Below are 101,927 nucleotides of genomic sequence, written 5' to 3'. Positions count from 1 at the left end.
TTCAAGGCGACGACCGCCTTCTTGGGATCGGTGACGACCGGGGTGAGCAGATGCGGGATGCCGTCATAGACGGAGAGCTCGAGCATCTTGGGATCGACCATGATCAGGCGGCACTCCTCCGGCTTCAGCCGGTAGAGGATCGACAGGATCATGGTGTTGATGGCGACCGACTTGCCCGAGCCGGTGGTGCCGGCGACGAGCAGATGCGGCATGCGGGCGAGATCGGCGATGACCGGCTCGCCGCCGATGGTCTTGCCGAGGCAGAGCGCGAGCTTGTGCTTGGTCGCCTCGAAATCCTGGCTGGCAAGCAATTCGCGCAGGAAGACGGTCTCGCGGCGGGCGTTCGGCAGTTCGATGCCGATCGCGTTCTTGCCCTGCACCACCGCAACACGCGCCGACACCGCGCTCATCGAACGCGCGATGTCGTCCGCCAGGGAGATCACGCGGGAACTCTTGATGCCGGGGGCGGGCTCGAGTTCATACAAGGTGACGACCGGCCCCGGGCAGGCCTGGACGATCTCGCCGCGGATGTTGAAATCCTCCAGAACCCCTTCGAGCAAGCCGGCATTCTGCTGGAGCATCTCGACCGGCATGGTCTCGGCCTGCTCCTGTGGCGGCTCGGCCAAGAACTCGATCGGCGGGAGCTGGAAGCCGGCATCCTGCACGACCGGCAACTCGACAAGGCGGAGCTTGGCCCGGAACGGAGTGACCTTGGCGGATTCGAGCGCGACCGGCTCGGGACGGACGGCTTCAGGCTTGGCGGCCTCGGGCTGAACGGGCTTGGGCAGAACAGGCCTGGGCTCGACCGAAGGCTGGGTGCTGCGCGCCAACGGCACGCCGGGCTTTGCCGCAATCACGGGTTCGTTCGTAATCGGAGCCTCATCCTCGACCACAGGCGCCTCAGTGGCCGGCATCTGCCAGGACGGCGTCGCGATCTGGAAGCTCACCTGATAGCTCTGCCCCCAGCCGAAACCGGACCAGGCCGGCGCGACGACCGGAGCCGTCATCGCGAGCGGCGCGGCCGAGCGCATACCGACTTGCGGCTCTTCGAAAGCCATGACCGGGGCATAGGCCATCGCTTCCGCCGTCATCGACGGAGCAGCGGCTTCAAATGCGAAATCGGCATCGTCGCGCTCGGCCTCGGGCACGCATTCCCAGAAGGCGTGATCCGAGATGAAATCGAGCGGTGTCGCGACATCCTGTGCCGGGTAGGCAGCACTCTCCGCAGGGGCCTCGAAACCCATTTCAGCGGGCTTCATCTCGTCGACGAAGGCGTTCTCATCCGCGTCGAAGGTCAATTCGACATCGGCCAGCTCGTCGATGACGGGCTCGGGCATCGGCTCGGTGCCGGGCGCGCCCCAGACCTGCCGGATCAGGTGATCCGGCGTGCGCCAGAAGCGGACGCGGCTTTCCCCCGGAACAGGAGCGTCCGGAGACAGGCTGATGTCGAATCGCTGCCCGAGGACCGGCGAGGCGGAGAGCTCCCGCTCGGCCTGAGCGAGCTTGCGCTGGGCATCGACGGAGCGCGAGGGACGGACATAGGTCGGCCAGAGACTGGACGATGCCGGCTCGTTGCGAAGCGGCTCTGCGACAGCGGTTTCCGGGGTTGCGGACAGTGCGGTCTGCTGTGGTTGAGCGAGGCGATGATCCTCGGAAACGACGGCGTTCGCGCGGCGGAGACGATCCAGTTTTTGCATGGGCTTAGGCGAACACTACGCTTCGTTAACCTGAGCCCCAGTCCTAGCCCGGCAGGGTTAAGAGACCGTTCCGGCAGCCTCCTTTTCGGTGTTCGAAGCTGGCGCGCTCAAGCTCCCTGCGACGATCAGAGCACTTCTTTTTCCGGCGTGCTCCTTGCCGCATCGTCGTCCTGCAGCACACGCCAGGCGGCGCCTTCGAGATCGGCGAACTGGCCGGAGCGCATGCACCAGAAGAAGGCGCCAAGCCCGAGCAGGCCGAGCCCCAGCGCGAGGGGAAACAGGATGACGATGATGTTCATGCCTCTGCCTCCGGTGATGCCTTGCGGCCACGTGCGCGCAGGGCGTTGAGGGTCACCACCAGCGACGAGCCCGACATGGCGACGGCGGCGACCAGCGGCGTCGCCAGCCCGGCAATCGCGATCGGCACCGCCACCGCATTGTAGAGCACGGCGAACCACAGGTTCTGCAGCATCAGCCCGCGCGCCTTGCGGGCGATACCGAGCGCGGCCGCGACGGGCGCGAGGCTGTCGCCGAGGAAGACGATATCGGCCGCCGCCTGCGCGAGATGGGTGGCGCTGACCGGCGAGAGCGAGACATGCGCGCCTGCCAAGGCCGGCGCATCGTTGAGCCCGTCTCCGACCATCAGCACCTTGCGACCGTTGGCCGCCATGCTGTCGAGAAGGTTGAGCTTGTCGGCCGGCAGCAGCCCGGCCTGGACATGCGCGATGCCGAGCGCGGCTGCGATCGGCGCGACCGCTTCCAGCCGATCGCCGGAGAGGATCGCGATCTCCAGACCTGCCGCGCGCAAAGCGTCGATCGTCGCGCGCGCATCAGGGCGCAGGCTCTGCCCGAGCGCCAGGACCGTACGATAAGAGCCATGGCGATAGGCGATCAGCGAAGCGCCCGGATGCTGCGCCTTGACCGAAATCGCCTCTGCTTCGGTATCACAAAAGGAGATGCTGCCGAGGCGCTGCTCGTCATCGCCCTCTCCCGCCGACAGGCCGTGCCCGCGCTCCTCGCGAACATCCGTTCGCGGAGAGGCGGCGCCGAGCGCGCGGGCCAAGGCTTGCGCCAGCGGGTGGGTACTGGCTGCTGCGAGTGCTCCGATCTCGGCCCGTCGTTCCGCCGCCAGCGCCTCGGGATTGAGGATATCGGGCTCAGGCAGGGTCAGCGTTCCCGTCTTATCGAAGACGGCGATATCGGCCTCAGCGAGGCGCTCCAGCGCATCGCCTTCCTTGAGCATGATCTTGCGCTTGAACAGGGCGGAGGCTGCGACGACCTGCACCGCGGGAATCGCGAGGCCGAGCGCGCAGGGGCATGTGATGATCAGCACGGTGGCGGCGATCAGCAAGGCCTCCGGCCAGGCGAGCCCCCAAACGAGCCAGCCGAGGAAGGTCGCGGCTGCCAGCGTATGGACCACCGGCGCATAGAGCCGCGCCGCCCGGTCCGACAAATGGACATAGCGCGAGCGGCTGCCGACGGCCTGATTCATCAGCCGGTCGATCTCGTCGAGCAGCGTGCCCTGGCCTGCCGCCTCGACGCGGATGGTCAGAGTGCCTGTGAGATTCAGCGTGCCTGCATGGACACGTTCGCCCTGCCCGATCGCGGCCGGCGCGGTCTCGCCGGTGACGAGGCTTTGATCGAGTTCGGAGCTGCCGGTCTCGATGATACCATCGACCGAGACGCGCTCGCCCGGGCGGACCAGGACGCGGTCCCCGGGTTGGATTGCGGCAATCGGCGTGATCGTCCAGCTGCCATCCTCCGCAAGCCTTGTCGCGGTCTCGGCCTTGAGAGCGGCGAGATTGCCGGCGAGGTCGCGGGTGCGGCGGCGCATCAGCTGGTCGAGATAGCGCCCGATCAGCAGGAAGAAGAGCAGCATCACCACGCCGTCGAAATAGGCGTGGCGGCCATGGGTCCAGGTTTCCGCGACGGACATGACCAGCGCCAGCACAACGCCGATGGTGATCGGCACGTCCATGTTGACGGCGCCGGCCTTCAGGGCGCGCAGCGCGCTCTCGAAGAAGGGCCGGCCGGCATAGGCCGCCGTCGGCAGGGCGATCAGCGCCGACAGCCAATGGAAGAAATCGCGCGTCGTCGGGTCGATATCGCCGCTATTGCCGGCCCAGACCGCGACCGAGAGCAGCATGATGTTCATCGAGGCGAAGCCGGCGACGCCGAGCCGGCGCATCAGACTGCGCTCTTCCGCGACAGCCCCGTCCTCCTGACGCTCGGCGATGAAGGGATAGGCCTTGAAGCCGAGCGCGCCGAGCTTGTCGACGACCGCCTCCGGTCGCAGCAGCGCCTCGCGCCATTCGACCGAGACGCGTTTCAGGGCGAGATTGACGCGGGCGCCGAGGATGGCCGGCTCGCGACCTAGCCCGCTCTCGATCGCCTGCATGCAGCCGGCGCAGCGGATGCCGTCGACCGCCAGTTCCATGCTGGCGATGCCGCCATCGCGATGACGCACGAACACCGAGAGATCCTGCGCCGCCATCTTACGTCTCCGGCAGGATGATGCGGCTGCGGGAGACGAAAACGACCTCCTCGCCGCGCTTTGCCTGCAGCTCCAGTATCCAGGAACCGGCCTCGACACGGTCGAGATCGGCCTCATAGCGGCCAGACTGGCGCTCATTCAGCGTGACGGCGTGGTCGCGTGCAGAGGTGGCGGGGTGACGCAGGCGCGCCGTTGCCGTGAAGCCGGAGAGAGGTCGGCCGGCGCGGTCCTCCAGGGTGACGCCAAGCGCGGCGCCCTCGCCTTGCCGGGCGAGCGCGACCGCCGCCTTCCAGCCGCGCGCGTCACGCTCGTGCTGGCGGGCGATCTCCGCGTTGAAATGCTGGCTGGTCTCGTAGGCGCTCTTGGTCTCGACGCCCGGCATCGTGCGCAGCGCCACGGTGAGGATCGTCGCATTGACCGAAACGATGACGCCGAAGAACAGCACCAGCATCGCCGCGACCATTCCGCCGGTCAGCTTGAAGTGGCGGCGCGGGCGCGGGGCGGCAGGGGTGTCGCAGGACATCAGGAAAACTCCGCAGCAGCTCATGGTTTGGCTCCGGGCGCCATGAAGTGGTCGGCCGCGCGCACGGTCTCCCCGGCGAAGAGATCGGAAGCAGTGATGGTGATGGCCTGCGACGCTTCCAGCGGCACGCCGGCCGGGACGGTGACGAGCACGCGCACCTCGCGCGAGGCATCCGGATCGACGGTCACGACCGGCCTGACATCGGCGGTTGGCGCCACGCCGACGGCCTCGATGCGGATGCCGGGCAAGCCGTCGACGGTCAGCGCGAAGGGACGGGTTTCCGGGCGCTTGTTGAGCAGCCGGACCGCGTAGGCATTGCGGATCGAGCCGTCGCTTAGCGTCACGAAAAGCGGCGCGCGCTCGTGCAGCACCGAGATATCGGCCGTGCGGCGCGTCGCGAGCTGCCAGAGCATGGCGCCGCCGACGACCACGATCAGCGCCGCATAGATCGCCGTGCGGACCCGGAACGGGCGGTAGATCGCCTTCAGGCCGGCCATCCGCCGCTTGACGTTGGTCTCGGTGTCATAGGCGATCAAGCGCTTGGGGCGATCGACCTTGGCCATGACGGTGTCGCAGGCATCGATGCAGAGCCCGCACTGGATGCAGTCGAGCTGGGCGCCGTCGCGGATGTCGATGCCGACAGGGCAGACCGCGACGCATTGATGGCAGTCGATGCAATCGCCGGCCGGCGCGCCCTGCGCCTTGAGCTTCAGGCCCTGCTTGACCGAGACGCGCGGCTCGCCGCGATCGTAGCGATAGGTGACGTTGAGCGCCTCGTCGTCGGTCAATGCCGCCTGGATGCGTGGCCAGGGGCACATGAACTTGCAGACCTGCTCGCGCATGATGCCGGCGAGCGTGTAGGTCGTGAAGGTCAGGATCGCGATCCAGACATAGGCCGAGAGTGGCGCGGTGAAGGTCGCGAGTTCGCGCACCAGCGTCGGCGCATCGGCGAAATAGAGCACCCAGGCGCCGCCGGTCCACCAGGCGATGATGATCCAGACCGCGTGCTTGGCGCTCTTGCGCCAGAGCTTGTCCGCGCTCCACGGAGCCTCGTCGAGACGCATGCGCTCGCGCCGGTCGCCCTCGAAGAAGCGCTCGACGGCGAGGAAAAGGTCGGTCCAGACCGTCTGCGGGCAGAGATAGCCGCACCAGACCCGGCCGGCGAGGGCGTTCATCAGGAAGAGGACGAAGGAAGCCAGGATCAGCAGGCCAGTGAAGTAGTAGACTTCCTGCGGCCAGATCTCGATGAAGAAGAAGTAGAAGCGGCCATTGGCGATATCGGCCAGCACAGCCTGGTTGGGCAGGTGCGGGCCGCGATCCCAGCGCAGGAACGGCAGCAGGTAGTAGATGCCGAGGCACAGGAAGAGGATGAACCACTTTGCGCGCCGGAACGGGCCGGACACGCTCTGCGGATAGACCTTCGCCGACGCCGCGAAGAGCGGCAGGTCGTCGGGATCGGCCCCGGCCGTGCTCACGCTACTGCCCTCCCCCCAGCGAGTGGACGTAGACGGTCAGCGCCTTGATCGTCGTCGCATCGAGGCGCCCGCCCCAGGCCGGCATCACGCCATTGCGGCTGTTGGCGATGGTCTCGGTGAGCGAGGCCATGTCCATGCCGTAGAGACTGATCGCGTCGCTGAGGTTCGGCGCGCCCATCTCCACGTTGCCCTTGCCGGCCTCGCCATGGCAGGCAGCGCAATTGTCGGCGAAGAGCTTGCGGCCGAGTGCGAGATTGGCCTTGGGCTCGGTTGGGAGGCCGGCAAGCTCGCGGACATGATTGGCGACGGCATTGATCTCGTCGCGCTTGAGCATACCGTCGCGGCCGAAGGCCGGCATCTGGCTGACCCGCGTCTCGTCATTGCCGGTGGCACGGATGCCGTGGAGGATGGTCTGCTGGATCGCGTCGAGCGAGCCGCCCCAGAGCCAGTCGTCGTCGTTCAGGTTCGGATAGCCCTTGGCACCGGCGCCGCCGACGCCGTGGCAGGCGGCGCAATTATCGCCGAAGGCGGCCTTGCCCTGTGCCATCGCGATCTGGAACAGGGTCGGATCGGCCTTGATCTGCGCCGGCGTGGCCTCCGTCATCCCGGCAGCCTGGACCGCGCGCTGCGCCTTGAGCTGCGCCATGTCGGCGCTGATATCGGCGCGGCTCGCATAGCCGATCACGCCCTTGGTTGTGTCGGTCAGGAGCGGCCAGGCAGGGTAGACGACCCAGTAGCCGATCGACCAGACGATGGTCGCGTAGAAGATACCGAGCCACCAGCGCGGCAGCGGCGTGTTGAGCTCGCGGATGCCGTCCCATTCATGGCCGGTCGTGGCGATGCCGGTATGGGGATCGATATGCGGGGCGTCGTGGTTCTTCTGGTCCATGATCAGTCCTCGCGCAGCGGATTGAGCGCGGCTTGCTCGAAGCGGGCGCGGTTCTTCGGCCAGAAGGCGTAGACGCAGACGCCGAGGAAGACGGCGACGAAGTAGAGAAGGCCGACGGACTGGGCGAAGCCGGCGAGCCAGTGATAGGTCGTTTGCATGGCAGCCTCGCTCAGCGGATGTTGGCCTTGTCGTCGTAGAGCTTGAAGTCGACGAGCGTGCCGAGCGCCTGGAGATAGGCGACCAGGGCGTCGGCCTCGGTGATGCGCTGCGGATCGCCGTCGAAATCGCGCGACTGCGCCTTGGGATAGCGCCTCTCCAGATCGGATTGGCCGGGATGGTCCGGCGTCGCCTGCGCTTTCAGGTCGCTGCCGGCCTGCGCGATCATCTCGTCGCTATAGGGCACGCCGCCGGCGCGGTTGGCCCGCAACTCGTCGGCGATGTCGCTGTATTTCAGCTCGGTCTTCGCCAGGAAGGGGTAGCCCGGCATGATCGATTGCGGGACGACCGCGCGCGGCTCGGTGAGATGCGCCCGCTGCCACTCGTCGGAATACTTGCCGCCGACGCGGGCGAGGTCCGGCCCGGTGCGCTTGGAGCCCCATTGGAAGGGCTTGTCGTACATGCTCTCGGCCGCGAGCGAGTAATGCCCGTAGCGTTCGACCTCGTCACGCAGCGGCCGGATCATCTGGCTGTGGCAGTTGTAGCAGCCCTCGCGGACATAGATCGCCCGGCCGGCGAGCTCGAGCGGGGTGTAGGGGCGCATGCCCTGCACGGTCTCGATCGTGTTCTTCAGGTAGAACAGCGGCGCGATCTCGACGAGGCCGCCGATCGAGATCACCAGCAGCGTGCCGAGGACCAGGACGATCGAGTTGGTCTCGAAGATCTTGTGCTTGGCCCAGAGCGACTTGCGCGCGGACTTGTGTTCGATGCTCGTCATTCTGGAAGCTCCTCAGACGGCCATGGCCAGCGGCGCTGGCGCCTCGTCGGTGCGCGGCATCTCGGCCGCACTCTCGGAGCGCACGGTCATCCAGAGATTGAAGGCCATGATCAGCGCGCCGAGCAGGAAGAGCGCGCCGCCCAATGCGCGGATCACGTAGAAGGGATGCATCGCCGCGACGGTCTCGATGAAGGAATATTCGAGGAAGCCGAGCGCGGTGTAGGCGCGCCACATCAGGCCCTGGAGGATGCCGGAGACCCACATCGCGCAGATGTAGAAGACGATGCCGAGCGTCGAGATCCAGAAATGCCAGCTCACCAGCTTGAGCGAGTAGAGCCCCCGACGGTTCCAGAGCCAGGGCACAAGGCAGTAGATCGCGCCGAAGGAGATATAGGCGACCCAGCCGAGCGCGCCGGCATGGACGTGGCCGATGGTCCAGTCGGTATAATGCGACAGGCCGTTGACCGCCTTGATCGACATCAGCGGCCCCTCGAAGGTGGCCATGCCGTAGAAGGCGAGTGAGACCACCATCATCCGCAGCACGGGGTCGGTGCGCAGCCGGTCCCAGGCGCCGGACAGTGTCATGATGCCGTTGATCATGCCGCCCCAGGAGGGCATCCACAGCATGATCGAGAAGGTCATGCCCAGCGTCTGCGCCCAGTCTGGCAACGCGGTGTAGTGGAGATGGTGGGGACCGGCCCAGATATAGATGAAGATCAGCGCCCAGAAGTGGATGATCGAGAGCCGGTAGCTGTAGATCGGCCGCTCCGCGCGCTTGGGCACGAAGTAGTACATGATCGCGAGGAAGCCGGCGGTGAGAAAGAAACCGACCGCGTTATGGCCGTACCACCACTGGAACATCGCATCCTGCACGCCCGACCAGAGGCCGTAGGAGCGCGGCGACAGAAGCGAGACCGGCACGGCGACGTTATTGCCGATATGCAGGACCGCGATGGTCAGGATGAAGCCGAGATAGAACCAGTTCGCCACATAGATATGCGGCTCCCGGCGCTTCATCACCGTGCCCAGGAAGACCAGGAGATAGACGACCCAGACGATGGTCAGCCAGAGATCGGCATACCATTCCGGCTCGGCGTATTCCTTGCCCTGGGTGATCCCCAGCAGGTAGCCGGTGCCGGCGATGACGATGAAGAAGTTGTAGCCGAGCACGACGAACCAGGGCGACAGCGTTCCGGCCAGCCGCGCGCGGCAGGTGCGCTGCACGACATAGAAGGACGTGCCGATCAGCACGTTGCCGCCGAAGGCGAAGATCACCGCCGAGGTGTGCAGCGGCCGCAGACGGCCGAAGTTGATCCAGGGCAGGTCGAAATTGAGAACCGGGAAGGCGAGCTGGAGCGCGATGATGAGGCCGACCGCGAAGCCGGCGATGCCCCAGACCATGGCGGCCACGGTCGCGAACTTGACCGGCTCCATGTTGTAGTTGGGCTTGCCGTCGACTTCCTGCGGCTCGACCGCAACGCCGCCGTCGAAGCAGCGGTTGGCGATCAGGATGATGCCGACGACGGAAGCCAGGACGCCGAGCATGGCGTGGAAGGCGTAGCCGGAATTCTCGGTCAGCGCCGCGATGATGATCAGGGGCAGCACGCAGGCCGCCGCGATCAGCATCCCCAACAATTCGCCGACCGTCGCCTGCCTGACAGGGCTTGCCGTTGCCGTCACCTTCTGACCCCGCTTCGTCGCCGGCGCATGAGCGCGCCATTCGCATGAGACTTAGCGAGCGGGGGACGGAGGGGCGTTGATTCAGGTCAAGGGCAGCGGCGCACCGGGTGCGGCGCCGCGGCGCAGGCTCAGGCCGCGACGGCGCTCATGCGCTCGGGGTTCATCACGCGCACGCCGCCCGGGACGATCAGGATCGTCTTGTCCTTGGCGAGGCGGGTGAAGGTGCGGCTGACGGTCTCGATGGTCAGGCCGAGGAAGTCCGCGATGTCCTGCCGTGTCATCGGCAGGGGCACGGTGACCGAGGGCTTTCCGAGGCGCGCCCAGCGCTGCTGCATGCCGAGCAGGAAGCAGATCAGCTTCTCCTCGGCGGTACGCCGGCCCAGCAGCATCATCTGCTCATGGGCGAGCGTCAGCTCATGCGTCGCGAATTCGTGCAGGCGCTTCAGCAGATGCGGCTTGGCGTCGACCAGCGCGGTATAGGCGCCGCGCGAGAAGGCGCAAGCCGAGACCTCGCCGATCGCATCGGCCGAGAAGCCATAGGCGTCGCGCATCGCGAGCCCGAGGAAGTCGCCCGGCAGCGCGAAACCCACCACCTGACGGCGACCGTCGGAGAGAAGCTTGTAGAGGCGCACGACGCCGGCCGTGACGTTGTAGACCGAGTGCGCCTCGCGCCCCTGCGTGAACAGCGTCTCGCCCGAGGCGAAATGCGTGGGGTGCGCCAGCGATTCCAGCAGCGCCAGCTCGTCGTCGGAGAGCGACGCGCAGACGCTGACAAGACGCACCATGCAGCTGCGGCAATTGCCTTCACCGCGGTGCGCAGCGCTACAGGCCGAAGGATGACAGTTCACGATCGCATCTTCCCACTTATCGGAAAGACCATAACCGAGGCGGGCAAGGTCACAAAGCACGCTCGCCGCCAGAGCCCGCGAAATTGATCCAGATCAATGCGACGACAGGCCTCACGCAACCACCGTGCGCCCCTGAATTCGGGAGAAACCGCACGTGACGGGCGATGATATCTTCGAGGTCGCGCGCATCGCGCCGGCCGGCGCCGACACGGTCTTCAACCTCGTCGCCATGCTGCATCCGGAGGTGACGCCGGAGGGCTGGGCCGAGTTCGTGCGCGACCATTCGCAGGATGGCGTAAGGCCACGCGGCGTCTTCGCGCTGCGTGACGCGCGCGCCATGCCGCATGCGGTCTTCACCTTCCGCGTCGCGCAGACGATCGCGGGCGGGGCCGCGCTGGAAATCTCGGAACTCGCGATGCTCCGGCTGCCGGGCACGCATCTGGTCAACGCGCTGCTGCGCTTCGCCAACCAGCTCGCGGTCGAGCTCGACCTGCCGCGGATCGCGATCTCGCTGGAGCGCTCGGCCGCCTGGCCGCAAGACCATGACGCGCTCCAGCGCTCGGGCTTCCAGATCGACCGGATGATGGTGCTGGGCCGGGCGCAACTGGCGCCGACAGCCCCTAATTGACCTGCCTCAAACCGGCAGGCCGCTCCGATCAGCGGCCGTTGGCCTTCCGCCAGGCCACGAAATCGACCTTGGTCTGCTCCTCCGTCGCCGGATAAAGGCCGAGGATCGAGCGGCCCTTGAGGACCTCCTCGGTGACGAAATCCTCGAAGGCTGTCATCTCGACGGCCTCAGTCGCGACCTCGTCGGCGAGATGGGCGGGGATGACGATGACGCCCTCGGCATCGCCGACCACGACATCGCCTGGGAAGACCGCGACATCGCCGCAGCCGATCGGCACGTTGATGTCGATCGCCTGATGCAGGGTCAGGTTGGTCGGGGAGGACGGGCGGTTGTGATAGGTCGGGAAGGGCAATCCCGCGATCTCGTAGGAGTCCCGGAAGCCGCCATCGGTGACGACGCCGGCAACGCCGCGCTTCATCAGGCGCGAGACGAGGATGCCACCGGCCGAGGCCGCGCGCGGGTCCTTGCGGCTGTCGATCACCATCACGGCGCCGGGCGGGCAATCCTCGACCGCCTTGCGCTGCGGGTGGGCGCGGTCCTGGAAGACCGAGAGCTGATTCAGATCCTCGCGCGCCGGAATGTAGCGGAGCGTGAAGGCCTCGCCGACCATGGTTCCGGCGCCGGGGTTGAGCGAGCGGACATCCTGGATGAACTGGTTGCGCAGGCCGCGCTTGAACAGCGCCGTGCAGAGCGTGGCGACGGAGACCGTGCGCAGCTTCTCGCGGGTTTCCGGCTTGAGACTGGGCATGCGTTCACCTTCCGACGTCCGTGGCTCCCCGCCGGGTGGCAGGCAAGGGAGAGGTTCCCGCGATCCGACCCGCTTTGTAAAGGCAGCGCGGGACGCGAAAAACGCAACCCCGCCCCTGCCCGCCGGGATATCGCTTACTTGCCCCAGCGTAGCGCCAGCGGATCGAGCTCACGCGCGAGTTCGATCAGGCCCTCGCGCGTCTTCGGATGCAGCGGCGTCAGCGGATGGCGCACGGCCTCCGACCTGATCACGCCGCCCTCCTTCATCACCGCCTTGGCCGAGCGCAGGCCGCATTGGCGGTTCTCGTAATTGATGATCGGCAGGACGCGGGCATAGAGCGCCGCCGCCTGCTTGCGGTCACCCGCGGCATGGGCGGCGAGGATCGGCTTGATCAGGTCGGGGATCATCGCCGAGGTCATGGTGCCGGTGGCGCCCGCGTCGAGATCGGCCATCAGCGTGATCGCCTCCTCGCCATCGAAGGGGCCGACCACGGCATCGCCGCCGGCCTCGATCAGCGCGCGCAGCTTGCCCGCCGTACCGGGCACCTCGATCTTGAAATAACGGACGAGCGGAACCTCCTTCGCCAGCCGGATCATGAAGGGCACCGTCATGGTCACGCCGGAGAGCGGCGCGTCCTGCAGGATGATCGGAATGCCGCAGGCATCCGCCACCGCCTTGAAATGCTCGATCATGCCCTGCTCGTCGGCCTTGAGCAGCGCGCCGTGATAGGGCGGCATCATCATCAGCATCTTCGCACCTGCATCGGCCGCGGCCTTGGCGCGCTGGGCGGCGATGCGGGTCGAGAAATGCGAGGTCGTGACGATGACCGGCACCCGGCCTGCGACCTGCTCCAGCGAGAGCCGCATGACCTGATCGCGCTCTTCGTCGGTGAGCAGGAACTGCTCCGAGAAATTGGCGAGGATGCAGATGCCGTCGACGCCCTGGTCGACCATCAGGTCCATGACGCGCCGGTTGCCCTCGACATCGAGGTCGCCGTTGTCGTGGAAGATGGTCGGCGCGATCGGCAGGATGCCCTTGTAGGGTTCGGTCATGGCGTCATCTCGTCGGTGGCGGACAGGAGGAGTTCAGACAGTGCTGGTGGCCTTGGTGCCGCGCAAGCGCCGCGCGACCGAGCCGATCACCGGCATGACCAGCAGCGCGAGGCCGATCGCCATCAGTGTCGAGACCAGCGGGTTCGACCAGAAGATCGAGAGCGAGCCCTGGCTGAAGATCATCGACTGGCGGAAGGCATCCTCCGCCTTGTCGCCGATGACCATGGCGAGCACGAGCGGCGCGATCGGGTAGTCGAGCTTCTTGAAGAGATAGCCGACGAGGCCGAAGGCCAGCGCGAGCCAGATGTCGAACTCCTTGCTCGCGGCGGTGAAGGCGCCGATGAAGCAGATCACCACGATGATCGGCCCGATGATCGAGAAGGGAATGCGCAGAATCGAGGCGAAGAGCGGCACCGTCGCCAGCACGACCACGACCGCGACGAGATTGCCGAGATACATCGAGGCGATCAGGCCCCAGACGAAATCCGGCCGATCGGTGAAGAGCGTCGGGCCGGGATTGAGGCCCCAGATCATCAGGCCGCCCATCATCACGGCAGCCGTTGCCGAACCGGGGATGCCAAGCGCCAGCATCGGCAGCATCGCGGCGGAGCCGGCGGCATGGTCCGCCGTCTCGGGCGCGATTACGCCCTCGGGCTCGCCCTTGCCGAACTTGGCGGGGTTGCGCGAGGAGCGCTTGGCCATGGCGTAGCTCATGAAGGAGGCGGCCGTCGGCCCGCCCGGGGTGATGCCCATCCAGATGCCGATCAGCGACGAGCGCAGCAGGGCGAGCCAGTAGCGCGGCAGTTTCGCGGCCGTACGCAGCACGTCGCCGACGCGGACCTTCGCGGCGACGCCCTCGAATTTCAGCCCCTCCTCCATGGTCAATAGCAACTCGCCGATGCCGAACAGGCCGATGACCGCGATCAGGAAGCTGACGCCGGCCAAGAGCACGTCGAACTCGAAGGTCAGGCGGACATTGCCGGAGACCGAGTCCATGCCGATGGTCGCAAGCGCAAAGCCGATCGCCATCGAAACGACGGTCTTGAAGGGCGAGGCGCCGCCAAGCCCGATGAAGCTCGCGAAGGTCATGAAATAGACGGCGAAATATTCGGGCGAGGAGAAGCGCAAAGCGAATTTCGCGACCCAGCCCGAGAGCAGCGTGATCAGGATCACGCCGGCCAGTGCGCCGAAGCCGGCCGAGAGGAAGGCGAAGGAGAGCGCCTCGGTCGCCTTGCCCTGCTTGGCCATCGGGTGGCCGTCGAAGGTCGTCGCGACGGAGGATGGCTCGCCGGGGATGTTGAACAGGATCGAGGTGGTCGAACCGCCGAAAAGCGCGCCCCAATAGAGCGAGGTCAGCAGGATGATCGCCGAGACCGGATCCATCGAGAAGGTCAACGGCAGCAGGAGCGAGACGCCGTTCGGTGCGCCGAGCCCCGGCAGGACACCGACGAGCACGCCGAGCAGGACGCCCGCCATCATCAGCAGGACATGGTGCGTGGTGAGCGCGACCGAAAAGCCGTGCATCAGGTTGGCGATGTTGTCCATGCTGGTTTCCCCGCCGTCTCAGAGGCCGATGAGCGGCTCGATCGGGCCCTTGAGCAGGCCGATCTGGAAGAATTTCTCGAGCGCGAAATAGAAGAAGGCTGCCGTGGCGAAGGCGGTGGCGAGGCTCTGCAGCCAGCCATAGCCGCCCTGGAAGCGCATCGCGAAGACGAGATAGAGGATCGTCGCGACATACATGCCGAGCGTCGCGCTCAGCACGACGAAGGCGACGAGCGGCAGCAGGAAGGCGAGCACGCGCTTGCCGCGCTCGGCGTCGAGGAAGGCCTCGGCCAGCATCGCCTTGCCGGCGACGCGCTGACTGAGCGTGACCCCGATCGTGCCGAGGCTCGCCAATGCGATCAGCGCACCGGCATAGAAGGGAAAAGCGCCGGGCTGAGGGCCGGACGTATCCCATCCGATGCCGAATTCGAGCGAGCCCTTCACAATGACGAGCCCGAAGACCAGCGTCAGGACGGCCGTCCCGATCTCTGCCCAGAAGCGGGTGATCATGTGGTGGGTTCTCCCTTTCAGGGCTTGCGCGTCATGGCCGGGCTTGACCCGGCCATCTCGCAAACCAGCCTTCTGGTCATGAAATTCCCGGGTTGGCGCGCTGCGCCGCCCGGGAATGACGATCCCACCTTACTTCGCGACCCAGCCTTCGTTCTCGAAGACCTTCTTGTTCGCTGCTTCGTCCTTGGCGACGAAATCGGCGAGCTCCTTGCCCTTCATAAACTTGGCGGTCTGGGCCGTGCGCGTCACGAATTCCTGCCATTCCGGAGTCTTGGAGACCTTCTCCAGAAGGCCGGCATAATAGGTCACGGCATCGGCCGGGACCTCGGCCGGCAGCCAGACGGTGCGCGGCATCTGGAAGGTCTCCAGCGGCAGGCCGGCTTCCTTGCAGGTCGGGATATCGCCCCAGCCCTTGCCCTCGAAGACCGGTTCGCCCTTGGCGAGGCGCACCGGCGAGAAGACGCAGAGCGGCTTCACCTGCCCGGCCTTCCACTGGCCGATATTCTCGTTGGGGTTGTTGGTGTTGGAATCGATATGGCCGCCGGCGAGCTGCACGGCCGCGGCGCTGCCGCCCTGGAACGGCACATAGATCCACTTCACCCCGGCGGCGTCCTGAATCATCGAGGTCAGGGTCTGGTCGGTGTCCTTGGACTGGCTGCCGCCCATCTTGAAGCCCATCGGCTTGGCCTTGACCGCCTCGATATAGGCCTTGGCGTCGCCATAGGGGGCATCGCCCTTGACCCAGAGCAGAAACTCGTCGAGCGCCAGCGCCGCGACCGGCGTCAGGTCCGAGACCTTGTAGCCGAGCTTGGCGACGTAAGGCAGCAGATAGGCATTGTTGGTGCCGAAGATGACGCGGTTCGGATCGCCCTTGGCACCCTTGCCGTAGACATAGCCCTCGGCGCCGGAGCCGCCGCCCTTGTTCACCACTACGATCGGCTGCTCGGTGAACTTATGCTTGGTGATAATCGACTGGATGATGCGGGCGAAATTGTCGGTGCCGCCGCCGGCGCCCGAGGTCACGACGAACTCGATCGGCTTGGTCGGCTCCCAGGCCTGGGCGGCACCGATGCCGCCAAGCGCGAGCGCGCCAGTGAGCGCGGCCGAAATGGCAATGGTCTTCATGGTTTCTCTCCCTGGTTTTTTGATCGTGCGAGGCCGCTCTTGCCGGCGGCTTTGTCGAGAAGGCTGGATGTCAGGCGGCGGCGCGGGTCTTGCCCTTTCCGTCCTGGGCCATCTTGATGGCGAGCGCGAGCGCGGCGCGGGTCGCGCCGAGATTGGCGATGCCCTTGCCGGCGATCTCATAGGCCGTGCCATGGGCCGGCGTGCAGATCGGGAAGGGGAAGCCACCGATCAGAGTGACGCCGCGGTCGAAGCCGATCAGCTTCATCGCGATCTGACCCTGGTCGTGATACATCGTCAGAACGGCGTCGAAATCGCCGTTCTTTGCCCGCAGAAAGACGGTATCCGACGGAAACGGCCCCTCGACCGTGAAGCCCTTGGCCTTGGCCGCCTTTACCGCCGGCTCGATCGTCTCGATCTCGTCGCGGCCGAAATTGCCGCCATCACCGGCATGGGGATTGATGCCGGCGACCGCGATGCGCGGCGGGTTGAAGCCGGCAGCGCGCAGATTGGCGTCGGCCAGCGTCAACGCCCGCAGGATGCGCTCCTGCGTGATGTTCTGCGCGACCTCGGACAGCGGGATATGCGAGGTGACGCGGGCGTTCCAGAGCTTGTCGAGGATGTTGAACTCGCTCGCCGCGCCCTCGAAGCCGATGGCATCGCGCACGAAGCGGATCTCGTCGTCATAGCCGGGATAGGCGAAGCGCATCGCCGCCTTGTTGAAGGGTGTGAAGAACACCGCGTCAGCCTGGCCGGAAGCGGCGAATTGCAGGGCGCGGCGGAAATTCTCGGTCGCGGCCTTGCCGCCGGCCAGAGTCGCGGTGCCGCGCTGGAGATCGGCGGGATCGTGGTTGGCGAGGTCAACGAAGACCGGACGCTCGCCGAGCGGCAGCGCATCGCCCTCCTTGACGACCTGGACCTGCGGATCGACGCCGCCATCCTTGATGCCGAGATCGAGCAGGCGCTTGTCGCCGAACACGACATAGCGGGCCGCGCCGCGCAGATCGGCCTCCGACAAGATGCGCGCCGTCAGTTCGGGACTGATGCCGGAAGGGTCGCCCATCGCCACGGCGATCACCGGCAAGGCGTCATTCGTCCGCTCATTCATGGCCGCCACTCCGCTGCCTGTCCGCTCTTCTGGCCCCGTTGGCTAACACAGACGGCTCGTTCACTCAAGTATGCTGTATGCAGCATATCAAATTCGATGTACGCATTTAGCAGGCGCCGGCTGCGGATCGGGCTGCGCCGGAGGAGGGCCGAATGAATTTTCACGCGCATTACGCCGGGATCACGGAGCCGGTCGAAACCTGCCTCGTCGGCAGCGGCAGCTTCGGGCGCAGCTATCTCGCGCAGTCGCGCCGGACGCGATTGGTCAATGCGCGCATCGCGGTGGACGTCACGGCAGAGGCTGCCGGCAAGGCTTTCGCCGCTGCCGGATTCGAGCCAGGTGAAATCGCGCTGTGCGCGACCGGAGCCGAAGCGAAGGCCGCATGGAATGCCGGCAAGTGTATCGCCGCTGCCAGCCTCGATATCGTCTCGGAACTGCCCTTCGCACTTCTCGTCGAGGCCACGGGAAGCCCGGAGGCCGCGACACGGCACAGCCTCGCGGCGATCGATGCCGGCCGCCATGTCGCGCTGGTCTCGAAGGAGGCCGACAGCGTCGTCGGGCCGGGTCTGGCGCGGCTCGCCCGCGACAAGGGGGTGGTGGTGACACCGGTCGATGGCGACCAGCCGAGCCTCCTGATCGCGCTGGCGAGCTGGGCCGAAATCATCGGTCTTGAGATCATCGCGGCCGGCAAGTCGAGCGAGTACGATTTCGTCCTCGACGCCGCGACCGGCGACGTCACCTGCAACGGCGTGACGCGCTCGGTGCCGGCGCTGCGTGAGCATTGGCTATCCGGTTCGCGCTCCATCATTATCAACGCCGCCGAGCGCGCGCGCATCCTCGGCGAGGCCTTCCCCTTGAGGGCCGTGCCCGATCTCTGCGAGATGACGCTGGTCGCCAATGCGCTCGGGTTCTCGGCCGATGCCGCCGGCTTCCACGCGCCACCGGCTCGCGTGCCGGAACTCGCCGATCTCTTCGCGGAGCGGGCCGAAGGCGGGTTGATGGGCAGCACGCGCCGCATCGACGTGTTCCACCATCTGCGCCTCGCGGAGGAAGCGAGCTTCGCCGGCGGCGTCTTCATCGTCGTGCGCTGCGACAATGCCGAGACCTGGGAGATGCTCGCCGGCAAGGGCCATGTCGTCAGCCGTAGCGGCAAGACGGCGGCGCTCTACCTGCCGCGCCACCTGCTCGGCGTCGAGGTTGCAACGTCCATTCTCGATGCAGCCGGCCTCGGCCGCTCCGGTTACGGCGACGACTACCGGCCAAGGCAGGACCTCGTCGCGGTCGCACAGCGCGACCTCGCGGCCGGGACGGTGCTCACGATGGGCGGGCACCATCACAGCATCGAGAATGTCGGCGCCGAGGTGAGGCCCGCTGCGGCGCTCGGGAACGACCGCCCTGCCCCGTTCTACCTCATCGCCGACCGGCCGCTCGTCCGCGCGGTCAGGGCCGGCGAGGCGATCCGCCTCGGCGATGTCGCGATCCCCGAAGATTCCGGATTGCTGGCAATGCGCCGGCGGCAGGATGCGCTCTTTGCCACCGATGAGAGCACGCCCGTTTGACAGCGCGGGAGCTGCGTGCCGTAACGGAGTAGCCGGAAACAATGGAGCAACGATGAGCGAGACGGCGGCCGACTATACTCCGATCATGCGGCGGACCCTCCATGACGAGGTGCTGGAGCGCCTGCGCGACATGATCATCGAGGGGCGGCTCGCTCCCGGCCAGCGTATCAACGAGGGTCAGGTCGGCGCCCAGCTCGGCGTGTCGCGGACGCCCTTACGCGAGGCGATCAAGACGCTCGCCAGCGAGGGGCTGGTCGAGATCCTGCCGGCCAAGGGGGCGATCGTCCGGAAGTTCACGGCGCGCGACCTCGCCGACATCCTCGAAGTCATCAAGAGCCTGGAGCAGCTCGGCGGGCGGATCGCCTGCGCTGAGGCCAGCGACACGACGATCGAGGCGATCCACAAGCTGCACAAGGACATGCTCGCACTCTATGCGACGCGCGACCGGCTCGACTATTTCAAGCTGAACCAGGCAATCCACAGCGCCATCGTCGCCGCCTCCGGCAATGCCGTGCTGGCCGAGATGCACACCACCTTGCAGGCCCGGATCAAGCGGCTGCGCTTCGTCGGCAATGAAGGCCCCGAAAAATGGGCCGGGGCCGTGGCCGAGCACGAGGACATGATGGCCGCCCTGCTGAAGCGGGACGCGGACGCGCTGTCGGAAGCGATCGGCCGCCATATGGACACGACGCTGGTGCGGGTGCGCGAGGTGCTCTGAGCGTCTGCCCGAAACGCCGGCCTCGCCTGCAGCCCATAGACTTTCGAATAAGCTCCGGATGACAGGCGAAAACCGCCTCGCTGCAGCGGAATCCGTTCCTGCACAATCGTTTACCTTCGCCCGGAGCCGGCCTTCGCGCCTTCCGAGACGGCTATCCGCGCTCCTTTAATTTCAATAAGCTGTAGACAAGGCGGCCCGGGGACTTCCGCCCACGGAGCTTCCGATACAACGGGGCCACTCACCGCCCTGCTCGGGCGGAAAGGCGTTCAAGGAGACATCCATGAAGACAATTCTGTTGGCGACGCTGTCGGCCGCCGCGCTGATGGCGGCGCAGCCGCTGATGGCCAAGACGCTGGTCTATTGCTCGGAGGGCAGCCCCGAGAATTTCGCGCCGAGCGTCAACACCACCGGCACGTCCTTCGATGCGAACACCCAGATCTACGACACGATCGTGCAGTTCGAGCGTGGCGGCACCAAGGTCCAGCCGGCGCTCGCCGAGAAATGGGACATCTCGCCGGATGGCCTGACCTACACCTTCCACCTGCGCAAGGGCGTGAAGTGGCACTCCAACCGCACCTTCAAGCCGACGCGCGACTTCAACGCCGACGACATCATGTTCATGATCGAGCGGCAGTGGAAGGAGAACCACCCGTTCTTCAAGGTGACCAGCTCGAACCATTCCTATTTCAACGACATGGGCATGCCCAAGCTCTTGAAATCGGTCGAGAAGGTCGATGACTACACGGTCAAGATCACGCTGAACCAGCCGGAGGCGCCGTTCCTCTCCGACCTCGCGATGCAATATGCCAGCGTGCAGTCGAAGGAATATGCCGACGCCATGCTCAAGGCCGGCACGCCGGAGAAGATCGATCAGGACCCGATCGGCACCGGCCCGTTCTCCCTGGTGCAGTACCAGAAGGACGCGATCATCCGCTACAAGGCCCATCCTGAGTACTGGGCCGGCAAGGCCAAGATCGACGACCTGATCTTCGCGATCACGCCGGACGCCTCGGTGCGCTGGGCCAAGCTCCAGAAGGGCGAATGCCATGTCATGCCCTATCCGAACCCGGCCGATCTCGACGCCATCAAGAAGGACGCCAATGTCGAGATCCTGGAGCAGCCAGGCCTGAACATCGGCTATCTCGCCTACAACACCACCAAGAAGCCGTTCGACGACGTGAAGGTGCGCCGCGCCATCAACAAGGCGATCAACAAGAAGGCGATCATCGACGCGGTCTATCTCTCCAGCGGCGTCGCGGCGACCAACCCGATCCCGCCGTCGATGTGGTCCTACAACGAGACGATCAAGGATGATCCCTTCGATCCGGAAGCGGCCAAGAAGGAGCTGGCCGAGGCCGGCTATCCGAACGGCCTCGAGATCGACCTCTGGGCGATGCCGGTGCAGCGTCCGTACAACCCGAACGCCAAGCGCATCGCCGAATTGATGCAGGCGGACCTCGCCAAGGTCGGCGTCAAGGCCGAGATCAAGAGCTTCGAATGGGGCGAGTACCGCAAGCGCATGCAGGCGGGCGAGCACCAGACCGGCATGCTCGGCTGGACCGGCGACAATGGCGACCCGGACAACTTCCTGCACACGCTGCTCGGCTGCGACTCGGCCAAGACCAATGGCTCGAACGTCGCCAAATTCTGCTACCAGCCCTTCGAGGAGCTGGTGACGAAGGCGAAGACGGTCACCGACCAGGCCGAGCGCGAGAGGCTCTACCGGCAGGCGCAGGTGATCTTCAAGGAGCAGTCGCCCTGGTTCACCATCGCCCATGCGGTGCAGCTGAAGCCGATCCGCAAGGAGGTGAAGGACTTCAAGCTCTCGCCGTTCAGCCGCCACGTCTTCTACGGCGTCGATATCGGCAAGTGATGCCACAGGCCTGAAACTTGGTGCGGGCCGTGCATTTATTGCTCGGCCCGCACCCGTCTGATTTCGATCATTGCGCCATGGCAGCGCTGAGATTTTCAGGTCTTGCGCGCATCGGCGCCCGCCACTGCGAATTCAACGTCGAAATCCACGGTTTTCCACGCTTCGTCCTTGATCTTTTTCCCGATCTGGTGTTTTGCGCTCCGCCAAAATTCGAACTTGAATAAAACGACAAGACAAGCCGCTGCGCAGGACGTGCTCCGGCCAAAAAGACTGGCAGAACCATGCTGCGCTTCATCTTCACCCGGCTGAGCCTGGTCGTCCCGACCTTCATCGGCATCACGCTGCTGGCCTTCTTCCTCGTCCGCCTCGTTCCTGGCGACCCGATCGAGACCATGGCCGGCGAACGCGGCATCGACGCCGCCCGCCACGCCCAGCTCCTGACCGAATACGGCCTCGACCGGCCTCTGCTCGTCCAGTACGGCAAATATATCGAGCGGGTCGTACAGGGCGATCTCGGCAAGTCGATCGTGACCCGCGACAGCGTGCTCTCCGAGTTCGGCCAGCTCTTCCCGGCGACGATCGAGCTTGCGCTCTGCGCCATCATCATCGCGCTGCTCGTCGGCCTCCCCGCCGGCATCATCGCCGCGGTGAAGCGAAACTCGATCTTCGACCATGGCGTGATGGGCATATCGCTCACCGGCTACTCCATGCCGATCTTCTGGTGGGGCCTGCTGCTGATCCTGCTGTTCTCGGTGCAGCTCGGCATCACGCCGGTCTCGGGCCGCATCGCGGTGCAGTACTTCATCGAGCCGGTGACAGGCTTCCTGACCATCGACAGTCTGCTGGCCGGGGATATCGACGCCTTCTGGTCGGCCCTGTCGCATCTCGTGCTGCCGGCGATCGTGCTCGGCACCGTGCCGCTCGCGGTCATCGCGCGCATGACGCGCTCGGCCATGCTGGAAGTGCTCGGCGAAGACTATATCCGCACGGCGCGGGCCAAGGGCATGGCGCCGATCCGCGTCGTCGCGCTGCATGCCCTGCGCAACGCCTTGATTCCGGTCGTCACCGTCATCGGCCTGCAGGTCGGCACGCTCTTCACCGGCGCGATCCTGACCGAGACGATCTTCTCATGGCCCGGCGTCGGCAAGTGGCTGATCGAGGCGATCAGCCGGCGCGACTACCCCGTTCTGCAAGGCGGCACGCTGCTGCTCGGCGTCGTGGTGATGAGCGTCAATCTCTTCGTCGACCTGCTCTACGGCCTGATCAACCCGCGCATCAGGCACGCGAAATGACCCACCGCTTTTCCTTTTGCTCCCATCGGGGCCTCGCCGCATGAGCACCGAAACCCTGCAAGCCCCGGCCACCGTGCCGAGCGTAGCCCCGCCCCATCCGCTGCGCGAGTTCTGGACCTATTTCAGCGCCAATCGCGGCGCCGTCGCCGGGCTCATCGTCATCGTGCTGGTGCTGGTCTGCGCGCTGTTCGCGCCCTGGATCGCGCCGCATGACCCGAACCTGACCAATAACGCGGTCTTCCTGAAGCCGCCATTCTGGCAGGCGGGCGGATCGCTCGCCTACCCGCTCGGCACCGACGCGATCGGCCGCGACATCCTCTCGCGCCTGCTCTACGGCGCGAGGCTCTCGCTGGTGATCGGCATCGCGGTCGTCGCGCTCGCGATCGTCGTCGGCATCGTGCTCGGGCTGATCGCCGGCTATTTCAAGGGCATCGCCGATATCGCGATCATGCGCCTGATGGACATCCTGATGACGATGCCGAGCCTGCTGCTGGCCATCGTCATCGTGGCGATCCTCGGGCCCGGCCTGATGAACGCGATGCTCGCCGTCGCCATCGTCGTGCTGCCGCATTACGTCCGCATCACCCGCGCCGCCGTCATCACCGAGGCGAGCAAGGACTATGTCGTCGCCGCCCAGGTCTCGGGCGCGCAGACGATCCGGCTGATGTTCTCGGAGATCCTGCCGAACTGCGCCGCGCCGCTGATCGTGCAGGCGACGCTCGGCGTCTCCACCGCGATCCTCGATGCCGCGGCACTCGGCTTCCTCGGATTGGGCGCCCAGCCGCCGACCCCGGAATGGGGCACGATGCTCGCCGACGCCCGCGAATTCGTGCTGCGCGCCTGGTGGGTCGTCACCTTCCCGGGCCTCGCCATCCTCATCACCGTGCTCGCCTTCAACCTTCTCGGTGACGGCCTGCGCGATGCGCTCGACCCCAAGCTGAAGCGCTGATCCCATGCCCCTGCTCGAAATCGAAAACCTCAGCGTCGAATTCCCGACTTCCCAGGGAACGCTGCGCGCCGTCGACCGCATCGACCTCACCCTCGACGAGGGCGAGGTGCTCGGCGTCGTCGGCGAATCCGGCTCCGGCAAGAGTGTCACCATGCTCGCGCTGATGGGCCTCGTCGGCTATCCCGGCCGCGTCCGCGCCGACAAGCTGCGCTTCGACGGCCGCGACCTGCTCACCATGTCCGCCCGCGAGCGCCGCCAGCTCACCGGCAAGGACGTGGCGATGATCTTCCAGGAGCCGAGCACCAGCCTGAACCCGTGCTTCACCATCGGCTTCCAGCTGGCGGAGACCCTCAGGAAGCACGAGGGCATGGACAGCAAGGCCGCGAAGCGCCGCTCGATCGAGTTGCTCGAACAGGTCGGCATTCCCGCGCCGGAAAGCCGTCTCAAGGCTTATCCCCACCAGATGTCCGGCGGCATGAACCAGCGCGTGATGATCGCGATGGCGATCGCCTGCAATCCGCGCCTGCTGATCGCCGACGAGCCGACCACCGCGCTCGACGTCACCATCCAGGCACAGATCCTCGAACTGCTGATGACGCTGCAGCGCGAGCGCAACATGGCGCTGGTGCTGATCACCCACAACATGGGCGTCGTCGCCGAAACCGCGCAGCGCATCATGGTGATGTATGCCGGGCAGATCATGGAAGAGCGCAAGGTCGACGCGCTCTTCGCCAATCCGCAGCATCCCTATTCCGCCGCGCTGCTCTCGGCCCTGCCCGAGCGCAGCGAGCATGCGACCCGGCTTGCCACCATTCCCGGCATGGTGCCCGGCTTGAACGACCGGCCGAAGGGCTGCCTGTTCTCGCCGCGCTGCGCCTATGCGACCGAGCATTCGCGCACTATCCAGCCAGAACTCCGGAACTGGGCCGATGGGCGCGTGCGCTGCCACTATCCGCTCGGCGATGTGAACCGGGACACTGAGCGCGCCCGCGACGAAGCCGGCCAGGCGAAGGAGGCCGTGCGATGAGCAATCCCGTCATCGAAGCGCGCGAGCTGACGCAGATCTACCCGGTCAAGCAGGGCCTTTTCAAACCGCCGGCGCAATTGCAGGCGGTGAACAAGGTCTCCTTCGCTGTCGAGGCCGGGCGCACGCTCGCTGTCGTCGGCGAATCCGGCTGCGGAAAGTCGACGCTGGCGCGCATGGCGACGCTGATCGAGAAGCCGACCGCCGGAGCGCTGACGCTGGACGGGCTCGATGCCGTCTCGCCGCCGGCGAGCGAGCGCAGGCGCCTGCGCCGCACCGTCCAGTTCGTCTTCCAGAACCCTTACGGCTCGCTCAACCCGCGCAAGAAGATCGGGACGATCCTGGAGGAGCCGCTCAAGATCAACACCGACCTCTCCGCCACTGAGCGCACCGAGAAGGCGCGCGCGATGATGGCAAAGGTGGGCTTACGCCCCGAGCATTATGCCCGCTATCCGCATATGTTCTCGGGCGGCCAGCGCCAGCGCATCGCGATCGCGCGTGCGCTGATCCTCTCGCCCAAGGTCGTGGTCGCGGACGAGCCGGTCTCGGCGCTCGACATCTCGATCCAGGCGCAGGTGCTGAACCTGCTGGCCGATCTGCAGGACGAGCTGAAGCTCGCCTATCTCTTCATCTCGCACGACCTCAGCGTCGTCCGGCACATCGCCCATGACGTGATGGTGATGTATCTCGGCAATGCCATCGAGCACGGGCCGAAGGAGCGCATCTACGCGCGGCCTCTCCATCCCTATACGCAGGCGCTGCTCGCCTCGACGCCACGCGTCGATGCCGGCAAGCGCGAGCGCATCATCCTGCGCGGCGAACTGCCCTCCCCGTTGAACCCGCCGAAGGGGTGCGTGTTCTCGACGCGCTGCCCGCATGTCACCGATCGCTGTCGGGCCGAGCGGCCGGAAAAGCGCGAGATCGACGGCCGCAAGGTCGCCTGTCACTACGCCGAGGACTTTCTCGCCAAGGCTGCGTAAGCGGCGCTGAGCATCTTCAGTGGCTCCGGCGGCGCGATATCGCGCCGGCCGGAGCAGCTTGGCCCGAGACTGCAGGCTGCCGTTGGGTTCGCGACTATCGGCATCTGGACCGGCCATGAATCCGGCACTACCATTTGTCCTATCGCAACGCATCCCAGATAATTCTCGTGTAACTTTTGAGATGAACTGGACGAATTCGTGGTTGCGGAGTCACAATGACTTTCCGGCTCGATACCGCGGGAGGGCGGGATGCGTACGGAAGCTGAGGCGATCAACCGCCATATCGGAGATCGGCTGCGCGTTCTCCGCAAGAAGCGCGGTCTGAGCCAGGCCGATCTTGGGGCCGTCCTCGACGTCTCGTTCCAGCAGATGGGCAACTACGAGAAGGGCAAGGACCGGCTGAGCGCAGGCGCGCTCTTCATGCTCGCGCGCTTTCTCGGGACCAGTCCGGCGGCCTTCTTCGAGGGCCTGGCCCCGGCCGAGGCCGGATTTGCCGAGGACGCGGCCGATTATGCAACGGCCGACGAAAGGCCGCCGCAATCCAGCAAGCTCGATGCCGCGTTCGGGCGCATCCGCTCGCAGCGCGACCGCGCACTTGCCGTCGCGATCGTGGAAACGATCGCGCGCCGCGACGACGGAGCAGCCTGACCACGAGCACGAGCCGGCTTTTCGGGCAGGCTCTCCGCGAGCCCACCTCATCATTGCAGGCTCGCAGGGCTTCCCCTCCTCCCCGCGTGTTCTGCGAAGCAACCCAGGCGACCGAGTGAAACTGGCCAGCCCGGGCCCCTGGATTGCTTCATCGCCCACTCCCCGCAGCGGCGGCTTGCGTAGAGGGCCGATCCCACGCCGAAACCGAGGCCCCAGGCCGGGCCAGCTCGCATTTCGGCCAGACGCTGAAAGTTCTAACCGCGCCCCTCGCTCAACTCGCTCCGGATTGAGATGGCGATATCCGGCCGATCGGTCGTGAAGGCGCTCACACCATCGGCGTAAGCCTTCCTTATCGCCGGCTCGTCATGTGCGCCGTAATAGCCCAGCTTCACAGCCTCGCTGCGGCAGGCCTCGCCATCGCCATCCCGGGCCTGCGCGATGCGGATCGCGATCTCGGGTACGCCGGCGGCCCCCGCCTTGCGGCAGATACCGCGAAGGTCGCGCGCGGGGGGCGCCAGCAGCTTGTCGGCGATCAGCCAGATCGTCGGCACCATGGGCGCAAGGCGCAGGAGTTCCGCCAGCGTCGGCAGGTCGAAGGAGGTGAAGGTCGTGCGATCCAGCAGGCGCTTTTCCTGCAACCGCGCCACGACCTGCGCCTCGATCCCCGGATAGCGCACCCCTCCCTGCCGCGTCTTCAGCTCGATGCGCAGCCTGATGCCGCTCGGCTCGAGGATATCGAGGACCTCATCGAAGCTCGGGATGGTTTCGCCATCGGTCCCGATCAGCTCCACCGCCTGCAGCGCGGCCCAGCCCATGTCACCGACCGCGCCTTCGCCTGAGGCCGTCCGGCCGAGCAGCGGATCATGGTGGACGACCAACACGCCGTCGCGGCTGCGATGAATGTCGAACTCGATGAAATCGACCGGAAGGACCGCGGAATTGCGGAAGGCGATGCGGCTGTTCTCGGGCCAGATCCTGGCGCCGCCGCGATGCGAGGCGATGTCCGTCATATCTCTGTAACCATGCGGAGCGATGCCTGTGTATGCAACATAAATTGCCGATAGGCGAGTCTGCAATTTAACTTGCAGAGCACCGCAAGGCTCCGTTACGCTGGCGGGCATGGAAGAGACGATGAACCTGACGGAGATCATCGCGGCGCGGCAGGACGAACTGACCGAGTCGGATCGCCGGCTGGTCGAGGTTCTCCTGGCCAACCGCACGGCGGGCAGCTTCCTGCCGTCGCACAAGGTCGCCGAGCAGGCCGGCGTGCATGCCTCGACCGCCGGGCGCCTCGCCCGCAAGCTCGGCTTCGCCTCCTATCGCGAGATGCGCGGCGCGCTACAGGACACCGTCGTCGCCGATCTCGACGCGTCGGTCCGGGTGCGGCGCCGGCTCGACCGGGTGCGCGGCGATTCCCTGCTCGGCTCTGTCGTCGAGGGCGAGATTCGCGCGCTCGGCGCGCTGGTGAGCCAGATATCCGATACGGAGATCGTCGCCGCGGCCGACATGCTGCGGCAGGCCGGGCGCATTCTCGTTGCCGGCGAAGGTCATGCCAGCAGCCTCGCCGATCTGTTCGTGCGGCGCCTCGTCCGCTCCGGCTATCGCGCAACGGTCGTCGCCCATGCCGACTGGCAGGCGGCCGACCAGCTGCTCGGTCTTGCCGCCGGCGATGTCGTGATCGCGCTGATCTTCCGGCATGAAAGCACGGCGATGACCCGCCTCGTCGCCTGCGCCCGCGAGATCGGAGCGAAGACGCTCCTGATCACCGACAGGCGCACCGGCGTTCCCGCCTGCGACATGCAGCTCGTCGCCGCGCGCGGCGAGCAGGGCGAGTTCCATTCGCTGACCGTGCCGATGGCGATCTGCAACACGCTGATCCTGGAACTGTCGCGCACCGATGACGGCCGCTCGCTGGAAACGCTGGCGAAGGTCGAGACCCTGCAACGCCTGTTTCGCGGCAAGCCCGGTTAGGGCCGCCGCAGCCATTTCCGCCCGATCACCGACGAAAACCTGTTCCCCAGGAGAGTGCGATGAAGACCTCGACCATCAGCAAGGCGATCCCGGGGGTCATGCTCGGCGCAGGCCTCGCCGCCATGGCTTGCTCAAGCACCACCGCACAGGAACGGCCCGCCCTCACCGTCGCCGTCAACGAGCTCGCGCGCTCGCTCGACCCCGGCGAGCACACCGGCAATGTCGATACCCGCATCTACTACTCGATCTTCGACACGCTGATCCGGCGCGACTTCGCCAAGCCGAAGGCCGATGGCGGCGCCAGTCTCGTGCCCGGCCTCGCCGAAAGCTGGTCCTGGACGACACCGACCACCTTCGACCTGAAGCTGCGCCGCGGCGTCGTCTGCCATGACGGCAGCCCGTTCGACGCCAACGACGTGCTGGCGACCTTCTCGCCCGACCGGCTCTGGGGGCCGAAGGCCTATTATCCCGAAGGCCGCGTCTATTTCGGCAATTTCACCAATATCGAGAAGCTCGACGATTTCACCGTGCGGATCACGGTGGCGCAGCATGACCCGATCATGGAGCATCGCCTGTCGAGCTACATGTCCTTCGCGATCTGCGACGAGCCGTGGAACGCCTTCCGCAAGGAGGGCGTCGATTCCAAGGTCTGGATGGACCAGGCCGCCAAGGCCCTGCGCTGGAAGCCAGTCGGCACCGGCCCCTATAGCTTCGTCGACTACCAGAAGAACGACAAGATCACGCTCGCGGCCTTCGATCGCTATTTCGGCGGCCAGCCAGCAGCCAAATCCATCACCTTCCGCTCGGTGCCCGAGGTCGCGGCCCGCGTCGCCGGCCTCGTCGCTGGTGATTTCGACATCGCCGTCGAATTGCCGCCGGACCAGTGGGACGGCTTGAAGCGCTACAAGGACGTCTCGGTGAAGACCGAGCCGCTGGAGAACAGCCATGTGCTCCAGTTCAACACCAGCGATCCCGTGCTTTCCGACAAGAAGCTGCGCCACGCGATGAGCCTGTCGATCGACCGCAAGGCGCTGATCGACGCGCTCTGGAAGGGCCAGACCTATACGCCCAATGGCCACCAGCTCCCGAGCTTCGGGCCGATCTATGTCAAGGAGAACAAGGGCTACGCCTATGATCCGGCGCTGGCCAAGAAGCTGCTCGCGGAAAGCTCCTACAAGGGCCAGGAGATCTCCTACCGGCTGATCCCGAACTACTACCTCTACAATGTCGAGGCGGCGCAGGTGATCCAGGAGATGTGGCGTGCGGTCGGCATCAACGCCCGCATCGACTTCGTCGACAGCTTCAAGGAGGTGCGCAAGCCGGGCGCCCAGGTCTTCGCCTGGTCGAACACCTATCGCGTGCCCGATCCGTCCGGCGCGATCCTGACGCTGTGGGGGCCCGAGAGCGAGAACCAGAAGACCTGGAAGCTCTATGGCGCGAGCCCGGCCTTCAACGATGCCGCCAAGGAGCTGACCGCCGAGACCGACGAGACCAAGCGCCGCGCGGCCTTCGCCAAGCTGCTCGCGGCCTTCGAGGACGATATGCCGATGACGATGCTCTACAACCCCGTCACCGGCTATGGCGTGAAGAAGGGCATCAACTGGACGCCCTATAGCCAGTACTACATGGATTTCCGCCCCTCGAACTTCTCGCTGACCGCGAAGTGACGGGGAGCGGGCGCAAGACCGGGACGGGCGGGGGCAGCGATGCGCTGCTCTCCGTCGAAGGCCTGACCGTCGGCTTCCGCACCGCCAGGGGCTATGCCGACATCCTGCACGCGGTCTCCTTCGCGGTACGACCGGGCACGACGACCTGCATCGTCGGCGAGAGCGGCAGCGGCAAGAGCGTCTCCTGCCAGGCGGTGCTCGGGCTGCTACCCGCGAACGGGCGCCGGACGGCGGGACGAATCCTATTCGAAGGGCGTGACCTCGCTGCCGCCAGCGAGGCCGAACTCGAAACCATCCGCGGCCGTGGCATCGGCATGGTGTTCCAGGACCCGCTCGGATCGCTCAACCCGCTGCACACGGTCGGGACACAGTTGCGCGAGACCCTGCGCCTGCACACCGCGCTCTCCGAGCCGCAGCGTCAGGCCCGCGCGCTGGAGCTGTTGCGCCTCGTCGGCATCCCCGAACCGGAGCAGCGCCTCGCTTCTTACGTCCACCAGTTTTCCGGCGGCATGGCGCAGCGGGTGATGATCGCGATGGCGCTGGCTTGCGAGCCGCGCCTGCTGATCGCCGACGAACCCACCACCGCCCTCGACGTGACCATCCAGGCGCAGATCCTCGACCTCCTGAACAAGCTCAAGGCCGAGCTCGGCATGGCGATCCTGTTCGTCACCCATGACCTCGGCGTCGTCGCGGAAATGGCCGATGATGTGGTGGTAATGCGCCATGGCCGCGTCGTCGAAGCCGGCCCGGCCGAGCGCCTCCTGAACGCTCCGCAAGCGCCCTATACGCAGGAACTGCTCGCCGCGATGCCGCGTCTCGACGTCGCCGCGCCGGTCTATCGCGAACGGGCCGAGTCATGAGCGCCGCGACCGAGCCCCTGCTGCGCGTCTCTGCCTTACGCCGCCATTTCGGCGGCGGCCGCTCCTTCCTGCGGACGCAGCGGACCATCCGCGCCGTCGAGGACGTGTCGCTGACCTTGCGGATCGGCGAAACGCTCGGGCTCGTCGGCGAATCCGGCTGCGGGAAATCGACTACCGGGCGGATGATCGTCGGTCTGGAACGGCCGAGCGGCGGCGAGATCCTGTTCAAGGGCCGCGATCTCACAAGCCTGGCGCCGAAGGACTGGCAGCGGCAGCGCCGCGACATCCAGATGATCTTCCAGAATCCGCAATCGGCGCTCGATCCGCGCTTGAGCATCGGCCGGCAGATCCGCGAGCCGCTCGACCTGCACGAAATCGGCGAGCGCAGCGGGCGCGATGCGGAAGTCCTGCGCCTGATGCAGGCGGTGGCGTTGGCGCCGGAGATGGCCGACCGCTTCCCGCATCAGATCAGCGGCGGGCAGGCGCAGCGGGTCGTGATCGCACGGGCACTGGCGATGAAGCCGAGCCTGATCGTCTGCGACGAGCCGGTCTCGGCGCTCGACGTCTCCGTGCAGGCGACGGTGACGGAGCTGCTGCAGGAGCTGCAAGAGCGCTTCGACATCGCCTATCTCTTCATCTCGCACGACCTGCGCGTGGTGAAGAAGCTCTCGCACCGTATAGCGGTGATGTATCTCGGCCAGATCGTCGAGGAAGGCCCGACCGACCCGGTCTATCGCCAGCCGATGCACCCCTACACGATGGCCCTGCTCGCCGCGATTCCGGACCTTTCGGCATCGCGCGGGGCTCGACCCGTGCGGCTCGCGGGCGACCCGCCTTCGCCGGCCAACCCGCCGGCCGGGTGCCATTTTCACACGCGTTGCCCTTACGCCCGTCCGCGCTGCTCGGCCGAAATGCCAAGCCTGCGCCCGCTCGGCGAGGGCCGCAGCGTCCGCTGCCATTTTGCTGGTGAACTGGGAGTTGCGTCATGACCCGGCCGCTCATCATCGCCCATCGCGGCCACTCCGCCCGCTATCCCGAGAACACGCTGGAGGCCTATCGCGCCGCGATCGCGTCTGGCACCGATCTCGTCGAGACCGATGCGCGGATCAGCGCCGACGGCGTCGTCATCGCCTCGCATGATCCCGATCTCGTCCGGATTGCCGGCCGCGACGCTGCGGTCGCGGAGACGTCGCATGACGACCTCAGGGCCATCGCCCGCTCCGGCGGCGTGCAGCTCGCGACGCTCGCCGAAGCGCTCAGCGCGATCTGCCCGCATCGCCAGGCGCTGATCGACATCAAGACCGGGGATCTTGCGATCATCGATGCGGTGCTCGCTGTGATCCGGGAACTCGGCGTGCTCGACCGGGTCTGGGTTGGTGCGCGCGAGGTGCTTCAGGTCGCGCATGCCACGCTGACGGTGCCGGGGATCCGGGTCCTCGCCTTCCTGCCCGACAAGGCCAATCCGGATCACTATGCCGCCGCAGGCGCGAGTGCGTTCCGCATCTGGGAAGGGGCTCTTGACGGCCCTGTCGCCGCGCGGCTGCTCGGACGCGTGCCGGTCTGGGTCACCGCCGGCGGCAAAGGCACGAGCCGCATCGTCGGCGACGTCGATAGCGACAGCCTTGGCGCTATCCTCGCACATGCGCCGCAAGCCGTTCTGCTCAACGATCCCGACCTGCTGACGGGCTTCCAGAGCCGCAAGGCGTCGTGATGCCCGGCCGGCTGTTCCTGACGAAGCTCGCGCGCGGCCTCTTGACCGTGTGGCTGATCGTGACACTGACCTTCGTCGCGCTCAATCTCTCGGGCGACCCGATCGAGGCGCTGGTCGGCGATCAGGCTCCCGCCGAAGTCATCGCGCATTATCGCGAGAAATTCGGGCTCGACCGGCCACTTTGGCAGCAATACGTCTCCTATGTCGCAGGGATCGCGCAGGGCGATTTCGGCCTGTCGCTTTCCGATCAGCGGCCCGCCATCGAGCTCATCGCCGCAGCATTGCCGCGCACGCTCCGGCTCGGGCTCACCGCCTTCGTGCTCGGCCTTCTGCTTGGCGTCGGGCTCGGCATCGTCGCGGCGCTCAACCGCAACCGGCCGATCGACCGCTTCGTGATGAGCTTCGCCGTGCTCGGATTCAGCCTGCCGAATTTCTTCTTAGGGATTCTGCTGATCCTGTTGTTCTCGCTGCACTGGCGCCTGCTGCCGAGTTCGGGTGATCAGACGATCTGGCACCTGATCCTGCCGGCGATCACGCTGGGCACGCATTTCGCCGGCACCTTCGCCCGCTTCACGCGCTCGGCCATGCTCGAAGTGCTGAACAAGCAATATGTCGTCGCCGCCCGGGCCAAGGGCGTGCCGCGGCCACGTCGCGTGCTCTGGCACGCCCTGCCCAATGCCGCGATCCCGATCATCACGATCATCGGCCTCAAGCTCGGCGATCTCGTCGCCGGCTCGATCATCGTCGAGACCGTGTTCGCGGTACCGGGCGTCGGGCGGCTTCTGGTCAATGCGGTGACCTCGCGCGATTTCGCGCTGGTGCAGGCGATCCTGATCATGACCTCGATCACGATGGTGCTCGCCAATCTCGCCGTCGACGCGATCTACACGCTGATCGACCCGCGCATGCGCGCCGCCCGCTCGGAGAGCTGAGATGGCGCTGTCGAGCCTGTTCCGCCGGAAGGACGATGCGCCGGTCCGCGCCGAGGCACGCTATCCCACCCTCGTGGTCATGGCCCTCATCCTGCTCGGCCTGATCCTCGTGATCTTCCTCTTCGCCGACTGGCTGGCGCCTTACGATTACCGCACCCAATCGCTATTGAAGCGCCTGAAGCCGCCGGCCTTCCTCGGGGGGATGCCGGAGCATCTGCTGGGGACCGACGAGCTCGGGCGCGATGTCCTCAGCCGCCTGATCTACGCGATCCGCTTCAGCGTGCTCGTCGCGCTCGGCGGCACGCTGATCGGCGCCTTCATCGGCACCACGCTCGGCTTCATTGCCGCCCACTTCCGTGGGCTGGCGGAAGAAGCGATCATGATGCTGGCCGACGTGCAGGCGTCCTTGCCCTTCATGATGATCGCGCTGGCGCTGATAGCCCTGTTCGGCGGCGGCTTTTTCCTCTTCGTCGCGATTATGGGCTTCTATGGCTGGGAGGTCTTCGCGCGATTGACGCGCGGCGTCGTCATCGCCGCCAATACGCAGGGCTATGCGACGGCGGTGACCGCGCTCGGCGCGCCGGCCCGCCATGTCTATCTCCGGCATGTCCTGCCGAACATCCTCAGCGTGCTGATCGTCCAGTTCACGCTGAATTTCCCGCAAGTGATCCTGCTGGAGACGTCGCTCAGCTTCCTCGGCCTCGGCATCCGCCCGCCGCTGACCAGCCTGGGCCAGATGCTGGGCGCCGGCCGCGCCTACCTGACCAGCACCTGGTGGATCGCGGTGCTGCCGGGCATGGCGATCTTCCTGACGACGATGTCGATCTCGATCGTCGGCGACTGGATTCGCGACCGGCTCGACCCGACGCTGCAATCGCGCTGACCGGCCCCTGTCAGGACAGGTCAGCCCGGCCGAGGACGCGTCGCGCCGCCGTTCGCAGCGCGCGTTGATCGTGATAACCGACCGCCCTGACGATCAGGTGCGGCGCCACGCCGTCGCTCGCCATCGTCATGGCCCTGAGCACGCGCAGGCGCGAGCGCCAGTCGCCGAAGCTCATGCCCGTCTCCGCCCGGAAGCCGCGCGTCAGCGTGCGCCGGCTCGCTCCGGCATGCTCGGCCCAGCCGTCGAGATCGATGTCCAATGAAGGGTCCTTCAGCAGGGCATCACAGATCCGCCGCAGGCGCGGGTCGCGCGGCAAGGGCAGTGTCAAGGCGGTCTCGGGCGCCCGCGCGATCTCGTCGAGGATCAGCGCGGCAAGATGCCCGCCGCGCCCGGCCTCGTCATAGAGCAGCGGCTCGGCCGAAAGCGCCTCCAGCGTTGCTGCGAGCAGGGCCGAAACCTCCAGCACGCGACATCCCGTCGGCAGCACGCCGACCGCCTCGGGCGCGATATACGCCGAGCACATCGAGACGGCGCCATGCATCCGGACCTCATGCGAGAGGCGCGGCGGTATCCAGAGCGCGTGCCGGGCCGGCAGCACCCAGGTGCCATCCTCCGCGCGCACCAGCGTCAGGCCGGCTGTGGCATAGAGCAGTTGCGCGCGCGGGTGGCTGTGCCAGCCCGTGCTCGCGCCGGCCTCGTAGCTCTTCGGCATCACGGCGACCGCACGCGGCACCGACTGATAGGCCTCGCTCTCGCTGCGCATCGCCTGTCCTCTTTGGCCCGATCACGTCGAATAACGACCCGACAGGCCTAGCGGGTCAAGCTAGGATCACGCATCATCGCTGCGAGACTGCCCATGAGCCCCGAGACGCTGTCCAGGCGCACCCTGCTTTTCGTCAACGCCGCCCATGCGCTCGATCATTTCGTGCTGCTGATTTATCCGACGGCGGTCATTGCCATCGCCGCGCAGACGAACCTGAGCTACGCGGAGCTCATCGGCCTCGCGACCGGCGCCTTCGTCGCCTTCGGCCTGTGCTCGCTGCCGATGGGCTGGCTCTCGGACAAGTTCGGCCGGCGCAATATGCTCGCCGTGTTCTTCATCGGCTATGGCCTGTCCTGCCTCGGCGTCGCCAGCGCGGACCGGCCCGCCGCCTTCGCCGGCTGGCTGCTCGTGCTCGGCGTGGCCTCGGCAATCTATCATCCGGTCGGCTCGACCATGCTGGTCAGCCATGCCCGCCAGCTCGGCCGCGACCTCGGCGTCAACGCCGTCTGGGGCAATCTCGGCGCGGCCTCGGCGGCCGGCGTCACCGCGCTCATCGCCGCGAATTTCGGCTGGCGCTTCGCCTTCATCCTGCCGGGCGTCGTCTGCCTCGTTCTCGGCGCTGCGTTCGTCGCGCTCGTGCCCGGCGATGGAAATCCATCCGCCAACCGCTCCGGCAAGGCCGAGCTGATCCCCGTCAATCGGCCGAAGGCTCTGCTCGCCATCTTCGCCGTCGCGATCATCGCCGGCGGCATGACCTTCTACATCACCACGATCGCGCTGCCGAAGGTCATCGACGAGCGCCTAGGCCTCGACCTGCCGCTGGCGCTGATCGGCTCGCTGGCGACGCTCGTCTTCGTCTTCGGCGCCGCCACGCAATGGCTGATGGGGCGGCTGGTCGACCGCTATACGCTGCCGGCCCTGTTCGTCGGGCTCGCGCTGTTCCAGCCGCTGGGCCTCGCACTCGCGGCAACGACCTCGGGTGCGCCGCTGCTGATCGGCCTCGTCATGACCATGGCCGCGATCTACGGGCAGGTCGTCGTCAACGACGCGATGGTCGCCCGCTACGTGCCGGCGCAGCACCGCGCCAAGGCCTTCAGCGTGCGCTATTTCCTCGGCTTCACCGTCAGCGGCTTCGTCGTGCCGATGCTGGCCGTGCTTCATGCGCAGGGTGGCTTCGGGCTGGTGCTGGCCGGCGCCACCGTCTTCGGCCTGATCGTCTGGTGCGCGTCGCTGGCGTTCTTCTTCCTGGCGCAGCCCGCGCCCGCGGCGAGCACCATTACGGCCGAGCAATAGGCCTCCGACAGCGCAAGCTGTCGGCCCATCGTTCAAACTGGATCGCGCCCATAGCGCCACCATGCACGGCGAGGTGGAACTGCGCCTGATCATGCGCTTCTGACATCTCACAAAAGGATTGTCAGATCTTAGAAACTGAGCCAGCATGGCTCATGCTCGATCAATCGCCCTTCTCTCTTCCGAAGCCTCCGGCAGCGGAGAGCGACATCGCCTTCGCAAGCCGGCGCCTGCGGCAGGCGCTCGTCCGCTGCGAGTTCGCGCCCGGCACCTATGTCCATGAAGGCGATCTCGCGCAGCGTTTCGGGCTGGGGCGCGCCGCCGTCCGCGTCGCGCTGACGGAGCTTTCCATCGCCGGCTTCGTCGCCCGGCATGCGCGGCAGGGCTGGCGCGTCGCGACGGTCGATGGCGCGCTGGCGAGCGCGATCGTCGAGGCGCGTTTGCGGATCGAGCCAGCCCTGGTCGAGAAGCCGCTCGATGAGCGCAGCACTGCCCTGCTCGGCAGCCTGCGCGGAGCGATCGACGCCGTCATCGGGCGGGACGACCCTTCCGCACGCACGATGGCGCAGCAGCTCTGCCGGCAGGCGCTCGATCTGCTCGCGCAAAGGACCGGCGGTTTCATCGCAATCTGGCTGCGCGATCTCTGGGATCACACCGAACGCCTGACGCGCTCGCTCGAAATGGCCGGCGCTGCGGCACCCGCGACCGATCCGCGCCCGTTGCTCGATGCGCTCCTGCGCAGCGACCGCGAAGCCGCGCTTCTGGCGCTCCAGGAGGAGCAGAAGCGCTTCACCGACGCGGTGGCGCACGGCTTTCTCGCGACCGCCCGCCTGCTTCCGCAGAACGAACCCGTTTCCGTGCGCAGCCGCCGGGCGCGCCGGAGAACGAACGACCGCAAGCCTTCCCCCACCGTATCCGAGGAGAAATCGCGATGAGCCGTGTTTCGAAAGCCGCAGCCGCCTTCCTCGTCGCCACCGCGCTCGGCCTCGCGGCCGGGCCGGCGCTCGCCGCCAAGGAGCGTTTCGTAGTCGACCTCGTCAACGAGCCGTCCTCGCTCGACCCGCAGGTGCAGTGGAACCCGGACAGCTACTATGTCTACCGCAACATCTTCGACAATCTCGTCACCCGCGACGACAAGGGCGCGATCATCCCGCAGGTCGCGACCGCCTGGAAGCAGGTCTCGGATACCGAGATCGAGTTCGACCTGCGCAGCGACATCGCCTTCCATGACGGCTCGAAGCTGACTGCCGACGATGTCGTCTACAGCGTCAAGCGCATCACCGATCCGAAATTCGCCAGCCCCCAGCTCGGCCAGTTCGACAAGATCACCGAGGCGATCGCGCTCTCGCCGACCAAGGTGAAGCTCGTCACCGCCGGCCCCTATCCGGCGCTGCTGGCGCAGCTCGTCAAGCTCTCGATCGTCCCGAAGGCCGTGGTCGAGGCCGTCGGCAAGGATGCCTTCAACCTCAAGCCCGTCGGCAGCGGCCCGTACAGGTTCGAATCCTGGCAGCGCGGCGTGCACGTCCAGCTCACGCGCAACGACGCCTATTGGGGTACCAAGGCGCCCTTCCCGGCGGTGACCTTCCGCGCCGTGCCGGACGCGGCGACCCGCCTCGCCAATCTGCAAGCCGGCGCGAGCGACCTCGTCGTCACGCTCGATGCCGACCAGGCCGCCCAGCTCAAGTCCTCTCCCAAGGCCCAGGCCCTGATCGGCCTGACCGAGCGCGTCGCCTATGTCCGGCTCAACACGACCAAGCCGCCTTTCGACAATCCCAAGCTCCGGCTGGCCGCGGCTTACGCGCTCGACAAGCAGGCGATGATCGACGGCCTGCTCGGCGGCCATGACAAGCCCGTGCCGGAACTGCTGACGCCGGCGATCTTCGGCTGGGTCGATGGCATCAAGGCGCCGGAGCACGACCTCGCCAAGGCGAAGGCGCTGATCGCCGAAGCCGGGCCGGCTGCGAAGGCCGAGATCGACCTCGCCACCGCGCCGGTCTTCGACCAGCGTATCGTCCAGGCGATCCAGCAGATGCTGACCGAAGCCGGCTTCAACGTGAAGATCGCGATGTCGGACATGGCGACCTATCTCAAGCGCGCCCAGGCCGGGCCGGAGGCGACCTCGCTGCTCAGCTTCGGCCGCTGGTCCTGCGCCTGCCAGGATGCGGACGGCGTGCTCTTCCCGCTGCTGCACAAGAGCAGCGGCTGGTCGGCCTATCGCAACCCGAAGATGGACGCCCTGCTGGAAGAGGCGCGCGCGACGCTCGACACCGGCAAGCGCCTCGCCGCCTACAAGCAGGTGCATGAGATCGTCGCCGCCGACGTGCCGGTCGTGCCGCTCTATCAGGCCGTGGTGATCTACGGGGCGGCCAAGAGCCTGACCTTCCAGCCGACGCCGAACGAAAGCCTGTTCATCAACCGGATGAGCTGGAAGGACTGAGCCGCGGTGCCGGGTTTCCTGCTCCGCCGGCTGGGCCAGGCGCTCGTCACCATCCTCGGGGTGGTGACGCTGATCTTCTTCGTCCAGCGCCTGACGGGAGACCCGACCTACCTGCTCGTGCCGGAGACGGCGACGCAGGCCGATATCGCGGCCTTGCGCCATCAGCTCGGCTTCGACCGGCCGCTCGTCGTGCAGTATCTCGACTTCCTCGGCGAGCTCGTGCGCTTCGATCTCGGGCAATCGGTGGTGCAGCGGGTACCGGTGACGACGATCATCGCCTCGCGTCTCCCCTATACGCTGATGCTGGCGACCGGCGCGCTCCTCGTCGCCTGCGGCATCGGGGTGCCGATCGGCATCCTGCTCGCGATCTTCCGCAACTCGGCCGCAGCGAAGGCGGCTTCGGGCTTTGTCCTCGCCGCCCAGAGCATGCCGACTTTCTGGAGCGGCATCCTGATGATCCTGGTGTTCTCGGTGCTGCTCGGCTGGCTGCCACCCTCCTCCACCGGCGACCTCTCGAATCTCGTCATGCCATCCTTCGCGCTCGGCCTGCTGAGCATGGCGACCTTCGCGCGGATCACGCGCTCGGCCCTGCTCGACGAACTCTCGAAAGACTATGTCCGCACGGCCCGCTCGCGCGGCGTCCGTAGCGGGCGGCTGCTCATCCGCCATCTCGCGCGCAACGCCTCGATCCCGGTGATCACCGTCGCGGCGCTCGAGATATCGAACCTGTTGGCCGGCGCCGTCATCGTCGAGACGGTCTTCGCCTGGCCCGGCCTCGGACAGGTGACGGTCCAGGCGATCCTGGCGCGCGACTTCATGATCGTGCAGGGCGTGGTGCTGCTCGGCGCCTTCGTCACCGTGCTGCTCAACCTGCTCTCGGACCTGCTCTACAGCCTGGTCGATCCGCGCATCGTGCTGGAGGGCGCGCGGTGAGCGTCGCAGCCGCAAGCCCGATGCCGCGCGCCAAGCGCCGTGGCCTGTGGCGCTGGTGGCCGGTCGGCATCATCGCGCTCGTCGTGCTGGTCGCTGTCTTCGCGCCCTGGCTCGCGCCCTATGATCCCAACCAGCAGAACCTGCTCGGGCGCCTCAAGCCGCCCGGCACCGTCTCGCGCAGCTTCCATTACTGGCTCGGCAGCGACGAGCTCGGCCGCGACCTGCTCAGCCGCGTCATCCATGGCGCGCGCATTTCGTTGATCGTCGCCTTCGCCTCGGTCGTCCTCTCCGGCGTGGTCGGGACGACGCTCGGCATGATCGCGGGCTATCGGCGCGGCTGGGTCGAGATCGCGGTGATGCGCGTCGTCGACGTTTTCCTGTCGATCCCGGCGATCCTGCTCGCGATCATCACCGTCGCGGTGCTCGGCCCCGGCATCGTCAATGTCATCATGGTGCTCGCGCTGACGCGCTGGCCGCGCTACGCCCGCATCGCCTACAGCCAGACGCTTTCCGTGGCGAACATGCCCTATGTCCGGCTCTCGGCACTGATGGGAGCCGGCGCGCCGCGCGTGCTCTTCCGCCATGTCCTGCCCAATATCGTCGGCGCGGTCAGCGTCGTGGCGACGCTCGAATTCGGGCTGATGATCCTGTTCGAGGCCGGCCTGTCCTTCCTCGGGCTCGGCGTCCAGCCGCCGACCGCGAGCTGGGGCGCGATGCTCTCGACCGGCCGGAACTATGTCGCGACCGCCTGGTGGGTCGCCACGCTCCCCGGCATCTGCCTGTTCGTGCTGGTGCTCGCCGTCAATCTCACCGGCGACGCCGTGCGCGACCGCCTCGATCCCCGCCATCGCTGAAGGACTAAGCCCATGTTCGAGGACATCAAGGGGAAGCGCGCCGTCGTCACCGGTGCCTGCGGGGTCATCGGCCGCTGGATCGCCGAGGTTCTGCACGAGGCCGGCGCCACGCTCTGCCTGACCGATGCGCGTAGCCAGGATCTGGAGACGCTGGCCAAGACGCTCGGCCTCTCCGGCGAGAGCTTCGTCATGCCGGCCGACCTGACCGACGAGGCCTCGATCACGGCGCTCGCCGCCGAGATCGGGAAGCGCTGGGGCGCCGCCGACATCCTCATCAACAATGCCGGCATCTATCCGAGCGCCTTCCTGCTGGACACGCCGACCGCCGAGTTCGACCGCATCCTCGCGATCAACCTGCGGGCGCCGTTCATCCTGACCCGCGAACTCGCGACCCAGATGGTACGCAAGGGCGTGAAGGGCTCGATCATCAACATCTCGTCGGGCGCCTCGCGCAAGATGCGCCGCACCGCCTGCGTCTATTCGATGTCGAAGACCGCGCTCGACCGATTGACCAAGGGGTTCGGCGTCGAGCTCGCCGAATACGGCATCCGCTCCAACGCGCTGGAGCCGGGCTTCGCCGCCGGCAGCACGGTCAGCGCCCTCACCGATGCGCATATCCAGAACACGGTCGCGCAAATCCCGCTCGGCCGGGCGTCGTCCCGCGCGGATGTCGGCAACGCCCTGCTCTACCTCGCCAGCGATGCCTCGGCCTATGTCACCGGCGCGACGCTCACAGTCGATGGCGGCAACTCGATCGGCTCGCTCGCCGTCCATCAAGACAAGAAGCAGGCGCTCTAAGGGAGGCCAGGACATGACCGGCCCAAACGCCGCCCGCCCCGCCTATGAATGGCCGGAAGGCAAGTCGAGCGCCTTCTGCTTCACCATCGATGTCGATGCGGAAAGCCCCTATCAGTGGAGCCTGCCCGAAGGGGCGCCGGTCGCGCTCGGACAGATCGAGCAGAGGCTGTTCGGCCCGCGCGTCGGCATCTGGCGCCTGCTCGATCTGCTGGATCGCTACGGCATCAAGGCGACTTTGTTCGTGCCGGGGCTGATCGCGAAGAACCACCCGGAGCTGCTGCCGGCCTTCGTCGCGCGCGGTCACGAGATCGGCCTGCACGGCTATTTCCACGAACTCGCGACCGAGGCCGGCCCTGAGGAATTCGCCCGCGCGATGGACGAATCGCTCGCGCTGTTCAAGAGCCAGGCGGGTGTCGTGCCCAAGGGCTTCCGCTCGCCGGCCTGGGAGATGACGCCCTTCATGCTGGAAGAGGTAAAGCGGCGCGGACTCTACGATTCCTCGCTGATGGGCTTCGACCACCCCTACACCATCGACGGCGTGACACAGGTTCCTGTGCTCTGGGCGGTCGACGACGCCGTCTATTTCCGCTTCACCGGCAGCGCGCAGGACCGCGCCCCACCCTCGGCCCAGAACGGCATTCTCGATGCCTGGCTCGACGAATGGGAGGTGCTGCATCGCGAGGGGCGGATGATGATGCTCACCGTCCATGACTGGATCTCCGGCCGGGCCGGGCGCGTCCGCATGCTGGAGAAGCTGCTCGACGTGGTGACAGCCTCGCCCGATGTCTGGATCGCGACCGTGGGCGAGCTTGCGGCGCATCATGCGAAGAGCGCCAATGCGCAGCGCTTCAGCGTGCCCATGCGCCTGCCGCAACCGAGCGCGCCCTTGCGCTTCCGGACCAAAGCCTGATGCAGACCTTCAGCATCCGCCGCCCTGCCGTCCGCTCCCCGCACGGGCTCGTCGCCGCGCAGAACCGCCACGCGGCCGAGGCCGGCGCCAACGTGCTCGCACGCGGGGGCAACGCGATGGATGCGGCGATCGTCACCGCGCTGGTGCTGAGCATCGTCGAGCCCTGGCTTTCGGGCGTGGGCGGCGGCGGCTTCCTGATCCATGCCGACGGCAAGACGGGAGCGCTCGACACACTCGATTTCAACGTGCGCTCGCCGCGCGGTCTCGATCCGGCGGATTATCCGCTGACCGACGCCGGTTCGGGCAACTGGTTCGCCTGGCCCGCCGTCGTCGGCGAGCGCAATGTCGCCGGCTACAGCGCGATCTGTGTGCCCGGCGCCATCGCCGGCTTTTCCGCCGCGCTGGAGCGCCATGGCACGATCTCCTGGAGCGAGGCGCTGCAGCCGGCGATCGAGCATGCCGAACGCGGGCTGGAAATCGACTGGTATGCGGCGCTGTGCATCGCGGTCGAGGTCGCCGGCCTGTCGCGTGACCCGGTGATTTCCGCACTCCTCCTGGATAACGGCCAGCCGCCCAAGGCGGGTGCCGACACCCGCCGCTTCAAGCCGATGACGGCCAAGGCCCAGCTCCTGAAGCGATTGGCAAAAGCGGGCGCCCGCGACTTCTACGAGGGCGAGACCGCACGCCTGATCGCAGATGATCTCGAAGTGGGCGGTTCGGCCATCCGCACTGAGGATCTCGCCGGCTATCAGGCGGTCTGGTCGCCGGCCCTGACCGGGCGCTATCGCGATCTCGACATCGCCGCTATTCCCGGCCTCAGCGGCGGTCCGACCTTCTTCGACGCGGCGCGACGGGTGGAAGCGTGCGGGCTCGGCCCCGACGCCTCACAGGCCGATGCTGCACTGACCTACGCCACCGCGATCCGCGAGGCTTACGCGGTGAGGTTGAACAGCATGGGCCATGCCGCGACGCCGCAAGCGGGTTGCACCTCGCATGTCAGCGTCGTCGACCGCAACGGCAACATGGTCTCGCTGACCAACACGCTGCTCTCGCGCTTCGGCGCGCGGGTGGCGCTGCCGCGGGCCGGCATCATCATGAACAACGGCATGATGTGGTTCGATCCGCGCCCCGGCCAGCCCAACAGCATCGCGGCCGGCGCCAAGCCGCTGGCGAACATGTGCCCGCTGGTGCTGAGCCGCGACGGCAAGCCCTGGCTCGCGATCGGCGCCGCCGGCGGCCGCACGATCTTCCCGACGCTCTTGCAGATGATCTCCGGCATGGCCGATTTCGGCCTTTCGCTCGAAGATGTCTTCCACCGGCCGCGCATCGACGCCTCCACGCCGCGCATCAAGGTCGATGCCCGGGCCGAGCCGGATGTGGCGGCGCGGATCGCCGGGGCCTTCCCGGTCGAAATCGTCGAGGACACGCTGTACCCCGTGAACTTCTCCGTGCCTTCGGCGGTGATGCGAGCGGAAGATGGCGGCTTCCTCGGCATGGCGCATCCGACCAGCCCCTGGGCCGCGGTCGCGGCAGCCTCGGTATGAGCGAGCACGCCAACCCGATGCTGGCGATCGAAGGCCTCGCTATCGAGATCGACGGCCACCGCATCGTCGATGGCGTCTCGCTTAGCGTCGAGACCGGCCGCATCCTCGCGATCGTCGGCGAATCCGGCTGCGGCAAGAGCCTGACGGCGCTGTCCGTGCTCGGCCTGCTGCCCGGCGCGGCGCGGGTTTCCGCCGGCTCGATCCGGCTCGGCGGGCGCAAGCTGACGGGGCTGTCCGAGGCGGAGCTGTCGCAGGTGCGCGGCAACGACGCCGCGATCATCTTCCAGGAGCCGGTCGCCTCGCTGAACCCGCTGATGCGGGTCGGCGAGCAGGTCGAGGAAGCGCTCTTGTTGCATCGCGGGCTGTCGCGCGCCGCTGCACGCGAGGAGGCCATCGCGATCATGGCGCGCGTCGGCATTCCCGATCCGGCACGGCGCGCCCGGCAATATCCGTTCGAACTCTCTGGCGGCATGTGCCAGCGCATCATGATCGCCTCGGCCCTGATCTGCCGGCCCTCGCTGCTGATCGCCGACGAGCCGACGACGGCGCTCGACGTCACCATCCAGGCGCAGATCCTCGACCTGATGCGCCGGCTCCGCGACGAGGTCGGCAGCGCGGTCGTGCTGATCACCCATGACATGGGCGTGGTCGCCGATCTCGCCGATGATGTCTGCGTGATGTATGGCGGGCGGATCGTCGAGAGCGGCCCGGTCGACACCATCTTCGCAGCACCGAGCCACCCTTATACCCGCCTGCTGCTCGGCACGATCCCGAAGCTCGACGGTGAGCGCAAGACGGTGCTGCGGACGATCGAGGGCATGGTGCCCCCGGCCGGCGCCTGGCCGGAGGGCTGCCGCTTCCGCACGCGCTGCCCGCTCGCCGACGAGGCTTGCATCGAGGTTCCGCCCGCCGTCGCGGTCGGCGCCTCCCATCGTGCCGCCTGCTGGCATGTCGACCGGCTGGAGGCGATAGCATGAGCGCGCCGTTGCTGGAGGTCCGCGACCTCAAGGTGCATTTCCCGCTGCGCGGCGGCATCGGCACGCCCGGCGGCGTGGTCAAGGCGGTCGACGGCATCTCGCTCGACCTCCAGGCTGGACAGACGCTGGCGCTGGTCGGCGAATCCGGCTGCGGCAAGTCGACGACCGCCTATGCGGTCGTCGGGCTGGAGCGAGCGACGGCGGGCACGATCCGCTTCGACGGGCGCGACATCACCGCGCTCAAGCGGCGCGAGCGGGCCGCGCTGGCGCAGGACATCCAGATCGTCTTCCAGGACCCGTCCTCGGCGCTCGATCCCAAGATGACGATCGCCGACAGCATCAGTGAGCCGCTCGCCATCGCCGGCCGCAGCCGCGCCGACCGCAAGGCCCGCGTCGCCGAACTATTGGATCGCGTCGGTCTGCCCGCCGCGCTGGGGGAACGCCTGCCGAGCGCGCTGTCGGGCGGGCAGCGCCAGCGCGTCGTGATCGCGCGGGCGCTGGCTTTGTCACCGCGCCTGCTCGTGCTCGACGAGCCGGTCTCAGCGCTCGACGTCTCGATCCGCTCGCAGGTGCTCAACCTGCTGCTCGAATTGCAGCGCGATCTCGGCCTGTCCTATCTCTTCATCTCGCATGATCTCTCGGTCGTCCGGCATATCGCAGACGAGGCGATGGTGCTCTATCTCGGCACGGTCGCCGAGCAAGGCCCGGTCGATGCGATCTTCGAGCGACCGCAGCATCCCTATACGAAGGCGCTGCTCTCCGCGATTCCGCTGCCGGACCCGCGGGCGCAGCGCAACCGCGAGAAGATCATCCTGAGCGGCGACCTGCCGAGCCCGCTCTCGCCGCCGGTCGGCTGTCCGTTCGTGACGCGCTGCCCGGAGCGGATCGCGGTCTGCGGCGAGGAGCGCTTCCCGCTCGCGGCAGGCGAGACGGGAACCGAGGCGGCCTGCGTCCATGTCGGCAGATGATCGGTTAGCCGCGGACGCGCTCCCATTCCGCGAGGGCGAGCAGGAGGTGGTAGAGCACCCGCACCGGGATAACGGTCTGTCTAGGTGTTCCGTCCTTCGCGAGCTGGTTGAACCAGAGGCCCGTCTCGGGCGCGACGAACCAGCGGAACAGGCTGGCGAGATGCCTGTCGAGGCGCGCGGCCGCATCGGCATCATCGAGAAACTCGATCCGGGCGAGGAAGGCCTTGATCGCCTCGGTCTGCGGCCAGAGCAGCTTGGTCGAGGCCGTGACGGTGCCGGTGCGGTCGAAAACGTCGAAGGCAGCGAGCGGGCCGGTTGAACCGTCATCGAGACCGTGCCGGAGGGCGAAGCCGTAGAGCCTCTCCGCCAGATCGCGCGCCTGCGTCTCACCCGTCAGGCGCCAATGGTGCAGCAGCAGCCAGGTCCATTCGAAATGATGGCCGGGCTCGCAGACTAGGCCGGCCGCGCCGGCAACCGGCTTCCAGTCATCGGTGAAATACTCGCCGAGCGTGCCGGTCTCCTTATGGACCAGATGCTCGCGCGCCAGCCGGACGATCGCGCTGGCATGGTCGAGCCAGCGCTTCTCGCCGGTCGACTCAGCCAGCGCATGAAATGCCTCGAGCAGGTGCATATGCGGATTCTGACGCCGGGGCAGCGTGCCCAGCGTATCCTCGGCGAAACCGCCCAGCGGATGCGCCATCTCGCTTTCGATGAAGCCGATCACCTCGTCGGCGATCGCGAGCGCCTGATCGTCCCGCGTCGCGCGATAATACCAGGCCATTGCGAAGAGCACGAAGGCGAGATCGTAGAGATCGGTGCGGGCATCGACAGGGGTCCCATCCTCACGGACGGAGTGCAGGAAGCGCCCCTGCCCGCCTTCCCGGCAGGCATCGCGCAGGAAGGCGAAGCCGTGATGGGCGGCGGCGAGCGCCTTTCCCTGCGGGTCGAGGAGATGGGCATGGCTGAAGACATAGATCAGCCGGGCCGTGACCAGCGTCGTTTTCACGGGGCCGGGCTCGCGATCCGGATCCGCCGGATCGAACATCTCGACGAAGCCGGCATGGCCGGGCCGGACAGCGCGATCGATCCAGGCCGGGATGAGGGGTTCCCGAAGCCACGCCTTCGACGGCAAGCCGGCAACGATTTCCACAGCTTCTTCGCGCTTCATCGGACGATACCCTCGGGCAAGAACCACGGCGACCAGAGTTCAGAGGAACCGCCCCATCGCGCACACATCGGATCGATAACGGCTGGCCGGCCGGGCGCCAAGACAGGCGGCTCCGCTTATGTCGCGCCCCGGCCGACGACTTCGCGCATGGCGATATAGCTGTGGTATTCCGCGACATTCGGATCGTCGTGGAAGACCTCGCGGGTGAAAGCGGCATAGGCCGCCATGCTCTCGACTTGCAGGTGCAGCACGAAATCGGCGCTGCCGGTGACATAGGAGGCGTGCTTCACCTCCGGCCTAGCCTGGAGCTTGCGGGCGAAATCGCCATAGGTGCGCGAGCCCTGAATGATCGAGACGGTGACATGCACGGTCACCGGCACGCCCATGACTTCCGGGCTGACGACCGAAACATCGGCGGTGATGACCTTTTCCGCCCGCAGGCGCCGGAGCCGCCGCAGCACGGCACTCTGGGACAGGCCGACACGCTCGGCCAGCACGCGCGCCGGCGTCTGGTTATCGGCCTGCACCTCTCGCAGCAGGGCGTAATCGAACTTGTCGAGATCGACCGTTTTGGTCATCGAATGTCCATCAATCGGCGAAATTCGTCACCTGATAGCAAAAATGCGCGACAATCGCCAAGCGCTTGCCGGCATGATCTGATCCAGATGCCGACCCTGTCGGCGGTGACGAAACGGGAACGGGTCATGACTGCGACGAAGTGGACCAAGAGAAGCCTTGCCGCGCAGGCCATGGGCAAGATCGACCCGACCACCAAGGGCGTGGTCCCGCCGATCCATGTCTCGACCACCTATATCCGCGACGAGGATAACGGCTATTCGACCGGCTTCATATATGGCCGCCCGGACAACGAGACGGTGCATGAGGCACAGGCCGTGCTCGCCATGCTCGAGGAGGCCAAGGCCGGCGCGCTGCTGTTCGGCTCGGGCATGGCGGCGGCGACCGCCGTGTTCCAGGCGCTCTCGCCCGGCGACCATGTCGTCGCCTCCAAGGTGATGTACTGGGCGCTCAGGGCCTGGCTGCTCACCGAGGCGACGCGCTGGGGCCTCACCGTCGATTTCGTCGAAACCGACGACCTCGCCGCACTGAAGGCGGCGGTGAAGCCGGGCGCGACCAAGCTGGTCTGGATCGAGACGCCGTCGAACCCGCTCTGGACGATCACCGATATCGCGGCGGCCGCCGAGATCGCGCACAAGGCCGGCGCGAAGCTCGCGGTCGATTCGACCTGCGCCTCGCCGGTCCATACCCGCCCGCTGACGCTCGGCGCCGATATCGTCATGCATGCCGCGACGAAGGTGCTGAACGGCCATTCCGACGTCGTTGCGGGGGCGCTCTGCGCCCGCGAGGACGACGCGTTCTGGAACCGCGTCAAGACGGTCCGCAAGGGCCAGGGTGGCATTCTCGGCCCGTTCGAGGCCTACCTCCTGATGCGCGGCATGCGCACGCTGCACGTCCGGCAGGAGCGGCAGGCGGCTTCCGCGATGGCGCTGGCGCAGCGGCTCTCGGCGCATCCGCTGGTGGCGCGCGTGCTCTATCCCGGCCTGCCGCAACATCCCGGCCACGACATCGCGGCGCGGCAGATGGAGAACGGCTTCGGGTTCATGCTGTCGGTGCAGGTCACCGGCGGCGAGGGCGCTGCCATCAAGACGGCGGCCCATGTCGAACTGTACAAGCGCGCGACCTCGCTCGGCGGCGTCGAGAGCCTGATCGAGCACCGCGCCTCGATCGAGGGCGCCGGTTCGCCCTGCCCGACCGATCTGCTGCGCCTCTCGACCGGCATCGAGGATATCGATGACCTCTATGCCGATCTCGACCAGGCCCTGAAGGCCGGGCATCGCGCGTAAGGCGCCATGCCATGACCCCGACAGGCTCCGCTTCCGTGCCGGCCAGCCAGACGGTCGGCAAGGTCCTGCTGCTGGCCACGGCCTTCGGCTGGGGCCTCAACTGGACGGTGCTGAAATTCGTCCTGCAGGACTGGCCCCCGCTCTTCGCGCGGGGGACGGCCGGCCTCATCGGCGCGCTCTGCCTCGCCCTGCTGGCAGTGGCTCGCGGCGATAGCCTTGCCGTGCCACGCGAAGCGCGCGCGCCTCTCGTGATTGCGGCCTCGATCAACGTCTTTGCCTGGATGGGCTTCACCGCGCTCGCGTTGAACTGGCTCAAGGTCTCGGAAGGGGCTCTGATCGCCTATTCGATGCCGATCTGGGTGATGTTGATGGCTTGGCCCTTGCTCGGCGCGCGGCCGACCCGGCGCAGCCTGGTGGCGCTGGGACTCAGCATCACCGGCATGGCCGTTCTGATGGGCGGCCCTGACTTCACGGCGGCCAAGCTTCCCGGCGTGCTGTTCGCCTTCGCGGCGGCCGTGCTGTTCGCGCTTGGCACGGTCAAGGCGCGGAAGCCCCTCGCCATGCCGGGACCGGCCGTCGCGGCCTGGCAGGTCGCCCTCGGCTGCCTGCCGATGGTCGCACTTGGCCTCATGCTGGAGCGGCCGAACATCGCCGCGCTCTCGGCCCCGGGAGCGCTCGGACTGGCCTACATGGCCATCGGTCCGATGGCCCTTTGCTACCTAACCTGGTTCGGCGCGCTCAAGCGGTTGCCGACGGCGGTTGCCGCCACCAGCATGCTGATCGTCCCGGTCGTGGGAACGATCACCGCCGTGCCCTTGCTCGGCGAAACGCTTGGGCTGCGGGAGATGATCGCGATCGCGCTGACGATCGGCGGCGTCGCGCTGGCGTTGCGACCGGATCCTCCGCGCCGCCCAGCCTGAATCGCGTTCGTCCCTGCTGAAGGCCTCATCGCCGAATATGACGGCCGCTACGGGTTCAACAGCCGGCCGGGCGGAGCACGCTCGGAAATCCTGCGCTATCCGGCCCAAGCCTTCGCTCCGCCGCTCGGGGATTTCCTGCTGCTGCGGCGTGGCGACGAGACGATCGCCGGTGGCGCCTTCATGAGCCATGACGACGAGACCGCCGAGCTGCCGATCCGTCGCTCTATCGCTCGCTGCCCTTCGAGAAGCATATCGGCGCGAAGGCCGGTATCGCCGCCAGCACGCCCGCCTATCCGCCGGCCGCCTCGCTGGAGGAAGCGACCGCCCGCGTCGGTCTGGTCAAGGCCGCACAGGAGGCCAGGATCGCAGCAAGGCTGACGGCCCACCGCGCGGCGGCAGCCTGAGGCCCGGCGCTCCGTTTCGGCTCGTTCCGCAACGTCATTTTCTTGAACGAAGGTCGTACAACTTCTTCGTTCTCCGGATCGCCCCAACAAAAAAATCCTGTTCGGCTTCCGCTGGCCGGCGCGTGGCGAAATCATGGCAAAGCTTTCAAACTCAAGGAGATCGCGCCATGTCCGCCCTGTCCCTGCTGCGCAGGAGCGCCCTCTCGCTCGCAGCGGCCCTGCTGCTGGGCGGTGCCGCGCTCGCCAATTCCGGTCCGCTCGTTACCACCGACTGGCTGGAGAAAAACCTCAGCGATCCGAAGGTGCGGGTCGTCGAGGTCAGCGTCGAGCCCGGCCTCTATGAGCGTGGCCATATCCCCGGCGCGCAGAACGTCGTCTGGCACACCGATCTCGTCGACACGGTCGAGCGCGACATCGCCAAGCCGGAGAAGTTCCAGGCGCTCGCCCGCAAGCTCGGCCTCGACAAGGACGTCACCATCGTCCTCTACGGCGACAGCAATAACTGGTTCGCCGCCTGGGGCGCCTGGGTCTTCGACATCTACGGCCTGCGCGACAACGTGAAGCTGCTCGATGGCGGCCGCAAGAAATGGGAGCTGGAGAAGCGCCCGGTCTCGACCAACCCGCTGGCGGTCAAGGCCTCCGCCTTCACCGTGGCCGAGCCCAACCGCAAGCTGCGCGCCCGGCTTGCCGATGTCGTCGCCACCGTCGAGAAGAAATCCGAGGCGCGCGTGCTCGACATCCGCTCGGCCGACGAGTTCTCCGGCAAGATCATCGCGCCGGCCGGCTTCCAGGAGCTGGCGCTGCGCGCCGGCCATATCCCCGGTTCCGTCAACGTGCCCTGGGCCCAGGCGGTCAACCAGGCCGACGGCACGCTGAAATCGCCGGAGGAATTGAAGAAGCTCTATGCCAATGTCGGCATCGACGGTTCGAAGCCGGTGATCACGACCTGCCGCATCGGCGAACGCTCCAGCCACACCTGGTTCATTCTCTCGCGCGTGCTCGGCTATCAGGTCGCGAATTATGACGGCTCCTGGACCGAATACGGCAACACCGTCGGCCTGCCGATCAGCAACCCCGCTGGCACGGTCTGGGGCGGCAAGTAAGCTGCCCACGCGCCGATGAGCATCTCCGACGAAAGCGGCGCGCTGGATTACCAGCGCGCCCGTGAAGCGGCCATGGCGGCTCCGGCTGCCGTGGCTGATCCCGTTTCGGGGCCAGCCTTGGGCACCCTGATCGCGCTGGGCCTTGCAGCCCTGCTCGCACTGGCGATCGTCGGTATCGGCCGCCATGGCGACCCGGCGCCGCAGCTGCAATTGTCGCTGATCCTCGGAGCGGCCTTCGGCTTCGTGATCCAGCGCTCACGCTTCTGCTTCCTCTGCATCTGGCGCGACTGGCTCGACCGGCGCGACCCGCGCGGCTTGCTCGGCATCGTCACGGCGCTCGCTGTCGGCATCACCGGCTACACCCTGATCTTCGGCGCCTGGCTGCCGGACCCGTCAGGCACGCGCCTGCCACCGACTGCCCATATCGGGCCGGTGAGCCTCGCGCTCGTGCTCGCGGGCCTTGCCTTCGGAGCGGGTATGGCGCTTTCCGGCTCCTGCCTCAGCGCCCATCTCTATCGACTTGGCGAAGGCTCGCCGACGGCTCCCTTCGCCCTGATTGGGGCCGTCGGTGGTTTCATCCTCGGCTTCCAAAGCTGGAACGGGCTCTATCTCTGGACGATCGCGGGGGCGCCGGTCCCGTGGCTGCCGCGCCATCTCGGCTATGGCGGCGCGCTGATCGTGTCCCTCGTCGTTCTGGGCGCGCTGGCCTGGCTCCTCCTGCGCAAGGGCAACCTTCCCCCACAGCCTGAGCCGTCGCGCGATCCTCTCGTCGCCATGTTCCGGCAACGCTGGCCGGCCTGGCTGGGCGGCCTCCTCGTCGGGCTGATCGGGGTTGCCGCCTATCTGCGCGTATCGCCTCTCGGAGTGACGGCCGAGATCGGCTCGCGCGCGCGTCAGCTTGCCGGTGCCTTCGCGCTGTTGCCGTCTCGGCTCGAAGGCCTCGACAGCTTCCGCGGCTGCGCTACCGTCATCCGCGACGCGCTGCTGACGCCGAACGGCCTGTTCATCACCGGCATCGTCGCAGCCGCGCTGATCGCGGCACTGGCCGCGGGCGAGTTCAAGCCGCGCCGGCCGACCGGCGGCCAGGTGCTGCGTGGCCTCGCCGGCGGCGTACTCCTCGGCTGGGGCACCGTCATCGGCCTGGGTTGCACCGTCGGCACTTTGCTCTCGGGCATCTCGGCCGGCGCGCTCTCGGGCTGGGTCTTCGCGCTGGCGCTCGGCGTCGGCGCCACGGCTATGCTGAAGCTCGGACGATGGGCCGGCCTGCCCCTGTAGTTCGCGGCGGCAGGACAGGCATCTCCCGCGAGGGCCCGAACGCCTTCACGCATCGAACACCGCTGCAATCCCCCGCCTTACGACAGCTGGGCTTCGAGAAGCGTCAGAACGGGTTGATGTAGTTGGTGATCGCGATCTGCCGCAGCAGCACCTTGCGGATGACATGCGCGGCCTTGACCCGATCGGTGAAGATCGCGGCATCGCCAGCGCTACCGGCCGGCAACCTGCGCGCGAAGGCTTCGTCGTCGAGCTTCACACGGACCACGAAAGGCGCGGCCTGAACGGATTTCGGCGCCACTGCGACGCCGGAGGTCTGAACCTGGCCTGTCGCGACGGCTTGGAGCACGCTCTCGACCTTGCCTGTCTGCACCGTCCCCGGCGCCCATTTGAAGGTGAGCTCGACCGGCTGGCCGGCCGCGACATAGCGCGCGTCGATCTGGTTGATCTCGACGCCAAGGAGCGTGTCGGCGGTATCGATGAAGGCCATCACCGGCGCCAGCGGCAGGTTGGTCACCCGCGCTCCCTTGCGCAGGGCGAGATTGGTGACATAGCCATCCGCCGGTGCCCGCACCGTGGTCTTTTCCAGGTTCCATTTCGCGCCGGCGAGCTGCGCCTTGAGCTGCTCCACCTCGGCCTCGCGCTGCTCGACATCGAAAGCCCTGCCCGTGCCGCGGGACTGAAGCTGGGTCATCTCCGTGAGGCGCGTCTCCTGGAACCTGAGCTGCGCCGCCAGGGCGTCGACCTGAGCCTGGAACGGCACCGGATCGATCTTGAACAGCACGTCGCCGGCCTTGAGCGGCGTATTGGCTGTGACCGGCACGTCGGCGACCTCGCCCGCGACGTCCGGCACGATCGCGACCGAGTTGCGCACGACCAGCACCGGCCCCTGCGGCGCGCCCCAGTTCATCGGGATGAACAGCCCGATCAGCAGGACGAGGAGAACGATGACCGGCGAAACCTTCCAGAAAAGGTTGAAGGGCACGACCTTGAGCTTCACGAGAATGAAGAGCAGCGCCAGATAGGTGTTGAGCAGGACGACGATCATCGCGCCGTCTCCGCATCGCCAGTGCCACGGCCCGGGTTTGCCGGCACGTCGACATAGGCCCAGATCAGCACGACCGGCCAGAGCACGAAGCCGAGGAAGAGCGTCACCCAGCCGCCGATGGCAACCGCTTCGGCCCAGGGATGGTTACGGCGCCTGGCGACCATGCCGGGCCACATCGCCATGAAGACGACGACGAAGACCGTACTGGCGACGAGCACCACGAGGACGATCCAGGCGAAGATGTCGAGGCCGGACATGCCGGAGCCTCACGGCACGGGTTGCGGCTCGGGGAATTTCCAGCGCCCGTTCAGAACCTCCGCCCGCGGACGATAAAGCCGGACGGTGTAGTTCCAGCCCTTCATCACCGGCAGGCAATTCGGGACCTTGCCGTCGCAGCCGCCGAACTGGATGTCGACGGCGCCGTCCGCGCTCTTCTTCGCGGTGATGTTGTTCAGCGAATAGGCGTTGTAGGCGTTCTTCTCGTAATAGCCCTCGGCATTGTAGACGCTGACCGACCAGAAGGCATCGACCGGCACGGCCCCGACCTTGAGCCTGTAGACCGTCGTGCCGTCATTCTTCGCCGGCGTGAAGCTCAGATAGGTCGCGTCCTTGTCGGGATTGCCGCCCCAGCCCGCGGCGGTCACGATCAGGTGGCGGATCGGATCGACCTGCCCCTTCTGGCCGAAGCCATTCTTGAAGCCGCCTATGGTGGAGGCGAGCACCAGAAGGGCATCGCGAACCTTTTTCTGGCTGGCCTCGTCCCATTTCGGAATCTCGAACTTGCCCGAGCCCTTTTGCTCGAGCTTGAGCGCGTCCTGCAGCGCATGGACCTGCTGGACGTCCTTCGGATCGTTGGGATCGACCAGCGTGCGCACGCCGACGATGGCGTAGCGGGTGCCGACCTTGGCCCGCGTCAGCGTCACCGGGCCAGGCTTGTAGGTGACGAGCGTCACGTAATGATCTTGGTTGATGACCTGCAGCGACATGAAGCGCTTGCCGGAATCGGGCAGGATGACGGTCACCGGACCAGCATCGAGATCGACGACAGCCGAAGAATAAAGCGTGTCGCGATTGAGGCGGATGATGGTTTGGTTCTCGATGTCCGCCGGCAGCCGCCTATGGATGAATTTACCGAAGCCGCCGTCCTGAACGGTCCTGCTCATGTAGAGATCGGATTCGGCGCGCGGGAAGTTGTCGACCGTGACCGGAACGGGGCCGCCTGGCGCATTGCTTTGCTGGGCGAAAGCCACGCCCGTCATGATGAGCGACAGCGCGACCTGGGATGCTAGACTGATCTTCATGGTGCTCTCCTGCCGATCTCGGCGCCGCCTGCGGAAATGTCGTCAGTTCACCTTGGTCACCGGCGGAGGTTGCCACCCGCCGTTCCGGACGATCTCCTTCGGCACATAGGTCCGGAAGGTCAGCGAGAAGGTCTTTCCCTCCGGCGCGGGCAGCCAGTTCGACTCCGGGACGCCCGCAACCGGCTTTGGCCCGACCGCGATCTTGAGCGATCCGTCGGCCTCGCTCGCGAGCTTCGAATAGGTATTGAAATTGAACCGGTTGAGGGGGTTCGGCATCACCCGATAATCCGGTACGCCGACGAGAATGACCGACCAGTACGCATCGACGGCCGACTGCGGCAGGCGATCGGCGGGAAAATGCATGACATAGCTGTTGCTGCCATTGAGCAGCGTCTCGTCAGCGTCCCGCGTCGCGGAAAAATAGGTCACTTCGTCGATGGCGTTGGCCCAGATACCGGCGAAATTGACCGTCGTGCGCAGCCAGAAATTCTTGCCGTAATTGCCGACTGCGGCGCCGCCGACCCAATGATTGCGATAGGGAGCGCTCCTGGTGAAGGCGTATTCCTGGAATTCGGGCACGACCTTCTTCAGCTGCGCGTCGATAGCCGCGCGAGCTTCCTTGCCCGACGCGACATAGGCTGAGATCGCCCGCACCTTCTGCTGCATCTCCGCGGCATTGGGGGCAACGTCGAGCGCGCTGGCCAGCGTCGCATCGACCTTGTCGAAGATCACGGCGCCGATCAGATCCTTGTTCTCGAACATCGGCAGCGCGACCGGCCTGGCAATCGCCGGCTTGCCTGCCGTACTGACCTTGAAAGCCTGCTGCAGCCGGATGGCACCTTCGGGATCGCCCTTGAGCTCGATCCGGCCGAGAACCTTGGCCTTGCTGGAATGCAGCTCTATCCGTGCCGCGTCGGCTGGAATCTTCGCCTGCGAGCCGGGCTTCACCAGCGCGAACTTGCCGAAGGGCTTCGACGGGAAGGTGCGCTCGTTGATATTGGCGATCACCTCGCCCCATTCGTCGAGGATCTGCGCAGTGTAGTAGCGCCCCTTGATCTCCGGCACCTCCAGGATCACCGGCGTCCTGTCGTCGACGGCAACCCAGGTTTCGAGATAGGCAACGTCGAAATTCGGATTGACGAAATCAGCCGAGCCGAGCGGATTGTACCTGATCTTGTTGTAGGCGAAGTCCTTCGCCCTGCTGTCCATCTGCTCCTGACGAATGACCAGTACACGGCCAAGCAGGTAGACATAGGCGTCGGCGACGGTTTTCGCGTCGGGAGCCGGTGGTGACGACGGTTGTGCCGCTGCGATCGTCGGCACGACAATCGTCAGGGCCAGCAGGAGCTGCTTCAAAGGGCTCGTGGACATCGCCTGCTCCATGACGGCCGTAAGCTGTCGACCCGGATTGTCGGGAAGCGCTGTCGAGGGACCTGCAAGGGCGGAGGCGCGCCCCTTGCTGCCCGGCTTCGCGACAGGACCGTCGCACGCCGCCTGCGCTGCCTTAAGACCGTAACAGTTACCGAGCTTGTTTCGCGTGGCTCGGGCGCGGAGATCGTCGACTTCTACGAGGCGGGATTGAGTGGGGGAAGCGCGGCCTGCATCGCCTTGCCGCCGCCTTTCGGAGGCCGCCAGTCGGCTATGGCACGCACCAGCTCCCGCCCGCTTCGCCTGCTCCAGCCACCGCCGCCGAACGTCGCGCGCTCGAGCTCCGCCAGGCACGGCGCCACGCGCGGGTCGCGGCGCAAGGCCTCCCGGTCAGCCGAGGACAGGCGGCCATGCCAGATCGCGAAGGCCCGATAACTTTCGCCGGGTTCCCCGCTCCTCGCGGCTCGCCGCAACTGCCAGCGTGCGGACCATTCCGAACCGCCCAACCCGATGACGGCCTGCCGCCATGCCGCGCGGAGGCGCTCGCGCAGCAGGGCCAGCAGCGCGATCAGGATCAGAGCCAATCCTCCAAGCGTCCACGACCACATGGCAGATCGGCCGGGCCGGGCTGGTTGCGTCGCGGCCGCGATCGTGACCGTCAGCCCCGGCAGCGTCTCGGTCCTCGCCGTCTTGTCGGCGAGGCTCCACCAGGGCTGCGACAGGGCCGGCAGCGCGAAGCTGCCCGGCCGCTCGAACACATAGGTGACCTTGTCGATGCGATGCCCGTCCACGCTGCCACGGTTGCTGCGATCCTCAATCACCGGCGGATCGACATAGATCCGCACTCCGTCCGGCGCCTCGAAGCGGAACTCGGCCATGCCGAGCGCCGGCACGCCTGCGGCCTGACGCCGGATCGTCCGGACCACCGCATCTCCGGCACGGAACGAACGCTCCCGAGGCTCCGGCGACCAGCTCTCGCTCGCGCTCACGCTGTCGGCGGCGAGTACCGGGCCGGATGGGTCGATGCCGGGGGGCACGCTGACGCTGAAATGCGTCGCCGTTCCGGTCATCGTGCCCGCGGGCTCGCCGTCCCGCGTCAGCAGCGCGACGGTCGGGGCCGGTATCGCAATCTCGCCCCCGCGCCGCGGGAAGACGACGAATTCGAAGCTCTGGCCGACATAGTCCAGGCCGTCGATTCGGTCGCGGGTGGTGATCGCCTGAGTTTCGAATCTGAGAATCTGGGCCCCGGCCGCTTCCGGCACGCTGACGAGCGGCGGATGCTGCATCTCGCCGGGGAACAGCACCGCCACGTTGAGCCGAACCGGCTGGCCGATGACGATCCCGTTCGTGGGATCGAGCGTCGTGCGGATGATTGGCGGCTCGGCAGGCGCCTGCGCGAACGCGATCATCGGGACAGTGAGCGACAGAAGCAGGAGAAAGGCTCTCATGGCGCCGCTCCCGGCTGCGCGCCGAGCTGATAGGCGAATTTTGCCCGCAGGAAATCCGCCGGGCGGGTCTGCACACGCTTCAGCCAGAGTGCGCGCACCGCCTCGTCCGACATTGGCATCGCGGCCTGCACCGTCGTGTCCTCGCCACCGGGCTTCGTCTTGTCGAAGACGACCTGGTCCGGCCGGGAATCGGTTTGCCCGGTCTCGCCACCCTCCGTCTTGCGACGCTCCGCGCGGATGCGGGCGATCTCGCGGTTGCGCAGTGCTTCCGGCCAGCCCGGCCGCAACGCAAGCGAGCGGTCGAAGCGCTTCAACGCCTCGTCATATTGTCCGAGCATCACCAGCGCATTGCCCTGATCGAAAGCCGCTTCCGCGGTGTCGCGCGCCGCGAAGGCCTGCGCCGCGCCCTTGAAATCCCCTGCCTTGAACAGGGCGACCCCACGCCAGAGCGGGTCGCGAAACGCCTGCGCGGCCTCGGCCGCCTGGCCCCGTTGCAAAAGGAGGCGGCCGCGCTGGTCCGGCGTCAGCCAGAGATCGCGAAAGCCCAGCCAATACCCGGCCACCAGCAAGGCCAGAGCTGCCAGAAACACGAGGGCCGCATAGGACGTAAGGCGGTGCGAGCGGATCATGCCACCCCCCAGCCGCGCCGGAACCAGGGCAGCGCCAGAAGCGCGAGGATCGGGACCAGCCAGTAACCGGCCTCGCGCCAGTGATCTCCCTCGCCAGCGATGCCGGCAGCATTGTCGCCACGGTCGAGACGACGGACGATGGCCGCGACGTCGGCCTGGTCAGGCGTGGTCGGGACCACCGTGCCGCCCAAGGTTTTTGCGGCTTCGGTGAGCCCAGCCGCTTCGGCATCGGGCAGGGCCAGGATCGTCACCGGCGGCGAACCAGCCGGCTTTGCTTCCACGCCGCCCGGTAGGGCATCGGCGAGGAGAAGGATCGTCCCGCCTTGACCGGCGCCGGCAAGCGCGCGCCGCGCCAGCGCGAGCGCGCCTGCGAGATCGTCCCCCTGCTTCGGCATGATCCCGGGCGAGAGCGCCTTGGCGAGCTCGAGGATGACGGCGCTGTCCGGCGTCGGCGGCAGGACAAGATGCGCCGAGCCGGCATAGGCGACCAACGCCGTCGAGGCCCCCTCCCGCGCGGCAAGGATATCGGCCAGCTTCTGCCGGGCGCGATCGAGCCGCGTCGGCGCAAGGTCCGCCGTCAGCATGGATGGGGTGATCTTCAGCACGACCGCAACAGGCGGCTTGGCTTCGGCGAAGGGCGACGGTTCGCGCTGCCAGGCCGGGCCAGCGATCGCAATGGCCGCGATGATGCAACCGGCGAACAGCCAATCGGCCGGAAGGATGCGCGCACGCCTGCCGTCCCCGGTCAGGAGGTAAGGCAGCAGTGCGGGATCGATGACGCGGCGCCATTGCAGGGCAGGATCGGAACTGCGTCGCGCCAGCCGCCACAGAATGGCAGCCGGGGCCAAGGCCAGGAGCCAGAGCGGCCGTTCGACATGGAAGGCGGCGAGCGCTTCCATCACGGCCTCGCTTCGGCAACCACAGCCGATCCGGCAGATATCGCCCGCCGATGCCGACGGATCATACCGAAAGCCTGAGCGAGCAACATCAGAACGAGAGCTGCGGCGAGCGGCACCCAGTAGATATCGCGGCGCGGCCGAAAACTGACGCTGTCGATGCGGCGCGTCTCGATCGCGTCGAGACGCTGATAGATCTGCGCGAGCCCGGCCCGATCCAGCGCGCGGAAGAAGCCGCCGCCCGTCGTCGTCGCGACCTCCTTCAACGCGGCCTCGTCGAGCTTGTCCTCGCCGGCCGCCTGCGGATCGCCAACCGCCACGGTGTGGATGACGATGCCCTTGTCCTTCGCGACGCGAGCGGCCTCGGCCGGCGGCACCTTGCTCAGCGTGTCGTTGCCGTCGGTCAGCGCGATGATCGTCTTCGCCTTGACCGTGCTGCGGGCGAACAGCCCGATGCCGAGGCCGATCGCATCGCCGAAGGCGGTGCGCGGCCCGGCCATGCCGACCGCCGTGTCACGGAGCATGGCGCGGCAGAGATCGAGATCGGTGGTGAAGGGCACGAGCGCGAAAGGCGCGTCGCCAAAGACGACGACGCCGACACGGTCGCCCTTGCGGCGCGACAGGAAATCATCGAGCACCTGCTTTACCGCAGCGAGCCGGTCGACCGTGCGCCCGGACGCATCGACGAAATCGCGCGTATCCATCGAGCCCGAGAGATCGACCAGCAGGAGCAGATCGCGTGTCGGCAGGTCGCGATGCAGGGGCGGCTCGATCCATTGCGGCCGGGCAAGCGCCGCCATGATGAGCAACCAGATCACCACTAGCGCGACACGGCTGGCGAGGCTGCGCCTCGCCACGACACCATCCGAGAATGATGTCTGGCCGCTGAGCCGGGCCAGCCTGTCGAAGAACGGCACGGTCAACCCGACACGCTGCTCGACATGTGCCGGCAACGCGAACCGGACGAGCAACGGCAGCGGGGCGATGAGCGCAATCCAGGGATAAGCTAAGCTGAGCATCGTCACGCTTCCTTCGCCCCTCGCCCGCGCTGGCCGCGGAGCCAGTTCTTCGCCTGTGCGACAAGCGCGCTGGCTTCCGACACGCGCCCGCCGGGAGCGGAGATATCTGCCAAGCTCTCAGTCAGATCGACCGTCTGGCTGCCGGCCGGCGTGGTCTGCGTGATGAAGGCGGCCCAGCCCTGCCCGGTCAGCGATGCCACTCGTTCCCGGCCATAGGCGACGATCGCCACGCGCTTCAGCACAGCCGAGATCGCCTCCGTGGTTCCGTCGTCACCTCCGGCCAATGCATCGATCTCGGCTTCAGCGCGCCGGAGATAGGCGTCGGCCCGGTAGCGCCGCAGCGCCCGCCCGGCCATGACGGCCAGCATCGCCCCAGCCGTCACGCCGACGATCCAGACACCGGCTGCGGGCGGCCAGAACGATATCGGCTCCGGCAAGGCCAGATCGGCCATGTTGGCGAGATCGCCGGGGTCGCTGCTCATGGCGCCCTCCCCCCGAGACGCCCCAATTTCTGGGCCTCGCGCCGGCCGATCAGCTCGCGCAATTGCGTGGCGACGTCGCGCTCGGTCGAGATCGGCAGGACCGGAATCGCTCGATTGCGCGATAGGCCTGCGAGCCGCGCGCGCCATTGCGCCCGCTCTTCGCTGAACCGGCCCCTCAGGGCGGCGGACGATGTATCGACCTCGATCTGCGCGGGTCCGGAGCTGAAAATCGCGGAACCGATATCCGGCAGATCCTGCTCCAGCGGGTCGTGGACGAAGGCTGCCAGAACATCGTTATGGGCCGTGAGGCGCGTCACCAGGCGCTGGGTCTCGTCATCCTCGCCGACGGCGTCGGAGATCAGGCAGATCAGCCCGTCATGCGCGACGATCCGCGCCGCGGCGGCGAGCGCCTCGTTGAGGCGAGCGGCTCCAGGCCCCGCCGATGAGAGAGGCTTCAGGGCAGCGTTCTGGCGGGCTATCTCCGAGAGAACGCGAACCACGCCGTGATCGCGGGCCTGCGGGCTCACGGTGACGACGCCGCCATCGCCGAAGACGACCGCCCCGACGCGATCGCCCAGTGAGGTCACCCGCCAGGCCGCGAGCGCCGCGACTTCCGCGGCAGCGACCGATTTCATCATCCGGCGGCTGCCGAAGAACATCGTGCTGCGCTGGTCCACGAGCAGCAGCACCGGCCGGTCGCGCTCCTCGGAATAGACCCGGATATGCGGGCTGCCGAGCCGCGCCGTCGCGAGCCAGTCGATGGTGCGGGTATCGTCGCCCTCGAAATAGTGCCGCAACTCCTCGAAATTCAGCCCGCGGCCACGCAGGCGCGAGGCATGGCGGCCGGCGAGCAGACTGTGGACCGGCTGGCGGGGCTTGAAGCTGAAGCCATGGGCGCGGTGCTTGAGGCGCAACAACTCGTCGAGCGTGACGAAGGCGCGTGCGCTGGTCGCTTGCGCCTTCCCGTCCGGCCCCGCCCGCTCCCGCATCAGCGCCATGGGCTCTCTCCGCTAGATCGCGACGGCGACCTGCTTCACCACCTCGTCCAGCACCGCATCCGCATTCACGCCGTCCGCACCGGCCTCGTAGGCGAGCGAGACACGGTGCCTGAGGCAGTCATGCACGACCGACTGGACGTCCTCGGGCGTGACGTAGTCGCGCCCCTGCAACCAGGCATAGGTTCGCGAGCAGCGGTCGAGCGCGAGCGAGCCGCGCGGGCTCGCCCCGACCGCGATCCAGCTCTTGAGATGTTCGCCGAATTCGGCCGGCCGCCGCGTCGCGGCGATGAGCGCGACCATGTAGGTCTCGACGACATCCTTCGTCGTGACCCGGTCGATCTCGGCCCTGGCTTGCAGAATGGCCTCCTGCGGGATTTTCGCAGGAGGGGGCGCCGGATTGGCAGGCGCCGCCGCGTTCTCGGCGCGAACCAGCCGCATCACCTTCACCTCGTCGGCGTCGGAGGGGTAGTCGATCCGGACATGCATCAGGAAGCGGTCCATCTGCGCTTCCGGCAGCGGATAGGTGCCTTCCTGCTCGATCGGGTTCTGGGTCGCCAGGACCATGAAGAGCGGCGGCAGGTCGTAGCGCTTGCCGGCGACGGTAACGTGCCGCTCCTCCATCGCCTCGAGCAGAGCCGACTGGACCTTGGGCGGGGCGCGATTGATCTCATCGGCCAGGATGAGATTGCCGAAGACGGGGCCTTTCCGGAACTCGAACTGGCCGTCAGGACGCAGGATCTCTCCGCCGGTGACGTCGGAGGGCAGCAGGTCGGGCGTGAACTGGATGCGGCTGAAATCGGATTCGAGGTTCTTCGACAGGCTCTTGATCGCCCGGGTCTTGGCGAGGCCGGGCAGGCCCTCGAGCAGGACATTGCCGTCGGCGAGCAGCGCGATGACGATGCGCTCGACGACCCGCTCCTGGCCGATGATGTCCTGGTTGATCCGGCTCTGGAGCTCCCGGACGGCATCGCGTGCGCTTTGTCCGGCTCCATCCATCGCCCAAATCCCCGGAACGCCGACAACGGCGTCGTTCCGGGGATTTGGGCGGCAGGCCCCGGCGAAGTCAGCCCTGTTACGGTTACGGTTGTGCCGGAGGCCGTCAGCCTCTCTCGCGCAGCACGCAGCGGAAGCCGACATGGCTGGTCGAGGTGTCGATCGGCTCGGCATGGCGCGCCGCCGGGCGATAGCGCCGGCAATAGCTGGGCGCGCAGAGGTGCGAACCGCCCTTCAGCACCTTGCGAGGAATGCGGATCGTCGGTTGGCGCGTATCGTAACTCTCGGCTTCCGGGCCGCCGCGCGGATTCTGCGGCACGCAGCAGGCTTTCGGCGCATCGGCCTGATGGCGCACGGACCAGAAATCGGCGGTCCATTCCCAGACATTGCCGATCATGTCGTGGAGCCCGTAGCCGTTCGGCGGAAAGGCCCGGACCGGCGAGGTGCGGGCCCAGCCATCTTCCCTGCTGTTCTCGTGCGGAAACGCGCCCTGCCAGGTATTGGCCATATGGCGGCCCTCCGGCGTGAGCTCGTCGCCCCAGGCGAACTCGCTGTCCTCGCGCCCGCCCCAGGCCGCGAATTCCCATTCGGCTTCGGTCGGCAGTGCCTTGCCGGCCCAGGCGGCATAGGCTTCGGCATCGCGATAGGCGACATGCACGACGGGATGATCGTCCAGCCCCTTGATCGAGGAGCCGGCGCCATAGGGCTTGCGCCAGGTCGCACCGAACTTGAATGTCCACCATTGCGCCCAGTCACGCGTTTCGACTGCATGCGTCGGCGGATCGAACATCATCGAACCGGCCCGCAGCATGTGCGGCAGGGCGCCGGGATAGTCCCTGGGATCAGGCGGGATCTCGGCGAAGGTGACATGGCCGGTCGCCTCGACGAAACGACGGAACTGGCTGTTGGTCACCGGCGTCTCGTCGATCCAGAACCCATCGACGCTGACGCGATGGCTCGGCGCCTCCTCGGCATAATGCCGGTCGGAGCCCATCCGGAAGGTGCCGCCTTCGATGCGGATCATGCCGTCCGTGATCGAACGCGCTTCTCCGAATGCGGCATTCATCATGGTTGGCGCTCCTTCGATCGTCCGGGCAGCGTGATCACGGTTTACCGGGGAAAACCGTCTTCCAGTCGGCTTTCATGTCGACGATGGTCCAGCCCTTGGTCCGGCCTTCGTCCAGCGCCTTGTCGAGCTTGCCGATAGGCGAGCCGCGATCATAGGCCCATTCGCGCTCGGCATCGGTGTGATGGATGATCAGCGCCAATCGCGGCCCGCTGCCTGCCGCCGTATACTGGAGCATCTGCAGGTCGCCGTCGGAATTGCCGAAGGCGAGGATCGGGCGGCGGCCGATGAAGCGGTTGATGCCGACCGGCTTGCCGGGCCCGTCATCGACGAACTCGGTCTTCGCCTGCTTGAACAGCTCCGGCCTGCCGCTGGCATCGAGACGGTACGTGACGACGCCCGACGAGCCCACGACCTGTTCCGGTGGGATGCCATAGGTCTTCTCGGCGAAGACGCGCATGAACTCGACGCCACCGCCCGAGACGATGAAGGTCTTGAAGCCCTGGCTGCGCAGATAACGCAGCAATTCGAGCTGCGGCTGATAGACCATCTCGTCATAGCGGCGCTGCTTCGTCGGATGCCGTGCCGTGTCCAGCCAGTTGCCGACAAGGCTGGCGAAAGCGTCGGTCGTCATGCCGGTATGGGTCGTCATCATGGCCTGCAGCAGGCCCTTGCCATGGTCGGCCGCGAGCGATTTCAGGTCACGTGCGAGGACTGAGCGATAGGGCTCCTTGCCCTTGAGCTCGGGCTTCTCGGTGGCCAACCGCTTGATCTCGTCGAGCGCGAACTGGAGCTGGAAATAGACCGGCTGCTCGGCCCAGAGCGTGCCGTCATTGTCAAAGGTGGCGATGCGGCGTTCGGGCGGCACGAAGTCCGGCCCGCCTTCCCGGGTAACCTTCCCGACGAAATCGAAGATGGCCTGCTTGGCCTTGCCGTCGTTCCAGGAGGGCAGCGGATCGGTCTGCGCCCAGGCGGCCGAGAACGCGCACAACGACAGAAGGATCGTTGCCCCTCTTGCAAGCTTCCCGATCAAGCGACGCATGGCCCGTCCTCCCGGTCGTCATTCCCAAGCGAAACGAGCCGGCCCATGGGCCGGCTCGTTCTATCGCGGGTGGTTACTTGCTCGCCTTGCTCGCGGCCTGATCGAGGTTCTTCATCAGGGCGTCCACCATCTGGTCGACGCTGAAGCTCGCCGGCCGCTGGCTTGGGGGGAAGTCCTTGAAGGTTCCCAGGAAGGGCGCGACCTTGTAGACGCCGTACTGGATCAGATAGGCGTTCCGGGCGAGCCAGTCATAGTACTGGTCGGAAACGACGTCGGCCCGCTCCATCGGATCCATGCGCAGGTTGAAGACCTTCGGGGCGCGCAGGCAGGTGAAGGGGTTTGACCACACGGTGAACCCGCCCGGTGCGCGCTGTTCGCAGAACACGATCTTCCAGTCGTTATAGCGATAGGAGACGAGTTCGCCGTCATCGTTGAAGTAGAAAAACTCGTTGCGGGCGGATTTTGTCTGCTGACCAGTGAGGTATGGGAGCTGGTTGTAGCCGTCGAGATGGACCTTTGCCTGCTTGCTGCCGAGCGCGGTGCCTTTCTGCAGCTTGTCCTTGATCTCGCCGTCGCCGGCGGCCGCGACAAGGGTCGGGAACCAGTCGAGGCCGGAGACCATCTCGTTCGAGATTTCGCCTGCCTTGATCTTGCCGGGCCAGCGGATCATCGCCGGGACACGGAAGGCACCCTCCCAGTTCGTATCCTTCTCGGAGCGGAACTGCGTCGTTGCCGCATCGGGCCAGGACCACTGGTTCGGACCGTTATCGGTGGTGTAGATGACGATGGTGTTGTTGGCGACGCCGAGATCGTCGATCGCCTTGAGCAACTTTCCGACATCGCCGTCATGCTCGATCATGCCGTCGGCATAGTCGTTGCCGGGCATGCCGCTCTGTCCCTTCATCGCGTCGCGGACATGGGTGAAAGCATGCATGCGCGTTGTGTTCATCCAGGTGAAGAAAGGCTTGTTGGCCTTCACCTGGCGCTGCATGAAATCGATCGCGCCGGCAGTGGTCTCGTCGTCGACCGTCTCCATGCGCTTGCGGGTCAGCGGCCCGGTATCCTCGATCTTCCCGTCAGCCGAGGATTTGAGGACGCCGCGTGGTGAGTTGGCCTTGACGTAAGCCGTGTCGTTCTTCGGGAAATAAGGCCTCTCGGGCTCCTCTTCGGCGTTCAGATGGTAGAGATTGCCGAAGAACTCGTCGAAACCATGCCGCGTCGGCAGGTATTCGTCGCGGTCGCCGAGATGGTTCTTGCCGAATTGCCCGGTCGCATAGCCGAGCGGCTTCAGGGCCTCCGCGATCGTCACGTCGCGATCCTGCAGGCCGACCGTCGCGCCGGGAATGCCGACCTTGCAGAGACCGGTGCGCAGGCAGACCTGCCCGGTGATGAAGGTCGAGCGCCCGGCCGTGCAGCTGTTCTCCGCATAATAGTCGGTGAACATCATGCCTTCCTTGGCGATCCGGTCGATATTCGGCGTCTTGTAGCCGACCAGACCGTGCGAATAGGCGCTGATGTTCGATTGGCCGATATCGTCACCGAAGATGACGAGGATGTTGGGCTTGGCCGAGCCCGCCGGGCTGGGTGCAGGCTGGGCATTTGCCGGCATTGCCGACAGCCCCAGGCCCACCGCGAGACCGACCGCGGCAAGGAATTTATGGCGTCCCATGAGACACTCCCGGTTTCGGATCCGTCGCCGGGCACTGCGCGTCATCGAGAGCGCAAGCCTGGGTGCGCGACGCCGGGAAGGTCGCACGGAGGTAGCGGGCGCTTAAGGCTGTAACTGTATCGCCGACACGCGCCGCAGCCTCAGCGGGGCGCGATCACGGCCGAGATCGACTGCACCGCAGCATCGGCGAGATCGTCGATCAGCTCGAAGCATGGTGTCGCCTTCGCAAGGAAATCCCGGAAGCCCGAAGCCAGCACCTCGCCATTGCGCAGATCGCTGAAGCGCCAGGAATAGCGGCGGCGTTCCGCCAGAGGGCGCACGGCGATGTCGAGGGAATAGGTCTCGCCGGGATGAGCGAAAAGCGCATGAATCGCGCCGGATGCGGCGCTGCGCTCCACCGGCGGAACGATGAGCGTCTTGAAATGCGCCTTTCGCAACAGCGGCAGCAGCGCGTCGGTGAAAAGCTCGCCGCGCAATTCGACTTCGGGATCGGCGCGGTCGGAGTGGTCATGGATCACCACCGCCGCGGGCGGTCCGTCGGCAATCGCGTCCGCGAGGCCTTCGAGGCTGCGACCAGCCGCAGCCATCCCCGGCGACCATGCGAATGTCGGCACATAGCTGCCGCGCGGGATCGTGATCCTGACGCGATCCCCCCCTCCCATGCCGTCGTAATAGGCGGTCAGGGCCGAGCGCAGGCGCGTGGCCTCGATACGCACGATCGGATCGACCGTCGGGTCGAAGCTGTCATCTCGTCCAAAGACGTCAACACCGATCGAATAGGCCTTGATCCGGTCGGATCGCCCTTCGATCGTCTGCGTCACGACGAAACTCAGGAAACGCCGGTTTCTTTCCGATATCCTGAGTGCATCATTGGCAAATAACGCTTGGAGAGCCGAAAGCACGTCTTCAGACGAGGGCTCCTCGCCTTCGGCCGACATCTTTTCGTCCATTGCTCCGCCTCCAAAGCCTGGATCGAAAAATCATCTTTCGTCAATCGTTGTAACAGTGGCGCAACTATTGCCATTTTGGCAAGGCACGGGTTCTCGCCGCCATAGGACCGAGAACGACGAGGTTAGGAAATCCTCTCCAGAATATCTTGTTCTGTCGCGGATGCGAGTGCGTTGTACTCCGCGGTGCGCTCCAGGCCAACCGCCGAGGGCGATTTCGCCCAGTAGGCCGCGGCCTCGCAGGCGGCCTCGTAGGCTTCGCAGAGTTCCGCCAGGCGAAGGTCATGGCCGTATTTCTCGCGCAGGACAGCGCGTCGATCCGGCCAGCGGAGCATCAGGCGGGCAAGCCCGCGTTTTTGCGCCTGTTCCATACCAGCCATCCATCGGATCGCAGGGCGTATCGAAAGCATATAAGCCCGTAATCTCGCTCCAGATGCAGTCGATACAGTTGCAGCCCCGGCAGCCGCCCCCGGCTCGATGTTTACCCCCGCAGCTTGACGCTCCCCATTGATCGTAAGACCCTTCGTTCTCGTGACGGAGGGCGCAGGCCATGAAGCGATTCCGGACCGCCCTTCTCGGTGCAACGGCCGTTCTCTGCAGCGCCTCGATCCCGACCCAGCTCTCGGCAACCGAGGGGGGCGCGAGCCTCTATCTCCCGGGACTTCACGGCCCTGGAGCCGGCATGCTGCCGCCGCCCGGCTTCTATTTCGAGAATGATTTCTACTCTTATTCCGGGCGGCTTTCGGCACGGACCCAGACGCAGTTCGGCGGCGCCGTGCTGGGCAACGTCAAGGTCGAGGCGCGGGCCAATTTCATGACCCCGACCTGGGTCACGCCTCTCCAGATATTCGGAGGCAATCTCGCCTTCGCCGTCTCCATCCCGTTCGGCACGCCGCGGATCAGCGCCGGTGCCGTGATCGCGGCACCACGCCTTGGCCGCGCCTTCGGGGTGACCGCCCGCGATGCCACCTTCAATCTCGGCGATCCCATCGTTTCCAGCTTCATCGGCTGGCACGCCGGCAATTTCCACTGGCAGGTCGGCGGCTCGCTGAGCATCCCGGCCGGCGCCTACCAGGACGGCGAGCTCTCGAACATGGCCTTCAATCGCTGGATCGGCGATGTTTTCGCGGCGGGAACCTGGCTCGATCCCAAGATCGGCCTCGATATCTCCGCCGCGGTCGGTTTCGAGATCAACGGCCGGAACAAGGACACTGACTACCGCAGCGGCAATGCCGTGCATGCCGATCTTGCGATCACGCAGTATCTCAGCAAGGAATTCTCGATCGGCCTGATCGCCTCGCACTACCAGCAGGTGAGCGGCGACAGCGGCGGCGGAGCCTCGCTCGGTTCCTACAAGGGACGCGTCACGGCCATCGGCGGCTCGATCGGCTATAATTTCAACGTCGCCGGTACGCCGGTCGCAGCACGCCTCAAGGTCATGCGCGAAGTCAGCGTCGAGAACCGGCCACAGGGAACGATCGCCCTGATCAGCCTCGCCTTCCCGCTAGGCCACGTCCCGCCCCCCGCCGCTCCAGCCCCAGCGGTCGTCAAGCACTGACATCCGCGCTCCCAGCGGGAACGCCGTTTCCTGCGCAAGGAGGTCGGATAACCCGGACGATCGCGCGCTTGCGCCGGCGGCGCCAAGCCCCCGGTACCGACTGCCCCCTGAACCTGGCGGTTGGAGAACAGCTGGCACCGGGGCATCGGGGCCGGTCTAGTTCAGGACGATGTAGAATGCCTCGGCGAGGCTCAGGTCGACCATGTCGCCCTTCCGCAGCCGTCGCAGATCAGCCCTGATCGCGGGGTCCGCGACCTTGAGGGAGCGCGGGCCGAACGGGCCGACATAGCTCACGACGTTCGTCGCCGTGTCGAATCGCTCGAACCTCGCCGTCAAAGTGATCGCCCTGACGACATATCTGTCCGGCAGGTTCTGGAACTGCGGGTCCCCCGCGGCTTCCGCGTAGGTGATCGAAGGCTTGGCCCCGCGCCTGCTGCGCCCGATGCCCAGGAGCACGCCTTCGACACGCCGGATCTCGACCATATCGCCTTCGCGAACGCGTTCGAGGTTGCCGAATACGGGCGGAACATCGACGCGCCAGGCGTTGCCGCGCTGCTCGACGATGACCGAGCGATCGGCACGGTCGATCGACACCACACGGACATTGAGCCGCTCGATCTCAACCGGGCCGACACCGGCGACGATGACCGTTTCGCTGGTGATCTCGGGATAAGGAGCGCAACCCGCGATTCCCGCGGCGATCGAGAGGGCGACAATCAGGCCAATATGTCTCGACATCAAAACCTCCCGCCTTGGATAGGATTACGTCTGCCCGGCTCGACCCTTCTTGCGGCTTTCCACCCTGCTCAGGGCGGGCAGACGTCCCAGAAGCCCTGCGTGCGCTCCGGATTGGTGTAGAACCAGCAATAGCCGGGTGCCGGCGGCTGCGAATTGACATAGGCCCTGGCCGCTGCGGCCGTCGCGAAGCCGATCGCGGCTCCCGACACGACGGCGAGGCCCGGATGCCACCAATAGCCGGCTGGCCGGACCCAGGGACGGACCGGGACGGGTGCAGGCCGATAGCCCGGGCGCACAACAGCGGCACGGCCCGCCACGACATTCCCTCTCGGGCCGCGCGCGACGTAACCTCTTCCGGCGACGGCTCCGCGCGGTCCGCGCGCGACATAGCCCCGCCCGGCTATGGCGCCGCCTCTCGGTCCGACGGCGACGCCACCCCGCGCGACGCCCCGGCGATATTGCGCCGGCTCGATGAGACCGGGCTCCGCTCTCTCCGATCCGGAAGCCATCAGCGGGAGCGCCCGTGCATCATGGGGCACGAGCGGCGACAGCATCAGCATCACCGCCAAGGCCTTGCCAGCCAAGGTCCTGGACAGAAGACCGGCCATCGGCGCCGCATGAAGGCGACCTGCCGCCTTCGTGCCTTGAAACGACATCATGTCATCTCCTCCCGTGCTTCATCAGCTTTTCGGGCACCGGCGACGCGAAGCATGGCACCGCGCCGCAGCGCGATACCCGGCCTCTCATTTGTCGCATCGGTTGTAGCTCGTCTCGACCTCCGGGAAGTCCGGATCGAAGCGCACCAGGCCGCCATCGGGCATGAGGCGGACGGAGACGCTCATCGTCTCGAAGATGATCTTGGTCTGGCAGCTGAGCAGAACCATCAGCACATCGCCCTTCTGCTTCGACGAGATCGCCTCGCAGCTCGCCTGTGTGCCGCGAACCTGCTTGCCCGTCGCGATGAAGCCCGACCAGCCATCGGCCGAATTCTTGAAGACGAGGCGGCCATTGCGCTTGGCGAAGACCTGGTCGCAACGTGCCGCGCTGGTCGCCCAGGCGCCTTGCAGGCGTTCGACGGCCTGGCTGGAATGGCCCGCGATCGTCGCGGCAGCGGCGAGCAGCGCCGCAGCCAAAAGCTTCATGCCTCGTTTCATGCCCTTGCCCACTGAACCACCGGTCCGGCCGACCTTGTTTGCGTGTCGCAATGGGCGCTAGCTAATCAGAGTCCGCAGTCAGTTTGTGATCGAAACTGTTACATGACGAGGCAAGGATTCCGGGTCGTCGCTCGAAGCAGCGCGAATGCTCGCAAGCCCGGTTGCCGGTTCAGCCAGATCGCAAGAAACGGCGGCTCAACAATCGGAGGGCTTGTCGTGAGAATCTCCGCGCTCGTGACCGTCATCGATCTCAGCGGCTTATTCGGCCACTGGCGCTTGGAGTGAGCGTCGGCGTACAAAACCAATGCGTGGCGACACTTGGGCCGAACCATCGACGCAAGCCGTTTTCTTATCTGCGCGGGATGATATCGATGAACAAGCGAGCAGATCATGTGCTTCGCCAAACGCATGCTGCCTGACGCAAAGCGCGCCCCGCCCGCTCGGCACGGAGCGCTTTCGATCGCCGCGGTGCTTCATGCGGCGACGGTGCTTGCCGCCATCTGCTTTTCCACCTTCGCCGGTTCGCAAGCAGGCGCCGCCAGCAAACCACCCGCGTTCCTGCGCAGCTGCACCATCACGCCTCCGGACCCGGCTCCGCTTTTCTCCTCCCCCACCGCGTCGAAGCCGGTCGCGGAAAACGATGAGGACGACGATGATGATGAGGACGAAGACGAGGATGACGAAAGCCCTCGCGGCTTCGTCTCGCCGGGATCCGGCACCTGCATCGCCGTATCCGGCACGGTCAATGCCGGGATCCAGCGCGACGACTACAAGGCGAACGCACTGGCGCGGGCGACCGGACTGGTCCCGCAGAGCGCCACCAGCTTTCCCCTGAGCACTACCTTCCGGATCGAGACCGGTCAGACGCTTCCGGATGGCAGCTATCTGGCGAGCGCCTTCGAGTTCTCCGTGGACACGACCAGCGAGGGCGGCAGCGAGCTCACGCTGAGCGAGGCCAGCGTCACCTTCGGCGCGTTCGCCTTCGGGCTTGCGGGCTCGCGCTTCGATTTCTGGGCCGGCGACGAATTCGCCTTCGTCGGGCGGATTCCGAGCCGCACCGTGGCGCTGATCGGCTATGAGCGCCAGCTGACCGAACAGCTCAGCCTGTCGCTTTCGGCCGAAGACGCCTCCGCCGACCGGCGCACGGTGTTGCCGAGCCGGGGAAATCGTGTGCCCGACGGTGTCGTGCGGTTGCTTTACGAACAGGACGGCTTGACGCTGCACGGGGCCCTCGCGGCGCGGGAGGTGCCGAGCGGCGGTTCCAGCCGCATTGGCCGGGCTGCGATCCTCGGCGCGACCTGGGAGACGAAGTTGCTGGACCGGTCACTGACGCTGACCGCCCAGGTCGCCGGGGCCGTGAACGCGGCGCCCTATATCGGTTCGCGAATCGACCAGCGCACGGCTTTTTCGGTCCTGACCGGAGACCTCACGACGCGCGGCTGGTCCGGCGTGGTCGCGATCGGACGGGAATGGACCGACGAGTGGTCGAGCAACGCCTATGTCAGCCGCTATCGGCTTTCGATTCCGAACGCCTCCGGGCTGGCGGGCCGAATCCAGATCGACCGCGTGGCGGCCAACCTGGTCTGGGCGCCGGTCGATGGGCTGCGCCTCGGCCTCGAAGGTTCCGTCGCCTGGCAGAAGCTCGACATCGCCGGAAACGCACGCGCAGCGAGCCTTTCCGGCCGGCAGAGCTCGGCACAGCTCTTCCTCGAACGAACCTTCTGATGCTGCGCTCGATCGCGCAGGCGCCGTCATCGGCAAGGCATGGCGGGAAACCACCATGCAGAAGCGATCTTCTCCGGATCGGCTGTCTCAGAGCGCGATAGTGGCCCTGACAGTCATTGCCTCTGCCCCTGCCCGGCGAGGCAGGCCCGCGCTTGCAGCGCCATCACGCGCTCTTCGTTGGCCTTGATCACGATGACCTCGAATGCGCCGAGAAAGCGCAGGCGTTCGACGATCGCATCGCGCACGGGAGCCGCGTGCTCGCCGATGCCCCCAGTGAAGACGAGCGCGTCGATCCCACCGATGGCGGCCGCCATGGATGCCGCGAACTGCGCAACCTTGAGCGCGAAATAGTCGAGCGCGAAGCGGGCGCGCGGGTCGTCGCTTTTCAGCAGCGTCTCGACATCGTTGGAGAGGCCCGACAATCCCAGCAGACCCGAGCGTTCATAGAGCGCGTCCGAGACCTCCTGCGCGTTCATGCCCAGGCTCTGGAACATGTAGAGCACGGCCCCGGCATCGAGCGCGCCGCAGCGCGTCCCCATCGGCAGACCATCGAGCGCCGTCATTCCCATGGTGGTGTCGATGCTGCGCCCGCCCAGGATGGCGCAGAGGCTCGCGCCATTGCCGAGATGAGCCGCGACGACCCGGCCGGCATGGAGACGGGGATGCTGCTCGGCCAGCACCATCTCCAGCCATTGATAGGACAGGCCGTGAAAGCCATAGCGGCGGATGCCCTTGTCGCGCAGCTCCTGATCGAGTGCGAAATTGTGGGTCAGCGCGTCGTGGCGGGCGTGAAAGGCGGTGTCGAAACAAGCGATGTTCGGCACATCGCCCATCAGGCGCCGGGCAGCGGTCACCGCAGCCAGGTTATGGGGCTGGTGCAGTGGCGCCAGCGGCGAAAGCCCCTCCAGCGCCGCGAAGACCTCGGGCGTGACCACGACCGGATCGACAAAGCGTTCGCCGCCATGGACGATGCGATGGACGATCGCCTTCATCCGCCAGGCATCGTCATGGCGGTCGACGAAGGCGAGGACCGCCGCAAGAGCAGTGTCATGGTCGCAGGCCGGCGGCAGCGCGATGCGCTCCCGGGTGCCGCCCGCGAGGCTCGCGTCCATGGCGGGTTCCGGCTCGCCAAGGCGCACGGCCTTGCCCCGCGCGAGAACGTCGAGATCGCCGACGCGAAAGACCTGGAACTTGAGGCTGGACGAGCCGGCGTTGAGGACGAGAACGGTGTCGATCACTTGATCCGCCCCGTGCGGCGTGCTTCCGCCAGAAGGACGGCCAGCGCACAGGAGAGCAGGCGCGCGCGCAGATTATCGGCGCGGCTCGTCAGAATGATCGGCACGCGCGCGCCGAGCACGATGCCCGCAGCGTCGGCGCCGCTCAGGAAGGTCAATTGCTTCGCCAGCATGTTGCCGGCCTCGATCTCGGGAACCAGGAGGATATCGGCATGGCCGGCTACGGCCGAGGCGATGCCCTTCTCCTTCGCCGCTGCGGCGCTGATCGCATTGTCGAAGGCGAGCGGCCCATCGACGATGGCGCCGGTGATCTGGCCGCGATCGGCCATCTTCGAGAGGGCGGCGGCATCGAGCGTCGCCGTCATATGGGGATTGACGGTCTCGACGGCGGCCAGCACCGCGACCTTCGGCAATTCGTCGATGCCGTTCAGCGCGACATGCCAGAGGTTGACGGCGTTCTGGACGATATCGGCCTTCGTCATGAGATCGGGCGCGATGTTGACCGCGGCGTCGGTGATGATGAAGGGCTTGGGGTAGCTCTCGATATGCATCACGAAGGCGTGCGAGATGCGCCGCTCGGTCCGCAATCCGGAATCAGATCGGACGACCGCGCCCAGAAGCTCGTCGGAGTGGAGCGAGCCCTTCATCAGCGCATCGAGTTCGCCGGCGGCGGCCAGCGAGACCGCCTTCGCCGCGGCTTCGTGGCTGTGTTCGGTATCGACGATCTCCCAGGGCGAGATGTCGATGCCGGCCTCCTGCGCCGCAGCGTGGATGCGGCCGGCCGGGCCGATCAGGACAGGCGCGATCAGCTGCTCGCTGACGGCATCGGCCACCGCCTCGATCACATTGGCCTTGACGGGATGCACCACCCCGGTCCGCACGGCCGGAAGCGCCTCGCAACGGCCGAGCGCAAGCCGGAAATACTCGGAGGAGGTCAGCGTCGTCATGGCGCCTCTCTAGCGTTGCGTGGCGAGCCAGCGGGCGATGCCGGGCCATGTCTCACTGAGGGTCTTACGCCCCATGAACAGGCCGATATGGCCACCGGGCACCAGCTTCTTCTCGATCAGCTTCTTCGGCGTGCCGACGAGGCCCTCCGCGGCGAAGACCTGCTCGCTGGTGGTGATGTCATCCTCGGCGCCGGCCAGCAGATAGACCGGGCAGGTCACGTCCTTCAGGCTGAGGCGCCGGCCGAGACCGACGAACTCGCCCTTGGCGAAGCGGTTGTCCTTGAAGATCTGCTCGATGGCCTGGAGATAGTAGACGCCCGGCAGGTCGAGCGGGTTCTCATACCAGGCGGCGAAGGTCTCGGTCCGGTCGAGATAATTGCGGTCCGCGAGGTTCTGGTAGAGCCGGACGAACTTGTCGACGTAGTGCTCCTCGGGATGCATATTCTTCCAGCCCGCGAGCATGAAGCGCCCCGGCATCAGGCCGCGGCCGGCCCGCACCATCGCCTGATAGCTCTTCAATGGCATGGTCTGCGCCATCTGCTTGATCGGGCCGTTGCCCGCATCGGCATCGATCGGCGAGCCCGCCAGCACCAGCGACCTGACCTTATGCGGGAAGCGCGAGGCCAGCATCGCGCTCAGCCAGCCGCCCTGGCAGAGCCCGACCAGATGCACCACGCCGCCGAGATCATCGATCGCAGCGTTGAGTTCAGCCAGATAGGTGTCGATGCTGAAATAACGCATCTCCTGCGTCGCTGGCTTCCAGTCGGTGACGAGGACGTGCTCCACGCCGTTCGCCAGCAAGACCTCGACGAGGCTCTGGCCGTTGTCGTAATCGGCGATGGTGGCGCCATGCCCGGCATAGGGGGCGTCGACCAGGACGGGGATGCCGCCGGCGACGGCCTTGCCGAATTCGCGCAGGCGCATGGTGGGCAGGTCGAGGCGCACCGTGTTGGGCGTCGCCCAGTCCGGCGGCGGCGGGCGGGTGATCTTCACGGCTTCGGAGAGGAAATCGAGATTGCGCTCGGTCAGGCGCAGCGCGGCATCGACGGGCCAGAACCAGGGCAGGCTGAGTTCCGCGGGGCGGTCGGCATCGAGCTGTGGAGCGGGATTGGACTTCTTGCGGGCGGTCATGTCGAGCGGAGCCTCCTCCCGTCAAGTCGGAACACTAGGAAGCCGACAGCGCGATGACAATCGACCGGGCCGCTTCCGCTCCCGCGGCAAAACCGCCCTCACGCGAAGATCACTTTCCGGAAGCGGGCGAGCGCGAAGGCGAAATAGGCCGCGCCGATCGCGATGATCTTGACGATCTCGGGCCAGACCACGTCGAGGCCGGCGCCGCGATAGAGCACGCCCTGCGAGAAGGCGACGAAATGCGGGGTCGGCGAGAAGACCCGCATGATCCATTGCAGCCAGAGCGGCATGCTCTCCATCGGTGTCGTCGCGCCGGACAGGAGCTGCGTCACCACGAAGACCGGGATCGCGAGCAGGCCGAACTGCCCCATCGTCGTCGCCAGCGTCCCGAGCAGGATACCAAGCGCGGCGACCGAGAAAGCATAGATCGCCGTCCCCAGCACGAAGAGGAGGAGCGAGCCGGCGATCGGCACGCCGAGCATCCATTCGACGACGAGCACGAGCGAGGCCACCGCCGCGACGAGAATGACCAGGGCGTTCGCCACCATCTTCGCGAGCATGATCTCGACCGGCGTGACCGGCATCACCAGGAGGTGTTCGACCGTGCCCTGCTCGCGCTCCCGGATCAGGGCCGCGCCGGTCAGGATGATCGTCAGCAGGGTGACGTTGTTGAGCACCTGCATCACCGAGCTGAACCAGCCGGAGTCGAGATTGGGGTTGAAGCGCGCCCGCACCACGAGATTGATCGGCGATGCGGTCGCGGTCTCGCGCCCGGCCTGCCTGTTCGCGATCTCCTGCGCGATGATCTGCTGGATATAGACCGCGCCGTTGCCGGCCTGGGTCATCGCGGTGGCATCGATATTGAGCTGCAGCGCCGTCTGCCGCCTGGCCAGCAAGTCCGCCTGGAACTTCGGCGGGATCTCGAGCACGAAGACGAGCCGGCCGGAGTTCATCTCGGTGTCGATCTCCGAGGCGGCGATGCGTTTCGAGACCTTGAACAGGGGCGCGCCGAAGGCACCGAGCAGCGAGCGCGAGAACTCCGACTGGTCCTCGTCGACGATCCCGATGGTGAGGTCGCGCGCCTCCAGCTTCACGCCGGTCGCGACCGTGTAGACGGCGATGCTGAAGGTATAGGCCACCAGCACCAGCATGATGGGGTCGGCGCGCAGGCTGCGCAGCTCCTTCACCACGAGGCGCAGGATGTTCTGGAGATGGATGACGAGCGCCGCCATCTCAAACCTCCTGCTTGCGCAAGGCAAGCTGCGCGACGACGAGGAAGAGCAGGACGAAGACGGCCAGCATCACCAGGTTGGGCCAGAGCTCGGCTGCGCCCAGTCCCTTGGTGAAGACGCCGACGCTGACCGGCTGGTACCAGGCCGGCGGCAGGCTCATGCCAATGATCCGGCCGCCGCCCGAAAGCGAGGCGACCGGCACCATCAGGCCGGAGAAGTTGACTGCCGGGATGATCGACAGGATCGCGGTTGCGAACACGGCCGAGACCTGCGTGCGGGTGAAGCTGGAGATCAGCTGGCCGAAGCCGGTCGTGGCGGAGACATAGAGCAGCGTCGCCAGCACCAGCACCCAGGCCGGCCCCTTGATCGGAACCGCGAAGACGGTGAGCGCGATCAGCGCCAGCATGACGAAGCTCGCCATTGCCACGGCGATATACGGCAATTGCTTGCCGAACAGGAATTCGAAGCGGCTGATCGGCGTCGAGCGGAAATTGGCGATCGAGCCGGTCTCCTTCTCGCGGACGACGCCGATCGCCGACATGATCGCCGGTATCAGGATCAGCATCAGCATGATCACGCTCGGCACCATCGCATTGGCGCTCTTGAAGGCCTGATTGTAGCGGAATCGGGTTTCGATCGTGACGGGCGACGGCGCATGGCTCGACGCGGCCTGCGCTGCCGCGAAACCCTGCGCATATTGCGTCGCCAGGCCGGTGACATAGCCGCGTGTGGTCTCGGCGCGGAACGGCATGGCGCCATCGAGCCAGACCGAGAGCTCCGGCGCGCGCCCTGCCATCAGGTCGCGGCCGAAGGAGGGCGGGATCTCGATCGCAAGCTGAATCTCACCGCTTCGCAGGCGCTGGTCGAGTTCGGCGGCGGAGCGGATCGGCGCCTGCTCGTTGAAATAGCGCGAGCTGGAGAAGGCCTCGACCAGTTGCCGGCTCTCCATCGAGTTGTCCTGGTCGAAGGCTGCGAGTTTCAGGTTCTCGACATCGAAGGAAATGCCGAAGCCGAAGGCCAGCATCAGCAGGAGCGGCCCGAGGAAGGAGAAACTCAAGCGGATCGGATCGCGCAGCAGCTCCATGGTTTCGCGGCGGGTGCAGGCCCAGAGCCGGCGCGGATCGAAGCGGCGGGCCGGCGGCGCCGGCCTGGTAGCGGCAACAGGCGTCATGGCTGTTTCCGGAGGCGCATCCTCGATTCCGGCTGCCTCCTTGAGATAGGCGATGAAGGCCTCTTCGAGCGTGTCGACGCCGCGCTTCTGCGCCAGCTCCGGCGGGGTGCCGACCGCCAGCACCTTGCCGGCATGCATGAAGGAGATGCGGTCGCAGCGCTCCGCCTCGTTCATGAAATGGGTCGACAGGAAGATCGTCACGCCGTCGTCGCGCGAGAGGTCGATCAGCGTGCGCCAGAAGGCGTCGCGCGCGATCGGATCGACGCCCGAGGTCGGCTCGTCGAGGATCAGCATGGCCGGCTTGTGCAGGACGGCGACGGCGAGCTGCAGGCGCTGGCGGATGCCGAGCGGCAGGCTCTCAGGCCGCTCGTCGGCGACATCAGCCAGATCGAAGCGGGTCAGCAGCTCCGCGATCCGGCCGGGAATCTCGGCCGGCGGCAAATGGTAGAGCTCGGCATGGAGCACGAGATTCTGGCGGACCGTCAGCTCGCTGTAGAGCGAAAAGGCCTGCGACATGTAGCCGACATTGCGGCGCGTCTCCATGTCGTCGGCTGCCAGCGGCTGGCCGAAAAGCCTGGCCGTGCCCTCGGTCGCCGGCAGCAGGCCGGTCAGCATCTTCATCGTCGTCGACTTGCCGCAGCCGTTTGAGCCGAGGAAGCCGAAAATCTCGCCGCGGCCGATGCGGAAGCTGACATGGTCGACGGCGACGAAATCGCCGAAGCGGCGGGTCAGACCCTCAGCCTCGATCGCAGGCGTCGCATCGGCGCTCACGACCCGCGGCCGCATCACGACCTCCCGGTGCTGCGCGCGCTTGGCCTCCGGCAGCAAGGCGACGAAAGCGCCTTCCAGCGTCGACTGCCCTGCCTTCTCCCGGAGTTCGGCGGGTGTGCCGGTGGCGATCGCCTTGCCGTCATCCATCGCCACCAGCCAGTCGAAGCGTTCGGCCTCCTCCATATAGGCGGTGGCGACGATGACGCTCATGCCCGGACGACGGGTGCGGATCGTGTCGATCAGGTCCCAGAACTGGCCGCGCGAGAGCGGATCGACGCCGGTCGTCGGCTCGTCGAGGACAAGCAGATCGGGATCATGGATCAAGGCGCAGCAGAGCGAGAGCTTCTGCTTCATGCCGCCGGATAGCTTCGCGGCAGGCCTGGCCTCGAACGGATCGAGCCCCGTTGCCTTGAGCAGTTCGTCGATGCGGCTGCGGCGCTCAGTGGCGTCCTGCCCGAAGAGCCGGGCATGGAAGTCGATATTCTCGAAGACCGAGAGCGTCGGGTACAGATTGCGCCCGAGCCCCTGCGGCATGTAGGCGATGCGCCCGCGCCGCGCCTCGCGCTCAGCCTTGATGCCGAGATCACCGCCAAGCGCATGGACGCTGCCCTGCTGGATGACCCGCACCCCGGCGACCAGTGCGAGCAAGGTCGATTTGCCGACGCCATCCGGCCCGATCACCCCGATCATCCGGCCGGCGGGGATATCGAGGGTCAGCGCGTCGAGGGCGATTGCCTTGCCATAGCGGTGCGTGACCCCCGCGAGGCTGGCGGCAGGGGCAGCCTCCGTCATGGCAGCTTCACGGCGAGAGAGTCAGGCCATTTCGCGCTGGGGGACGTGCGGACGAAGCCGAGGCCACGCACGCCCGTCTTCACCTGCCGGTGATACCTTGCGAGCAGCTCGCGATCGACCTGGAGCTTGGCCCGGAAGACCAGTTTCTCGCGTTCCTCGGCGGTCTCGACCGCCTTGGGCGTGAACTGCGCATCGGCCGCGACGAAGCTCACCGTCGCCGGGATGACATATTGCGGGACGGGGTCGAGGATGATGCGCGCCTCGTCGCCCAGCGCGAGCTGCCCCGCCTGCGCGGCCGGCAGGTAGATCGTCATGTAGACATCCGAGAGGTCGAGGATCGTGACGACGCGCGTGCCGGCCGCAACCACCTCGCCGGTTCGGGCAAGCTGGTACTGGACACGCCCGCTGCGCGGCGCGAGCAGCACGAGATCGACCAGGATCGCCTTGATCTGCTCGGCATCGGCTTCGGAGGCGTGGATCGCGAACTGGGCCTGATCGCGTTGCGCCTGGGCAGCCCGCAGCGCCGCGTCGGCCGCATCGGCCTTGGCCGAGCGCTGGTCGTCGACCTGCTTGCTGAGATAGCCCTTTGCGACAAGTTCCTTGCCCCGCTCGGCATCGGTCCGGGCGAGGATCTGGTCGCTCCTGCGCTGGGCGATCAGCGCCTCGGCCTCCGCGAGGGCCTGACGGGCGCGCAGCACCTGCGCCTGTGCGGACCGCAGTTGCGCTTCGTATTCTGGCGACGAGATGCGGGCGATCACCTGCCCGGCCGTGACCTCGTCCCCCTCCTTCACAGTGACCTCCGCCAGGCGGCCGGCATATTTCGAGGACACGTCGACCTGCGTCGCCTCGATGCGGCCGTTGGTCTTGACGATGCCCTCCGGCATCGTGTCGCCCCGCAACCTCTCGATCAATGCCCTGATGCGGGACTGTGCCTGCGCGCCTGGTGCCGGCAGGACGAGTGCAGCGAGAAGGATTGCTGCAACGGCTCGAAAGCGGCGCATCTTGGATCTCCGAAGGACAGCGGCGGAACCGGCATGGGCTACCGCCTTAACATGCGGGACGCAGCTGGCCAGGCCAAGCGGCGACTTCGCATGGCGCCCTGACGATTGGCCTGTTGCCGGTTTCGCGGCGCTGCTTGAATTTCGTTGGATCAGGCTTGAATTCGCAGGTCGAGACCAGCACGAGCAGCCGACGAGATGGGTACCAACGGTGGCGATGATGAGCGAACACAGCCAGCTCTGGCGGGCGCCCTTACAAGGTGGCGGTCGCTGGCAATATGAGGGCAACGTTCGAATCGACCATGGAGCGTGGGTAGGCCGGGGCGCCGGAGGTCTGAAGCGAAGCGGCGTGACGGTCACCGGCGCCATCGCATCGGGGCGCGGCAACTCCAAAGTCGTTGTTCAGATCGGCACCCAGGACTTCATCCAAGTCGCGCGGGCGATGTGCGCGGAGAACCGGGAGGCCGCCATACTGGCGTTTTCGAAAGCCATCCTGGAGTGCATCGTCCCGGAAGCCCCTTCGCCTGAGCCGGGGCCTCCGGCAGCCTGATGTGATCCCAGCGGTCCACCTCTCCGCAGATTGTCAGCAGCCGACATCAAGCGTCCGTCTCGTCTCGAACCAGCTTGCGCCTCGCGGCCCGGTTCGCGACGCCGGGCACATTCATCTGGATCGGACCCCGCGCTCGTAGAGAGCCTGATTGAACAAGCCGTCCAGCGCCGGGGCCTGAGGGAAATCTCCGAGTTCCACCTGATAGGCCAGCAATGCCTCGGTTGCTGTCCTGATCTTTGCGGGGTCGTTGACGAAGCTCACAGCTGGCGAAACGAGCGCCTTCGCGATCGTCGCTTCGGCGACCAGGTCGCCGCCGAGCGCGACCAGCACGAATGGAGCGACCTTGGCCGGCTCCGCACGGATCCGTTCGGTCGCCTTGTGGAACAGCCCCACGAAGCGTTCCGCCGCCTCCGGCCGGCTCTTCAGCAAGGCTTCTGACGCGGCAACGACGACGCCCGGGATGTTGGGAAACATGTCCGGCGAGTTGACGATGCGCTTGATGCGGGGATCGCGTTCGGAAACCAGCGTCGCCGAAGGCTCGAGCAGCGTGCCGCCGTCGATGGCACCGGTGAGCATCGCCTGCTGGACGACCTCGATGCCCATATTGACGATCTCGACATCGGACCGCTCGACCTTGCCGATCTTCCAGAGCCAGTGGTGAAGCGCGACGGTCGGCACGCCGCCCGGCGGAAGCGTGCCGAGCTTGGCCTTGCGGCCCGTGGCCGTGCGAAACGCCGCGAAGGCCTTGGCCGGGTCATTGGCGTTTTCGGCGAAGGCCTTGGCGAGGGACGGGCCAGCCATGAACGCCGTGCCGCCGACGGCTGCGGCTGCGATGACGGACGTGTCGAGGCCACGGGACCGCGCAACCGCCACCGGCGCGACGCCGATGATCAGGATATCGATCGTGCCCGAGGCGAAGGCCTGGATGGCGTTCGGGCCGGAATCGAACTTGTTGAGCCTGAGTTCGAGGCCGGCATCGCGTGCCGATCCATCGCCCGCAAGGACGAACAGCGCACTCGCTCCGATGACCGGCACGTAGCCGATGCGCAGCTCGGTGCTTTGGGCGAAACCGGGACCGACCCCGGCTACGGAGCCCGCCACCAGCGCAAGCAGGGTTCTACGGTCGATCATCTCGGGCTCCACGTCCGCACGGCCTCGGGCTGAGGCGCGTCAGCGTTATGTCACCGCGACGGAGGTGATTGCTTCCAAATCGCGAAGCCGAGGGAGGATGAAACCAGCGTGCGCACGGGCGAACACGAAACCGATTTCTCCGCTCACCGACGCTCAGGCTGAGAGCTTTATCGGCTTGGCTGGGTCGAACTGGCTGACGACCGGGTCGAGGCCCAGCCGGTCGCGCAGCGTTCCGTCGCCATATTCGCTCCGGAACAGGCCGCGCCTGCGCAGCAGCGGTACGACTTCGCTCGCAAAGACCTCGAACTGCGCCGGCAGGATCGGCGGCATGAGATTGAAACCGTCGGACGCTCCCGATCTGAACCAATCCTCGATGATGTCGGCGATCTGTTCCGGCGTCCCGGTCGCGGTGAAGTGGCCACGCGCACCGGCAAGGCTGTGCAGCAGGCCGCGCAATGTCGGCCGTTCACGCGCGACGAGCGCGGTGATCGACTGGGCCCGGCTGCGCGAGGCCTGGACTTGCGACGGATCGGGAAAATCCTCGACCGACAGAACGTCATCGAGCTTGAGATGCGAGAAATCATGGCCGCCGAAGCGGCTCGACAGCCGCGCGAGTCCGACGCTGGGATGGGAGAGTTCGTTCAGCTCCTCCCAGACCCGTCTCGCCTCCGTTTCGGTCGAGCCGATCGCGGCACTCAGGCCAGGCAGGATGACGATCTGATCCGGACGCCGGCCCAGCGCGCGGGCCTGTGTCTTGATATCGGCATAGAATTCGATCGCGCTGTCCTTGGTCAGATGCGCGGTGAAGATCGCCTCGGCATAGCGCGCGGCGAAGGCACGGCCGTCGGTCGAGGCGCCGGCCTGTACGAAGACGGGGCGCCCTTGCGGTGAGCGCGGGATATTGAGCGCGCCGGCCACGCTGAAATGGCTGCCGCGATGCGCGGCGCGCCGAACGCGATCGGGCAGCGCATAGGTTCCGCGCTCGCGATCGTCAACGATGGCGTCCCTCGCCCAACTGTCCCAGAGCTTGGAGACGGCCTCGACGAAGTCGTGGGCGCGTGCGTAGCGCTGGTCGATACCGACCTGAGAGTCCTGGCCGAAATTGACCGCAGCGCCCGGCGCCCAGGAGGTCACGATGTTCCAGCCGATGCGTCCGCCGCTGATATGGTCCAGCGAGGCGAACTGGCGGGCGAGATTGTAGGGCTCGTTATAGGTGGTCGAGGCCGTGGCGATCAGCCCGATATGCTCAGTCAGCGCGGCCAGCGCCCCCAGCAGCGTGACCGGCTCCAGCTCGCCGCGCGCGGCATGGGCGAGTTCGTCGCCGAGTGCGAGCTGGTCGGCGAAAAAGATCGAGTCGAGCTTCGCCGCCTCGGCCGCGAGCGCGAGATCGCGATAATAGGACAGGTCGCTCAACGCCTTCTTCGTCGAGGACGGATGGCGCCAGGCCGTTTCGTGGTGACCACGGCCGTTGATGAAGAGATTGAGGTGAAGTTCGCGTGCCATGACGATCGATCCTGCCGGATGTGGTTCTAGACGGCGTCGGAGACGCCGAGCGCCGCGAGGAGGTCGCCGCGCAAAGTCTCGAATTGGGGGTCCTTGAGGCGCGGATGCGCCAGAGAGACCGGGCGGTCGACGATGATGCGGCCGTCCTCCATGACCAGAACGCGGTCGGCGAGCTTGATCGCCTCGTCGACATCATGGGTAACCAGCAGGACCGTCGGCCGGTGCTGGCGGATCAGGCCGAAGAGCAGCTCGTGCATCCGGATGCGCGTCAGGGCGTCGAGCGCACCGAAGGGCTCGTCGGCCAGAAGGAGCCTTGGCTGACGCACGAGCGAGCGCGCCAGCGCCACCCGCTGCTGCTCGCCGCCGGATAGCGCATTCGGCCAGGAGTCCTCGCGTCCGCCGAGCCCGACATCGGCCAGCGCCGCGCGTCCACGCTCGTCCGCATCGGCCCGGCGCAGGCCGAAGACGACGTTCTGCAGCGCGTTCTTCCAGGGCAGCAGCCTGGAGTCCTGAAAGAGAACCGAGCGATCGTCCGGTACGCTGATCCGGCCTTCGCCATCGACACCGTCGTCGAGGCCCGCCAGGGCGCGCAGCAGCGTGCTCTTGCCCGAACCGCTCTTGCCGATCAGCGCGACGAACTGACCCGGCGCGAAGTCGAGCGAAACCTCGTTGAGCACAGTGCGGCCGGAAAAGCGCCGAGTGACGCCGCGCAGGCTGACGGCGGCGAGCGCATGGACCTGCGGCAGATGGAGCGGGTGGGCAGAGGCGTTCATGATGCCAGCGCCTTGCGGTAGGACAGCGCCCGGCGTTCCCAGGCTCTGACCGCGAAATCGGAGCCAAGGCCGAGGACGGCGTAGATCGCGAGGCCTACGACGATGACATCGGTCTGGCCGTAGTCGCGGGCGCGGTTCATCAGGTAGCCGATGCCCTCGGTGGTGTTGATCTGCTCCAGCACGACGAGCGCGGTCCAGCAGGTGGTGACGGCGAGCCTCAGGCCGGTGAAGAAACCGGGCAGCGCTCCGGGCAGCGCGACCTCGCGCAGGAACGCCCCACGAGACAACCCGACGCTGCGGGCGAGCTCGACATGCCGGATATCGATGCCTCGCAGCGCAGCATGGGTATTGATGTAGATCGGCACCAGCACGCTGGAGGCGATCAGCGCGACCTTCATCGCCTCGCCGATGCCGAGCCAGAGGATGGCGAGCGGGATCAGCGCCAACGTCGGCACGGCCCGCTTGATCTGGACCAGCCCGTCGAGAGAGGCCTCGCCGATGCGGCTGAGCCCGGCCGCGAGCGCCATCGCAAGCCCGATGGCGACGCCGATGCCGAGCCCGAGATAGGCCCGCTGCGCCGAGGCAAGAAAATGGTCGGCCAACGTGCCGTTGCTCAGGAGATCGATGCCCGTCAGGACGGCCGTCGACGGCGCCGCCAGGAATTTCGGCGAGAGCCAACCGAGGCTCGAGGCGAGTTCCCAGATCGCGACCAAAGCGATCGGGCCGAACAGGATGCCGCCCGGCGGCAGCCGCGACGGCGCCAGTTGCGGCGGCCGCGGCGCCTGTCTCCCAGCGGAACGCTCGTCAGCTTCCGCGCTGGGCTGGAGGCCGGTGGCGTAGGTGATGAGGCTCATGGATCCCATCCGCTCCGGCGAGGGCGTCAGTTGGTCTTTGCGGCGATGACCGCGTCGAAGCGCAGGTCGAACTCCTCGCGCGCATCGAGCCGCTTGGGCAGGTCGCCGGCCTCGTGGATCACGTCGATCAGCGATTGCTGCTTGGCGATCAGGCTGGCCAGCAGTGGGAACTCGAACGCGCCCTCCGACTCGACGATCTTGCGGGCATCGGCCGGCTTCAGGTTCTGGCGCTTGACGTAGTAGGCATCGACCCAGGCGTCGACGTTCTGGTGCGACCAGCGGCTGGCATCGATCCAGCCCGCGACGAATTCGCGGATCGCCGCCGCTTTGGCCGGGTCGTCCAGCGCCTTCTGGCTGGCGTAGAGATAGGTCAGGCTCTTGGGCAGCCGGTCATTCTGCGCCTTCGGCAGCGCGCTTGCGCCGCGATCGGCGAAATCGGCGAGGTAACGCGAGAAATGCGGCTCGTTGAGCGCCGCGACATCGACCTGTCCGGTCCGTATCGCATCGGGGAAATCGGCGGCCCTGAGAGGCACGAGCTTGACGTCCTTCCGCGTCAGGCCGGCGAGCTTGAGCGCATTCAGCACGAAGGGCTGGCGCCCGGTGCCCTCGCCATAGGCGATGCTCCTGCCCTTCAACTCCTCCAGGTTGTTGATCTTCAGGCCCGGACGGACGGCGAGGAAGTAGTCGGTTTCGGAGGAAACCCGCGCGGCGACGATCGGAATTCTCTCGCCGGCCGCATGGGCCTGGATCGGCGGCGTATTACCGACCGTGGCAAGGTCGAGCGCGCCGGCTCGAAACGCCTCCAGGATCGCCGGGCCGCCGAGGAAGTTGGCGTAGGTGACGTTGCTCGACAGCTTCGCCTGAACGCCCGAGGCGCGGATCAGCGTCTGCAAGGCCTCGTTCTGATCGGCGACGACCAGCTTCGTCCCGGCCGGGATGTTTTGAGGAAGTGCTCCCTGCGCAGCTGCGCTGCCCACGGCATGGGCGACGAACGGCAGAAGCAACGACGCCTTCAGCAGTGCGCGGCGGCCAGCTTGAAAGCGCTTCGAGTGCCCAGTCGCATCGGCCATGGCCGTCCCCTTTCGCAAATTGGTGCTGGTCGGCGACCGGCGCCGAACTTCCCAAATCTTGCAAAAGCATCGTTCGTTAAGTCAAACGAATGTTCTTTTTAATATACGACACCGCCCCGAAGAACCTTCCAGGCTCACAAGAGGATTCGGGAAGGAATAGGTCGTTCAGCCTGATTCTGGTCTCGCCGGGCAGCGCCAGCGTGATGTCCCGAAGCTCGCGTTCCCAGCCGACCGGAGCGGCACCGGTAGAGCCGCCGCGCCGCGCTCTAGACGCCAAGCCTGGGGCTTCGACGAATTCCGGAAACTCCGATCGGAGCCTGCATGTATTCCGTTGCCTCCGCACGCTGGTGCAAACGCTGGAGCGTTTCCCAGCTCGATCAGCCATATCCCTCTTGGACGCCAGGAGCGCCGTCCAGAAAGCTGCAATGGCACGATTCCTGATTGGGTGAGGCCGGACCAATCAACGGGAACCTCCGAACGGCATGCAGCCCAATCTGCGGATCCTCATCGTGGACGCGAACCAGGTGCGGGCCGCGATCATCGAGGAAGGCTTGCGGGAAGCGGGCTACCAACAGCTCGTCCGCCTCTCCGCAACGACAGGCCTCGTCGCCGCGATCGAAACCCATGATCCCGATGTCGTGGTGATCGACCTCGAAGACCCCAGCCGCGACGCGCTGGCCGACATGTTCCTCGTCAGCCGGCATGTCCGCCGGCCGATCACCATGTTCGTCGACCAGTCGGATTCGGCCTCGATCGAAGCGGCCGTTGAGGCGGGCGTCTCCGCCTATATCGTCGACGGACTGAAGAAGGAGCGGATGCAGCCGATCCTGCAGACCTGCATCAGCCGCTTCAACGCCTTCCGCAAGCTGCGCGAGGAGCTCGACGAAGCCCGCTCGCAGCTGGAGGACCGCAAGACGATCGATCGCGCCAAGAGCATCGTCATGCGGCTGAAGGGCCTGTCGGAAGACGAGGCCTATGCCCTGATGCGCCGCACCGCGATGAACGAGAAGCGCAAGCTCGTCGAGATCGCGCGTTCCCTCATCACCGCCGCGGAGATGCTGAAATGACGACGCTGCACCTGCGGGTCGGCTTCATGCCGCTGGTCGATTGCGCGCTGGTCGTGCTGGCGAAGGACGAGGGCTTCGCCGAGGCGGAAGGGCTCAATCTCGAGCTGGTCCGCGAGGTCTCGTGGTCCAACCTGCGCGACAAGCTGAACGTGCGCCTGTTCGACGCCGCGCATATGCTTGGCCCGGCGGCAATAGCCGCGACGCTTGGCATCGGTGGAGTGAAAGCTCCGATGGCCGCGCCGCTGGCGCTCAATCGTGATGGGGCGGCGATCACCCTTTCGCTACGGCGTTTCGAGGAGTTGTCGCGGCTGGCCGATGGGGATCTGGCCGATCCCGGCGTCTCGGCTCGGGCGCTCGCTGCCATGGTTGCGCGCCGCAAGGCCGCCGGCCTGTCGCCGCTGACCTTCGCCGCGGTCTTCGGGTTCTCGACGCATATCTACCTGCTCGGCGAATGGCTTGAACAAGGTGGCCTCAAGCTCGGCGAGGACATCCGGTTCGAGGTCGTGCCACCACCCCAGACCGTCGAGGCGCTCGCCAGCGGGCGGATCGACGGCTTCTGCGCGGGCGCGCCCTGGAATGCGGCGGCCGTCGCGGCCGGCGTCGGCGCGATGGTCCATGCCAGCGTCGACCTGCGCCGCGATTGCCATGACAAGGTGCTGGCCTGGCGTGCCGACGATGTCGAGAAGCGCCCGGCCGCCGTTTCGAAGCTCGGAACCGCGATCCTGCAGGCCAGTGCCTGGGCCTGCCGTCCGGAGAATTTCGCGCGCATGGCGCATCACCTCTCCGCGCCGGACCGGCTCGCCCTGCCGGTAGGGCTCATCGAGCGCATCCTGCATGGCGAGCTGATCCAGGGTGCCGACCGGCCGACGCGCAAGGTCGAGCGGTTCATCCGCTTCGACCGGGAAGCCTTGCGTCCCGACCCCGATGACGCCGAGTGGGTCCTTTCTGGCATGGAGTGGGCCGGGCAGGTCGCGGTGACGCCGCAGACGCGCGATATCGCGCGGGGCGTATTCCTGCCTGCCGCTTTCGCAGGCATTCTTGCCACAAGCCAAGAGCAGCCCACTGATTAGGCAGGGGCGAATTGATTGTGCACCGCAGCAAGGCAATCAAGCCTGCGCTGCCCCGCGCCCCTTCCCGAATCTATTGCAATTCAAGGCTAGGGCTCGCGCAAGGCGGTTGGCACGATCCTTGTAAAGACTGATGCGACGCGGCCAACGCTGCCCGCGCCACCCCCGATCCGGACGATACAGCAACGTCGCTGTCGAATGCGCCTGCCAAGGCGTCTTTCGCGCGGCGTTTTTCGCATTCGGGGCTGGATCGGGCAGGCGGCTTTTCAGCAACCGAGAGGCGATCGATGACGCAGAGCTTCAAGACCCGGAACAAGGCGGTCGCAGCCCGGCTGGCGGCTCCAAGCCGTCGCGACTTCCTCAACCTGTCGGGCGCAACCGCCTTGCTTGCCGCAGCGAAGACCGCCCTGCCCTCCGGCGCCTTCGCGCAAGGGACCGGCCCCGAGGTCAAGGGCACGCGCCTCGGCTACATCGCGCTCACCGACGCCTCGCCACTGATCATTGCCAAGGAAAAAGGGCTCTTCGCCAAGCACGGCCTGCCCGACATGGACATCGCCAAGCAGGCGAGCTGGGGCGCGACGCGCGACAACATGGCGCTCGGCTTCAAGAACAACGGCATCGACGGCGGCCACATCCTGCGCCCGAAGACGCATCTCTATGCGACCGGCAAGGTGATGCAGAACGGCCAGCCCCTGCCGATGTACACGCTGCTCAACCTCAACGAGGACGGGCAGGCGATCTCGGTCTCCAACGAATACAAGGACCTCAACGTCCAGAAGGACGCATCCCCGCTGAAGCAGGCCTTCGAGCGCAAGAAGGCCGCCGGCAAGGAACTGACCGCCGCGATGACATTCCCGGGCGGCACCCACGATCTCTGGATCCGCTACTGGCTGGCCGCCGGCGGCATCGACCCCGATACCGAGATCAAGGTCATCGTCGTGCCGCCACCGCAGATGGTGGCGAACATGAAGGTCGGCACGATGGATTGCTTCTGCGTCGGCGAGCCGTGGAACGAGCAGCTCGTCAACCAGAACATCGGCTATACCGCGCTGACCACGGGCGAACTCTGGGCCCGCCATCCCGAGAAGATCCTGGGCATGCGCGCCGATTTCGTCGATGCGAACCCGAAGGCGACGCAGGCCATCCTGATGGCCGTGATGGAAGCCCAGCAATGGGCCGACAGGATGGAGAACCGCCAGGAACTCGCCGAGATCGTCGGCAAGCGCCAGTGGTTCAACGTTCCCACCAATGACATCAACAAGCGCCTGCTCGGCGACATCAACTACGGTAACGGCCGCGAGGCGAAGGGCACCAGTCTCTACATGAAGTTCTGGGGCGAAGGCGGCGCGAGCTCCTATCCCTGGAAGAGCCTCGACACCTGGTTCGTCACCGAGAATATCCGCTGGGGCAAGTTCGACCCGACGATCGACATCAAGGCGCTGGTCGACAAGACGAACCGCGCCGATCTCTGGCGCGAGGCCGCGAAGATGCTGGGCGTCACCGGCGCCCCGACGGCCGATAGCCGCGGCGTCGAGACCTTCTTTGACGGCACGAAGTTCGATCCAGCGGCGCCGCTGGACTATCTCAAGGCGCTGAAGATCAAGCGGGTGGCCTGACGCATGGCCGAGCCCCTGATCATCGTCGGCAACGGAATGGCGGCGACGCGGCTGGCCGACGAGCTCAGCCAGCGCGCGCTCGGGCGCTACTCCGTCGCCGTGATCGGGGACGAGCCGCGCCTGGCCTATAACAGGGTGCTGCTCTCGCCTCTGCTGGCGGGCGAGATCGGTGAGCCCGAGATCGAACTCAAGCCCGCTGCCTGGTGGCGTGCGCGCGGCATCTCCACCTTCTACGGCCGCTCCGTCGAGAGCATCGACCGCGCGGCGCGGACGGTGACGCTGCGCCGCGGCCCGACGCTGCCCTATGGCAAGCTCGTGCTCGCGACCGGCTCGACGCCGCTCCGGCCGCCCTTCCCCGGCGGCGATCTCGCCGGCGTCGTCACCTTCCGCGACACCGTCGATGTCGGCGCGATGCAGGCCTATGCCCGGCGCGGAGCCCGCATCGTCGTCATCGGCGGCGGGCTCCTCGGACTTGAGGCAGCTTACGGGCTCGCGAGAGCCGGGGGATCGGTGACGCTGCTGCATCTCGTCGATCGCCTGATGGAACGGCAGCTCGACCATGAAGGCGCCGGCCTGCTCGCCGCGGCCATGGCCGCTCGGGGCATCGATGTCCGCCTCTGCGCGGAGACGAAGGGATTTCGCGGCGAAGGGCATGTCGCGGCCGTCGAACTCGCCGACGGAACGGAGATCTCTGCCGATCTCGTGGTCATCGCCATCGGCGTGCGCCCGAATACCGGGCTCGCGCGGGCCGTGGGCCTAAGCGTTGGACGCGGCGTTCTGGTCGATGACGGGCTCGCCACCGACGATCCCGCGATCTTCGCCATCGGCGAATGCGCGGAGCATCGCGGCCTCGCCTATGGACTGGTCGAGCCCGCCTATGAGCAAGCGCGGGTGCTGGCTGCGCGGCTTGCCGGCCAGGATGCGGCCTATCGGGGCTCGCTACTCGCGACAAACCTGAAGGTCTCCGGCGTCGGTGTCTTCTCGGCCGGTGAATTCGAGGCCGGCGACGGCACCGAGACCGTCGTTCTGCGCGATCCCTCAGCGGGCATCTACCGCAAGTTCGTGCTACGCGAAGGCCGGCTCGCCGGGTGCGTCCTCGTCGGCGATACGCAGGGCGCGCTGTTCTATCTCGGACTGATCCGCTCGGGGCAGGACATCAGCGCGATCCGCGCGGACCTGCCCTTCGGCGAGAGTTATTGCATCAGGGAAGCCGCCTGATGCGCCACGACGCCCCTCTCGCTTCGACCGCGACGCGCACGACCTGCCCCTATTGCGGTGTCGGCTGCGGCATTCTCGCGACACCGGACGGGTTGGGGGGTGCCGCTATTGCCGGCGATGCGGAGCATCCGGCCAATCGCGGGCGGCTCTGCTCGAAGGGCTCGGCGCTCGGGGAGACGCTGGGGCTCGGCAGCCGGGTTCTGCACCCGCTGAGGCGCAATCGGGACGGCGGCTACGACAGAATCGGCTGGGACGGCGCGCTCGACGCCGTTGCAGGGGGCTTGCGGACCGTCATGGCCACGCATGGCCCGGAGGCCATCGCCTTCTACCTCTCCGGCCAGCTCCTGACCGAGGATTACTACGTCGCCAACAAGCTGGCGAAGGGCTTCATCGGCACGCCCCATGTCGATACCAACTCGCGGCTGTGCATGTCCTCGACGGTTGCGGCACAGCGCCGGGTCTTCGGCTCGGATACGGTGCCCGGCACCTATGAGGATTTCGACAGCGCCGACCTGATCGTGCTCGTCGGCTCGAACACGGCCTGGTGCCATCCGGTCCTGTTCCGACGGATGCAGGACAACCGGCGCGAGCGCGGCGCACGCCTCGTCGTGCTCGATCCCCGCATCACCGCGACGGCAGAGGACGCCGACATGGTGATGGCCTTGAAGCCGGGCTCCGATGCCGCGCTCTTTGCAGGGTTGCTCGTCCATCTCGCGGATCGCGGCCTCATCGATCGCAGCTATGTTGCGCGTCATGTCGCCGGTTTCGACGAGACCCTCGCCAATGCGCGGGAGATCGCTCCGGACATCGCCGCGGTTTTGGCGCTGACCGGCCTTTCTGACGAGCGGATCGCGGCCTTCTACGAACTCTGGGCGAGCACGCCGCATGTCGTCACGGCCTGGAGCCAGGGCGTCAACCAGTCGGCGCAAGGCACCGACAAGGTCGCGGCGATCCTGAACTGTCATCTCGCAACCGGCCGGATTGGGCGGCCCGGCTGCGGCCCCTTCTCGCTGACCGGCCAGCCCAACGCGATGGGTGGGCGCGAGGTCGGCGGGCTCGCCAACATGCTCGCCGCCCATATGGGCTACGCACCCGACGAGATCGACCGCGTCCGGCGCTTCTGGGCTGCACCCAACATCGCCCGCCGCGAGGGGCTCAAGGCGGTTCAGATGCTCGAGGCCGTCGCCGAAGGGCGCATCCGGGCGCTATGGGTGATGGCGACGAACCCGGCCGTCTCCCTCCCGGATGCGGACAAGGTGCGTGCCGCGCTCGCCGAGCTCGATCTCTTCGTCGTCTCCGAGAACGTGCTCTCCAACGACACGCTTGCGGCGAAGCCGCATTACATCCTGCCGGCGGCAGCCTGGGGCGAGAAGGACGGCACCGTCACCAATTCCGAACGCCGCATCTCGCGCCAGCGTGCCTTCCTGCCGCTGCCCGGCGAAGTGAAACCGGATTGGTGGATCATTGGCGAGGTCGCGAAGCACCTCGGCTTCGGTACGGCCTTCGCTTATGCCGGCCCGCACGAGATCTATGCCGAGCATGCGGCTCTCTCCGCCTTCGAGAACGCCGGCACCCGCGATTTCGACATCGGCGCCCATGCCGGCCTCGGCAAGGCGGCTTATGGCGGGCTCAGGCCGGTGCAATGGCCGGTGCCCACCTCCAGACCGCAAAGCACCGCGCGGCTCTTCGGCGATGGCAACTTCTTCGGTCCCGGACATCGCGCGCAGATGCGCCCGCTTGCCGTGCCGAAGCTGGCCTCGACCGTGAGCGAGGCCCTCCCGCTGCTGCTCAACACCGGCCGCGTCCGCGATCACTGGCATACGATGACCCGGACCGGCCTCAGCCCGCGGCTCAGTGCCCATATCGCCGAGCCTTCGGTTTCCGTGAACCCAGTCGACATCGCGCGCTTCGGACTGGCCGAGGGCGGCTTCGCGCGTCTGGCCAACGCCCATGGCGGCGCGGTGCTCAAGGTCGTGGCTGACGCAGGCGTCGCCGAAGGCTCGCTCTTCGCGCCGATCCACTGGTCGGGCGAGACCGCTTCGGACGCCCGGATCGGCGCCTTGACGCAGCCGCTTTGCGATCCCTTCTCGGGCCAGCCCGAGATGAAGGCGACGCCGGTTTCCGTTGCCCCTTTTGCCTACCGTTTCGAGGGCTTCGTCCTGTCACGCGAGCCCTTTGCGCTGCCGGAGCAGAGCTGGTGGGCCCGGCTTGCTGTGCAGGGCGGCGAAGGCCGGCTTTTCGCCACAGACGCCCCCGTCGATGCCATGGCTGCCCTGGTGCGAGGCTATTTCGGCGCGGATGGGGTGACGGAGCTGATCGACCGCGACGGCGGCAGCTATCGTTGCGCCGTGCTCCGGGACGGCCGGCTTCAGGCCGCTCTCTTCCTCGCACCCGCAGGGCGCGCGCCGCTCTGGGACACGGTCAAGACCGTCTTCGCCGATCCAGCGGCGACCGTGGAGAGCCGGCTTGCCCTGCTTTCCGGGCGCGTTCCCGGTGGCGCCGATCCCGGCCCAACCGTCTGCGCCTGCTTCGGCGTCGGCCTCAATGCGATCCGCGCCGCCTTCGAGGCCGGCGCGGCGACGGCAGAGGAGATCGGCCAGCAACTCAAGGCGGGGACCAATTGCGGCTCCTGCCTTCCCGAAATCCGCCGCATCGGCGCGCAGGCACACGCGAGCGAGGCGGCATGAGCAACGCGACGGACAATCTCTGTCAGAGGAGAGACTGGAACATGGGTCAGCCTGTCTTGAAAGGCGCGAGCGCGGGCGCGACGGTCGTCACGCTCTCGGGCAAGCCGCCCGAGGTCGTGCCCTTGCCGGCCGCACCTGCAAAACCCTTCGCGGCGAGGCTCGTCTCCTGGAGCAAGAACGCGTTCGTCAACCTGCTGCCGCCGCTGATCACGGTCGCGCTCATCCTGCTGTTCTGGCAGCTCGCGGCGGCTGGCCCACAATCCTCGCTGCCGCCGCCGAGCAAGATCTGGGACGAGGCGAAGGACCTGATCGTCGAGCCGTTCTACTGGGCGGGCTCGCAGGATATCGGGCTGGGCTGGCGCATCCTCGTCTCGCTCCAGCGGGTCGCCATCGGCTTCAGCCTCGCCGCCATCGTCGGCGTGCTGCTCGGCGCGCTGGTCGGCCAGTCGGTCTGGGCGATGCGCGGCCTCGACCCCGTCTTCCAGGTGCTGCGCACCGTGCCGCCGCTCGCCTGGCTGCCGCTCTCGCTCGCCGCCTTCCGCGACAGCCAGCCCTCGGCGATCTTCGTGATCTTCATCACCGCGATCTGGCCGGTGATCATCAACACGGCCGTCGGCATCCGCAACATCCCGCAGGATTACCGCAACGTCGCGCAGGTTCTGCGGCTGAACCAGATCGAGTTCTTCTACAAGATCATGGTGCCCTCGGCCGCGCCCTACATCTTCACGGGCCTGCGGATCGGCGTCGGCCTGTCCTGGCTCGCGATCGTCGCGGCCGAAATGCTGACCGGCGGCGTCGGCATCGGCTTCTTCATCTGGGACGCATGGAACTCGTCCCGCCTGTCCGACATCATCGTGGCGCTGGTCTATATCGGCGTGGTCGGCTTCCTGCTCGACCGCCTCGTCGCCCTCGTCGGCCATGTCGTCACCCGCGGCACCGCGACCAACTGAGGAGCGAGGCGATGAGCTATCTCAAGATCGACCATGTCGACAAACGCTTCCAGCGCGGCGCCGCCACGACGGACGTGCTCAAGGATGTCAGCCTCGTCATCGACAAGGGCGAGTTCGTCTCGATCATCGGCCATTCCGGCTGCGGCAAGTCCACCCTGCTCAACCTCGTCGCCGGGCTTTCACCGGTCAGCGCGGGCGCGATCCTGCTCGAGGGCAAGGAGGTCAATGCGCCGGGCCCCGACCGTGCCGTGGTCTTCCAGAACCACTCCCTGCTGCCCTGGCTCACCGTCTACGACAATGTCGCGCTCGCCGTGAACAAGGTTTTCGGCCGCAAGAAGAGCAAGGCGGAGCGGCATGACTGGATCATGCACAATCTCGACCTCGTCCAGATGGGCCATGCCAGGGACAAGCGCCCCGGCGAAATCTCCGGCGGGATGAAGCAGCGCGTCGGCATCGCGCGAGGTCTCGCCATGGAGCCGAAGATCCTGCTGCTCGACGAGCCCTTCGGCGCGCTCGACGCGCTGACCCGCGCGCATCTGCAGGACTCGGTGATGCAGATTCATGCCACGCTCGGCAACACCATGATCATGATCACCCACGACGTGGACGAGGCGGTGCTGCTCTCGGACCGGATCGTGATGATGACCAACGGCCCGTCCGCCCGGATCGGCGAGGTGCTGGACGTGCGCCTCGCCCGCCCGCGCAAGCGGCTCGAGCTGGTCTCAGACCGCACCTACATCGCCGCGCGCGAGGCGGTGCTGAAATTCCTCTACGAGCGGCACAGGTTCGTGGAGGCAGCGTGATGCGTCATTCCGCACGCGCTGCGGCACGACAGTGCTGCTGCGCAGATACGGGATCGCAAGACGAGAGGGCGCCGATAGCGGCGCTTCATTCTGAGGACGGTCCCGGATCGCCGCTTCGCGTCGTCCGGGATGACCGAGGATTACCATGAGCGACGATTTCACTCCCGACCAGAAGCGCTATCTCGAAGGCTTCGTCAGCGGCATGCAGTCGGCCCGCACGGCGCGGGGTCTGGGTCCGCTCGGCGGAACGTCCGGCGGCGCTCCGGCGAAGCCCAGCGGTCCCGACCGGGAGCATGCCGAGGCGCAGGCCAGGGCGGTCGCGGCCGGCGGCAAGCTCACCGACCAGGAGAAGTGGAAGGCCGCCGAGCATCCCTTCGACGCCTATGCCCGTTTCAAGGAGCAGGCGGCTTCCGGCACTTACCCGAAGCCGGAGGATAACTTTCGCTGGCGCTATCATGGCCTGTTCTACGTGGCGCCCGCGCAGAACAGCTACATGTGCCGTCTGCGCATCCCCAATGGCATCCTCAAGGCCTGGCAATTCGCCGGCGTCGCCGATCTCGCGGAGGCGCTGGGCGGCGGCTATTCACATGTCACCACACGCGCCAATCTCCAGGTGCGGGAGATTTCTGCCGAGAACGGCGCAGCGTTTCTTGAAGGCCTCGCCGATCTCGGGCTCACCGCCAAAGGCTCCGGCGCCGACAACATCCGCAATGTCACGGGCTCGGCGACGGCCGGCATCGATCCGCTGGAGCTGCTGGACACGCGCCCGCATGCCCGCGCCTGGCACCATCACATCCTGAACGACCGCTCGCTTTACGGGCTGCCGCGCAAGTTCAATGTCGCCTTTGACGGCGCCGGCTCGATCGCGACGCTGGAGGACACCAACGATATCGGCTTCCAGGCCATCGAGATCGATGAAGGAGCCACCTTCGAGGGACAGCCTGTCGCGCCGGGCATCTGGTATCGCCTCGCGCTCGGCGGCATCACCGGCCACAAGGACCTCGCCCGCGACACCGGCGTGATCGTCGCTCCCTCCGACGCGATCACGGTCGCGGATGCGATCGTGCGCGTCTTCACCGCCAACGGGAACCGCACCGACCGCAACAAGTCGCGATTGAAGTACGTGCTCGATGCCTGGGGTTTCGAGACATTCCTCGCCGCCGTCGAGGAGAAGCTCGGCCGCCGCCTGATCCGGCTCGACAGCGCCTTCGTCAAGCCGCGACCGGTCTATGACCGGCTTGCCCATATCGGCGTCCACGGCCAAGCCCAGCCCGGCCTCAACTGGATCGGCGTGGCGCTGCCCGTCGGCAAGCTCACCGTACAGCAGATGCGCGTCATTGCTTCGATCGCGCAAGAATGCGGCGACGGCGATATCCGCCTCACCGTCTGGCAGAACCTGCTGATCTCCGGCGTGCCCGACGCGAAGGTCGACGATGTGCTGGCCAACCTCAAGGCCATCGGCCTCTCGGCCGAGACCTCGGTGCTGCGGGCCGGGTTGATCGCCTGCACCGGCGCCACGGGGTGCAAATTCGCCGGCGCCCATACCAAGGAGGATGCGCTCGCCATCGCCGCCCATTGCGAGCCGCGCATCACGCTCGATACCGCCGTCAACATCCACCTGACCGGCTGCCACAACTCCTGCGCCCAGCACTATATCGGCGATCTCGGGCTGATCGGCACCAAGGTCCCCGTCAATGACGAGGGCGACACCGTGCCCGGCTACCATGTCTTCGTCGGCGGCGGCTTCGGCGTCGAGGGCGGGATGGGCCGCGAATTCCGGACCAACGTGAAGGCGGAGGATGCGCCGGCCTTGGTCGAGGCAATCCTGCGCAGCTGGCAGGTGCACCGCGCAGCGCCCGACGAAAGCTTCGTCGCCTTCGCCCGCCGCCACGAGATCGCAGCGCTTCAAGTTCTGGTGGAGCAGATCGGAGACGCGGCATGACCGTGCAGAGCCCGAGCCCGATCGTCCAGGTGCTGCCCGAAACCGCCCCCTTCAGCGAGGAGCAGCGCTCCTGGCTCAACGGCTTCTTCGCCGGGCTGCTCTCGCTCGACAATGCCGGCGTCACCGCATTGTCGCCGGCCGAGAACGCCGCCGTCATGGCGGAGGCGGAAGACGGCGCGCCCTGGCACGATCCGTCGCTGGAGATGGCCGAGCGCATGACGCTGGCCGAAGGCAAGCCGTTGCCCCGCAAGCTCTACGCCGCCATGGCCCAGCAGGATTGCGGGCAATGCGGCTATGTCTGCGAGAGCTATTCCGCCGCCATCGCCTCAGGTGCCGAAGGCCGGCTCAATCTCTGTGCGCCCGGCGGCAAGGAGACCCTACGCCAGATCAAGGCGCTGGTGGAGGAAACGGGCGCGTCCGCTCCGACCACCCCAACCGATGCTGCACCGGCCACAGACCTGGGACCCAAGGGACGCTGCCGCGAGAACCCGGCGCTCGCGACCTTCCTCTCGCGTCGCAAGCTCAACGGCGAGGGCTCCGAAAAGGAGACCTGGCATGTTGAGTTCGACCTCTCCGAATCCGGGCTCGACTATGTCGTCGGCGACGCCTTCGGCATCGTCGCGAAGAACGATGCCCGCCTCGCCGATGCGGTGATAGCGCTGCTGGGCGCACGGCCGGATGCCGAGATCGGCGGCAAGTCCCTACGCGACAAGCTCATGGAAGATTGCGCGCTCGGCCCTGCCCCGGACGCACTGTTCCAGCTCATCTCCTACGTCACCGGCGGAGAGACCCGCGCCAAGGCGAGGCGCCTTGCCGCCGGCGAGGACCCGGACGGCGATCTCGACCGGCTCGACGTGCTCGGCGCGCTGCACAAATTCTCGCAGGCCCGGCTCTCGGCCGAGGCCTTCGTCGAGGCGCTCGACCCGCTCCAGCCGCGGCTCTACTCGATCTCGTCCTCGCATCTTGCAACGCCCGGCCGGATCACGCTGACGGTCGATGCCGTGCGCTACAAGGTCGGCTCGCGCCCGCGCTGGGGCGTCGCCTCGACCTTCCTCGCCGAACGCGTCGCACCCGGCGACAAGGTGCCGGTCTATGTCCAGCGCGCCCATGGCTTCGGACTGCCGGCCGATCCGGCGACGCCGGTCATCATGTGCGGCCCGGGCACGGGCGTGGCGCCCTTCCGCGCCTTCCTGCATGACCGGCAGGCCACGAAGGCGCCGGGCCGCAACTGGCTGTTCTTCGGTCACCAGCGCCGCACCTGCGACTTCTTCTACGAGGACGAGCTGCAGGCGATGAAGGATCGGGGCTTCCTGACCAACCTCACGCTGGCCTGGTCGCGCGATGGCGAGAAAGTCTACGTTCAGGACCGCATGCGCGAGCGCGGCGGCGAGCTATGGTCGTGGCTCGAGAAGGGCGCGCATTTCTATGTCTGCGGCGATGCCAAGCGCATGGCCAGGGATGTCGAGCGTGCACTGGTCGACGTGGTCGCGGAACATGGTGGGCATTCGGCGGAAGATGCGATCGCCTATATCGCTGCTTTGCGTAAGGCGGGGCGTTACCAGGCGGATGTCTATTAGAAGATCACCGTCCCTGATTCCGCGAAGGGACAATCCAAGCTATTGCCGCTGCACCCTCCCATCACGAAGGAGAACGCGGCCGAGGAGACGCCAGAACCTGAGTTTTCTCCTCGTTTGCGCGCCCGGCAGGAGCGTTGGGAGCGGCGCAGTCTCAGGCGCATCACATTCGGCAAGCTCAGGACCACTTCATCCTTTCGCAGCTCGCTCGCCCAGGAAGAGCGGCCGCAGGGCCTGGAACTCCTTGCCGAGAAAATCCGACAGGATCCTTATTCGCCCGGTATGACGCAGCTCGCCATGCGTGAGGAACCAGAGATCGCTTGCCAGTTCATCGATGGGTTCGCCGACGCGGGCAAGCCTCGGGTCGAGGTCGGCGAGGTAGCAGGGCAGGATGCCCAATCCAATGCCGTTGGCAACGGCTTCGGCCAGCGTGTAAAGGCTGTTCACCTGAAGCACGGCCCCGGCATACCTGCCCGACTCCTTTAGCCAGCGTACCGATGCGAGGTGCGCGAGCTCAGGGTTGGGGACGACCCAGGCTCGATCGTCTGAAACACCGGCGTCGCCACCCGCCTTGCGGTAGATCGCAACCGCGATCCGGCAGAGCTTGCGACCAACGAGGTTTTCCGGCGGCTCGCCGCCAGCGCGCAGCGCAGCGTCGACTTCCCGCTGGCGCAGGTTCGACATTCCAACGCTCGATCGCAGGTCAATCAAGATCCCTGGATGAGCCATCCTGAAGCGCCGCATCAACGGCATCAACGGGCCGGCGATCAACGTATCCACCGTCGCCAGGCGCACCGTTCCGGCCGCATCGGAATTTTCGTTGCCGACGCGCGCCTCGAGAGCACCGATATCCTCATCGATCCTTTCGGCGAGGTCTGCCGCCTCTCTCCCGGCGGCAGTGAGAGTGACGCCGGTCGTGTCCCGATGAAAGATCAGGGTTCCCAGTCGATGCTCCACCGCCTTGGCGTGCCTGAAAACCGTCGGGGTGCTGACTCCCAGGCGGGCGGCGGCACCCGCAAATGAACCCGACCGGGCGACCGCCAGTATCAGGCTGAGATCGTTCCATTGAAGCCGCTTCTGCACGTAATCCCGCATTTCATTTCTGGCACTACTCCTTTTTCGAATTTACTGCCCAGTATCGCTGCAGGCAATGGAGGCGGCCATGACGACCAACGGCATCAAATGGTCAGACGGCTCGACGCCTTGGAACGGCGAGTTTCAGGGCAATGGCTTTGGCTCGGATGTGTCGATCATTTTCACCAGGCTGGACAAGCCGGGCGGCGGACCGGCACTGCATCGGCATCCCTACTCGGAGACTTTTCTTGTCCGGAAGGGAGCCGTCCGCTTCACCGTCGGCGACGAATGCCTGGACGTCGTGGCGGGCGAGATCGTGGTGGTTGGGGCCGATACTCCGCATTGCTTCACGAGCGTCAGCGACGATGTCGAGATGATCGACATCCACGCCAGCCGCCGGTTCATCACGGACTGGTTGTAGGGCAGCGACGCCAATCAGCGCCGCCGCTGCGGCGTCAGCAAAGTTCCACTAGTGGAGAACACGCAATGTCGAAGATGATTTTCGTCAACCTGCCCGTCAAAGACCTTGCTGCGGCGACGCAGTTCTACGAAGCGATCGGCTGCAGCAAGAACGATCAGTTCAGCGATCACCAGGCGTCGAGCATGGTCTGGTCGGATGCCATCACGTTCCAGTTGCTGTCGACCGCCTATTTTTCCACGTTCACGACCAAGCCGATCGCTGACGCTCATGTCTCGACCGGGGTCCTCCTCGCCCTGACCCATGACAGCCGCGAGCACGTCGATGCGATCGCGCATGCAGGCGCTACGGCAGGCGGGAAAGCCGATCTGCGAGATCCGATCGACCTGGGCTTTCTCTACAACCGTGCCGTCGAAGATCCCGACGGCCATGTGCTGGAACTGGTCTCGATGGATATGAGCAAGGCCGCCGCCATGGCGGGCGAGTAGCGAGGCGAGCCGGCTCCGGACCTGTCGAGCGCCCCTGCGCACTTCACCGATAGAAAGGGCCCTCCCCGGTCTTCGTCCATCCCGACTTGGCGGGTTGGACTGGCCACGACAGCAGCCGTTATCTCACTGGGGACCCGGCTTTGCTTGCGCGTTTCGCTCTTGCCCGCTCCCTGATCTCTCGATCCGGGTAGAAACGCAAAAACCCCGTCTCGTGGTGAGACGGGGTTTTTCTATTTCTGTTGGTTGCGGGGGCCAGATTTGAAC

The 101,927-nt window shown here is 66.7% G+C and carries 96 protein-coding genes; 45 read left to right on the top strand and 51 right to left on the bottom strand.

Features of this window, described 5'->3' with window-relative positions; translation table 11 throughout:
• The 10 genes from AC3WMA_RS24670 to AC3WMA_RS24625 form a co-directional block, all read right to left on the bottom strand.
• Window positions 1-1,697: DNA translocase FtsK (locus tag AC3WMA_RS24670; RefSeq protein WP_492287902.1), on the bottom strand; the 1,697-nt coding region annotated here is incomplete at its 3' end.
• Window positions 1,698-1,822: 125 nt separating this feature from the next.
• Window positions 1,823-1,996: a cbb3-type cytochrome oxidase assembly protein CcoS gene (ccoS, locus tag AC3WMA_RS24665; protein ID WP_492287901.1), complete on the bottom strand. Its 174-nt coding sequence runs from the start codon at window positions 1,994-1,996 to the stop codon at window positions 1,823-1,825.
• The gene (locus AC3WMA_RS24660) at window positions 1,993-4,191 is read right to left on the bottom strand and encodes a heavy metal translocating P-type ATPase (protein ID WP_492287900.1); all 2,199 of its coding nucleotides are present in this window, start codon (window positions 4,189-4,191) and stop codon (window positions 1,993-1,995) included. The genes ccoS and AC3WMA_RS24660 overlap by 4 nt, the downstream gene beginning before the upstream one ends.
• Window position 4,192: 1 nt before the next feature.
• The gene (locus tag AC3WMA_RS24655) at window positions 4,193-4,714 is read right to left on the bottom strand and encodes a FixH family protein (RefSeq protein WP_492287899.1); all 522 of its coding nucleotides are present in this window, start codon (window positions 4,712-4,714) and stop codon (window positions 4,193-4,195) included.
• A 20-nt stretch (window positions 4,715-4,734) separates the two neighbouring features.
• Window positions 4,735-6,189 (bottom strand): cytochrome c oxidase accessory protein CcoG, encoded by a 1,455-nt coding sequence (ccoG, locus tag AC3WMA_RS24650; RefSeq protein ID WP_492287898.1) that lies wholly within the window; start codon window positions 6,187-6,189, stop codon window positions 4,735-4,737.
• A gap of 1 nt (window position 6,190) precedes the next feature.
• Window positions 6,191-7,078: a cytochrome-c oxidase, cbb3-type subunit III gene (gene ccoP, locus AC3WMA_RS24645; RefSeq protein ID WP_492287897.1), complete on the bottom strand. Its 888-nt coding sequence runs from the start codon at window positions 7,076-7,078 to the stop codon at window positions 6,191-6,193.
• Window positions 7,079-7,080: 2 nt separating this feature from the next.
• Window positions 7,081-7,236, bottom strand: coding sequence for a cbb3-type cytochrome oxidase subunit 3 (locus tag AC3WMA_RS24640; protein ID WP_055728507.1), 156 nt, complete (start codon window positions 7,234-7,236; stop codon window positions 7,081-7,083).
• 11 nt (window positions 7,237-7,247) lie between these two features.
• The gene (gene ccoO / locus AC3WMA_RS24635) at window positions 7,248-8,012 is read right to left on the bottom strand and encodes a cytochrome-c oxidase, cbb3-type subunit II (RefSeq protein ID WP_492287896.1); all 765 of its coding nucleotides are present in this window, start codon (window positions 8,010-8,012) and stop codon (window positions 7,248-7,250) included.
• Window positions 8,013-8,024: 12 nt separating this feature from the next.
• Window positions 8,025-9,638, bottom strand: a complete 1,614-nt coding sequence (gene ccoN / locus AC3WMA_RS24630; protein ID WP_492287903.1) for a cytochrome-c oxidase, cbb3-type subunit I — start codon at window positions 9,636-9,638, stop codon at window positions 8,025-8,027.
• 182 nt (window positions 9,639-9,820) lie between these two features.
• Entirely contained in the window at window positions 9,821-10,477 is a 657-nt protein-coding gene (locus AC3WMA_RS24625) for a helix-turn-helix domain-containing protein (protein ID WP_336813198.1), read from the bottom strand.
• 217 nt (window positions 10,478-10,694) lie between these two features.
• Between AC3WMA_RS24625 and AC3WMA_RS24620 the strand changes: the two genes are divergently transcribed.
• Window positions 10,695-11,168, top strand: a complete 474-nt coding sequence (locus AC3WMA_RS24620; RefSeq protein ID WP_492287895.1) for a hypothetical protein — start codon at window positions 10,695-10,697, stop codon at window positions 11,166-11,168.
• A 28-nt stretch (window positions 11,169-11,196) separates the two neighbouring features.
• On the opposite strand, the gene AC3WMA_RS24615 is transcribed toward AC3WMA_RS24620, so the two are convergent.
• The 6 genes from AC3WMA_RS24615 to AC3WMA_RS24590 form a co-directional block, all read right to left on the bottom strand.
• Entirely contained in the window at window positions 11,197-11,916 is a 720-nt protein-coding gene (locus tag AC3WMA_RS24615; protein WP_492287894.1) for a ribonuclease activity regulator RraA, read from the bottom strand.
• A gap of 134 nt (window positions 11,917-12,050) precedes the next feature.
• Entirely contained in the window at window positions 12,051-12,968 is a 918-nt protein-coding gene (locus tag AC3WMA_RS24610) for a dihydrodipicolinate synthase family protein (protein ID WP_492287893.1), read from the bottom strand.
• A gap of 33 nt (window positions 12,969-13,001) precedes the next feature.
• Window positions 13,002-14,513 (bottom strand): tripartite tricarboxylate transporter permease, encoded by a 1,512-nt coding sequence (locus tag AC3WMA_RS24605; protein WP_492287892.1) that lies wholly within the window; start codon window positions 14,511-14,513, stop codon window positions 13,002-13,004.
• Window positions 14,514-14,531: 18 nt separating this feature from the next.
• Complete coding sequence (locus tag AC3WMA_RS24600) at window positions 14,532-15,020, bottom strand: tripartite tricarboxylate transporter TctB family protein (protein ID WP_492287891.1); 489 nt, start codon at window positions 15,018-15,020, stop codon at window positions 14,532-14,534.
• 129 nt (window positions 15,021-15,149) lie between these two features.
• Window positions 15,150-16,145, bottom strand: coding sequence for a Bug family tripartite tricarboxylate transporter substrate binding protein (locus AC3WMA_RS24595; protein ID WP_492287890.1), 996 nt, complete (start codon window positions 16,143-16,145; stop codon window positions 15,150-15,152).
• 70 nt (window positions 16,146-16,215) lie between these two features.
• Window positions 16,216-17,250, bottom strand: coding sequence for a 4-hydroxythreonine-4-phosphate dehydrogenase PdxA (locus AC3WMA_RS24590; protein WP_492287889.1), 1,035 nt, complete (start codon window positions 17,248-17,250; stop codon window positions 16,216-16,218).
• A 152-nt stretch (window positions 17,251-17,402) separates the two neighbouring features.
• Between AC3WMA_RS24590 and AC3WMA_RS24585 the strand changes: the two genes are divergently transcribed.
• The 9 genes from AC3WMA_RS24585 (at window position 17,403) to AC3WMA_RS24545 (ending at window position 26,293) form a co-directional block, all read left to right on the top strand.
• The gene (locus AC3WMA_RS24585) at window positions 17,403-18,809 is read left to right on the top strand and encodes a flagellar biosynthesis protein FlgA (RefSeq protein WP_492287888.1); all 1,407 of its coding nucleotides are present in this window, start codon (window positions 17,403-17,405) and stop codon (window positions 18,807-18,809) included.
• Between the two features lie 52 nt (window positions 18,810-18,861).
• Window positions 18,862-19,527 (top strand): GntR family transcriptional regulator, encoded by a 666-nt coding sequence (locus AC3WMA_RS24580; protein WP_492287887.1) that lies wholly within the window; start codon window positions 18,862-18,864, stop codon window positions 19,525-19,527.
• A gap of 280 nt (window positions 19,528-19,807) precedes the next feature.
• Window positions 19,808-21,400 carry an ABC transporter substrate-binding protein gene (locus AC3WMA_RS24575; RefSeq protein ID WP_492287886.1) on the top strand — a complete coding sequence of 531 codons (1,593 nt, stop codon included), beginning with the start codon at window positions 19,808-19,810 and terminating at the stop codon, window positions 21,398-21,400.
• Window positions 21,401-21,417: 17 nt separating this feature from the next.
• On the top strand, window positions 21,418-21,624 hold the full coding sequence (locus AC3WMA_RS24570; RefSeq protein ID WP_492287885.1) for a hypothetical protein: 207 nt from the start codon (window positions 21,418-21,420) through the stop codon (window positions 21,622-21,624).
• 57 nt (window positions 21,625-21,681) lie between these two features.
• Window positions 21,682-22,692 carry an ABC transporter permease subunit gene (locus AC3WMA_RS24565; protein ID WP_257734634.1) on the top strand — a complete coding sequence of 337 codons (1,011 nt, stop codon included), beginning with the start codon at window positions 21,682-21,684 and terminating at the stop codon, window positions 22,690-22,692.
• 40 nt (window positions 22,693-22,732) lie between these two features.
• On the top strand, window positions 22,733-23,641 hold the full coding sequence (locus AC3WMA_RS24560; protein ID WP_492287884.1) for an ABC transporter permease subunit: 909 nt from the start codon (window positions 22,733-22,735) through the stop codon (window positions 23,639-23,641).
• A 4-nt stretch (window positions 23,642-23,645) separates the two neighbouring features.
• Window positions 23,646-24,668: an ABC transporter ATP-binding protein gene (locus AC3WMA_RS24555; protein WP_492287883.1), complete on the top strand. Its 1,023-nt coding sequence runs from the start codon at window positions 23,646-23,648 to the stop codon at window positions 24,666-24,668.
• Window positions 24,665-25,645, top strand: a complete 981-nt coding sequence (locus AC3WMA_RS24550; protein WP_492287882.1) for a peptide ABC transporter ATP-binding protein — start codon at window positions 24,665-24,667, stop codon at window positions 25,643-25,645. The genes AC3WMA_RS24555 and AC3WMA_RS24550 overlap by 4 nt, the downstream gene beginning before the upstream one ends.
• Before the next feature lie 249 nt (window positions 25,646-25,894).
• Window positions 25,895-26,293 carry a helix-turn-helix domain-containing protein gene (locus AC3WMA_RS24545; protein WP_492287881.1) on the top strand — a complete coding sequence of 133 codons (399 nt, stop codon included), beginning with the start codon at window positions 25,895-25,897 and terminating at the stop codon, window positions 26,291-26,293.
• A 254-nt stretch (window positions 26,294-26,547) separates the two neighbouring features.
• Here AC3WMA_RS24545 and AC3WMA_RS24540 read toward each other — a convergent pair whose 3' ends face one another.
• Complete coding sequence (locus tag AC3WMA_RS24540; RefSeq protein WP_492287880.1) at window positions 26,548-27,303, bottom strand: glycerophosphodiester phosphodiesterase; 756 nt, start codon at window positions 27,301-27,303, stop codon at window positions 26,548-26,550.
• Between the two features lie 121 nt (window positions 27,304-27,424).
• Between AC3WMA_RS24540 and AC3WMA_RS24535 the strand changes: the two genes are divergently transcribed.
• Genes AC3WMA_RS24535 through AC3WMA_RS24505 form a run of 7 tightly spaced genes read left to right on the top strand, consistent with a single transcriptional unit; the run spans window position 27,425 to window position 34,317 of the window.
• Window positions 27,425-28,264 carry a MurR/RpiR family transcriptional regulator gene (locus AC3WMA_RS24535; protein WP_492287879.1) on the top strand — a complete coding sequence of 280 codons (840 nt, stop codon included), beginning with the start codon at window positions 27,425-27,427 and terminating at the stop codon, window positions 28,262-28,264.
• Between the two features lie 59 nt (window positions 28,265-28,323).
• Window positions 28,324-29,931 carry an ABC transporter substrate-binding protein gene (locus tag AC3WMA_RS24530; RefSeq protein ID WP_492287878.1) on the top strand — a complete coding sequence of 536 codons (1,608 nt, stop codon included), beginning with the start codon at window positions 28,324-28,326 and terminating at the stop codon, window positions 29,929-29,931.
• Complete coding sequence (locus tag AC3WMA_RS24525; RefSeq protein ID WP_492287877.1) at window positions 29,928-30,791, top strand: ATP-binding cassette domain-containing protein; 864 nt, start codon at window positions 29,928-29,930, stop codon at window positions 30,789-30,791. Before AC3WMA_RS24530 ends, AC3WMA_RS24525 begins: the two co-directional genes overlap by 4 nt.
• Window positions 30,788-31,780 (top strand): ABC transporter ATP-binding protein, encoded by a 993-nt coding sequence (locus tag AC3WMA_RS24520; protein ID WP_492287876.1) that lies wholly within the window; start codon window positions 30,788-30,790, stop codon window positions 31,778-31,780. The genes AC3WMA_RS24525 and AC3WMA_RS24520 overlap by 4 nt, the downstream gene beginning before the upstream one ends.
• Entirely contained in the window at window positions 31,777-32,502 is a 726-nt protein-coding gene (locus AC3WMA_RS24515) for a glycerophosphodiester phosphodiesterase (RefSeq protein WP_492287875.1), read from the top strand. The genes AC3WMA_RS24520 and AC3WMA_RS24515 overlap by 4 nt, the downstream gene beginning before the upstream one ends.
• The gene (locus AC3WMA_RS24510; RefSeq protein ID WP_492287874.1) at window positions 32,502-33,434 is read left to right on the top strand and encodes an ABC transporter permease; all 933 of its coding nucleotides are present in this window, start codon (window positions 32,502-32,504) and stop codon (window positions 33,432-33,434) included. Before AC3WMA_RS24515 ends, AC3WMA_RS24510 begins: the two co-directional genes overlap by 1 nt.
• A 1-nt stretch (window position 33,435) precedes the next feature.
• A complete protein-coding gene (locus tag AC3WMA_RS24505) occupies window positions 33,436-34,317 on the top strand; it encodes an ABC transporter permease (protein ID WP_492287873.1) in 882 nt (293 codons plus the stop codon).
• A gap of 10 nt (window positions 34,318-34,327) precedes the next feature.
• On the opposite strand, the gene AC3WMA_RS24500 is transcribed toward AC3WMA_RS24505, so the two are convergent.
• The gene (locus AC3WMA_RS24500; protein WP_492287872.1) at window positions 34,328-35,080 is read right to left on the bottom strand and encodes an AraC family ligand binding domain-containing protein; all 753 of its coding nucleotides are present in this window, start codon (window positions 35,078-35,080) and stop codon (window positions 34,328-34,330) included.
• Window positions 35,081-35,173: 93 nt separating this feature from the next.
• Here AC3WMA_RS24500 and AC3WMA_RS24495 point away from each other — a divergent pair, with 93 nt between their 5' ends.
• The 10 genes from AC3WMA_RS24495 (at window position 35,174) to AC3WMA_RS24450 (ending at window position 45,791) form a co-directional block, all read left to right on the top strand.
• Window positions 35,174-36,373 carry an MFS transporter gene (locus tag AC3WMA_RS24495; protein WP_492287871.1) on the top strand — a complete coding sequence of 400 codons (1,200 nt, stop codon included), beginning with the start codon at window positions 35,174-35,176 and terminating at the stop codon, window positions 36,371-36,373.
• A 152-nt stretch (window positions 36,374-36,525) separates the two neighbouring features.
• A complete protein-coding gene (locus AC3WMA_RS24490; protein ID WP_492287870.1) occupies window positions 36,526-37,305 on the top strand; it encodes a GntR family transcriptional regulator in 780 nt (259 codons plus the stop codon).
• On the top strand, window positions 37,302-38,807 hold the full coding sequence (locus AC3WMA_RS24485) for an ABC transporter substrate-binding protein (RefSeq protein ID WP_492287869.1): 1,506 nt from the start codon (window positions 37,302-37,304) through the stop codon (window positions 38,805-38,807). Before AC3WMA_RS24490 ends, AC3WMA_RS24485 begins: the two co-directional genes overlap by 4 nt.
• Window positions 38,808-38,813: 6 nt before the next feature.
• A complete protein-coding gene (locus tag AC3WMA_RS24480; protein WP_492287868.1) occupies window positions 38,814-39,740 on the top strand; it encodes an ABC transporter permease in 927 nt (308 codons plus the stop codon).
• Complete coding sequence (nikC, locus tag AC3WMA_RS24475; RefSeq protein ID WP_492287867.1) at window positions 39,737-40,594, top strand: nickel transporter permease; 858 nt, start codon at window positions 39,737-39,739, stop codon at window positions 40,592-40,594. Before AC3WMA_RS24480 ends, nikC begins: the two co-directional genes overlap by 4 nt.
• Before the next feature lie 12 nt (window positions 40,595-40,606).
• Window positions 40,607-41,392: an SDR family NAD(P)-dependent oxidoreductase gene (locus tag AC3WMA_RS24470; RefSeq protein ID WP_492287866.1), complete on the top strand. Its 786-nt coding sequence runs from the start codon at window positions 40,607-40,609 to the stop codon at window positions 41,390-41,392.
• A 13-nt stretch (window positions 41,393-41,405) separates the two neighbouring features.
• The gene (locus AC3WMA_RS24465; RefSeq protein ID WP_492287865.1) at window positions 41,406-42,302 is read left to right on the top strand and encodes a polysaccharide deacetylase family protein; all 897 of its coding nucleotides are present in this window, start codon (window positions 41,406-41,408) and stop codon (window positions 42,300-42,302) included.
• The gene (locus AC3WMA_RS24460) at window positions 42,302-43,846 is read left to right on the top strand and encodes a gamma-glutamyltransferase family protein (protein ID WP_492287864.1); all 1,545 of its coding nucleotides are present in this window, start codon (window positions 42,302-42,304) and stop codon (window positions 43,844-43,846) included. The genes AC3WMA_RS24465 and AC3WMA_RS24460 overlap by 1 nt, the downstream gene beginning before the upstream one ends.
• Window positions 43,843-44,823: an ABC transporter ATP-binding protein gene (locus AC3WMA_RS24455; protein WP_492287863.1), complete on the top strand. Its 981-nt coding sequence runs from the start codon at window positions 43,843-43,845 to the stop codon at window positions 44,821-44,823. Before AC3WMA_RS24460 ends, AC3WMA_RS24455 begins: the two co-directional genes overlap by 4 nt.
• The gene (locus tag AC3WMA_RS24450) at window positions 44,820-45,791 is read left to right on the top strand and encodes an ABC transporter ATP-binding protein (RefSeq protein ID WP_492287862.1); all 972 of its coding nucleotides are present in this window, start codon (window positions 44,820-44,822) and stop codon (window positions 45,789-45,791) included. Before AC3WMA_RS24455 ends, AC3WMA_RS24450 begins: the two co-directional genes overlap by 4 nt.
• Window positions 45,792-45,795: 4 nt before the next feature.
• Here the strand turns inward: AC3WMA_RS24450 and AC3WMA_RS24445 are convergent, their stop codons facing one another.
• The gene (locus AC3WMA_RS24445) at window positions 45,796-46,959 is read right to left on the bottom strand and encodes an AGE family epimerase/isomerase (RefSeq protein ID WP_492287861.1); all 1,164 of its coding nucleotides are present in this window, start codon (window positions 46,957-46,959) and stop codon (window positions 45,796-45,798) included.
• Window positions 46,960-47,075: 116 nt separating this feature from the next.
• Window positions 47,076-47,537 carry an Lrp/AsnC family transcriptional regulator gene (locus AC3WMA_RS24440; protein ID WP_492287860.1) on the bottom strand — a complete coding sequence of 154 codons (462 nt, stop codon included), beginning with the start codon at window positions 47,535-47,537 and terminating at the stop codon, window positions 47,076-47,078.
• Window positions 47,538-47,663: 126 nt separating this feature from the next.
• Between AC3WMA_RS24440 and AC3WMA_RS24435 the strand changes: the two genes are divergently transcribed.
• From AC3WMA_RS24435 to AC3WMA_RS24420, 4 genes are all read left to right on the top strand, one after another.
• Window positions 47,664-48,821 (top strand): trans-sulfuration enzyme family protein, encoded by a 1,158-nt coding sequence (locus AC3WMA_RS24435; RefSeq protein ID WP_492287859.1) that lies wholly within the window; start codon window positions 47,664-47,666, stop codon window positions 48,819-48,821.
• Window positions 48,822-48,832: 11 nt separating this feature from the next.
• The gene (locus tag AC3WMA_RS24430) at window positions 48,833-49,741 is read left to right on the top strand and encodes a DMT family transporter (protein WP_492287858.1); all 909 of its coding nucleotides are present in this window, start codon (window positions 48,833-48,835) and stop codon (window positions 49,739-49,741) included.
• Between the two features lie 571 nt (window positions 49,742-50,312).
• Complete coding sequence (locus tag AC3WMA_RS24425) at window positions 50,313-51,248, top strand: sulfurtransferase (RefSeq protein ID WP_492287857.1); 936 nt, start codon at window positions 50,313-50,315, stop codon at window positions 51,246-51,248.
• A 15-nt stretch (window positions 51,249-51,263) separates the two neighbouring features.
• A complete protein-coding gene (locus AC3WMA_RS24420; protein WP_492287856.1) occupies window positions 51,264-52,523 on the top strand; it encodes a YeeE/YedE family protein in 1,260 nt (419 codons plus the stop codon).
• A 103-nt stretch (window positions 52,524-52,626) separates the two neighbouring features.
• Here the strand turns inward: AC3WMA_RS24420 and AC3WMA_RS24415 are convergent, their stop codons facing one another.
• The 16 genes from AC3WMA_RS24415 to AC3WMA_RS24340 form a co-directional block, all read right to left on the bottom strand.
• Window positions 52,627-53,568, bottom strand: coding sequence for an HlyD family secretion protein (locus AC3WMA_RS24415; RefSeq protein ID WP_492287855.1), 942 nt, complete (start codon window positions 53,566-53,568; stop codon window positions 52,627-52,629).
• Entirely contained in the window at window positions 53,565-53,825 is a 261-nt protein-coding gene (locus AC3WMA_RS24410; protein ID WP_492287854.1) for a DUF3302 domain-containing protein, read from the bottom strand. The genes AC3WMA_RS24415 and AC3WMA_RS24410 overlap by 4 nt, the downstream gene beginning before the upstream one ends.
• Before the next feature lie 9 nt (window positions 53,826-53,834).
• Complete coding sequence (locus tag AC3WMA_RS24405) at window positions 53,835-54,869, bottom strand: DUF1254 domain-containing protein (protein ID WP_492287853.1); 1,035 nt, start codon at window positions 54,867-54,869, stop codon at window positions 53,835-53,837.
• 42 nt (window positions 54,870-54,911) lie between these two features.
• Entirely contained in the window at window positions 54,912-56,240 is a 1,329-nt protein-coding gene (locus tag AC3WMA_RS24400; RefSeq protein WP_492287852.1) for a DUF1214 domain-containing protein, read from the bottom strand.
• 194 nt (window positions 56,241-56,434) lie between these two features.
• Window positions 56,435-57,646, bottom strand: a complete 1,212-nt coding sequence (locus tag AC3WMA_RS24395) for a hypothetical protein (RefSeq protein WP_492287851.1) — start codon at window positions 57,644-57,646, stop codon at window positions 56,435-56,437.
• Window positions 57,647-57,681: 35 nt separating this feature from the next.
• The gene (locus AC3WMA_RS24390) at window positions 57,682-58,314 is read right to left on the bottom strand and encodes a tetratricopeptide repeat protein (RefSeq protein WP_492287850.1); all 633 of its coding nucleotides are present in this window, start codon (window positions 58,312-58,314) and stop codon (window positions 57,682-57,684) included.
• Complete coding sequence (locus AC3WMA_RS24385; protein ID WP_492287849.1) at window positions 58,311-59,213, bottom strand: VWA domain-containing protein; 903 nt, start codon at window positions 59,211-59,213, stop codon at window positions 58,311-58,313. Before AC3WMA_RS24385 ends, AC3WMA_RS24390 begins: the two co-directional genes overlap by 4 nt.
• Window positions 59,213-60,229, bottom strand: coding sequence for a VWA domain-containing protein (locus tag AC3WMA_RS24380; RefSeq protein WP_492287848.1), 1,017 nt, complete (start codon window positions 60,227-60,229; stop codon window positions 59,213-59,215). Before AC3WMA_RS24380 ends, AC3WMA_RS24385 begins: the two co-directional genes overlap by 1 nt.
• A 2-nt stretch (window positions 60,230-60,231) precedes the next feature.
• On the bottom strand, window positions 60,232-60,711 hold the full coding sequence (locus tag AC3WMA_RS24375; RefSeq protein ID WP_492287847.1) for a DUF4381 domain-containing protein: 480 nt from the start codon (window positions 60,709-60,711) through the stop codon (window positions 60,232-60,234).
• Window positions 60,708-61,709, bottom strand: a complete 1,002-nt coding sequence (locus AC3WMA_RS24370) for a DUF58 domain-containing protein (protein ID WP_492287846.1) — start codon at window positions 61,707-61,709, stop codon at window positions 60,708-60,710. Before AC3WMA_RS24370 ends, AC3WMA_RS24375 begins: the two co-directional genes overlap by 4 nt.
• Before the next feature lie 12 nt (window positions 61,710-61,721).
• On the bottom strand, window positions 61,722-62,705 hold the full coding sequence (locus AC3WMA_RS24365) for an AAA family ATPase (protein ID WP_492287845.1): 984 nt from the start codon (window positions 62,703-62,705) through the stop codon (window positions 61,722-61,724).
• A gap of 103 nt (window positions 62,706-62,808) precedes the next feature.
• A complete protein-coding gene (locus AC3WMA_RS24360; RefSeq protein ID WP_492287844.1) occupies window positions 62,809-63,771 on the bottom strand; it encodes a formylglycine-generating enzyme family protein in 963 nt (320 codons plus the stop codon).
• Between the two features lie 34 nt (window positions 63,772-63,805).
• A complete protein-coding gene (locus AC3WMA_RS24355; RefSeq protein WP_492287843.1) occupies window positions 63,806-64,810 on the bottom strand; it encodes an HAD family hydrolase in 1,005 nt (334 codons plus the stop codon).
• 73 nt (window positions 64,811-64,883) lie between these two features.
• Window positions 64,884-66,479: an arylsulfatase gene (locus AC3WMA_RS24350; RefSeq protein ID WP_492287842.1), complete on the bottom strand. Its 1,596-nt coding sequence runs from the start codon at window positions 66,477-66,479 to the stop codon at window positions 64,884-64,886.
• Between the two features lie 140 nt (window positions 66,480-66,619).
• Window positions 66,620-67,300, bottom strand: a complete 681-nt coding sequence (locus AC3WMA_RS24345; protein WP_492287841.1) for a hypothetical protein — start codon at window positions 67,298-67,300, stop codon at window positions 66,620-66,622.
• Window positions 67,301-67,551: 251 nt separating this feature from the next.
• Window positions 67,552-67,797: a hypothetical protein gene (locus tag AC3WMA_RS24340; RefSeq protein WP_492287840.1), complete on the bottom strand. Its 246-nt coding sequence runs from the start codon at window positions 67,795-67,797 to the stop codon at window positions 67,552-67,554.
• A 179-nt stretch (window positions 67,798-67,976) separates the two neighbouring features.
• Between AC3WMA_RS24340 and AC3WMA_RS24335 the strand changes: the two genes are divergently transcribed.
• A complete protein-coding gene (locus AC3WMA_RS24335) occupies window positions 67,977-68,984 on the top strand; it encodes a SphA family protein (RefSeq protein ID WP_492287839.1) in 1,008 nt (335 codons plus the stop codon).
• Window positions 68,985-69,140: 156 nt separating this feature from the next.
• Here AC3WMA_RS24335 and AC3WMA_RS24330 read toward each other — a convergent pair whose 3' ends face one another.
• From AC3WMA_RS24330 to AC3WMA_RS24320, 3 genes are all read right to left on the bottom strand, one after another.
• On the bottom strand, window positions 69,141-69,722 hold the full coding sequence (locus AC3WMA_RS24330; protein WP_492287838.1) for a hypothetical protein: 582 nt from the start codon (window positions 69,720-69,722) through the stop codon (window positions 69,141-69,143).
• 68 nt (window positions 69,723-69,790) lie between these two features.
• A complete protein-coding gene (locus AC3WMA_RS24325) occupies window positions 69,791-70,381 on the bottom strand; it encodes a hypothetical protein (RefSeq protein ID WP_492287837.1) in 591 nt (196 codons plus the stop codon).
• An 84-nt stretch (window positions 70,382-70,465) separates the two neighbouring features.
• Window positions 70,466-70,864 carry a hypothetical protein gene (locus tag AC3WMA_RS24320; protein WP_492287836.1) on the bottom strand — a complete coding sequence of 133 codons (399 nt, stop codon included), beginning with the start codon at window positions 70,862-70,864 and terminating at the stop codon, window positions 70,466-70,468.
• A 402-nt stretch (window positions 70,865-71,266) separates the two neighbouring features.
• Here AC3WMA_RS24320 and AC3WMA_RS24315 point away from each other — a divergent pair, with 402 nt between their 5' ends.
• Window positions 71,267-72,601: a porin gene (locus AC3WMA_RS24315; RefSeq protein WP_492287835.1), complete on the top strand. Its 1,335-nt coding sequence runs from the start codon at window positions 71,267-71,269 to the stop codon at window positions 72,599-72,601.
• A 113-nt stretch (window positions 72,602-72,714) separates the two neighbouring features.
• On the opposite strand, the gene AC3WMA_RS24310 is transcribed toward AC3WMA_RS24315, so the two are convergent.
• The 6 genes from AC3WMA_RS24310 to AC3WMA_RS24285 form a co-directional block, all read right to left on the bottom strand.
• On the bottom strand, window positions 72,715-73,839 hold the full coding sequence (locus AC3WMA_RS24310) for an acetate/propionate family kinase (RefSeq protein ID WP_492287834.1): 1,125 nt from the start codon (window positions 73,837-73,839) through the stop codon (window positions 72,715-72,717).
• A complete protein-coding gene (locus AC3WMA_RS24305; RefSeq protein WP_492287833.1) occupies window positions 73,836-74,783 on the bottom strand; it encodes a bifunctional enoyl-CoA hydratase/phosphate acetyltransferase in 948 nt (315 codons plus the stop codon). Before AC3WMA_RS24305 ends, AC3WMA_RS24310 begins: the two co-directional genes overlap by 4 nt.
• Before the next feature lie 9 nt (window positions 74,784-74,792).
• Window positions 74,793-75,914 (bottom strand): alpha/beta fold hydrolase, encoded by a 1,122-nt coding sequence (locus tag AC3WMA_RS24300; protein ID WP_492287832.1) that lies wholly within the window; start codon window positions 75,912-75,914, stop codon window positions 74,793-74,795.
• Window positions 75,915-76,012: 98 nt separating this feature from the next.
• Window positions 76,013-77,146: an ABC transporter permease gene (locus tag AC3WMA_RS24295; RefSeq protein ID WP_492287831.1), complete on the bottom strand. Its 1,134-nt coding sequence runs from the start codon at window positions 77,144-77,146 to the stop codon at window positions 76,013-76,015.
• A 1-nt stretch (window position 77,147) separates the two neighbouring features.
• Window positions 77,148-79,880 (bottom strand): ribosome-associated ATPase/putative transporter RbbA, encoded by a 2,733-nt coding sequence (rbbA, locus tag AC3WMA_RS24290; RefSeq protein ID WP_492287830.1) that lies wholly within the window; start codon window positions 79,878-79,880, stop codon window positions 77,148-77,150.
• The gene (locus tag AC3WMA_RS24285) at window positions 79,877-80,881 is read right to left on the bottom strand and encodes an HlyD family secretion protein (protein ID WP_492287829.1); all 1,005 of its coding nucleotides are present in this window, start codon (window positions 80,879-80,881) and stop codon (window positions 79,877-79,879) included. Before AC3WMA_RS24285 ends, rbbA begins: the two co-directional genes overlap by 4 nt.
• Before the next feature lie 346 nt (window positions 80,882-81,227).
• On the opposite strand from AC3WMA_RS24285, the gene AC3WMA_RS24280 reads away from it, so the two are divergent.
• A complete protein-coding gene (locus tag AC3WMA_RS24280) occupies window positions 81,228-81,428 on the top strand; it encodes a hypothetical protein (RefSeq protein ID WP_492287828.1) in 201 nt (66 codons plus the stop codon).
• Between the two features lie 111 nt (window positions 81,429-81,539).
• On the opposite strand, the gene AC3WMA_RS24275 is transcribed toward AC3WMA_RS24280, so the two are convergent.
• The 5 genes from AC3WMA_RS24275 to AC3WMA_RS24255 all read right to left on the bottom strand — a co-directional run bounded on the left by AC3WMA_RS24275 (window position 81,540) and on the right by AC3WMA_RS24255 (window position 86,759).
• The gene (locus AC3WMA_RS24275; protein ID WP_492287827.1) at window positions 81,540-82,559 is read right to left on the bottom strand and encodes an ABC transporter substrate-binding protein; all 1,020 of its coding nucleotides are present in this window, start codon (window positions 82,557-82,559) and stop codon (window positions 81,540-81,542) included.
• A 153-nt stretch (window positions 82,560-82,712) separates the two neighbouring features.
• The gene (locus tag AC3WMA_RS24270) at window positions 82,713-84,062 is read right to left on the bottom strand and encodes an LLM class flavin-dependent oxidoreductase (RefSeq protein WP_492287826.1); all 1,350 of its coding nucleotides are present in this window, start codon (window positions 84,060-84,062) and stop codon (window positions 82,713-82,715) included.
• 26 nt (window positions 84,063-84,088) lie between these two features.
• Window positions 84,089-84,835, bottom strand: a complete 747-nt coding sequence (locus AC3WMA_RS24265) for an ABC transporter ATP-binding protein (protein WP_492287825.1) — start codon at window positions 84,833-84,835, stop codon at window positions 84,089-84,091.
• Window positions 84,832-85,689 (bottom strand): ABC transporter permease, encoded by an 858-nt coding sequence (locus tag AC3WMA_RS24260; RefSeq protein ID WP_492287824.1) that lies wholly within the window; start codon window positions 85,687-85,689, stop codon window positions 84,832-84,834. Before AC3WMA_RS24260 ends, AC3WMA_RS24265 begins: the two co-directional genes overlap by 4 nt.
• Window positions 85,690-85,715: 26 nt before the next feature.
• Complete coding sequence (locus AC3WMA_RS24255; RefSeq protein WP_492287823.1) at window positions 85,716-86,759, bottom strand: ABC transporter substrate-binding protein; 1,044 nt, start codon at window positions 86,757-86,759, stop codon at window positions 85,716-85,718.
• Between the two features lie 482 nt (window positions 86,760-87,241).
• On the opposite strand from AC3WMA_RS24255, the gene AC3WMA_RS24250 reads away from it, so the two are divergent.
• The 9 genes from AC3WMA_RS24250 (at window position 87,242) to AC3WMA_RS24210 (ending at window position 99,686) form a co-directional block, all read left to right on the top strand.
• A complete protein-coding gene (locus AC3WMA_RS24250; protein ID WP_492287822.1) occupies window positions 87,242-87,826 on the top strand; it encodes an ANTAR domain-containing response regulator in 585 nt (194 codons plus the stop codon).
• Window positions 87,823-88,896 (top strand): CmpA/NrtA family ABC transporter substrate-binding protein, encoded by a 1,074-nt coding sequence (locus AC3WMA_RS24245; RefSeq protein WP_492287821.1) that lies wholly within the window; start codon window positions 87,823-87,825, stop codon window positions 88,894-88,896. Before AC3WMA_RS24250 ends, AC3WMA_RS24245 begins: the two co-directional genes overlap by 4 nt.
• 284 nt (window positions 88,897-89,180) lie before the next feature.
• The gene (locus tag AC3WMA_RS24240; RefSeq protein WP_492287820.1) at window positions 89,181-90,509 is read left to right on the top strand and encodes a CmpA/NrtA family ABC transporter substrate-binding protein; all 1,329 of its coding nucleotides are present in this window, start codon (window positions 89,181-89,183) and stop codon (window positions 90,507-90,509) included.
• 3 nt (window positions 90,510-90,512) lie between these two features.
• Complete coding sequence (locus AC3WMA_RS24235) at window positions 90,513-91,727, top strand: NAD(P)/FAD-dependent oxidoreductase (RefSeq protein ID WP_492287819.1); 1,215 nt, start codon at window positions 90,513-90,515, stop codon at window positions 91,725-91,727.
• Window positions 91,727-94,414 (top strand): molybdopterin-dependent oxidoreductase, encoded by a 2,688-nt coding sequence (locus AC3WMA_RS24230; protein ID WP_492287818.1) that lies wholly within the window; start codon window positions 91,727-91,729, stop codon window positions 94,412-94,414. Before AC3WMA_RS24235 ends, AC3WMA_RS24230 begins: the two co-directional genes overlap by 1 nt.
• A 41-nt stretch (window positions 94,415-94,455) precedes the next feature.
• Entirely contained in the window at window positions 94,456-95,364 is a 909-nt protein-coding gene (ntrB, locus tag AC3WMA_RS24225) for a nitrate ABC transporter permease (RefSeq protein ID WP_492287817.1), read from the top strand.
• Between the two features lie 11 nt (window positions 95,365-95,375).
• The gene (locus AC3WMA_RS24220; protein ID WP_492287816.1) at window positions 95,376-96,167 is read left to right on the top strand and encodes an ABC transporter ATP-binding protein; all 792 of its coding nucleotides are present in this window, start codon (window positions 95,376-95,378) and stop codon (window positions 96,165-96,167) included.
• 145 nt (window positions 96,168-96,312) lie between these two features.
• Complete coding sequence (locus AC3WMA_RS24215) at window positions 96,313-98,109, top strand: NirA family protein (RefSeq protein ID WP_492287815.1); 1,797 nt, start codon at window positions 96,313-96,315, stop codon at window positions 98,107-98,109.
• Entirely contained in the window at window positions 98,106-99,686 is a 1,581-nt protein-coding gene (locus AC3WMA_RS24210) for a sulfite reductase subunit alpha (protein ID WP_492287814.1), read from the top strand. The genes AC3WMA_RS24215 and AC3WMA_RS24210 overlap by 4 nt, the downstream gene beginning before the upstream one ends.
• 186 nt (window positions 99,687-99,872) lie before the next feature.
• On the opposite strand, the gene AC3WMA_RS24205 is transcribed toward AC3WMA_RS24210, so the two are convergent.
• Window positions 99,873-100,778: a LysR family transcriptional regulator gene (locus AC3WMA_RS24205; RefSeq protein WP_492287813.1), complete on the bottom strand. Its 906-nt coding sequence runs from the start codon at window positions 100,776-100,778 to the stop codon at window positions 99,873-99,875.
• Window positions 100,779-100,845: 67 nt separating this feature from the next.
• On the opposite strand from AC3WMA_RS24205, the gene AC3WMA_RS24200 reads away from it, so the two are divergent.
• Window positions 100,846-101,178, top strand: coding sequence for a cupin domain-containing protein (locus AC3WMA_RS24200; protein WP_492287812.1), 333 nt, complete (start codon window positions 100,846-100,848; stop codon window positions 101,176-101,178).
• Between the two features lie 65 nt (window positions 101,179-101,243).
• Window positions 101,244-101,663, top strand: a complete 420-nt coding sequence (locus tag AC3WMA_RS24195) for a VOC family protein (protein ID WP_492287811.1) — start codon at window positions 101,244-101,246, stop codon at window positions 101,661-101,663.
• Window positions 101,664-101,927 lie beyond the last annotated feature (264 nt).

The sequence above is a fragment of the Allobosea sp. FW305-C-101 genome, from assembly GCF_058783685.1.
The sequence above is the reverse complement of the archived record's forward strand: the minus strand, read 5'-3'. Positions and strand labels throughout refer to the sequence as shown.

What these genes read in the sequence shown, in the direction of transcription:
- ccoS (WP_492287901.1), bottom strand. Translation starts at nt 1,996, where the DNA reads ATGAACATCATCGTCATCCTGTTTCCCCTCGCGCTGGGGCTCGGCCTG.
- AC3WMA_RS24660 (WP_492287900.1), bottom strand. Translation starts at nt 4,191, where the DNA reads ATGGCGGCGCAGGATCTCTCGGTGTTCGTGCGTCATCGCGATGGCGGC.
- AC3WMA_RS24655 (WP_492287899.1), bottom strand. Translation starts at nt 4,714, where the DNA reads ATGTCCTGCGACACCCCTGCCGCCCCGCGCCCGCGCCGCCACTTCAAG.
- ccoP (WP_492287897.1), bottom strand. Translation starts at nt 7,078, where the DNA reads ATGGACCAGAAGAACCACGACGCCCCGCATATCGATCCCCATACCGGC.
- AC3WMA_RS24640 (WP_055728507.1), bottom strand. Translation starts at nt 7,236, where the DNA reads ATGCAAACGACCTATCACTGGCTCGCCGGCTTCGCCCAGTCCGTCGGC.
- ccoO (WP_492287896.1), bottom strand. Translation starts at nt 8,012, where the DNA reads ATGACGAGCATCGAACACAAGTCCGCGCGCAAGTCGCTCTGGGCCAAG.
- ccoN (WP_492287903.1), bottom strand. Translation starts at nt 9,638, where the DNA reads ATGCTGATCGCGGCGGCCTGCGTGCTGCCCCTGATCATCATCGCGGCG.
- AC3WMA_RS24625 (WP_336813198.1), bottom strand. Translation starts at nt 10,477, where the DNA reads ATGGTGCGTCTTGTCAGCGTCTGCGCGTCGCTCTCCGACGACGAGCTG.
- AC3WMA_RS24615 (WP_492287894.1), bottom strand. Translation starts at nt 11,916, where the DNA reads ATGCCCAGTCTCAAGCCGGAAACCCGCGAGAAGCTGCGCACGGTCTCC.
- AC3WMA_RS24610 (WP_492287893.1), bottom strand. Translation starts at nt 12,968, where the DNA reads ATGACCGAACCCTACAAGGGCATCCTGCCGATCGCGCCGACCATCTTC.
- AC3WMA_RS24605 (WP_492287892.1), bottom strand. Translation starts at nt 14,513, where the DNA reads ATGGACAACATCGCCAACCTGATGCACGGCTTTTCGGTCGCGCTCACC.
- AC3WMA_RS24600 (WP_492287891.1), bottom strand. Translation starts at nt 15,020, where the DNA reads ATGATCACCCGCTTCTGGGCAGAGATCGGGACGGCCGTCCTGACGCTG.
- AC3WMA_RS24595 (WP_492287890.1), bottom strand. Translation starts at nt 16,145, where the DNA reads ATGAAGACCATTGCCATTTCGGCCGCGCTCACTGGCGCGCTCGCGCTT.
- AC3WMA_RS24590 (WP_492287889.1), bottom strand. Translation starts at nt 17,250, where the DNA reads ATGAATGAGCGGACGAATGACGCCTTGCCGGTGATCGCCGTGGCGATG.
- AC3WMA_RS24585 (WP_492287888.1), top strand. Translation starts at nt 17,403, where the DNA reads ATGAATTTTCACGCGCATTACGCCGGGATCACGGAGCCGGTCGAAACC.
- AC3WMA_RS24580 (WP_492287887.1), top strand. Translation starts at nt 18,862, where the DNA reads ATGAGCGAGACGGCGGCCGACTATACTCCGATCATGCGGCGGACCCTC.
- AC3WMA_RS24575 (WP_492287886.1), top strand. Translation starts at nt 19,808, where the DNA reads ATGAAGACAATTCTGTTGGCGACGCTGTCGGCCGCCGCGCTGATGGCG.
- AC3WMA_RS24565 (WP_257734634.1), top strand. Translation starts at nt 21,682, where the DNA reads ATGCTGCGCTTCATCTTCACCCGGCTGAGCCTGGTCGTCCCGACCTTC.
- AC3WMA_RS24560 (WP_492287884.1), top strand. Translation starts at nt 22,733, where the DNA reads ATGAGCACCGAAACCCTGCAAGCCCCGGCCACCGTGCCGAGCGTAGCC.
- AC3WMA_RS24555 (WP_492287883.1), top strand. Translation starts at nt 23,646, where the DNA reads ATGCCCCTGCTCGAAATCGAAAACCTCAGCGTCGAATTCCCGACTTCC.
- AC3WMA_RS24550 (WP_492287882.1), top strand. Translation starts at nt 24,665, where the DNA reads ATGAGCAATCCCGTCATCGAAGCGCGCGAGCTGACGCAGATCTACCCG.
- AC3WMA_RS24545 (WP_492287881.1), top strand. Translation starts at nt 25,895, where the DNA reads ATGCGTACGGAAGCTGAGGCGATCAACCGCCATATCGGAGATCGGCTG.
- AC3WMA_RS24540 (WP_492287880.1), bottom strand. Translation starts at nt 27,303, where the DNA reads ATGACGGACATCGCCTCGCATCGCGGCGGCGCCAGGATCTGGCCCGAG.
- AC3WMA_RS24535 (WP_492287879.1), top strand. Translation starts at nt 27,425, where the DNA reads ATGAACCTGACGGAGATCATCGCGGCGCGGCAGGACGAACTGACCGAG.
- AC3WMA_RS24530 (WP_492287878.1), top strand. Translation starts at nt 28,324, where the DNA reads ATGAAGACCTCGACCATCAGCAAGGCGATCCCGGGGGTCATGCTCGGC.
- AC3WMA_RS24520 (WP_492287876.1), top strand. Translation starts at nt 30,788, where the DNA reads ATGAGCGCCGCGACCGAGCCCCTGCTGCGCGTCTCTGCCTTACGCCGC.
- AC3WMA_RS24515 (WP_492287875.1), top strand. Translation starts at nt 31,777, where the DNA reads ATGACCCGGCCGCTCATCATCGCCCATCGCGGCCACTCCGCCCGCTAT.
- AC3WMA_RS24510 (WP_492287874.1), top strand. Translation starts at nt 32,502, where the DNA reads ATGCCCGGCCGGCTGTTCCTGACGAAGCTCGCGCGCGGCCTCTTGACC.
- AC3WMA_RS24505 (WP_492287873.1), top strand. Translation starts at nt 33,436, where the DNA reads ATGGCGCTGTCGAGCCTGTTCCGCCGGAAGGACGATGCGCCGGTCCGC.
- AC3WMA_RS24500 (WP_492287872.1), bottom strand. Translation starts at nt 35,080, where the DNA reads ATGCGCAGCGAGAGCGAGGCCTATCAGTCGGTGCCGCGTGCGGTCGCC.
- AC3WMA_RS24495 (WP_492287871.1), top strand. Translation starts at nt 35,174, where the DNA reads ATGAGCCCCGAGACGCTGTCCAGGCGCACCCTGCTTTTCGTCAACGCC.
- AC3WMA_RS24490 (WP_492287870.1), top strand. Translation starts at nt 36,526, where the DNA reads ATGCTCGATCAATCGCCCTTCTCTCTTCCGAAGCCTCCGGCAGCGGAG.
- AC3WMA_RS24485 (WP_492287869.1), top strand. Translation starts at nt 37,302, where the DNA reads ATGAGCCGTGTTTCGAAAGCCGCAGCCGCCTTCCTCGTCGCCACCGCG.
- AC3WMA_RS24470 (WP_492287866.1), top strand. Translation starts at nt 40,607, where the DNA reads ATGTTCGAGGACATCAAGGGGAAGCGCGCCGTCGTCACCGGTGCCTGC.
- AC3WMA_RS24465 (WP_492287865.1), top strand. Translation starts at nt 41,406, where the DNA reads ATGACCGGCCCAAACGCCGCCCGCCCCGCCTATGAATGGCCGGAAGGC.
- AC3WMA_RS24460 (WP_492287864.1), top strand. Translation starts at nt 42,302, where the DNA reads ATGCAGACCTTCAGCATCCGCCGCCCTGCCGTCCGCTCCCCGCACGGG.
- AC3WMA_RS24455 (WP_492287863.1), top strand. Translation starts at nt 43,843, where the DNA reads ATGAGCGAGCACGCCAACCCGATGCTGGCGATCGAAGGCCTCGCTATC.
- AC3WMA_RS24450 (WP_492287862.1), top strand. Translation starts at nt 44,820, where the DNA reads ATGAGCGCGCCGTTGCTGGAGGTCCGCGACCTCAAGGTGCATTTCCCG.
- AC3WMA_RS24445 (WP_492287861.1), bottom strand. Translation starts at nt 46,959, where the DNA reads ATGAAGCGCGAAGAAGCTGTGGAAATCGTTGCCGGCTTGCCGTCGAAG.
- AC3WMA_RS24440 (WP_492287860.1), bottom strand. Translation starts at nt 47,537, where the DNA reads ATGACCAAAACGGTCGATCTCGACAAGTTCGATTACGCCCTGCTGCGA.
- AC3WMA_RS24435 (WP_492287859.1), top strand. Translation starts at nt 47,664, where the DNA reads ATGACTGCGACGAAGTGGACCAAGAGAAGCCTTGCCGCGCAGGCCATG.
- AC3WMA_RS24430 (WP_492287858.1), top strand. Translation starts at nt 48,833, where the DNA reads ATGACCCCGACAGGCTCCGCTTCCGTGCCGGCCAGCCAGACGGTCGGC.
- AC3WMA_RS24425 (WP_492287857.1), top strand. Translation starts at nt 50,313, where the DNA reads ATGTCCGCCCTGTCCCTGCTGCGCAGGAGCGCCCTCTCGCTCGCAGCG.
- AC3WMA_RS24420 (WP_492287856.1), top strand. Translation starts at nt 51,264, where the DNA reads ATGAGCATCTCCGACGAAAGCGGCGCGCTGGATTACCAGCGCGCCCGT.
- AC3WMA_RS24415 (WP_492287855.1), bottom strand. Translation starts at nt 53,568, where the DNA reads ATGATCGTCGTCCTGCTCAACACCTATCTGGCGCTGCTCTTCATTCTC.
- AC3WMA_RS24410 (WP_492287854.1), bottom strand. Translation starts at nt 53,825, where the DNA reads ATGTCCGGCCTCGACATCTTCGCCTGGATCGTCCTCGTGGTGCTCGTC.
- AC3WMA_RS24405 (WP_492287853.1), bottom strand. Translation starts at nt 54,869, where the DNA reads ATGAAGATCAGTCTAGCATCCCAGGTCGCGCTGTCGCTCATCATGACG.
- AC3WMA_RS24400 (WP_492287852.1), bottom strand. Translation starts at nt 56,240, where the DNA reads ATGTCCACGAGCCCTTTGAAGCAGCTCCTGCTGGCCCTGACGATTGTC.
- AC3WMA_RS24395 (WP_492287851.1), bottom strand. Translation starts at nt 57,646, where the DNA reads ATGATCGCGTTCGCGCAGGCGCCTGCCGAGCCGCCAATCATCCGCACG.
- AC3WMA_RS24390 (WP_492287850.1), bottom strand. Translation starts at nt 58,314, where the DNA reads ATGATCCGCTCGCACCGCCTTACGTCCTATGCGGCCCTCGTGTTTCTG.
- AC3WMA_RS24385 (WP_492287849.1), bottom strand. Translation starts at nt 59,213, where the DNA reads ATGGAAGCGCTCGCCGCCTTCCATGTCGAACGGCCGCTCTGGCTCCTG.
- AC3WMA_RS24380 (WP_492287848.1), bottom strand. Translation starts at nt 60,229, where the DNA reads ATGCTCAGCTTAGCTTATCCCTGGATTGCGCTCATCGCCCCGCTGCCG.
- AC3WMA_RS24375 (WP_492287847.1), bottom strand. Translation starts at nt 60,711, where the DNA reads ATGAGCAGCGACCCCGGCGATCTCGCCAACATGGCCGATCTGGCCTTG.
- AC3WMA_RS24370 (WP_492287846.1), bottom strand. Translation starts at nt 61,709, where the DNA reads ATGGCGCTGATGCGGGAGCGGGCGGGGCCGGACGGGAAGGCGCAAGCG.
- AC3WMA_RS24365 (WP_492287845.1), bottom strand. Translation starts at nt 62,705, where the DNA reads ATGGATGGAGCCGGACAAAGCGCACGCGATGCCGTCCGGGAGCTCCAG.
- AC3WMA_RS24360 (WP_492287844.1), bottom strand. Translation starts at nt 63,771, where the DNA reads ATGATGAATGCCGCATTCGGAGAAGCGCGTTCGATCACGGACGGCATG.
- AC3WMA_RS24355 (WP_492287843.1), bottom strand. Translation starts at nt 64,810, where the DNA reads ATGCGTCGCTTGATCGGGAAGCTTGCAAGAGGGGCAACGATCCTTCTG.
- AC3WMA_RS24350 (WP_492287842.1), bottom strand. Translation starts at nt 66,479, where the DNA reads ATGGGACGCCATAAATTCCTTGCCGCGGTCGGTCTCGCGGTGGGCCTG.
- AC3WMA_RS24340 (WP_492287840.1), bottom strand. Translation starts at nt 67,797, where the DNA reads ATGGAACAGGCGCAAAAACGCGGGCTTGCCCGCCTGATGCTCCGCTGG.
- AC3WMA_RS24335 (WP_492287839.1), top strand. Translation starts at nt 67,977, where the DNA reads ATGAAGCGATTCCGGACCGCCCTTCTCGGTGCAACGGCCGTTCTCTGC.
- AC3WMA_RS24330 (WP_492287838.1), bottom strand. Translation starts at nt 69,722, where the DNA reads ATGTCGAGACATATTGGCCTGATTGTCGCCCTCTCGATCGCCGCGGGA.
- AC3WMA_RS24325 (WP_492287837.1), bottom strand. Translation starts at nt 70,381, where the DNA reads ATGATGTCGTTTCAAGGCACGAAGGCGGCAGGTCGCCTTCATGCGGCG.
- AC3WMA_RS24320 (WP_492287836.1), bottom strand. Translation starts at nt 70,864, where the DNA reads ATGAAGCTTTTGGCTGCGGCGCTGCTCGCCGCTGCCGCGACGATCGCG.
- AC3WMA_RS24315 (WP_492287835.1), top strand. Translation starts at nt 71,267, where the DNA reads ATGTGCTTCGCCAAACGCATGCTGCCTGACGCAAAGCGCGCCCCGCCC.
- AC3WMA_RS24305 (WP_492287833.1), bottom strand. Translation starts at nt 74,783, where the DNA reads ATGACGACGCTGACCTCCTCCGAGTATTTCCGGCTTGCGCTCGGCCGT.
- AC3WMA_RS24300 (WP_492287832.1), bottom strand. Translation starts at nt 75,914, where the DNA reads ATGACCGCCCGCAAGAAGTCCAATCCCGCTCCACAGCTCGATGCCGAC.
- AC3WMA_RS24295 (WP_492287831.1), bottom strand. Translation starts at nt 77,146, where the DNA reads ATGGCGGCGCTCGTCATCCATCTCCAGAACATCCTGCGCCTCGTGGTG.
- rbbA (WP_492287830.1), bottom strand. Translation starts at nt 79,880, where the DNA reads ATGACGGAGGCTGCCCCTGCCGCCAGCCTCGCGGGGGTCACGCACCGC.
- AC3WMA_RS24285 (WP_492287829.1), bottom strand. Translation starts at nt 80,881, where the DNA reads ATGCGCCGCTTTCGAGCCGTTGCAGCAATCCTTCTCGCTGCACTCGTC.
- AC3WMA_RS24275 (WP_492287827.1), bottom strand. Translation starts at nt 82,559, where the DNA reads ATGATCGACCGTAGAACCCTGCTTGCGCTGGTGGCGGGCTCCGTAGCC.
- AC3WMA_RS24270 (WP_492287826.1), bottom strand. Translation starts at nt 84,062, where the DNA reads ATGGCACGCGAACTTCACCTCAATCTCTTCATCAACGGCCGTGGTCAC.
- AC3WMA_RS24265 (WP_492287825.1), bottom strand. Translation starts at nt 84,835, where the DNA reads ATGAACGCCTCTGCCCACCCGCTCCATCTGCCGCAGGTCCATGCGCTC.
- AC3WMA_RS24260 (WP_492287824.1), bottom strand. Translation starts at nt 85,689, where the DNA reads ATGAGCCTCATCACCTACGCCACCGGCCTCCAGCCCAGCGCGGAAGCT.
- AC3WMA_RS24255 (WP_492287823.1), bottom strand. Translation starts at nt 86,759, where the DNA reads ATGGCCGATGCGACTGGGCACTCGAAGCGCTTTCAAGCTGGCCGCCGC.
- AC3WMA_RS24250 (WP_492287822.1), top strand. Translation starts at nt 87,242, where the DNA reads ATGCAGCCCAATCTGCGGATCCTCATCGTGGACGCGAACCAGGTGCGG.
- AC3WMA_RS24245 (WP_492287821.1), top strand. Translation starts at nt 87,823, where the DNA reads ATGACGACGCTGCACCTGCGGGTCGGCTTCATGCCGCTGGTCGATTGC.
- AC3WMA_RS24240 (WP_492287820.1), top strand. Translation starts at nt 89,181, where the DNA reads ATGACGCAGAGCTTCAAGACCCGGAACAAGGCGGTCGCAGCCCGGCTG.
- AC3WMA_RS24235 (WP_492287819.1), top strand. Translation starts at nt 90,513, where the DNA reads ATGGCCGAGCCCCTGATCATCGTCGGCAACGGAATGGCGGCGACGCGG.
- AC3WMA_RS24230 (WP_492287818.1), top strand. Translation starts at nt 91,727, where the DNA reads ATGCGCCACGACGCCCCTCTCGCTTCGACCGCGACGCGCACGACCTGC.
- ntrB (WP_492287817.1), top strand. Translation starts at nt 94,456, where the DNA reads ATGGGTCAGCCTGTCTTGAAAGGCGCGAGCGCGGGCGCGACGGTCGTC.
- AC3WMA_RS24220 (WP_492287816.1), top strand. Translation starts at nt 95,376, where the DNA reads ATGAGCTATCTCAAGATCGACCATGTCGACAAACGCTTCCAGCGCGGC.
- AC3WMA_RS24215 (WP_492287815.1), top strand. Translation starts at nt 96,313, where the DNA reads ATGAGCGACGATTTCACTCCCGACCAGAAGCGCTATCTCGAAGGCTTC.
- AC3WMA_RS24210 (WP_492287814.1), top strand. Translation starts at nt 98,106, where the DNA reads ATGACCGTGCAGAGCCCGAGCCCGATCGTCCAGGTGCTGCCCGAAACC.
- AC3WMA_RS24205 (WP_492287813.1), bottom strand. Translation starts at nt 100,778, where the DNA reads ATGCGGGATTACGTGCAGAAGCGGCTTCAATGGAACGATCTCAGCCTG.
- AC3WMA_RS24200 (WP_492287812.1), top strand. Translation starts at nt 100,846, where the DNA reads ATGACGACCAACGGCATCAAATGGTCAGACGGCTCGACGCCTTGGAAC.
- AC3WMA_RS24195 (WP_492287811.1), top strand. Translation starts at nt 101,244, where the DNA reads ATGTCGAAGATGATTTTCGTCAACCTGCCCGTCAAAGACCTTGCTGCG.